This window comes from Sediminibacterium roseum (genome assembly GCF_009939005.1).
Lineage (GTDB): Bacteria > Bacteroidota > Bacteroidia > Chitinophagales > Chitinophagaceae > Sediminibacterium > Sediminibacterium roseum.
In genome coordinates this window covers 1226408-1341750 of record NZ_JAACJS010000015.1, presented here as the reverse complement: position 1 = coordinate 1341750, position 115343 = coordinate 1226408, and the positions used below count along the sequence as shown (strand labels likewise).

Sequence of the window (115343 nt, the reverse complement as noted above, 5' to 3'; positions counted from 1 at the left end):
TTTGCAAGTGCCTATGGCGTAGACCAGAACATGCTTGCGATCAACAACGAACGCTGGAGGTACATCGATGCATCGGGCAACCTCGTACAAAAACAGATCGATGCATCAACAGCGATCGGTATTGCTCCGGATGCACTTGCCGCACTCAACGCGAATGCGAAGATCTGGACACCGAGCCTCAGCACCAACGGTTTCATCCCAAGTTCTTATGTGATCGAAGATGGTTCTTACCTGCGTATCAGCAACCTCACGCTGGGTTATACATTGCCTTCTACGGTTACAAAGAAAGCAGGCATCTCGTCTGTAAGGTTCTATGCAACCGCCAATAACCTCGCAACCATTACCGGTTACTCGGGTTTTGATCCGGATGTGAATGCAAGAAGGGCAACACCGTTGACACCGGGGGTTGACTATGGCTCATACCCGCGCGGACGCACCTATGTGTTTGGCGTAAACGTTACATTTTAAAAACATCTAAACATCTGTTATGAATACGATTACCAGGATGGCAAAAACGGCAACGATGTTCTTCTTCGCAGCAGCTACATTGACCGCTGTATCGTGTAAGAAATATTTGTCGCCCGCACCATTATCAACCATCGACCCGAGCGTTGCGTTCAGCAATATTCCCAATGCGAAAGCAGCGGTGATGGGTGCCTATCTTTCAATGTCGGGCGATTTCGGTTATGGCATACGCGTAAGTTATTATTATGCATACGACGACGACTGCATCATGGGCGGGGGCTCTGCATTGAGCTCTGCAAGACACGAAGAGGCGCACTATACTTTATCGGCGGCCAATACCGATATCGTAAATACGTTCAACCAGTTTTATGCAGGTATTGAAAGAGCGAACAATTGTATCTACTATATCCCGAAGATGCCGGCGTATACAAGTGGTTCTTCCGCAGACAAGGCAGAATTGTCGCGCCTGGTTGGAGAAGCATTGGTGATACGCGCGCAGTTGTATTTTGAATTGGTAAGGATCTGGGGAGATGTACCCGCACAATGGGTTCCATCCAGTTTTGTTCCCGATCTTTTCCTCGGAAGAACAAACCGCGATACCATTTACAACCGCATCCTCGCAGACCTCGCCATCGCAAAACCATTGATGCCATGGAGAACAGAGACCACGCAGGATGAACGTTTCACCAAAGGAACAGCCGCAGCGCTCCGCGCAAAGATCGCATTGTTTGCCGGTGGGTATTCATTGCGCCAGTCGGGCGGTATGCAACGGCCAACCAATTACCTCGATTACTACAAGATCGCAAAAGCAGAAACAGATACGCTCATCAGCAGGAGAGACCAGCACACATTGTTTGCGGGCGGATACAAATCTTTCTGGAGAGACGTGGTAGACGCGCACAAGGCAGTGGACCCGCAGGGCGAACTCATCATGCAGGTAGCCATGGCAAACGGAACCAACTCCGACAGTAAGATCGGCGCACAGAACGGAACCAAGATCAATGGCGTAGGTGGCGCATTGGGCAATATGTTGCCAACCTATTTCTACCAGTTCGATTCAACCGATGTAAGAAGGGACGTAACCTTTGTTGCATTTGAAGTGGTGCGTGATATTTATGGAAGGGGACATGCGAGCAACAGCATCTATGATGGCAAGTTCCGCAGGGACTGGATCACCAACCCAAGTTACTACATGAGCTCCGGCGCAACCACGGGAACAAACCCGGTAACCAATACACCGGCATCGAACACGGCCATCCAGAATTTCCAGCTCAATTGGCCGCTGATCCGGTTCTCCGATGTTTTGTTGATGAATGCGGAAGCTGATAACGAGATCAACAACGGGCCGAGTGCAAATGCGATCGCCTACTTCAAAGAGGTTAGCCAGCGCGGGCATGGCGGCAACGCGGCGCTTGTGCCGGCCGTTCCAACAGACAAAAGCGGTTTCTTCAAATTGCTCGTACGCGAAAGAGGATTGGAGTTTGGCGGAGAGGGCATCCGCAAATTTGACCTGGTACGCTGGAACCTGCTGGGAACCGCACTCGCGGAAACCAAAACAGCGCTACAGGCATTTGCAGCGGGAACGGCATTGCCGGCACCTTCTTATATGGCGCCGCCACCGGCTTATACCATGACAGCAAACCTTCCGCAGTTTATGTTCTTCTACCAGAATGCAGTGGCGTTTGACGGACAGATCTGGGCAAACTCATTTTATGTGCCAACACCTGCCACGGCGCCGATCGATGTTACGGTAACACCGCAGGCACCGCTCTCAACAGCCAACAACAGGGTGGCCTGGTTCAAAAATGCAAACATCACCACCACCTATGTGAACTACATCGGGTTTGGTTTTGTTACAGGAAAAAGTGAGCTCTATCCGCTGCCACAGGCATCAATGGACGCAAACTACAACCTGAAGCCGCAGAACCCAAGCTATTGATCGCAACAGGTTGATTGATCATACAACAAGGCCGCCGATCATCGGCGGCCTTGTTTGTGAATGGGAACGGTGGGTTGTGTTTTACCAACAATGATCCAGATTGCAACAACATTCAATATCCGCTATCAAAACAATTACACGCAATTCAAACTACGACCATGAAACACATAAGGCCCCTCGTTGCAACAACTTTGTTGATTGTATTTTGTTCGTTCCTCACGCCGCCCAAAAAAATAAAAGTGTGGATGATCGGGGACTCTACCATGTGTGTATACGGCCCGGAAAGATCGCCGCTTACGGGTTGGGGTATGCCGTTCGCAATGTTTTTCGATTCAACCGTTACCGTAGACAACCGCGCACGCGGTGGAAGAAGCACACGCACTTTTATCAGCGAGAACCGCTGGCAGCCTGTGGCAGACAGTTTGCAGGAAGGCGATTACCTGCTGATACAATTCGGGCACAACGACGAGGCGAAAGAAGAAAAATACAAGGATCGGTATACAACACCCGAAGACTACCGCAGGAACCTGGTCCGTTTCATTGCGGGGGCGCGCAATAAAAAAGCGTTCCCTGTACTCATCACACCGGTTAGCCGTATGCGTTTTGACAAAGATGGGAAAGCGCTTGAAACACATGTGGAATATTCAGCGATCGTAATGGAAGTTGCGAAGGAACAAAATGTTCCGGTAATTGACCTCGACCGGAAAAGCCGAGAACTGATGCAGAAGCTCGGCCCCGACGCATCCCGCCTTTTGTTTATGCAGCTTGAACCGGGTGAACATCCTTTTTATCCCGAAGGGTCGAAAGACAATACGCATTTCAACGAACTCGGCGCCCGTAAGATGGCAGAGATCGTTCTGGCAGAGATCCGCGCGCAACGGCTCGAACTGGCCGATCGCGTAGTGGTGAGAACCGCGGCGAAATAAACTTTAATTTTAGCAGCCACAGGCTTACAAAAAAGTGGATGCTGGCAAGAGGATTCCATTAACAACAAACCATGAAAGAGATTTTTTGTTTTTTCCTGCTCACCGTCTCGCTCTCCTTACACGCGCAAGGCATTTCGAAAGTGTGGGTAGCAGATAACGGGAACGGCACATACAAAAACCCGGTGATCAACGCCGATTATTCCGATCCCGATGCGATCCGTGTAGGCGATGATTATTACATGGTTTCCTCTTCGTTTGAAGCCATACCCGGCCTTCCCATCCTGCATTCAAAGGATCTTGTAAACTGGCGCATTATCGGTCATGCATTGAAAAAGCAACCGCCGTTTGAACATTTCTCTGTTCCGCAACATGGCAATGGCGTGTGGGCGCCCTCGCTGCGTTTTCACAAGGGCGAATTTTACCTGTATTATCCCGATCCCGATTTCGGGATCTACCTCGTGAAAACCAAAGACCCATCCGGCTTATGGTCCGACCCGGTTCTCGTGGAAAGCGGAAAAGGATTGATAGACCCCTGCCCGCTTTGGGACGATAATGGCAATGCCTACCTTGTTCATGCATGGGCGGGCAGTCGCGCAGGCATCAAAAGCATCATCACCGTAAAAAAGATGAACACAGAAGGAACAAAAGTATTGGATGCGGGTACGATTGTTTACGATGGCCATGAAAAGGATCCAACCATCGAGGGCCCTAAGTTTTACAAACGCAACGGCTACTATTACATTTTTGCACCGGCGGGCGGCGTATCAACGGGATGGCAGCTTGTGCTTCGTTCTAAAAACATATATGGGCCGTATGAAAGAAAAGTGGTGATGGACCAGGGTAAATCGCCCGTGAACGGGCCGCACCAGGGCGCATGGGTAACCACGCAAACCGGGCAAGACTGGTTCCTGCATTTCCAGGACAAAGGCGCGTACGGCAGGGTGGTTCACCTTCAACCCATGAAATGGAAAAACGACTGGCCCGTGATCGGTGCCGATGCCCGCAATGAAGGAAAAGGAGAACCGGTGATGGAATACAAAAAACCGGATGTTGGAAAAACCTGGCCCGTACAAACACTGCCCGACAGCGATGAATTCAACGGCATCGCGTTGGGAAAACAATGGCAATGGCAGGCCAACCCGAAAGGTACCTGGTTGTTCCTGGATGCTGCTGAAGGAACATTGCGTTTGTTCTCAGACAAACTCCCCGACAGCGCCCGTAATTTATGGGATGCGCCGAATGTATTGCTGCAGAAATTTCCTGCGGACGAATTTACTGCTACCACAAAAATCAGTTTTCAACCCAACACCAAAATACAAAATGAGAAAGCAGGATTGGTGGTGATGGGAATGAGCTACGCGCATCTTTCCATCAAAAACACAAAAGAAGGGAACTATCTTGTGTATGCGGTTTGTAAGGATGCGGCAAAAGGGAAAACGGAAAACGAAAAGAACATCAGGAAATTGGAAAACACAACGGTATACCTGCGCGTAAAAATTTCAACCGGCGCAAAATGTGTGTTCAGTTATAGCCTGGATGGAAAGGATTTTACGGGCATCGACGAAACATTTACCGCGGAGCCGGGAAAATGGATCGGTGCGAAAGTGGGCCTGTATTGCATCCGCCAAACACAGACCAACGATTCGGGTTTTGCAGATGTGGATTGGTTCAGGATAGAGCCATAAACGAAAAACATTTTAAGGCACCAAAATGAAAAAGTACTTTCTTCTTGCGAGCTTCATCTTCGCGGCATTTTTTTGCACTGCCCAAACCAAAAAAATAACCGTTGCGCAAAACGGCTCCGGCGATTACAAAACGGTGCAGGAAGCATTGGATGCCGTTCCGCTCAACAACACGGTTCCGGTTGAAATTTTTATTAAGAAAGGCGTGTACAGGGAGAAGCTGCATCTCGATTCTAGCAGGGACCACGTACGCATCACGGGTGTGCCCGGCGAAACGGTGCTTACCTACGACGATCATACGGGATCCGTTGCCCCCGATGGAAGCATCATCAATACCATGACCTCGCAAACATTTTACATCGGCGCAAACGATGTAAAGCTGGTATACCTCACCATTGAAAACACAGCGGGCCTAACGGCAGGACAAGCCGTTGCCGTTCGTGTGCAGGGAGACCGTGTATTTTTTCTCAACTGCAGGATCATCGGTTTCCAGGACACCCTGTTCACCAGTGGTGCAGACAGCAGGCAGTACTACCGCAATTGCCTTATAGAAGGATCGACGGATTTTATTTTTGGTCCTTCAACCGCATTGTTTGACGAATGCCTGTTGCGGAGCAAAAAAAACTCGCACGTAACGGCTGCATCAACGCCCGAAGGGAACGAATATGGTTACGTGTTCAGGGCGTGTAAACTGGTTGCCGATTCGGGATTGAATAAAGTTAGCCTAGGCAGGCCCTGGCGGCCTTACGCAAGCGTGACCTACATCGCCTGCAAATTAGACGGGCACATCATCGCAGGGGGCTGGGACAACTGGAACAACCCCGCGAACGAAAAAACCGTGCGTTATGCCGAATACCGGAACTCCGGCGCAGGCGCATCGCCCAAAACAAGGGTTCCATGGTCGCGACAACTTAAGGATGAAGAAGTAAAACAGTTCACGATCGAAAATATTTTGCGCGGCTGGAACCCTTATGGCGAACAGTTTGTACAACCAGCGATACCATGGTTGCCTACGGGAAGGGGCGGATACCAGCCCGGTTATTTTAATTGACCATGTGCCACCTGGTTTTCTTATTTTTAGTAGACGAAAATAAATGCCATGAAATATTTATGTATCCTCGCCATCGCCACCCTGTGTTCATTTGCATCGCAGGCGCAGCCGAAAGAACAGAAAGCGGTAGCGGATGCCGTGGAAAAATTAAAGGAAGCCATGATCAGCGGCGACCGTGCCGCGCTCACCGCAATTGCAGCGGATAGTTTGTCGTACGGCCATTCAGGCGGCAAAGTGGAAAACAAATCAGAATTCGTGGAGGCCATTGCCAGCGGCAAATCGGATTTTGTAACGATCGATCTTTCAGAGCAAACCATTTCCATCGTTGGCAACACCGCGATCGTTCGCCACACACTCAACGCAACTACCAACGACGGCGGAAAACCCGGAACGGTAAAACTGAAACTGCTGTTGGTCTTTACAAAAGAGAAAACAGGGTGGAAGATGTTGGCGAGGCAGGCGGTGAAACTGGTTTAGTGCTGAAAAGGTTAAAGGTTTAGATGTTGGATTTCTTAACCTTTAATTTTTCGGATTTTCTTTGCATTTTTCTGTAGACTCTCTCACAAACAACTGCGGCGGTAAAACCCTTCGCTCAAAATCTTTTACCGGCCGTTTGCTTTCTATTTGCTGGATCAATAATTCTGTACACAATTGCCCCATTTCGTAAGCCGGTTGCCGCACCACCGAAAGTGAGGGCGATAAGAGGTCGGTAAGATCGAGGTTGGAGAAGCCGATCACGGCAACATCATCCGGCACTTTTATTTTTGTTTTTTTGAAGTAGCGCAGGCAATTGGTGGTGAGTTTGTCTGCCGACGCAAGAATGGCATCGGGTTTTGTTTTCAGTTTCAGCAATTGTGTGAGCGCGTTTTCCACTTCATCGTACAACATGCCACCGTGCAGGCAGTGCTGTATACAGGCGGGATCGAATTTCCGTCCATTGTCTTCCAATGCTTTCCTGTAACCACCGAGTCGTTCCTTGGTGATGGATAAATATTCTGACCCTGCCAGTGCCGCGATGTTTTGATAACCGCTTTTGATCAGGTGTTCCGTTGCATCGTAGGCGCCCTGGAAATTATCAACGATCACTTTGTGGGTTTGCATCTCTTCCACGATCCTGTCGAAAAATACGATCGGGAAACCACGGTCGTGTAAATTTTTCAGGTGATCGAGGTCCTGCGTTTCGGAAGAAACAGAAACAAGCAACCCATCGATAGACCTTGATGCCAGGTATTGCGTATTGATCACCTCGCGCTCATACGATTCATGGCTTTGCGAAATGATCACGTTGTATCCTTTGTCGTACGCGATCGATTCAATGCCATTGATGATCTGCGAGAAAAAGCTGTTGGCGATCTCGCAAACAATGATACCGATGGAACGGCTGCGTTTTTCCTTCAGGCTTAACGCAATGGGGTTGGGGCGGTAATTGATCTTTTCCGAATATTCAAGCACCTTCTGTTTGGTCTCCGGGCTGATCTCGTAACTATCACGCAAAGCACGGGAAACGGTAGAGGTTGAGAGACCCAAGGCACGCGCAATATCTTTTATGGTAACAGCTTCAAATTTCATGGAACATCGTGGTAAAGCTTCTGGTGAAGCATGGAAACGATAACTAAAATACAGTATTTATTTCAGGTGCCCGAAAAGGCTGCCCTTATGGTTGAAAATCCAGCGCCCGGCAGCACAAAACACCCCGTAACGGCCCCGCCTGTTTGCCGGGGGCAATTGAAATCGTTGCCGGGAACGATTGCGTAGATAAATCAAGCGCTTTTCAAGGTAAACACTGAATATCTGAGTAGACTTGTTAACGGGATTTTTACAAGTCCTGGGTTGCTGCTATGTATTTGACCCAAATTCATCCCTGGTTCGATCAGCCATATACTGAACTGCTGCCGGCGGCACGCAAGCTATTGTTACATCCTTCCCAATCTATTCGTATTCCTGCTTTGTACCGATTGCAGCAAAGGGGATCTTCCATGAATGTTTCACCATCATCTTCAAACAAAATTGCCTTATGAAAAAATTGATTTTTCTTTTGTGCCTCACGCTCTGCAGTATGCAGTTGTGGGCGCAGACAAAACAGATTAGAGGTGCAGTGGTAGACGAAAGCTCCGGAACCCCGATTGCCGGTGTTGCAGTGGTTGACAAAAAAACAAAAGCCGGTACCTCTACCGATAACCAGGGAAACTTCACGTTAACCATACGTGGGGCCAGCGCTGAACTTGTGTTCAGCTACGTGGGTTATAAAACGGAGACCATCACTTCGGATGGGAGTTCGCCCGTGAGCATCAGGATGGTCAAGGAAACAAAGGACCTTGACGAGGTGATCGTGATCGGTTACGGTACCGCAACGAGGAAAGACATCACCGGCGCTGTTGTGTCTGTTAAAACAGAAGAGATCAAAAAAGTACCCGCGGGCAACGTGATGGAAGCGCTGCAGGGTAAACTGGCAGGTGTAGACATTGTTAGAACCAGTGGTGGCGCGGGCGCCAGCGTAAGCGTTACCGTAAGGGGTACACGTTCGATACGCGCAGGCAACGGGCCACTCTATATTGTGGATGGCATACAGTATGATAATTTCCAGGACATCAATCCCAACGATATCGAATCGATGGATGTGCTCAAAGACGGCTCCTCAACGGCCATCTACGGATCCAAAGGCGCAAATGGCGTGATCATCATCACCACACGAAAAGGAACCGCAGGCAAAACAAAAGTAAATGCGGGTGTGTATTACGGGCAATCAGAAGTGGCGGGATACCCGGTTCCCATGACGGGCCCGCAGTTTGCACAACTCAAACGCGAAGCCTACCGGACGGCTAACCCATCTTACAACCCGGCTACAGACGAAGCCAAAGTGTTTACCAGTCCTGCAGACCTGGCCGCCGTAACAGCAGGCAATTCTTATTATTACCCTGGCCTGTTGCTGCAGAAGGGTTCTCAACAGGATTACAACGTGAGCGTGGCGAGCGGAACGGAGAAAACGCGTGTATTCTTTTCTTTTGATTATTTCAAGGAGAAAGGATTGCTCACCAACGATTACTCAAACCGTTACACACTGCGTTTGAACATTGAGCAATCGCTCACCGCCAACTTCAAACTGGGCCTCGAGAGCCAGCTTGCCTATTACGATGCCAACAACCGCAACGATGGCATTTTAACCGTGGCGAATAAAGTGTTGCCCTACTATAACCCTTACGCGGCAGACGGCGTAACGCTTCTGAGATACCCCGGCAACGGCGCACAATTCAATCCGCTGATGGAGGAATTGCCGGGCGCCTACATCAACAAAACAAATACGACCAGGATCCTTTCTACCGGTTATGCAGAATGGAAACCGTTCCGTTCATTGAGCATCCGCTCCAACCTTGGCGTGGTGAATGCTTCATCACGCAACGGTTTTTTTGAAGATGCAAACACGATCAACCGTGCATTGTCTACGGGCTCGGCTTCTTCTATTACCAACAACATGCAGACAAACCTTACCTGGGAGAACATCATCAACTGGAAAGAAACATTTGGCAAACACAGCATTGGTGTAACGGGTGTTACGAGTTACCTCTCCAACAGGTCGGAAAATTCTTCAGCCGCAGCCACCGGGCAGTTGCTCGCGAGCCAGGCGTTTTATGCACTGCAGAACAACCCGTCGAACGTGCTCGTGTCGAGCGCGTATGTTGGAAGTAACCTCAATTCGTATGCCTTCCGTATCAACTACGCCTACAGCGGGAAATACATTCTCACACTTACCGGCCGCGAAGACGGTGCCTCTGTTCTTGCACCGCAGAACCGTTGGTCGTTCTTTCCTTCCGCTGCCGCGGCATGGAGGATCAGTGATGAGAATTTCATGAAACACGCAACACTTTTCAACGACCTAAAACTGCGCGTTTCTTATGGCGTTGCAGGTAACTCTGCCGTGAGCCCTTACCAGACACAAAGCGGGATCATCCTCATTCCATATTCGTACAACGACGTAAGTGCGCTTGCCTATGGGCTCGATCCTCAGATCGGAAATACAGACCTGAAATGGGAGCTCACCAAAACAGTGAACGTGGGACTCGACTTCACCATCCTGAAAAGCAGGGTTTCGGGAAGCATCGATTTTTACGATTCAAAAACAGACAACCTGCTCTACCTCGTAAAACTGCCCGCAACAACAGGCGGTACGTCCATACTTGGAAACGTTGGAAAAACACAGAACACCGGGTTTGAGGTTTCATTACGCACGGTTAATGTGCAGACAAAAAATTTCTCGTGGATCTCTCAAATCACGTACACAAGAAACAAAGAACGCATTGTTGATCTTCCAAACGGCCAGAACGATGTGGCGAGCGGGTTCTTCATCGGCTCACCCGTTCGTTCGTTTTACGATTACCGCAAAACAGGGATCTGGCAAACAAAAGACAACGCGGCCGCAGGTACGTATGGTTACAAACCAGGCGATATACGCGTGGAAGACATAGACGGCGACGGAAAGATCACTGCACTGGGCGACAGGACCGTGCTTGGTTCGCAGGTGCCAAAGTATACATTGGGTTTTAACAACGACATCAGTTTCAGGAACTGGGACCTGAATGTGTATGTGTTTGCGCGTGTGGGACAGATGTTCAACTCATCCTACGCGGCAAAGTTTGAACCGAATGGAATTGAGAACGGCGCGAATGTGGATTACTGGACGCCGGAGAATCCTACCGACGATTACCCGCGCCCCAACATCAACATTTCAAAAGCGGCATTGCCTTTTGCATCTACACTGGGTTATAAAGACGGGTCATTTGTGAAGATCAGGGCCATTACATTGGGTTATACTTTATCGCCTTCACTGGCAAAAAAGATCCATGTAGCGAGCCTTCGCTGGTATGTGAGCGCGAAGAACTGGTTCACATTCTCTAAAGTAAAAGACTACGATCCGGAAGGCGGCGGGTCATTTGAAAGACCGTTGACAAAACTGGTGGTTACAGGTTTAACCATCGGGTTCTGATCCCATCAAAAACAAAAATAAAATCATTCGATATGAAAAATAAATTCTTTACAGGGTTGCTGGCACTGGTTGGTGTGGTAACTGTAATATCATCCTGCTCAAAAAAGCTGGAAGAATACAATCCCAGCGGGCTCACGGCCAGCACCGTTTACAGCAAGGCCGTTGGTTTTGAGAGCCTCGTTAATGCTGCTTATTCTTATACGCGGTACTGGTATGGAAAAGAAGAAGGCTACAGCTTAACGGAGATGGGAACCGATATCTGGACCAATGGTTCGGGTGATGTGTACCCGCAGTTGACAACCTACAACAACCTGCAGGGCAACAACACCAATGCGCTCGATCTTGAGTGGAACAATTTTTACGCGGCCATCAATCTGTGCAATACCGGCATCAGCAACATCGCGGGTGTTTCTGATTACACGGCTGCGCAGAAAACAACACGCGAAGCAGAACTTCGTTTTCTCCGCGCGTTTTACTATTGGCACATTGTAGAAACATGGGGCGGTGTGCACTTCAGCACCAAGCCCAGCGATGGTGTGATCACCACTGCCAACCGCGCGCCGGTAGATACTTTTTACAACCAGATCTTTACCGATCTCCAATACGCGATCACCAATCTACCCGCAACAACAAGCGATTACGGAAGGGCCACCATACCGGCTGCCAAAGGATTTCTTGCGCGCGTGTACCTCACACGCGGCATGAACGCACAGGCCATTGCGATGTCGAACGATGTGATCAAAAACTACGGGCTCAGCCTTTTGCCCAACTATGCCGATCTGTGGGATATGACAAAACTCAAAAACAAGGAAGTGGTTTGGGCGATCGATTATTCAACCAATCTTGCTTACAACGATCTCGCAACGGGAACCTTTCCTACGGGCCACTCACGCGGATCCAACAATGGCCACCTGATGTTTGGCATGGTTTACGACCAGGTGAACACGGCCATCCTCATCCGCGATATTCCAAACGGCCGCCCGTTCAACCGTTATATGCCAACGCTTTCTTTACTGAATATGTTTAATGAAACAGATGATGCGCGTTTCAATGCATCGTTCCAGTCTACCTGGTTCGTAAACAAGGCAGCAACAGGGTTCGCCATCGGCGATACGGCGGCCTATGCGCCTAAGGTGGCGGTGGCGACGGCCATATCGAACGCAAAAAAATACACGATGTATGATGTTTCAAAAGTGTATGGTTCCAACGGCGTTCCATCGCAAAGGAAATTCTACATCTCGTTGAAAAAATTCCTTGACCCCACACGTACAAGTGTTGCAGAGGCGCAAAGCGCGCGCGATGCTTATGTGATGAGGCTCGCGGAATTATACCTGATCGCCGCAGAAGCGGAAGTGAACATCAACAAACCCGACTCCGCAGCATATTATGTGAACGTATTGCGTACACGTGCCGCCAACCCGGGCCGTGTGGCGGCCATGCAGGTGTTGCCCTCGCAGATGAACATCGATTTTATTCTGGATGAAAGGGCAAGAGAACTCGCCGGCGAACAGCTTCGATGGTTCGATCTGAAACGAACAGGCAAAACGATCGACCGCATCAAAACACAAAACCTGAACCCCGATGCGGCAGCATACATACAGACCTATCACCTCCTGCGGCCGATACCGCAGAGCCAGCTGGATGCGGTTACGAACAAAACAGAGTTCAAACAGAACCCGGGATATCAATAACAACAAATAATTACCAGCGTAATAAAAGAGAGTTTTTAAAAACAGTAGTAAGTTTCAGCATGAAAAAGACCTTCCTTATAGTATTGGTAGCCGTTGCGTTTGCTTTTCAGCTCCCGCTGCGGCAAACCAGGGTGTTTATGATCGGGGATTCAACGATGGCAGACAAGCCGCTGAACGATAATCCTGAAAGAGGCTGGGGCCAGCTGCTGCCCCGCTTTCTTTCGGATGAGGTGCAGGTAAGGAATTATGCGGTGAACGGGCGGAGCACAAAAAGTTTCATCAAGGAGGGCCGTTGGGATTCTGTGATGAAGAACCTGCAGAAAGACGATTATGTGTTTATCCAGTTCGGCCACAACGATGAGAAATCGGAAGACACCTCACGCTACGGCGCACCCAATGGATTGTACCGCGATAACCTGATTCGTTTTGTAAAAGAAGCAAGGTCTAAAGGTGCAAACCCGATACTGGTCACGCCCGTCATGCGCAGGAAATTTGATGCCTCCGGAAAATTCACAGACACACATGGCGAATATCCCGATGCAGTAAGGGCGGTTGCAAAAGAAATGAACGTGCCTTTGATCGACCTCCACAGGTCGAGCCGGCAACTGATCGAACAACACGGTGTGGAAGGATCTAAAAAATTATTCCTGTGGATGGATGCAAAACATTTCAGGGCCGCCCCCGATGGAAAGAAAGACGACACCCATTTTTCAGAATACGGCGCATCACAGGTGGCATCGCTCGTGTGTGCAGAGATCCTTGCGAAGGGCCTGCCTTTTGCGAAGTACCTGAGGCCATCGGCGCATCCTGAAAAATACCAGTTCGAGTTGCCCAAGATCTACCAGCCGAATTTCAAAAAAGACACCTTCAGCATTGTGGCCAATGGCGCGAAAGATGATGGCATTACGCTGAATACCGCAGCCATCAACAAAACCATCAACGACTGCGCAAAGGCAGGCGGTGGAACAGTAATGATCCCCGCAGGACTGTGGGTTACGGGCCCGATCGTTTTGCAAAGCAACGTGGACCTGTATGCGGCACGGGGCGCTTTGATCTCGTTTACACCAGACAGGTCGCAATACCCGCTTGTTGCAGCATTGTTTGAAGGCGTGGAGGCCGCGCGCGCGCAGTCGCCCATCTCTGCAACCGACGCGGAGAACATTTCGATCAGCGGTGAAGGGATCTTCAATGGGTCTGGAAATGTATGGAGGCCATTAAAGAAAGACAAGGTGACGGAAACAGAATGGCGCAAACTCATTTCATCGGGTGGTGTGCTCACGGAAGACAAGAAAGGATGGTACCCATCAGAAGGGGCGCTGAAAGCGTCGAAGACAAACGATATCGGTAAGCTGGCAGGCGGAAAAAAGTTAAGCGACTTTGAAGAGATCAAAGATTACCTGCGGCCAAACATGCTGCGTTTCACCAATTGCAGGAACATTTTACTGAGCGGTGTAACTTTTGAAAATTCGCCTGCATGGACACTGCACATTGCCCTGAGCCAGCATATTACGCTGAAAAATGTAACGGTGAAGAATCCGTCTTACGGACAAAACACCGATGCGCTCGATCTTGAATCCTGCGCAAATATCCTCGTGGACGGATGTTCGTTTGATACCGGAGACGATGGCATCTGCATCAAATCGGGCCGCGATGAAGAAGGCCGCAAACGCGGCGTTCCAACGGAGAACATGATCGCGGTAAACACAACCGTATACCATGCGCATGGCGGATTCGTGATTGGAAGCGAGATGAGCGGCGGCGCCAGGAACCTGTTCGTATCGAACTGTACCTTCATAGGCACCGACATCGGGCTTCGTTTCAAAACAACCCGTGGACGCGGTGGTGTTGTAGAAAAGATCTATGCATCGAATATTGTAATGAAGGATATAGCGGCCGAGGCAATACTGTTCGACATGTACTACATGGCAAAAGATCCCGTTGTGCTGGCCGGGGAAAAAAGAGAGATGCCAAAAATTGAAACCTTGCCTGTAAACGAAGGCACACCTGTATTCAGGGAGTTTTATGTGAACAATGTTTCCTGTATCGGCGCAGAAAAAGGCTTGCTGATCAGGGGTATACCGGAAATGAACATCAGCAATATTCAATTGCGCAACCTGGTGTTGCAGACAAGAAAAGGTGTGGAAATTACAGAGGGTAACGACATTCGTTTGTACAATGTAAAATTGTATACAACGGAAACGGACCCGGTAATCAATGTGCAGAACAGCCACAACATCATTCTCGAAAACATAGACTACAACAAAGACGCCACAACGCTGTTGAGTGTGAACGGCGACAGGAGTAAAAACATCAAGGTGTCCAAGACCGATACAAAAAAGGCAAAGAACAAAGCCGTATTTAATTTTGGCGCGCAAGCGTCATCAGTTGATTTCAAGTAAAGAACGATATGAGAAAAACAAGGAACCTACTCATCGCAACACTGCTCATGCTCTGCACAACGCAGGCAACAAATGCGCAGACAGTGGGCGAGCGCATGGCAGAAACCGTTATGACGATCTGGAAAGATTCTCTTTTTTCGGCGCCGGGCAGGCCCGCACGATGGACCTACGACCAGGGCGTGATCCTGAAAGGCATTGAAGGGCTCTGGTTCAGAACGGGCGATGCGAAATACTTCAACTACATGCAGAAAAGCATGGATTTTTTCGTGAACGATAAAGGAGAGATCAGGACCTACAAGGCATCCGACTACAACATCGATAATGTTTTGTGCGGAAGGATCCTGTTGTCGTTGTACAATGTAACCGGTAAGGAAAAATATTTCAAGGCGGCCACTACTCTTCGCGAGCAACTGAAGACGCAGCCGCGCACGAACGAAGGCGGTTTCTGGCACAAGAAAATTTACCCCTACCAGATGTGGCTCGATGGTTTGTACATGGGCGAGCCTTTTTACGCAGAATATTCAGCAACATTCAATGAACCGCAAAACTTCGACGACATCGCCAACCAGTTTATCTGGATGGAAAACCACGCGCGCGATAAAAAAACGGGATTGCTTTACCATGGCTGGGATGAAAGCAGGCAGCAAAAATGGGCAGATCCGAAAACGGGATTGTCGCCGCATTTCTGGGCACGCGCAATGGGATGGTATGGTGTAGCGCTTGCAGATGTGCTGGAGTATTTCCCGGCAACGCATAAAAAAAGAGATTCGCTCATCGCCATATTCAAACGTTTTGCAGATGCGATCGGGAAAGTGCAGGACCCAAAGACAGGGCTCTGGTACGATATCCTGAACATGCCGGATGGCAAGGGAAATTATTTTGAATCATCGGCCAGTTCGCAGTTTGTCTGCGCGATCGCGAAAGGGATCAGGCTGGGTGTATTGCCTGCTTCTTATCTCCCGATTGCAACAAAAGGATACGCCGGTATTCTCAAAGAGTTTGTTGAAACAGATGCGAACGGGCAAACCAATTTGAAAGGCACCGTTACCGTAAGCGGCCTGGGTGGAAATCCATACCGCGACGGTAGTTATGAATATTACATGAGCGAAAAAGTGATCACCAACGATCCGAAGGGAATTGGCGCTTTCCTGCAGGCCTCGAATGAAATGGAACTGCAGAAAACGATCAACACCGCAAAAGGCCGGTCCGTTCTGCTGGATGATTATTTCAATTCTGAAAAAAAGAAAGACATCGTTGGCGTGCTCAAACCCTATCATTACAAATGGTACGAAATGTACAACAACGGCTTTTCATTTTTGGGACACGTATTCAACAGCTACGGCGTGCAGACAAAAACACTAAGCGATGCACCCACGGCAAAAAACCTGAAGGGCTCTGATATATACCTTATCGTTGACGCAGACAATGCAACCGACAACCCAACACCAAATTACATGCAGGCAAAAGACGCCGATGAAATATACAATTGGGTGAAGGCAGGCGGAGTATTGGTGTTGCTGCACAACGACAAAGGCAATGCGGAGTTTGAGAACTTCAACAAACTCGGGGCGAAATTCGGGATCCACTTTAACGAAGACAGTTACAACCGCGTAACCGGGACGAATTTCGAAGAGGGCAAGGTGTTGATCCCGGCGGGGAACCCTGTACTTCCGAACGTGAAAAAGATTTACCAGAAAGAGATCTGCTCGTTTACGTTGAAAGCGCCCGCGGTGCCGGTATTGAAGAAGGATGACCTCGTGGTCTTTGCAGTAGCGAAAGTGGGCAAGGGTACTGTGTTTGCAACAGGCGACCCATGGTTGTACAACGAGTATACAGATGGAAGAAAACTTCCGCAGGAATATGAAAATTTTAATGCAGCGAATGATCTTGTAAAATGGATCATCAAACAAATACCCGGGAAAAAGTGAGGAGACCAATATTGATAGTGCGTTTGTTGCTGTGCAGTTTTGTTTGCCTGTTGTGCAGTTTTGCGGAGGCGGCAGGAAAAACGATCGTGGTTGACAAGGACGGCGCAGGCGATTTCAGGAGCATACAGGACGCGGTGAACAGTTTGCCGGTAGCGGCGGATGCGCCACGTATCATCTTTGTGCGCAAGGGTGTATATCGCGAGAAAGTTTTTATCGACAAGGATTTTGTTTCATTGATCGGGGAAGACAGGAACAAGACCATCATCACCATCTCACTCGCAAGGGATGTGTGGAGATGTGAGCACCCGGACGATTGGGGTGTTGCGGCCATCAACCTGAAAGGGAGCGATATCGTATTGGAGAACCTGACCATCACCAACAGTTTTGGGTTCGACAACATGAACAATAAAGAGGGCATCCGTTTCGATTGCCCGAACGATACGCTGAACCCTTCAAAAGTTACAGGCCGCGATGGGCACCAGATGGCATTGCGCAGTTTTACAACCACGCGTTTGATCGTTCGCAACTGCACACTCCGTGCATACGGCGGCGATACGGTGAGCCCGTGGAATACAGACAACGGCATGTTTTATTTTTCCAATTGTTTGATGGAAGGCGGTGTGGATTTTTACTGCCCGCGCGGATGGGCCTATGCCGAAAACTGCGAGTTTGTGGCGCATGGAAATGTTGCAGCAATCTGGCACGACGGGTCAAGGTACAAGGATTCGAAAACAGTATTGGTGAACTGTAAGTTCCGTGGCGACGACGGTTTCAAACTGGCGCGCTACCACCGCGATGCGCAGTTTTACCTGGTCAATTGTTCCTTTGCAAATAACATGGCGGATGCGGCCGTTTACCTCAATCCGTCCAATCCGCAGAACACCATTCAGTGGGGCCACCGTGTCTATTTTTATAATTCGCACAGGGAGGGAGGCGATTATGCATGGCACAGGGATAACCTTGAAACAGCCGAGGGTTCGCCAAAGGCATCGCAGATCAATACCGCGTGGACGTTTGCCGGGAAATGGCAGCCAACATCAATACCAACAAAGGTTGTGATTGATGAGGAACAAAAAAGGCAAACACCGGTAGCCGCGCTCAAAACGCAGCAAACTACCGACCCGGTTGCAGAGAACATGCTTGCTTACCAGCGGGCAGCAGGAGGCTGGCCAAAGGCCGTGAATGAGATAAAAGTTGATTACAACAAGGTATTGAGTGATGCGGAGCGCACCGCCATCAAAAACGATTCGATGCACAAAGATGCAACGATCGATAATGCGGCAACGATGCGCGAGATCCGTTACCTCGCAAAAGCATTTAAAAAAACCAGGAACCCGGATTACTTACGTGCCGCAGAAAAAGGCATTCGCTATTACCTGCGGGCACAATATGCAAACGGCGGCTGGCCGCAATATTACCCGGATTCTGCATTGTACAGGAGCCAGATCACGTACAACGACGATGCAATGGTCAATGTACTGAATGTATTACAGGATGTGCTCGAATCAAAGAATGATCTTGACGTGATCGACCGGGCTTATGTTCCGGCCATTGCAGATGCGGTGAACCGGGGCGTGCAATGCATTTTAAAAACGCAGATCGTTGTGGATGGAAAACGTACAGCATGGTGCGCGCAATACAACAAAAAGACTTTGCAACCGGAAATGGCAAGGAAGTTTGAACTCGCCTCTTTGAGCGGAAGCGAGTCGGTTGGCATCACACGGTTCCTGATGCGGGTGAAGGATCCGTCTGAAGAAATCAAAAATGCCGTGAAAGCTGCGGTGGAGTGGTTTGAGAAAGTGAAGATCACAGGTTATAAATATGGAGATGTAAATGCGCCCAATGAACCAAAAGGAAAGGACCGCGTTATAACCCCCGAGCCAGGAAGCGTTATCTGGGCAAGGTTTTACGAGATCGGCACCAACCGCCCTTTTTTTACGGGCCGCGACAGCGTTAAGAAATACGATGTAAGAGAAATAGAATCGGAAAGAAGGAACGGGTATGCATGGTATGGCACATGGCCCGAGAAGTTGTTAAAAACAGAATACCCGGCCTGGAAACGCGAACATGGAATATAAATGAACCTGGAGACAAGGCATGACACGATCCTGTGCTGTTTGCATGATCGCAACGTCCTGTCGGATCTTAAATAATCATAGTAAGATGCAGTTATCAAAACAAAATTTGCAAAAGATCGATACAACGGGCGTTGATGTTCCGCCGGTGCAGTTGTTTTCCCTGCCTGAAAAGGTATTGCAGTTTGGTACAGGCGTATTGTTGCGCGGGTTGCCCGATTATTTTATCGACAAGGCCAATAAGCAAAACATTTTCAACGGCCGTATTGTGGTTGTAAAATCAACCGGCATGGGTGCAACCGATTCGTTTGCCAAACAGGATGGATTGTATACGCTGCTCGAACGCGGTGTGGTAAATGGAAAACAAACGGAACAAACCAGCATCAATGCATCCATCAGCCGGGTATTGTCGGCAAACGAAGAGTGGGAGCGCATTTTGCAGTGCGCCGCCAATCCTGAAATGCAGTTGGTTCTATCCAATACAACAGAAGTGGGCATCGCTTTGGTGGAAGAAGATGCGGTAAACGAAAAACCGGTTTCCTTTCCCGGTCGCCTTTTGTTTTTTCTGCTTGAGCGTTTTCGTGTTTTTGATGGAAGCGACGAATCGGGAATGGTGATCGTGCCAACAGAACTGATCGTTGACAATGGCGCCAAGCTCAGGAAGATAATATTGACACTCGCAAAACTGAAAAATGTTTCCGCCCGTTGTTTGCAATGGCTGGATGAAAAAAACGAGTTCTGCAATTCGCTTGTCGATTGCATCGTTCCCGGCAAACTCCCGGCAGCGGAACAGCAGGCCGTGGAGCAGAAACTGGGTTACAGCGATGAACTGATGATCATGTCTGAACCTTACCGCTTGTGGGCGATTGAAACAAGTTCGGAAAGGGCAAAAGAAATTTTATCGTTCAGCACCTGCAACCAGGGTGTGATCCTTGCGCCGGACATCAATAAGTTCCGCGAGTTGAAATTGCGCCTGTTGAATGCAACGCATACATTGTCTTGCGGCCTCGCCCATTTATCCGGTTTCAGCACGGTGAAAGAAGCGATGCGGGATGGTGTGTTCGTTTCTTACGTGTCTGCGTTAATGCATGAAGAAATTATTCCATTGGTTGCGCAGGGCAACATCAGCGTGGAGGAGGCAAACCAGTTTGCGCAGCAGGTGATCGACCGTTTCAGGAACCCGTATATCGAACATCTCTGGCTGAGTATTACTGCACAATACACTTCTAAAATAGCGATGCGCGTGGTGCCGTTGGTTGAAAAACAGTATGCCGCGGGGAAAGCCACACCCGAACTGATGGCGCTTGGGTTCGCAGCGTTTTTACGGTTTATGGATTCGCAGGAAAAGGATGGAGGTTATTACGGAACGGCCAATGGCGTTGCGTACAGGATCCAGGACGACCTGGCCGCCTTGCTTCACAACCACTGGCAAAACGCAGCCAATGGAACGATTGCTGAAAAAACATTATGCGATGAACGTGTTTTTGGCGCGGACCTCTCGCAGTATCCCGGTTTTGCGGCAGAAGTGAGCCGTATGCTGGAAATGTTGCAGCAGCACGGTGCTGCAAATACACTTCGTTCTATCTTCGCAAAAAAAACAGTAGCATGAGCAGGCAGAAAATTTTACAGGTACACCCGAATGATAATGTATTGGTTGCACTCGATAACCTCGCGAAAGGAGAAGTATTGACCTTTAACGGGCAGGAATATACCATGCAGGAAGACATACCCGCGAAACACAAATTCTTCATGCAGGACATGCAGCCGGGCGATCCGATCCTCATGTACGGCGTGCTCGTGGGCAAGGCACAAACCGCTTTACAGAAGGGCAGCCGCATGAGCACCAGCAATACCAAACACGCAGCGGAACCCTATGCATACAGGCCCTACCATTACAACTGGCAGCCGCCCGATGTGTCAAAGTTTGCAAACCGCACGTTCAACGGCTATCACCGTTCAGACGGCCGCGTGGGCACTGCGAATTACTGGTTGTTTGTGCCAACCGTGTTTTGTGAGAACAGGAACCTGGATGTGATCCGCGAGGCGCTGCACAGCCAGCTCGGTTACGATGTAACGGATAAATACAAACAGAAAACGCAGACCCTGCTTGAATTGTACAAAAAAGGCGGCGATATTGATGCTGTTGATCTTTCTGTAAAAGAATCGGTGGTGCCCACACAACGCGTTTTTAAAAATGTGGATGGAATAAAATTCCTCAATCACCAGGGTGGCTGCGGCGGAACAAGACAGGATGCCGCCACGCTGAGCAAACTGCTTGCAGCTTATGCGGATCATCCGAACGTGGCCGGCGTGACTGTATTGAGCCTGGGTTGCCAGAACCTGCAGACACAGAACCTGCTGGACGATATCAAACAACGCAACCCCGGTTTCGACAAGCCCCTGTATGTTTTTGAACAGCAGCAATCGCAAAGCGAGGAACAATTGATCACTGAAGCGATCAGGAAGACATTTTCAGGATTGATCGAAATCAACAAGATCGAAAGAAAGCCTGCCACACTCGATAAGTTGTGCATCGGCGTTAAATGCGGTGGCAGCGACGGGTTCAGCGGTATCTCTGCAAACCCGGCAGTTGGCTATACTTCTGACCTGGTGGTAGCGCTCGGTGGAAAGGTATTGCTCGCCGAGTTTCCCGAGTTGTGCGGTGCGGAACAGCAGTTGATCGACCGTACGATCGATGAGGCCGCTGCAAAAAAATTCATCAGCCTCATGCAGGTGTACAGCGACCAGGCCGTGCGTGCCGGTTCTGGTTTTGATATGAACCCATCACCCGGAAATATAAAAGACGGATTGATCACCGACGCGATCAAGAGCAATGGCGCTGCAAAAAAAGGCGGTGAGTCGCCGGTTGTTGATGTACTCGATTACACCGAGCCCGCACTCAAACCCGGCCTGAGCCTGGTATGCACGCCGGGCAACGATGTGGAAGCAACAACGGGCAAAGCGGCAAGCGGCGCCACACTGATCCTGTTTACCACGGGACTGGGCACCCCAACCGGCAACCCCGTTTGCCCAACCATCAAAGTGGCCACCAATTCAGCGCTCGCCAGGAGGATGGGCGATATCATAGACATCAACACGGGCGCCATCATCGAAGGGGAAAAGACCATTGAACAAATGGGAGAAGAGATACTTGAATACTGCATCCGCGCAGCAAGCGGTGAAGTGATACCAAAAGCAGTTTTGCTGAACCAGGACGATTTTATTCCCTGGAAAAGAGGAGTGAGCCTTTGATCGCTCAAACCGATAAATGATAAGTTTTAAGTACGAATGATAATACGTTCGATACAGTTCTCTTTTTAAGACTGTAGGCAACCAATAAGGCGATTATGAAAAAATTCCTGGACGAAAATTTTTTGCTGTCCAATAAAACAGCACAGCACCTGTATCATGCATATGCGAAAGACATGCCGATCATCGATTACCATTGTCATTTGTCGCCGCAACAGATCGCCGATGACCACCAGTTCCAGTCGCTCTCGGAAGTGTGGCTGTACGGCGATCATTACAAATGGCGCGCCATGCGAACCAATGGTGTAGATGAAAGTTATTGCACAGGCAACAAAAGCGATCGCGAGAAATTTGAACAGTGGGCCGCAACCGTTCCCTACACACTCCGCAACCCTTTGTATCACTGGACGCATCTTGAGCTGCAGCGTTATTTTGGAGTGAATGAAATACTCAATACAGACAGCGCCGCAAGGATCTATGATACCTGCACGGCGCTTATCCAGACAAAAGAATATTCCGTAAAGAACCTGCTGCGCAAAATGAATGTGGCCCTGGTTTGCACCACAGACGACCCGGTTGACACGCTTGAGCACCACATCCGTTTGAAGAACGATGGGTTTGAAATACCGATATTGCCGGCCTTCCGCCCAGACCAGGCGATGAATGTGAGCAGCGCCCCTGCTTTCAATGCGTATGTGAAAAAACTGGAAGAAGTAAGCGGCATCACGGTTTCATCGTTTGATGATTTCCTGTATGCGTTACAGAACAGGCACGATTTCTTTGCCTCCATCGGTTGCCGTGTTTCGGATCATGGGCTGGAAGAAATTTACGCCGATGATTTCACGGGATCGGAGATCGACTCCATCTTTACCAAGATACACGCAGGCAAAGAACTGAATGCTACGGAGCAGCGCAAGTTCCGTTCGGCCATGCTGATCCATTTTGCCGAATGGGATTGGGAGAAAGGATGGGTACAGCAATTTCACCTCGGCGCGCTGCGCAACAACAATGCAAGAATGCTGCAGCAACTGGGGCCGGATACAGGCTGGGATTCAATCGGCGACTTTTCGCAGGCCAAAGCGCTGGCATCTTTCTTAAACAAGCTTGACAGCGATAATAAATTGGCGAGAACCATCATCTACAACCTCAACCCTGCAGATAATGAATTGATGGCAACCATGATCGGCAATTACAACGATGGTTCCATCGCAGGCAAGATACAGTTTGGTTCGGCATGGTGGTTCCTCGACCAGAAAGACGGAATGGTGAAACAGATGAATGCACTGTCGAATATGGGATTGCTGAGCCGCTTTGTGGGAATGTTAACAGACTCAAGAAGCTTCTTATCGTTTCCCCGGCACGAATATTTCAGGCGCATACTTTGCAACCTTTTCGGAGAAGAAATAGAGAACGGCGAATTGCCTGATGATATTGAATGGGTGGGTAAAGTAATAAAAGACATCTGCTTTTACAACGCACGCAATTATTTCGGATGGCAAACGGTTATCAAGGGATAACTTTTGGAAAGTTTACACTTTCTGAAATTCAGGTTGTGCAAACGTTTTCGTAATTAATAAAGCGGTTTAGGAAAGAATCGTTCAGCTTTGCAGCGTGCATCAGAATCAGCAACCGCGTGCATTGATCCAATAGCCGCGAAAAAAAACATAAACAACAACATGTCATTTACAGAAGATCTGGAAAAAATGTTTGTGCGGGAGAATGAGATCCCCGAACAGTATGCGATCAAAGAAGAGATCCACCAACGCGAATATTTGTGCAACGGTGAAATGAAGCCCTGGAACGGGAAGGTGCAGGAAGTGTATTCTCCTGTATGCATCCGTACAGAAAATGGCCTGCAGCGCAAACTGATCGGTACCTACCCCGTGTGCACAGAGAAAGAAGCGTTTGAAGCATTGGATACTGCAGTGGCTGCGTACGACAACGGCCGTGGCCAATGGCCAACGATGAGCGTTGCCGACCGGATCAAATGCATTGAGAAATTCATCGGCAAGATGCGTGAGCAGAAAGACATCGTGGTGAAACTCATCATGTGGGAGATCGGCAAATCGTACAGCGATTCGGTAAAGGAATTCGATCGTACGGTTGAATACATTTACGCAACCATCGACGCCTTGAAAGACATTGACCGCGACTCTTCGCGCTTTACGATCGAACAGGGAATTGCTGCGCAGATACGCCGCTCACCGCTGGGTGTTGTATTGTGCATGGGGCCCTTCAATTATCCTTTGAATGAAACATTTACCACGCTGATCCCCGCGATCATCATGGGAAATACATTGTTGTTCAAACCTCCGAAACACGGTACTTTACTGCACTACCCGTTGCTGAAAGCGTTCCAGGAATGTTTTCCGAAAGGAGTGGTGAATACGATCTACGGAAGGGGAAATGTGATCGTTCCGGGATTGATGCAATCGGGAAAAATCAATGTGCTTACTTTGATCGGCTCCAGCAAAGTGGCGAATGAACTGAAGAAACTGCACCCGAAAGTGAACCGCCTGCGTGCCATATTGGGACTGGACGCGAAGAATGCCGCCATCATTACCTCCAACGCTGATGTGAAACTCGCGGTGCAGGAAACGGTATTGGGCAGTTTGTCGTTCAACGGCCAGCGTTGTACCGCTTTGAAGATCGTGTTCGTTCACAGGAGCATTGCGGATGATTTTGTAAAGCAATTATCTGCCGAGGTAAACAAGTTGAAATACGGTATGCCATGGGAAGCAGGTGTTGCATTAACGCCATTGCCCGAGCCAAACAAACCTGCCTACCTCAAAGAATGCATAGACGATGCCGTGGCGAATGGCGCGAAGGTTATGAACGAAAACGGTGGTGCCACAGTTGAGTCGTTTGTTTACCCGGCAGTGCTGTACCCGGTTAACAATAAGATGAAATTATACCGCGAGGAACAGTTTGGGCCGTTGATACCCGTGATCCCTTTTGACCATGTGGAAGAAACGATAGAATACCTGATCGAATCTACGCACGGGCAGCAGGTAAGTATCTTCAGCAACAACGACAAAGAACTTGCATCGCTCATTGATCCGCTGGTGAACCAGGTGAGCAGGGTAAACATCAATTGCCAATGCCAGCGCGGGCCAGATGTATTTCCGTTCACCGGGCGAAAAGACAGCGCGGAAGGAACCCTTTCTGTTGTAGATGCGCTGCGTTCTTTCTCCATCCGTTCATTGGTAGCGGCGAAGCTTACGGAGAGCAACAAACAGATCATCAATGAAATTGTGAGCGAGCATGAATCCAATTTTTTAAGCACCAAGTTCATATTCTAACCATGGCATCTTTATTCGATCTCAGCGGCAAAACCGCACTGGTAACGGGTTGTAACAAAGGCATCGGGAAAGCGATGGCGATCGGCCTGGCCGAAGCGGGCGCAGACATCATCGGTGTTTCCGGGTCGCTCGAATTATCGGGAAGCGACATTGAAAAACAGGTGCAGGCGATTGGAAGAAAGTTCCGTGCATATGCGGCTAACTTATCGGACCGGGAAGCCTTGTACGCTTTTATTCAGAAGCTGCAGGCAGAAAACCCGGTGATCGATATCCTCGTTAACAATGCAGGAACCATCATGCGCAAACCGGCGGCAGAGCATCCCGATGAATACTGGGACACCGTTCTGGCGCTCAACCTCGACGCACCTTTTATTCTCGCGCGCGAGATCGGTAAAAAAATGATCGAAAAAGGTTCAGGAAAAATTATATTTACCTGCTCGCTGCTGAGCTTCCAGGGCGGTATCAACGTGCCGGGCTATGCAGCGAGTAAAGGAGCATTGAGCAGCCTCGTGAAGGCATTGGCGAACGAATGGGCGTCGAAAGGCGTGAATGTAAATGGCATCGCACCGGGATACATCGCAACAGATAATACCGAGGCATTGCGGAACGATCCGGACAGAAGCGCAGCTATCCTGTCGCGCATACCCGCCGCACGCTGGGGGCAGCCAGAAGATTTCAAAGGTCCCGCTGTGTTCCTCGCATCAGAAGCAGCCAACTATGTGAGCGGCACCATCCTCACGGTTGATGGTGGATGGATGGGAAGATAGAAGCGCAGGAACGCAACCCTTTTGCGGCCGCTGTTCAAGGGAAATATTAAATATTCAGATTCGCTGTCGAATGTTCATCCGGATCTGGCAACCAAAAAATAACAAAATGGAAGTACGTTTTCAATGCAGTCCCAAAGAAGTAAAAGGCATGTGTACCGAAGAGCTCCGTTCCAACTTTTTAGTGCAGGAGCTGATGAAAGCAGATGAGATCAAACTTGTCTACTCTCATTTCGACCGCGTGATCGTGGGTGGCGTAAAGCCGGTTTCAAAGACGGTGGAACTTCCGAATGAGGCAGAGTTGCGTGCAGCGTATTTTTTAGAAAGGCGTGAGCTCGGGATCATCAATGTATCGGGTGCCGGAACGGTGGTTGCGGATGGCGTTGCGTATGAGCTGAACAAACTGGATTGCCTCTATCTCGGTAAGGGAACAAAATCCGTTTCTTTTTCAAGCAAATCAAAAGACGATGCGGCCCATTTCTTTTTAATGTCAACAACCGCGCACCATGCTTATCCCAATACAAAAATGGCGAAAGAAGAATCTGCGCAGGTGAACCTGGGAGAGAAAGCAACGGCCAACGAAAGAACGATCTACAAATACATTCATGCAGATGGCATACAAAGCTGCCAACTGGTAATGGGCGTTACTGCATTGAAAGACGGAAGCGTATGGAACTCCGTTCCTCCGCATACACATACGCGCCGCATGGAAGTGTACTTTTATTTCGACCTGCCCGAGGCGCACCGCATTTTCCACCTGATGGGCGAGCCCCAGGAAACACGCCACGTAGTAATGGCCAACCATGAAGCGATCATCTCACCGCCATGGTCTGTGCACTGCGGGCCGGGTTCCACCAATTATACTTTTATCTGGGCGATGGCGGGAGAGAATTACACATTTACCGACATGGATCCCGTGGCCATCGCTGAAATGCGATAGCCGGTAAAGCATTTATTTACAGTTTTCCTTTTGCCTGTAAAGCATCCATCAATCTTTTGTCGTTCCGCTGGTCGGGGATATTGGGCTCGGGATAGGGAGGGTATCCCAATCTTACCGGCATGGTTGGCCCCGTGATCATCGTGGTCACGATCGATTCCCTGCATTCTGAATTGGTAAACAGCGGCATGTATACAAAGTAGTAGATCACTTCTTTATCCACGGTAAAGGCCAACGCCGTTCGCGGCGGAAGCGCCGTTATTTTTTGCGCAGCCGCATCCGTAAGTGTATAAATACAGGCGGCGCTATCGTAACGAACGATCCCTGCTTCTTCTATCAACGGGTTCACGTCCAGCACTGCCGTTGAAGGGTCCACCCTGCATTGGCCGGCGAGCGACTGGTACGATAAAAGTTTGTAAACGGCAACATCGTGTTTAACAACTGCCTGCGGGGGCCTTTTTGAACACGATGCAGAAAGCAATATGGCAAGAACAATTGTGATCCTGTGCATGTTTTTATTTTCACGGTTGACACAGCACAGCACGCTTCTGTTGCACGCACCAGTGAAAAGTTAAACCGGCTGGCAATGTGTTCAAAAATGAAAAGGAGTTAAAAAGACAACGGACCGTAAGCCTGTTATCTCTTTAACTCCCTTAACCTAACAACGCTTCTGTGCGCTATATTTTCACCTTGATCACCAGTTTCTTGATCATACCTTCACCGATCATCGGTGCATGAACATCTTCGGGGAAAAAAATAGTGAACTGGTTATCGGTCAACCCAAAAAACATATCGGGTTTATCATCGTAGAACAAAACATCTTTCTCCGCATTGTATTCACCTCGTGGTGCAATACAGGTGCCACGGGCCTTCCAGCCCATGCGTTCACGGCCGCGGATGCAGACCTGGATATCGATGTGTGCATTGTGGCACTCAAATTTCGCGGTGCTCTCGTCAGCTGTTTTTCCATTGCTGTCTGAAACGATCGCGCGGATGTTGTTGCCGTCGATATCAAACTTTCCCACTTCCAGCGAAGCAAGATCGGCCTGTTCAATGTACGCAAATGCCTTCGCAAACAAAGGATGCAGCGATGTGTATTTTGAGGATTGGGATAAATGATCTAATACCATGTTTTGTTTTTTATGAATGATAAGGAAGTGCAGGAAACAGTTATCCCCTCGCAGTAATGTGAACATTAATTTCAACACCTGCGCACCGGGTTCCCGCTCTCTTTCGCCTAGCGTTGCACCCTGCCGCTGCCATCGCCCTTCATCAGCTCCTTCACCTCGCTTAGTGTTGCATGGTTCAGGTCGCCCGGAATGGTATGCTTGATGGCTGATGCAGCTACGCCAAACTCTGCAGCTTCGTTCATCGGCAAACCGGTAACCAGGCCGTAGATGAAGCCGCTGGCAAATGAGTCGCCGCTTCCTACGCGGTCCACGATGCGTACTTCGTATTGGCGTGTATGGTAAAACTCGTTGCCGTCGTATACCAGGGCGCTCCATCCGTTGTCTGAGGCGCTGTGGCTCTCGCGCAGGGTGGATGCGATGTATTTGAACCCGAACTTATCTTTCATCTGTTTGAAAACGCTTTTGTAACCATCGAGGTTCAGTTCTCCCTTGGTTACATCGGTACCTTCTGCCTTGAAGCCGAGCGTGGTGTCTGCATCTTCTTCGTTGCCTATGCAAACATCAACGTATTGGCAGAGCTGTGTCATCACTTCCCTTGCTTTTTCCTTGCTCCATAATTTTTTACGGTAGTTAAGGTCGATGCTTGTTGTAATGCCTTTTGCTTTGGCAGCTTTCAACGCTGCAAGTGTAAGTGCCGCAGCTTTATCGCTCAATGCGGGGGTGATGCCGGTGGTATGGAACCAATCCGCGCCTTCAAAGATCTTGTCAAAATCAAATTCGCTGATCTCCATTTCCGCAACCGAAGCGCCCGCGCGGTCATAGATCACCTGCGATGCGCGCATGGAAGCGCCTGTTTCCAGGAAATAGATGCCCAGGCGTTTGCCGCCGCGAGCGATGAACTGTGTATCTACCCCGTAACGACGGATGTGATTGATGGCTGCCTGTCCCAAAGCATTATCAGGCACCTTGGTAACAAACACCCCATTCAGGCCGTAATTGCAAAGCGCCACGGCAACATTGGCTTCGCCGCCGCCGTAAGTAACGTCGAGGCTGTCTGCCTGAACAAATCTTGAAAAACCGGGAGTGGAAAGGCGCAGCATGATCTCGCCGAGGGTGACTACTTTTTTGGCCATTGTCAATCGTATTTATTTTTTAATAAAGGAATGGTGCGGTAATAATGTTTTATCTTCAGAGCCCTTTGGTTGAAGGTCCAAGGCACAAGAAAACGGGAAAAACAAGGCAGAAAATAAAATAACAATGTTGTTTCCTGTCTTCGTGTAACTTGTCTCTTCTGCTTGAGCTTTTCAAAGAAAAGAAATGAAACCTCTTTTGCGTAATAAAAATACGCAATCGTTTGCGTAATAAAATCAAATGGATTTATTCATTTCAGTATCATTGCTACACGAAAAAAAGCCATATGGAAAAGAAAGACGCCATTCTCGAATTGATCCCGCAACAGGGCATTTTACCACTCTATTTTTATAAGGATACAACTGTTAGTATTGAAGTGCTCAAGGCGCTTTACGCCGCTGGCATCCGCGCCGTGGAATACACCAACCGCGGTGAGGCCGCACTCCAGAATTTCAAAGAAATGCGCAAGGTCTGCGATACGGAACTGAAAGGCATGTACCTCGGTATCGGCACCATTAAGAACGGCGAAATGGCGCAGACATTTATCGACGCGGGTACGGATTACATCATTTGTCCCGGCCTGGTCGAATCCGTAGCCGAAGTTGCAGACAGGAACAACATGCTCTGGGTGCCGGGTTGTATGACGCCATCCGAGATCATCAAAGCAGAAACCCTCGGGGCGAAAATGATCAAACTGTTTCCGGGCAATATATTGGGGCCGGGATTTTTGTCGGCCATCAAGGAAATATTCCCCGGGCTGCTGTTTATGCCAACCGGCGGGGTAGAGCTTGATAAGGATAACATCGCGGGCTGGTTCAAGGCCGGTGTTTGCGCCGTTGGAATGGGAAGCAAACTCATCACCAAGCAATTACTCGAAGCAAAAGACTATACGCAGATCACTACGGCAACCAAACAGGCCATTGAGATCGTTGGATCGGTGAAGCCAAAATAATTTCATTTTCCAAAAGACAACCCTCCATTATGACTACAGCAGAAAAAATAGGCAAGTACCGCTGGCGGATCTGCGGTCTGTTATTTTTTGCCACTACCATCAATTACATTGACCGTAGTGTGATCAGCTTTTTGAAAACCACATTCACAACAACGTATGGCTGGACAGACGGCGACTATGCCGATGTGGAGATCACATTCAAGATCTTTTATGCCATCGGCCTTCTGGGCGCGGGTGGGGTGATCGATAAACTGGGCACCAAGATCGGCTATGCTGTAGCCACGGGCTTGTGGAGCATTGCAGGTGTGGCCACAGGTTTTGTAAATACCGTTGTGGGTTTCAAGATCGTGCGCGGGGCATTGGGTTTGGCGGAAGCGGGCAACTTTCCTGCGGCCAACAAAACCGTATCGGAATGGTTCCCGAAAAAAGAACGCGCTTTTGCATTCGGTATCCTTAATTCGGGCGCCAATGTGGGAGCGATCGTAACCCCGGTTGTGGTTCCTTTTATGTTGCACCGGTGGGGATGGCAATCCGCTTTTATCGTAACGGGCCTGTTGGGTTTTATATGGCTCATCTTCTGGTTCATGTTGTACGAGATCCCGAGAAAACACAAGAAACTGGGTGCGGCCGAACTGGCCTACATCGAGAGCGATAAAGACGAGACGCCGATTGCAGACGATACCTCCCCGAAACTGTCCTGGGGAAAATTGCTTACCTACCGCCAAACGTGGGCGTTTTCGATCGGTAAGTTTCTAACGGACCCGATTTGGTGGTTTTACATTTTCTGGCTGCCCGATTTTTTTGGAAGCAAGTACCATATTTCAACAGCCGATGCGGCACCATTTGTAGCAGTAGTGTTTGTGATCTCCACTTTCGGTAGTGTTTTCGGCGGATGGCTGCCCATGTATTACATCAACAAAAAAGGCTGGACCGTTCCTAAGGCGCGGAGAACCGCGATGCTGATTTATGCTTTTTGCGTAACACCCATCCTGTTTGCGCTGGTATTGGGTTCGATCGATAAATGGCTCGCTGTATTGGTAATAGGCATTGCAGCCTCTGCACACCAGGCATGGAGCGCAAATATCTTTACAACGGTGAGCGATATGTTCCCTAAAAAAAGCACGGCATCGGTAACCGGTATCGGCGGAATGTTCGGGTCGATAGGGGGTATCTTCCTTACCTGGCTGGTACAGAAAAACATCTTCCTTCATTACCGTGCCATCAACCAGATAGAAACAGCTTACTATATCATGTTCGGTGTTTGTGCCGGCTCTTACCTGGTTGCATGGCTCATCATGAAAGCCCTGGTAGGAAAAGGAAACAAAGTGATCGTATAAAAGAAGTAACAACAAAGAGTACCCTAAAATATTTTGTAATGATGCGCGCCCGGAAAATCTGCACCCTTGTTTTTTGTTGCCTGGGTGTTGCTGCTTTTGCACAGAAAAATGCTGCCATCAGCAACAATAAGGCAAAACGAACGGCAGAGATCACCATCGGTGGCAAGCCGTTCACCACTTTTGTGTATACAGATACGATGGAGAAACCATTTCTCTACCCGATCTATGCGCCCAACGGGCAAACCATCACGCGTGGTTTTCCATGGAACCCAATGCCGGGAGATCCGGTAGACCACCCGCACCACATCGGTCTCTGGTTCAATTACGAAAATGTGAACGGGCTCGACTTCTGGAACAACTCATACGCCATCGCCCCGGAAAAGAAAAAACAATACGGCTGGATCAAAACACAAAATGTTGAAACACTCGGAAACGGCGCCTTCAGAACCACCGCCAACTGGACCAACCAGGAAGGAAAAGTATTGCTCACCGAAAGAACGGTTTTCAAATTCGAGGAGCGTGACGGCGTTTACGTGATCGACCGCTCAACCACACTCACCGCGGTGGAAGATGTAAGCATGCCCGATGTAAAAGACGGTATGCTCGGCCTGCGTGTTGCACACGAGCTGGAACTGCCGGTGAAGCAAACCAAAGAATACAAAGACGATAAAGGCATTGTAACAAAAGTAACCGCAAACAAAGACGAAAGCGTTACGGGCAATTACATTACCTCTGCCGGCAAAGAAGGCGATGCGGCATGGGGAACGCGCGGCGACTGGTGCATGCTGTATGGCAAGAAAGGAGGCGACACGATCAGCATCGTGATCATCGATCACCCGAAGAATCCCGGTTATCCAACGTATTGGCACGCGCGCAACTATGGATTGTTTGCGGCAAACCCGCTCGGGCAAAAAGTATTTTCCGAGGGAAAGGAAACACTGAATTTCAAACTGGCCAAAGGGCAGGAAGCAAATTTTATTTACCGCGTATTGATCGCGTCGGGCAAAAAAAGGTTGTCCGGGGCAACGATAGAAAAATTTGTGCAGGGGATAACGCAGTCTTCGGCCGACCGGCCGCGATAAAACAATGCGGCTTAGAAACGAAAAAAGGAACAGCAGGCACTGTTCCTTTTTTTATGCGGCGAGGCTAAAAAAAGGCCGCGGGTTTTGGTATGAAATGATAGCATGCTGAAATTCTCTACATTCGCTTATGCAACATTCATTTTCATACGAACGGAAAAAAGTAATACAGGCGCTGCGGTATCATTTTGTGCAGCGCAATGAGATCCGGGTGCTGATCATACTGGTAAATGTTTTTGCGATTGTATCAGCGGTTCTTTTTTACATGAAGAAGATCCGCCCCGAGCCTTTTTTACTGGGTTCGGCAATCTGGATCATGCTGATGACAACCTTCTGGTACCTCCTTCCCACCAGCATTTATAAAAAAGCGGCAACGTTCCGCGATTCTTTTATCATCGATTTCCGGGATGACGAGGTTCGCCTCGAAAACGAGCGCGGCTACACGCATTGGCAATGGCGCCAGTTCTCCCGGTTCTTCGAGAGCCCGCATTTTTTTCACCTGTATTTTGATGCAAAGTCTTTCTTCCTCGTTCCCAAAGAGGGGATGAGCGAAGAATTCAAGCACGACCTGAGGGGGGTGCTCAACAAAAAGATCTCTGTTAAATAAGAAGGAACCGTTAATTGATCAGGATCGCAGGGGGCTTCTATAGTTCTTTTTCCATTTCGTAATGCGGAATGGTTACTTCTTCAAATTCATCGCTGCAGATCTTGTACCCGTTCTTTTCGTAAAAACCGACGGCTGTTTTACGGGCGTGCATGGTAAGGCGGCGGTAACCATGATCGCGGGCAATATTTTCCGCAAATGTCATGAGAACGCGGCCGATCCCTTTCCCCTGTAGCGGGGCCCCAACGGCCATCTGGCGGAGTCGGACGGTTTTAGGGTCGGTTTTGGTAAGCACACAGCAGGCTTCCAGGCGGTCGTCTTCGAAACAGCCCAACAGGATATCGTCTTTTTCCGCGGCCAGGTCTGCCTCGGAAAAGCTAAGTCCCAATGGTTTGCGCAGAATCTGGAAGCGCAGGTCAACCATCTGGCGGTATTCTTCAGAGTTGTGATCTATAATTTTTAATGCCATGTGTACCGGGGTTGAGGGAATACAAGATAAGCAATTATCGGTTAGGAGGAGGGAGTTTGGCGTTTGGACGGGGACGGGCCATTTCTATCCCGGCTCCCGGCACGGGCCGTGGACGATTTTTGTATGTTTTTCAGCATTTAAAACAAATACGGCTGAAAAGATTGCTTATTTGCTAAAAAGTATATTTTTGCGGCTGTAACAAAAACTTTTACAATGTCAGACATCGCTACAAGAGTTAAGAAAATCATCGTTGACAAGTTGGGAGTTGACGAAGCGGAAGTAACAAACGAAGCTTCATTTACCAACGATCTCGGTGCCGATTCTTTAGATACCGTAGAATTAATTATGGAATTCGAAAAAGAATTCAACATCTCCATCCCTGATGAGCAGGCTGAAACCATCACTACCGTTGGTCAGGCGGTTGCTTACCTTGAAGAACACGCTAAGTAAGATCTACTACGCTACAATGGAATAATTTTAATCCGCCTTTTTGCGGCTTCGTGCCACAAAAGGCGGATTATCACTTAACAGGCTATGAACATGGAATTAAAAAGAGTTGTTGTAACTGGATTGGGAACGTTGACACCTCTTGGAAATAACGTTGAAGATTATTGGACCAATCTTGTGAACGGTGTATCCGGTGCAGACAACATCACTTTGTTTGACGCATCTAAATTCAAAACACGTTTTGCCTGCGAAGTGAAAGGTTTCGATCCTACCCAGTTCATGGATAAGAAAGAGGCCCGTAAATTAGACCGCTTTGCACAACTGGCCCTCGTGGCGAGTGATATGGCTGTTGCAGATGCCAATATCAGCAAAGACAATGTAGACATCGACCGTGTGGGTGTGATTTTCGCCAGTGGAATTGGTGGCCTCACCACATTCCAGGATGAGGTGATCAATTTCTCGCAGGGCGATGGTACGCCACGTTTCAATCCTTTCTTCATTCCGAAAATGATCCTCGACATTGCTGCCGGGCAGATCTCAATGCGCCATGGTTTCCGCGGGCCCAATTTTGCCGTGGTAAGCGCATGCGCATCCAGCACCAATGGATTGATCACAGCCGCCGATAACATCCGTTTGGGCAAGGCCGACATCATCCTTGCCGGTGGATCGGAAGCGGTGATCAGCATGGCCGGCGTTGGCGGTTTCAATGCCATGAAGGCCATGAGCGAACGCAACGACGATCCCAAAACAGCCAGCCGCCCTTACGATAAGGACCGCGATGGCTTTGTAATGGGAGAAGCCGCGGGCGTGATCATCCTGGAAGAATACGAGCATGCCAAAAAACGCGGTGCAAAGATCTATTGCGAACTGATGGGCGGCGGCGCAACAGCCGATGCCTATCATTTAACGGCGCCACACCCGGAAGGACTCGGCGCACGCAATGTAATGCTTGCCGCATTGAAAGATGCGGGTATGAAACCGGAAGAGATCGATTACATCAACACCCACGGAACCTCAACACCATTGGGCGATGGCGCGGAAGCGAAAGCCATTACCGAAGTGTTTGGCGACCATGCCTACAAACTCAACATCAGCGCAACAAAATCCATGACGGGCCACTGTCTCGGAGCCGCCGGTGTGATCGAAGCCATCGCCTGTATCCAGAGCGTGATACACGATATCGTACCGCCAACCATCAATCACTTTACCGCTGATCCTACCCTGGATCCAAACCTCAACTTCACCTTCAACAAGGCACAGAAAAGAACGGTGAATGCAGCGTTGAGCAATACTTTTGGCTTTGGCGGGCACAATGCTTGTGTGATTGTAAAAAAATACGTAGCTTAAATTGTGCAAGTCCTAAAAAAGCTTTTTAAGAAGGCAGACGATACTTCCTTTGAAAAACAATTGAAAAACGTGCTGGGTATCAAATCCGGCAATACCACGCTGTACCGCACTGCGCTGAGCCACCGTTCCGTAAAAGAAACCCCCGACGAAAACAACGAGCGCCTCGAATACCTGGGCGACGCCGTGTTGAGCGCGGTTGTGGCCGATTACCTCTTCAAACGTTACCCCTACAAAGGCGAAGGCTTCCTGACCGAAATGCGCAGCAAAATGGTGAACCGGCAGCAACTGAACGATATTGCCCTGAAAATGGGACTGCGTAAACTTACCTTCTACAATAAATTCGACAATGCCCTGAAAGGCAGCCAGATCTTCGGCAACACGCTGGAGGCCCTGGTGGGCGCGGTTTATCTCGACAAAGGCTATGTAAAAACGCACAGTTGGGTGCTCAAACAGATCGTGATACCGCACATGTTCGTTGATGACCTTGAACTGATCGATATCAACTTAAAGAACAAACTCATCGGCTGGGCCAATAAAAACGGCAAGCTCCTCACTTTCGAATTGGCCGATGAGCGGATGGAAGGCAGCCGCCGGCTGTTTACCATCAATGCCATGCTGGATGGCCAACTGCTCGCCATGGGCAAAGGCTACAACAAAAAAGATGCAAGCCAGGTGGCGGCGCAGGTGGCGATGGAGAAGTTGAACCTGCAGTAAGCACGCCCGGTGATGCAGCTCACCCCGAGATCTCCTGGCAGATCTCCACCAAAACACCATTCGTATTTTTCGGGTGTACAAAACAGATGAGTTTGTTGTCGGCCCCTTTTTTGGGCGATTCGTTGAGCAGCACAAAGCCTTCGGAACGCAGCCTTTCCATTTCGGCATGGATATCGGCCACTTCAAAAGCGATGTGATGGATGCCTTCCCCCTTTTTTTCAATGAATTTCGCGATCACCCCATCCGGGTCTGTACTCTCCAGCAACTCGATCTTTGTGTCGCCCTGCCGAAAAAATGCCGTATTTACACGCTCCGAGGCAACGGTTTCCGTTTTGTAACACGTAGTATTTAATAATTTTTCATACAGCGGAATGGAGGTATCGAATGTCTTAACAGCAATACCGATGTGCTCAACCTTCATCATATATAATATTTTTTAATAATAGCTGTTGCGATTTATGGAAAAACACGGTCAACAGTCATTAATCCGTCAAATTTATACAACCTATTGCAGTAACTTTGTGTTAGTATAGAATATAAACCCCTTCGGGAACCGATATGTTGAAATTACCAATCTACCTAGACAACAATGCCACCACGCCGATGGACCCGCGCGTGCTGGAAGCGATGATACCTTATTTTACCGAACATTTCGGTAATGCAGCGAGCCGCAACCATCCTTTTGGCTGGGAAGCGGAAGAAGCTGTTGATTATGCACGTGAGCAGGTGGCTAAGCTGGTTGGTGCCGATCCGAAAGAGATCATTTTCACCTCGGGCGCCACGGAAGGCGATAACCTGGGCATCAAAGGCGTATACGAGATGTATGCGAGCAAGGGCAACCACATCATCACCTGCACCACAGAGCACAAAGCAGTACTCGATACCTGCAAACACATCGAACGCAACGGCGGCGAGGTTACCTACCTCGAAGTAAAGGCAGATGGATTGATCGACCTGAAAGAACTGGAAGCTGCCATCAAACCAACCACCATTCTCATCGCCATCATGTATGCGAACAATGAGATCGGTGTGATACAACCCATCAAAGAGATCAGCACCATCGCCCGCAAACACGGTGTCCTGTTTTTCTCCGATGCAGTTCAGGCCGTTGGCAAAATACCGGTTGATGTGAACAAAGACGGTATCGACATCATGGCTTTTACCGCACACAAAATGTATGGCCCGAAAGGCATTGGTGCGCTGTATGTGCGCCGTAAGAACCCACGCGTAAAAGTAACGGCGCAGATGGACGGCGGCGGCCACGAAAGAGGCATGCGCAGCGGTACGCTCAATGTTCCCGGTATCGTTGGTTTTGGCAAGGCCTGCGAACTGGCAAGGCTCGAAATGGCAGAAGATGCCGCGCGCCTCAGCAAACTCCGCGATAAACTCGAGAACGCACTCATGCAACTCGAAGAAGCATACGTTAACGGTAACCGCGAACACCGTTTACCGCATGTAACCAATATCTCTTTCAAATACGTGGAAGGAGAAGGGTTGCTGATGGGTTTCAATAAAAACATCGCGCTCTCTTCGGGATCTGCCTGTACATCGGCCTCCCTGGAACCAAGTTACGTGCTGAAAGCACTCGGGCTTGGCGACGACCTGGCACACAGTTCGCTGCGTTTTGGGTTGGGGCGTTTTACCACCGAAGAACAGATCGATTACACCATCAACGCGGTGAGCACTACTGTTTTGAAATTAAGGGAAATGAGCCCGTTGTGGGAGATGTTCAAAGAAGGTGTGGATATGGACAAGATCGAATGGGCCGCCCACTAAAACAAACCCAAGGGGAACAAAACCCGGAAAGGTAGCCGCCGGAAGGCGGGGATAAAAATTAAAACTTCAACCGAAAAAACAAAGAAATGGCATACTCAGAAAAAGTGATCGACCACTATAATAACCCGAAGAACGTTGGTACGTTGGATAAGGCAAAGAAAAATGTTGGAACAGGCCTTGTTGGCGCACCTGAGTGCGGTGATGTAATGCGCCTGCAGATCGAAGTGGACGACGCTACCGGCGTGATCACCGATGCAAAATTCAAAACCTTCGGCTGCGGATCCGCCATCGCATCTTCTTCACTCGCTACAGAATGGTTAAAAGGCAAAACCGTTGACCAGGCTGTACAGATCGATAACATGGACCTCGTGGAAGAACTCAACCTCCCACCCGTTAAGATCCACTGCTCGGTACTGGCAGAAGACGCGATCAAATCTGCGATCAACGACTACAGGAAGAAAAACGGTTTGGAAGAACTCGTGTTCGAAGAACGCATTCACTAATTAAAAATTACTAATTACTAATTATTAATTACTAATTATAATTATGGTTGCAACAGAAAACAGCATATACGTAAGCGATAAAGCGAAGAAGAAGGCGCAGCAGCTGATGGAAGAGGCGGGTATCGCAAACGATCCGTCTTATTTCCTGCGCGTGGGCGTGGTAGGCGGCGGATGCTCGGGTTTGAGTTACAAACTTGATTTCGACAACGAGATAAAACCGATGGACCAGGTGTTTGAAGACAATGGCGTTAAAATAGTAACCGATCTCAAAAGCTTTCTCTACCTCGTTAATACCGAGCTCGATTTTTCTGATGGGTTGAACGGAAAAGGTTTCTACTTCAACAACCCCAACGCAAGCAGAAGTTGCGGTTGTGGTGAAAGCTTCGCGGTATAAAATACTTGTAACGAATAGCATAAAAAAAGCCGGATCAATGATCCGGCTTTTTTTATGGACTGAACGGGATAACCTATATGCACATGAGAAAAATGGTTGGTATCCAAAACCTAAAAAAGGTTATCCCGTTCAGCGATCTGTTAACTGCGCTCATCGTGCTGCGGCGGAGTGTTGGCGTTAACGGGTTTTTCCTTTGAAGTGGTTGTGTGGCCGCCACGCTTCTCAACCGGCGGTGGCGGTGGTGGAAGCAGGTTCCCGTCTTTGTCGCGCGGTGCTCCTTTTGGCGCCCTGAACTTAATGCCGGTCCTGCCTGCAGCCGGTGGCGGCGGTGGCGGAGGAACGGGGTTGCCGTACTTGTCAAATTCTTCTTCTGCTTTCGCAGGTGGTTTTGCCTGTGGTGGCGGTGGCGGCGGGTCCACGAAATTGCCGTTCTTATCAACGGCACCTCCCTTCGGCGCTTTGAAATGTTTGAGGTCTACTTGGGCGGCGGTGGTGGCGGAAGAAGGTTGCCATCCTGGTCGCGCGGGGCATCTTTTGGCGCTCTGAACTTTGGTTTCGAGGGCGCGGTCTTTGCATCCTGCGCCTGGCTGAATATGCCGATCCCGAGCAGGCAAAAAGCGAGCAATGTGAGTTTCAATTTCATTGGGCTGGTTTTAAACTGAGATGCCAAATGTGAGTAAATCCATAAAGTGCATTCAAAATATTCCACGGTTTAGGGCGATTGGTTAATAAGATTTAGTTTTGAAGACATGTGGATGATCTGCAAAAAAGAATGGCAACAGTTTTTCAGCAGCCTTACCGGGTACATTGCCCTGGTTGTTTTCTTGCTTCTCAACGGACTCTTCCTTTTTGTTTTTCCTGACACAAGTATCCTCGATTTTGGCTATGCCTCCCTCGAAAGCTTTTTCAAACTCGCTCCGTGGATCCTGTTGTTTCTCGTACCCACCATTACCATGCGCAGTATTGCAGATGAATACAAGGCAGGCACATTTGAACTGCTCAAAACAATGCCGCTCACCGCATCGCAGATCGTATGGGGCAAATTTTTTGGTGCGCTGGTGATCGTAATAACGGCACTGGTACCCACGATTGTTTACGCGATATCTATACAGGCGCTCAGCGTTACCGGCGGGATCGACGTGGGCGGCGCACTCGGCAGCTACATCGGCCTCGTGTTTTTGGGCGCCGTGTTCACCGCCATCGGTATCTGTGCAAGCAGCTTTACCAGCAACACTGTTGTTGCATTCATCACCGGGGCATTTGTTTGTTTCCTGCTGTACAATGGCTTTGACGCGATCAGCAAACTTCCCGTGTTCAATGCCGGTATGGATTATTATATAGAAATGCTCGGTATCAATTTTCACTACCGTAGCATCAGTCGCGGTGTGGTTGATACCAGAGACGTGATCTATTTCCTCGGCATCATCTTTTTATTCCTCTACATCACCCAGCGAAACCTCAACAAACGGTAGCATTCATGCAGAAGATCCTGAAACATAAATATGGTATATGGGTGCTGACCGCATTGTTTATCGCGGTGGTTTATCTTTCTACGCTCTTCTTTTACCGGGTTGACCTTACCGCCGAAAAAAGATACAGTCTTACTTCCTCAACAAAAACACTGTTACAGGACATAGACAGCACCATCACGATCCAGGTTTTTTTAACGGGAGAACTCCCCGCGGATTATAAAAAACTCAGCATTGCAACAAAGGACCTGCTGGACGAGTTCAAATCCTTGTCGGGCAACCACATCCAGGTTGTGTTTGAGAAGCCGGGAGAAGACATCAAAGACGATTCGGCAAAAGTGATGTTCTACAACAAGCTTGCGCGCCTGGGTGTTGTGTTTGAAAGAAACGAAACGGTTTCATCAAAATCGGAAAAAGAGACCAACCAGTTGATCATCCCATCGGCGCTCGTCAGTTTCCGCGCCAATCAGAAACCGATTGCTGTGGACCTGCGCAGCAGCCGCAGGATCTACAAACAGTTTGATGTGATCAGCGACAACCAGCAGGAAGATGTAGAAGCCACACGCAATGCCGCCGAAGCGCTGCTCGAATTCAAATTTGCAGATGCGATCGATAAACTCACGCGCAAACATGTTCCTGTGATCGCCTATGCCGTAGGCAACGGCGAGGCCACAGACCACAAAGTATATGACCTGGGCGAAAGCCTGCGCAACGAGTACCGGCTCGGTGTGATCGATCTTAAAACAACCTACCCCAATGCAGATTCGATCAATGCATTGCTCATCGTAAAACCAACACTGCCGTTTACAGATGAAGACAAGCTCAAGCTCGATCAATATGTAATGAACGGCGGCCGTATCATCTGGTTCATAGATAAACTGCACGCAGAGCTCGATAGCCTTATGCGCAGCCAGGCAGAATATACGGCATACGACCGCGGGCTTGAACTGGACGATCTTCTTTTCAAATACGGCATACGCATTAATCCAGACCTGGTGCAGGACCTGAACTGCTCCAAGATCCCGATCGTTATCGGCCAAAACCCGAATGGCGAGCCAACCTTCAGAAGGGTACCGTGGCCCTATTACCCGTTCTTGTCGACACACAGCAATAACCCCATTACAAAAAACCTGGACCGCGTATTGCCCATTTTCCCGTCGAGCATAGACACCGTAAAAGCGCCAGGCATTACCAAAACCGTTTTGCTGGCCACAGACACAAACAGCCGCCGCATCAGCTCACCCGCCATCGTTTCGCTGAACAGCGTGAAGGATGAAAACGATTTCAACGAATTCAACAAAAGTTACCTTCCTGTTGCCGTGTTGCTGGAAGGGAAGTTCAGGTCTTTGTTCAGCAACAGGATCAGCCAACAGGTATTGGATTCTGTGCAGCGTGTAACGGGAAGGCCCTACCTCGGAACCGCGGTAAAAGAATCAAAACAAATCGTGGTATCGGATGGCGATATCGTAACCAACATGGTAAGCACCACAGCGGGCCCGCAGCCGATGGGAACCATTGCAGGAGAGAATTACCGTTTTGCCAACCGAGAGTTTTTACTGAATTCGGTTGATTACCTCGTTAACACGAACAACCTCTTCGAGAGCCGCAACAAAGATTTTGTATTGCGTTTGCTCGACAAGGCAAAAGTGGAAGAACAAAGAACCACCTGGCAGCTGATCAATATCGTTCTGCCGATCCTAATCGTTGTTTTGGCCGGTGTTATCTTTCAATGGGTACGAAAAAGAAAGTACCATGCCTGACCAGGCACGGTTTTTAATGCTGCCGTTTACGTGGAGCGGTTTGAACAAAGCGGTGTAAACGGCAGATCGAACGCCGGCAGTTGAAATCATTTTCACGATCATGCCGATCTGTGATTAACTTTATAGCTCAAATTTTTCCTGCGCATGTCAACACACACCGTCGTCTACCTCGTTTTTGGAGCTGTACTTGTATTGGCGTTGGCATTCGACCTGGGCCTTCTGAGCAAGAAAGGAAAAACAATCACGATCAAACAGGCCCTTTACCAAACCTTGTTCTGGGTGGCACTGGCCCTTGTGTTCTTTGTATTTATGTGGATAGAGGGCCCCGCGCTTGCGGCCGAGGCATCGCCCATTGCACCCGATGCGCCACCCGTAAAGGGCGCGCATTTTGCGTTTGAATTTTTGAGCGCGTACCTGATGGAGTGGAGCCTTAGCATCGACAATATTTTTGTTTTCATACTCATCTTTTCATCCTTCAATGTAAAAGAAAAGCATTACCCGCGTGTGCTGCTTGTTGGCATCCTGATGGCGATCGTGTTCCGCGTACTATTCATCACGGTGGGTGTGGCGCTGGTGGCGAAGTTTTCGTGGATACTTTACATTTTCGGGGTGTTCCTTTTGTATACCGGTTTTAAAATGTTCACCTCTAACGATGATGAGGAATTTGACCCGCACGATTCAAAGATCTACCGTTTTATGAAAAAGATATTGCCGCTCGTAAACCACGACGGCGACGGCAAATACGTGGTGCGCGAAAACGGGAAACGTTTTTATACTTCCCTTTTTGTAGTGGTGATATTGCTTGCCGCCATCGATCTTGTGTTTGCGCTCGATTCCATCCCCGCGGTGATGGGTATTTCCAAGGATCCGTTGGTGATCTATACGTCGAATATTTTTGCGGTGCTTGGGTTGCGCTCCCTGTTTTTCCTGTTGAGAAGCGCGGTTTCGAAATTTGATTACCTGCAGCAGGGTATAGCCATTGTCCTTATTTTCATCGGTGCAAAAATGCTTGCGGAACATTACATCAACGAATGGCTGAGCAAGACCACGCAGGTGTTCCTGTCGCTCGGCGTGATCCTTGTCTGTATCTCCGGCTCGATCCTTTATTCCATCAACCACAATAAAAAACAGGCGTTGCGCGGGCAGGATGCGGGCAACGATGCTGTTTAACAGTAACGTTGGCGTACACAATTCAAGATATCGCAACCATTACCAGGGCCCATGCCACCATTGCCTGCGATGCTACCATTGAACATTTGCTGATCGACAGCCGCAAGATCGTTTTTCCAACCACGTCGCTTTTTTTTGCCATCAGTGGACCGCGCAGGGATGGGCACCAGTTCATCAAAGAAGTGTATGAGCGTGGTGTGCGCAATTTTGTTGTAAACAAAGCCTTCAACGGCAATGCATACCCCGGCGCCAATTTTTTGGAAGTGCCGGATGTGGTTGCTGCGCTCCAGGATCTGGCCGCGCACCATCGTTCGCAATTCAATATCCCTGTGATCGGCATCACGGGAAGCAACGGGAAGACCATCGTGAAAGAATGGTTGAACCAATTGCTGCAAAAAGATTTTTCAATTGTCCGCAGCCCGAGAAGCTACAATTCGCAACTGGGCGTGCCACTGAGTGTGTGGCAGATGAATGCGCACCATACGCTCGGTATTTTTGAAGCTGGTATTTCTACCACGGGAGAAATGAAGCACCTGGCGCAGGTAATACAGCCTACCACAGGCGTACTCACGAATATAGGCGATGCACACAGCGAAGGTTTTGAGAGCGAACATGCAAAGGCCGTTGAAAAAGCCCTGCTTTTTGCCAATGCCGCCACGGTTGTTTTTGGAAAAGAAAGCCTGCACCGGTTTTTGTCTCCGGAAGCGGCCGACAAAGCGCTGTTCCCCAATACAAAACATTTTTTTTCCTGGAGCAGGGAGCAGGATGCCGATCTTAAGATCTTATCGGAAGTGAAGCATGAAGGGCAAACCATCATCACAGCGGAATGCAATGGCAACGATACAACCATCACCGTTCCTTTCACCGATCGTATTTCGATAGACAATGCGATTACCTGCTGGTGTGTTCTGCTGCAGCTGAACTATCCCGAAGCCATCATCCGCGACCGGATGCAAATGCTGGAGCCTGTTGAGATGCGGATGCAGCTGAAGAAGGCGATCAACAATTCGTACCTGCTGAACGACAGTTACAGCAACGACCTTTCATCACTCGATCTTGCGATCGATTATTTGCAGCAACAGGCAGGAAAAGAAAAAACAACGTTGATCCTTTCTGATATTCTCCAGTCTGGCCAATACGAGGAGGCGTTGTACCGCGATATTGCTGCGCAACTTGCGGTGCGCGGCATCCGGAGGTTGATCGGTATCGGCCCCGCCATCTCGCAACACAGGGAATTGTTTACGGGAATTGAAGCCCTGCAAACTTCTTTTTACCATTCAACAAATGATTTTCTGCAACATGCAGGAACGCAGCAGTTCAAAGACGAATATATTTTGCTGAAGGGTGCGCGCATTTTTGAGTTTGAACGCATTTCTGCATGGCTCGAACAGAAAGTTCACCAAACGGTGATGGAGATCAATCTCTCTGCGATGATCCACAACCTGAAAGAATACCAGAAGCATTTAAATCCTGCCACCAGGCTCATGGCCATGGTAAAGGCCTTCAGCTATGGCAGCGGGAGCGCAGAAGTGGCGCGGGTGCTGCAGTTTCACAAGGTTGAATACCTGGCAGTGGCTTATGCAGACGAAGGCGTGGAGCTACGCAAAGCAGGCATCAGCTTACCGGTGATGGTGATGAATGCCGACTCGGCCACTTTCGATACATTGGTGACCTATGGCCTTGAACCCGAGATTTATTCTTTCCCTATTTACCACGCATTCGATCAATACCTGAAACAGCAGGGCATCCAGCAGTTCCCGGTGCATATCAAATTCAATACCGGGATGAACAGGCTTGGTTTCGAGGTTGCTGAGGCGCGGGCCCTGGGTATGGCGATCCGGAAAGACCATACGATGGCAGTAAAAACCGTGTTCAGTCATTTGGTGGCCAGCGAAGACGCCATGCACGATGGTTTTACCGAACAACAGGCATTGCTGTTCAACGAAGCCTGCAAAGACATGGAAGCGTCGCTCGGCTATTCTTTTACCAGGCACATTGCCAACTCGGCCGCCATTTTCAGGTGGCCGCAGTTTCAATACGATATGGTAAGGTTGGGCATCGGGTTGTATGGTGTTGACAGTGCAGACGGCAACGGCCTCTCTCTTCAAACGGTTGCCACGTTGAAGTCTACCATTGCGCAGCTCCGCAACATAAAAGCGGGCGATACGGTTGGATACGGCCGCAAAGGCGTTGTTCTCCGCAACAGTACCATAGCCACTGTTCGCATTGGTTATGCAGATGGTTTTGGCCGTGCATTTGGAAATGGCAAAGGGTGCATGTATGTGAAAGGAACGCTGGCACCGGTGATCGGCAATGTTTGTATGGATATGACCATGATCGATGTAACCGGTATTGCCGATGTGAAGGAAGGCGACGAAGTGGAAATATTCGGGAAACACCTGCCTGTGTGGGAAGTGGCAAAAAGAGCGGGAACCATTTCATACGAGATCATGACCGGCATCAGTCAACGGGTGAAACGGGTTTACACAGAGGAATAGCCGCGTTGGGCGCCCGCTACACGAAATTCGGCGATAGGGCCGGATTGCCTATCTTTGCCGCGTTTTAAACGTGTTTGTTAATGAAAGCAAGACAGGTTACCTTACTCATATTGCTGGTTATTCTGGTTGACCAGGCATTGAAATTTTACATCAAACTCAACTACCATGCAGGAGAGGCGCACAATGTGCTGGGTAATTGGTTCCGTCTTCATTTTGTAGAAAATGAGGGTATGGCGTGGGGATGGAAATTTGGCGGCGGGTTCGGCAAGATCATACTCACCTTGTTCCGGCTGGTGGCCGTGATTTGGGGTAGCTTCCTGCTGCGCGATTTTATCCGTAAAAAATACCACAAAGGTTTTATCATTTGCGCTGCACTGATCTATGCTGGCGCGCTGGGCAACCTCATCGACAGCCTGTTCTATGGATTGATCTTTGAAGAGAGCATTCCTTATTCAGGACAGGTAGCCCATCTCTTTCCAAAGGGTGGCGGTTATGCTTCCCTGTTTCATGGGAAGGTGGTGGACATGCTCTATTTCCCCATCATCGAAAACAAACATTATCCATCCTGGGTGCCATTTGTAGGCGGCGACGAGTTTACATTCTTCAGCCCCGTTTTCAACATCGCAGACGCATCCATTTCAATCGGCGTGATCGTGATCCTTTTCTTCCAGAATAAATTCTTCAAAAAAAATACAGAAACACAACACCATACCGTTGAAACTACTTCTGTCGTGGATGATAAAACACAAATCTTTTAAATTAGCAATTAGGAATAATAGGATTGTAAACAACGAAGCCGGTGTAAACACACACCGGCTTCGTTGTTCTTACTAATTATAATAATATTTACCTGTTAATGATTGTAACGCAACTAAACTAAACAAAGAAAATAATTACTAATTCCTAATTGCTAATTACTAATTTATTTGATCATTGGTTCTGCCGTCAACGAAACCTTCTGTGTAAATGTTTTGAATACCTGGTCTATAAGTCCGTAATTTTTTGCGTAGAAAGAATTGGCTTCCACGAGTGCGGAGTAGGATGTTCCGCTGTCGGGTTTGAACATGATGATGCGTTTTACATTGATCACAGGTGTATACGTTTTACCGCCAACCGTGCGGGAAGCGCCCTTCTCTACAATTTCAAACACCGCTTTGGCGGTTCCCTGGGTGCCCTGGAAAACAACAGGGCCGTATTCACCCGACTCCCAGCTCTGGCCCACGTTCGCGTTTTCTTTGAGGAACGGGTAGCTGATGAAGAAATTTGGATAGCTGTCGAACAGCAAAGTATAATCAACATCAACCGTGCTCAATGCATAGTAAGTACCGAGCCCGTCTTTTGCAAAATAAAACGTGTCCTGCGCATCGGTGCCGAATTTTGCGTAGTCAAGGCCATTGTAGGGTACGAGCCCTACGCCAACGCCAACCGTAAAATTGGTTACGCCGCCTACTGCCGGGCTGTAAGCGTACGCAAAGGTGGATCCGCTTGTTGTGGGAAAATAATCGCCATTGCTTCCGGTTGGATTTCCGCCGCCGCCACTTACGGTTCCGCCAACGGTAAGGGAGAAGGCGCAGAGCGTGTTGTTGAAGAACAGGGAGAAATCGGTAACCTTGGGGAGGATGGGTGTACCATACCCTTTGAGTTTGATGGTGGCCGGCCCCGTGGTTACTGTAAAACCGGAATCGAGGAACCACATACCGTTCACTGTGTCCGAATAAATTTTGTATTTGCCCTGGGAAGTAAAATTGACGTTGATGAGCGCATAATTATCGGAAGTAACCAAAGGTGTATCCACTTTGTAAGTACCTTTTACCTCTGCGCGTTTGCAAAAGCCCATGGAGTCTACCAGCTCGCCGGTGGCATATCCCGCGGAGAGTCCTTTTTCAAGGCTCATCTCTTTTTTACATGCCATGAAGAGGGCAATAACGGTGAATATAATGCTGAAACGTAGGGGTAAGGTTTTCATAAGCTCTTTACGCATTTTCTATCCTGCATAAATATCAGATAAAATTTAGACTAATAACGCTGCCCGGTTGTTCAAATTACCACTTTTTAGCAACTGGTGGATACTATTTAACGTAACCGAAGCGATTTGCTCCATCGCCTCACCGGTAAAAAAGGCCTGGTGGGCGGTTACGAGCACGTTCGGAAAACTCATGAGCCGCTGGATCTCGTCGTCGCGGATGATGTTGGAAGAAAGGTCGCGGAAGAACAGGTGTTCCTCCTGTTCGTACACATCAATGCCCAGGTAACCGATCTGGCCCGAAGATAGACCCGCGATCACGGCTTTTGTATCGATCAGTCCGCCGCGGCCGGTATTGATCAGCATCGCACCCTTTTTCACCAGGGCAATGGTTTGTTCATTGATGAGGTGTCTTGTCTGCTCATTGAGTGGGCAATGCAATGATATGATGTCGCTCTGCAGCACATCAACCAGGGGAAGGTATTCAACCCCGATGGCCTCCATGTCTTTGTTGGCTATGAGATCGAAGGCCCGCACTTTGCAGCCGAGGCCGGTCATGATGCGGCAGAAAGATTTGCCTATGTTTCCTGTGCCGATCACGCCCACTGTTTTTCCATGGATGTTGAACCCGAGAAGTCCGTTCAATAAAAAATTCTGCTCGCGAACGCGGTTGTAGGCCTTGTGTGTTTTGCGGTTCAATGTCATGATCAGGGCCAGCGCATGCTCCGCCACGGCTTCGGGCGAATAGGCGGGCACCCGGCAAACCTGCAGGCCGTTTGCTTTGGCCGCTTCCAGGTCCACATTGTTAAAACCCGCGCAACGCAGGGCAACTATTTTTACGTTACCCGTTTTTAAACGTTTACAAACATTTGCGTCAACGGTATCGTTCACAAACACGCAAACGGCATCGGCCCCGGTGGCCAACGCGGCATTTTCTTCGTCAAGCTGCTCTTCATGAAATGCCAGCTCAAACCCGTAACTGTCGTTGAAACGGTTGAAAAACTGTTCGTCGTAGGGTTGGGCGGAGAAGAAGGCGATTTTCATGGGTGCCGGTGTTTTGAGTTGGAAGTAAAATACGCACTATCCGGGTCTGCTCCAAACCACAAACCCAGGACGCTACAAGATCTCCTTTAAACTTTCTTCTGTTGCCGAAATCGTTTTATCAAGATCATCGTAACTGAGAGCGTTGTTCAGGAACCAGCTTTCGAATGCGGATGGCGGCAGGTATACGCCGCGTTTGAGCATGGCGTGGAAATATTTGTTGAACAGTTGATTGTCTGCAGAAGCCGCCGTTGCAAAATCCACCACAGGATGATCGCTGAAATGTATGCTGATCATGGAACCGAGGCGATTGATCACATAGGGCGTTGCAGATGCCTGCAATATTTTATCCAGTCCCTGGTGCAGGTACGCCGTTTTTTCTTCCAGTTCTTTGTAAATGGATGGGTTGTTTTTTAATTCAGACAACATGGTATAACCCGCGATCATTGCAATCGGGTTGCCGCTCAGGGTGCCTGCCTGGTATACATTCCCGAGCGGGGCGATCTTTTCCATGATCTCTTTTTTTCCCCCGAAAGCGCCAACGGGCATTCCGCCGCCGATCACTTTTCCGTAGGTAACAAGGTCCGCATTTATTTTCAGCTGTTCCTGCGCGCCGCCCGGTGCGAGGCGGAACCCGGTCATCACTTCATCAAAAATAAAAACGATCGATTCTTCATCGCAGATCCTGCGCAGCCCTTCCACAAAACCCTCTGCCGGCAAAATACAGCCCATGTTTCCCGCCACCGGTTCTATAATGATGGCTGCTATTTCGTTTTTGTTTGCCGCAACCAGTTTTTTTACTGCATCGAGATCATTGTAGGCGCAGGTCAATGTATCGTTTGCCACGCCGCCCGTTACACCGGGCACGGTTTGAATATCGAATGTTGCCAACCCGCTGCCGGCCTTCACCAAAAAAGGATCTGCATGGCCATGGTAACAGCCTTCGAACTTGATGAATTTGTTTTTCCCGGTATAGCCGCGTGCCAGTCTCAGTGCGCTCATACAAGCTTCCGTTCCGCTGCTCACCATCCGAACCATATCTATATTCGGCGCCATGCTGCGGATGAGTTCGGCCATCTCGATTTCGAGTTCTGTAGGGGCGCCGTACGAGGTAGAGTCGGGCGCTTTTTCCTGGATGGCTTTCACAACGGGTTCATAGGCATGGCCGAGTATCATCGGCCCCCATGAGGCGATGTAATCGATGTATTTGTTTCCATCCGCGTCAAATAAATAGGCGCCTTTTGCTTTCCTGATAAATAAAGGTGTTCCCCCAACACTCTTGAAAGCGCGTACCGGGGAATTTACGCCGCCCGGGATGCTTTGCTGGGCGCGCTGGAACAACTGTTTACTTTTTTCGTACATGTTTAAAGTGAGTGGCGACTGAACGGCTGGAATGGTTACACTGGCTGCGCAATCGTGCCGGTTAATTGTTTACTGTTTTCGTTCGGTGTTTATCAATTCATCAGCTTTACAGCATCTTTTGCAAAGTAGGTAGCAACCAGGTCCGCTCCGGCTCTTTTGATCGAAGTGAGGCATTCGATGATCGCTTTTTCTTCATTCAGCCAGCCCATTTTTGCTGCGGCTTTGATCATCGCGTATTCGCCGCTTACCTGGTAAGCGCTAACGGGCACTTCAACCGAGTTTTTTATTTCGCGGATGATATCAAGGTATGCCATTGCCGGTTTTACCATTACGATGTCTGCGCCCTCTTCTACATCGATCATCGTTTCCTTTACCGCTTCGAGGCGGTTTGCGGGATCCATCTGATAAGTCTTCTTGTCGCCAAACCCCGGCGCACTATCCAATGCATCCCTGAAGGGGCCGTAGAAGCACGATGCATATTTTGCGCTGTAACTCATGATGCCCGTTTTTGTAAAATTCTCTTCCTCCAACCCGTTCCTGATGGCGCCGATGCGGCCATCCATCATATCGCTTGGCGCCACAAAATCGGCACCGGCCTGGGCATGGCTGATGCTCATCTTTACAAGCGCCTCCACGGTTTCGTCGTTCAATATCTCGTTGTTCTTTACAATGCCATCGTGCCCGTAAGATGAATAAGGGTCAAGTGCAACATCCGTCATCACCACCATTTCCGGAACCGCGTCCTTGATCGCTCTGATGCTGCGTTGCATCAGGCCGTTCCTGTTCCATGCTTCTTTGCCGGTATTGTCTTTGAGTTCGTCTTTGCATTTGATAAAAAGCAACACACACCTGATTCCCATCGACCACAATTCTTTTACTTCTTTTACGGTCAGGTCAACAGAGCGTCTGTAATAACCCGGCATCGATGCAATTTCCGTTGCCGTGTTTTGCCCTTCGTCTATGAACAACGGGGCAATAAAATCAGAAGGTTTCACAAGGGTTTCGGCCACCATGGCGCGTATGGCCGGTGACTGGCGGAGGATGCGGTTTCTTCTTTGTAGGATCATGATCGGTGTTTTTTAGGAGAGCCAGTCTATGGGCTGCAGGCAAACCTTCCATAATTTTTCTTCCTCGCTTCCCGCTGCGGGAGCATGGTCGTATACCCATTTTGCACGCGGCGGCAGGCTCATCAGTATGCTCTCTGTGCGGCCGTTTGTTTTGAGGCCGAATATGGTTCCGCGGTCGTGGATGAGGTTGAACTCAACGTAACGCCCGCGCCTGATTTCCTGCCATTCCATTTCCCGGGCACCGTACAAGGTATCTTTTCTTTTCTGAACGATGGGTAAATACGCCGTTAAAAACGAATTGCCGTTGGCCTGTTGCATCAGCATCAACTGTTCCAGGTCCGCTTCGTTCCCTGCGCGCAGGTGATCGTAAAACACCCCGCCGATGCCGCGCGTTTCCTTGTTGCGGTGCTGGTTCACAAAATAATCATCGCATTGCTTTTTGTAGTCGGGGTACAATTCGGTGCCAAACGGGTCGAGCGTATTTTTTAAAACGCCGTGAAAATATTTTGCGTCTTCTTCAATCAGGTAATAGGGCGTAAGATCGGTGCCGCCGCCAAACCAGCGGTCGGTCAAATGATCATCGCCATCGTACAATTCGAAATAGCGCCAGTTGGCGTGCACGGTAGGAACATAAGGATTTACCGGGTGAATCACGAGCGATAAACCGCATGCAAACCAGGTTTCGCCTTCTATGTTCAGGCTTTTGCGCATGGTGTCCGTAACCTTTCCATACACAACGGATGTGTTCACGCCGCCTTTTTCAAAAACATTCCCGTTTGCGATCACGCGTGTTCTGCCGCCGCCTCCTTTTCCTTCTGCACGTTGCCATTCGTCGGTCCTGAAAACAGCTTTGCCATCTTCCTGTTCCAGTGCGCTGCATATTTTATCCTGCAGGTTGTACACGTACTGTATCCACCTTTCGCGGAAAGTTGTTGTCTCGTTTTTATGTGTTTGTAATGTGCCCAAGGTTAAAGATTGTGTCTGTAATTTTTTACACTGTCTACAAAAGCGCGTGCATGATCCACCGGCACATTCGGCAAAATGCCATGTCCGAGGTTGGCAATGTGGTTGCCCGGGCCGAATGCATCGAGCATGGCCTTCACTTCTTTTTCGATGACCGGGATTGGCGACAACAATTTTGCAGGATCAAAGTTACCCTGCAAAGTAATCCCGTTGCCCGCGAATTGCCTTGCCAGCTGCGGTTTGATGCACCAATCGATGCCCAGTCCGTGCGCGCCCGTTGCTGCCATCGCATCCAGGCTGTGCCATGCGCCTTTTGCAAACACGATCACGGGGGCGAGGTCTTTCAGCGCAGCAACGATCTGTCGTATATACCTGAGTGAAATGGCTTCAAAATCTTCCGGCCCGAGCAAACCACCCCAGCTGTCGAAGATCTGTACCGTATCTGCGCCTGCTTCGATCTGTGCTTTAAGGTATTCGATCGTGGTATCCGTGATCATCTGCAGCAAACGATGCGCGGTTTCGGGTTGTGTGTAGCAGAAGGCCTTTGCTTCATCAAATGTTTTGGAGCCCTTGCCTTGCACCATGTAACACAGGAGCGTCCATGGCGCGCCTGCGAAACCGATCAGCGGTACGCGGCCGTTCAATTCTTTTTTGATAAGCGTGATGGCGTCAAACACATACGCCAGGGATTCATGCACATCGGGTACACGCACGCGTGAAAGATCGTTCGCGGTTTTGATGGGGTTGGGCAGGAAGGGGCCCTTGCTTTCGATGAGTTGAACCTCGAGGCCCATCGCCTGCGGCACAACAAGAATGTCTGAAAAAAGAATGGCGGCATCAACGCCGACGATGTCTACAGGCTGCAGAGTGATCTGGCAGGCAAGCTCCGGCGTCTGGCATCTTTCGAAGAAACCGTATTTCTCTCTCAGCACCATGTATTGCGGAAGGTAGCGGCCGGCCTGGCGCATCATCCATACGGGTGTTCTTTCTGTTTTTTCTCCGCGGAGGGTTCTTAGGAGCAGGTCGTTTTTTAGCATTGTTTTTTTGTGAATCGTAAATCGTTAACCGTGAACCATCATGGTTCGGGATCAAGGATCCGCAATCCTTTTATTTGTTAGTTAATTCCTGTTTCTGTACCTGTAAAACCATTTGCATCATACCACCTCAAAATAATCCACCGCCTGTTCCAGCAACGCATCCTTGCCCGGCTGAAGCGCTGTAACGATCTTGTTTGAACAATATTTCCGGATCGCTTTTGCCGTGGTATCGCCGATCGCAAACAAAGTGGTGTTGACCGGAAGTTTATTGGTTGTAAAAAAACTTTCAACGGCACTCGGACTAAAAAACAAAATGCCATCGTAATTTTTTTCTACGGTATGGTGGATCAGCGTGGTTTCGTAAACGGTGATCTCTGTAACATCTATGTTTTGCGTCCTTAGTTTGCCCGGCAGTTCTTCCCTTCGCTTGTTGCCGCAGAAAAAGATGACCTCATCGGGTTCTTCATTGCTGATGATTTCTTCTGCCAGCTCTGCTGCATTGTCTGCGGTACCTGCGATCGTGTGCTCACCAAAATAGCTACTGATCAATTGCAGGGTTGTATGTCCCATGCAATAGATGCGCCATTCGGGCACAAAACCATCCAGCATTTCTGTAACCGCAACCACTGCGTTCATGCTTGTAAAAACAACCACCGCATTTTCGGTAGAGGCCCATTCTATCTCCTGCTGGATCTCTATGTTTTGTATCGCGTTCGTTTCAATGAACGACAATACATCTATGCCCATATTTTTACGCGCGGCTTTTTTTACCAGCGCGGCGCTTACCGGGCGCGTTGATAATATCTGGATATTATGCCCCGCCATTCCTGATCGCGTTTATGATGTTGTCGCCACCCTTTGCAAGCAATTCCGCTGCGGCGCGTGTGCCGAGGTTTTCGCTTCCGGAAGAAGCGACATCGAGTTCTACTTCTATTTTTTCTTTCCCATCTACCGATAAGATATTTCCCCTGAAGAAAATATTTCCTTCTTTCCATTCTGCCAATGCACTGATGGGTGTTGCGCATCCGCCCAGCAGGGCGCGTAAAAAATCGCGTTCAATTTTTGTGCAAAGTTCGGTTGCGTCGTCGTTCAGTACTGCACAGGCGTCTTTTGCAAACTGGTCCGGTTCTTTGCAAACGATCATGATGGCTCCTTGTGCGGGGGCGGGCAACATCCAGTCGAGTTCAATTGCATTTTCAGGGCGAAGGCCGATCCGCTCCAATCCCGCTGCGGCAAAAATGGCGCCGTTCCAGTTGCTCTCTTCCACTTTGCGCAGGCGCGTGTTCACATTGCCGCGCAGGTTTTCAATGGTATGACCCGGAAACCGGTGCAGCCATTGGGCCTTGCGGCGTATGCTGCTGGTGGCTATGGTGAATGGCGCATGCGTGTCAACGTTCGCCGCATCACCCTTCACGGTATTTATAAATCCGGTATCGCCGGTTTTATACACGAGCAGGTCTTTGTAAGAGGCCCGCTTCAACACCGCTGCCTGCACAATTCCTTTGGCGGGTTGGGTGGGAACGTCTTTCATGGAATGAACCGCTATATCGATGCGGTTGTTCAACAGGGCGGCATCCAGTGTCTGGGTAAAAATGCCCTGAACGCCCAGCTCATACAGAGGTGTAACGAGGTCGATGTCGCCTTCGCTTTTGATGAGCACAAGTTCGGAAGCGATGTTGTTGGCGCGCAGTTGGTCCTGCACCAATGTGGCTTGCCAGACAGCCAGCTGGCTGTCGCGCGTTCCGATCCGTAATGCGTTTTTCATGTTTTAGTTGATGGTCATAAAATCATTGATCGCCTCAATATAGTAACATCCGGGCTGATGCTGGCTGCGCATTTTTACGGCAACCGTGTTCACTACTTTCTGAATAGCATCCTGATCAATGAGTGGCGATGGGTGTGCGGCCGAAAAGAGCCCGCAATTGTGCATTTCACTCAGCTTTTGCTTTACCGCCCTCAGTACCGGCACATGTTTGCGCAGGCCGAACCATTCGCGGAACTCAAGTATGTGTTGCTGGATAATGTGCATTGCTTTGGGAACCTCCGCCAAACGATTCTGTAAGGTTTGGTCGTTGATCATCGACAGGTCGTCGACATTCGCCAGCCTGATGTGTGGCAACTGTCCCACGGCGGGTTCAATGTTATTGGGTATGGATAGGTCGATCAGGATCTTTGGCCCGCTTGCGGCAAGGCTTTCTTTCGTGATCACCGCTTTTTCTGCATTGGTGGCCACGATCACGATATCGGCGTTATCGATGTGCTGTTTCATTTCTGCATAGGGCGCATACCGCAATCCCAGCTCAATGGCCATCGATACCGCTTTGAAATCGGTACGGTTAATAAGCGTAATGTTCTTGGTGCCTAAATAATCAATGATGTTCTTGCATGTGTTGCGGCCGATCTTTCCTGTGCCCAGCAAAACAATTTTTTTGTTGGATGTATTGGCCGCCTGTTCCTTGATGAACTGTATGGCAGCAAAAGAAACCGAGATGGTTCCGCCACTCAATGCCGTTTCGTTCTTGATGACTTTGGATGATTGCAATACCGTATTGTAAAGACGTTCCAGGAACGACCCGATACAGCCATGTTGTTTTGCAAACTTGACCGCGAGTTTCATTTGCCCCACGATCTCATAATCGCCGAGGATCTGGGAATCGAGCCCTGCCCCCACGGAAAAAATATGTTCGATGGCTTCTTCGCCCTGTTTGATGTATGCGAGCTGTTTAAAGGCCTCGGCCGAACCAACGGTTTCGCTGCAGAGCAGATCAATAAGCAAGGTTGCATCCGGCGCTACCGCATAGATCTCGGTGCGGTTGCAGGTGCTTAATATGAACAATTCCTTTAAACCATGCGCCTTGGCTTTTTGTAAAAGGGATGCGTATTGATCCGCATTTACAGCAAAATCGCCGCGCATAACCGCATCGGTTTTCCTGTAATTGATCCCTGCTACAAAAAATTGGTTCATCTCCATGTTCGGCTGGCCATTTGGGCTTTGTAAATAAGTACGCAAAGGTATCCTTCCCGTTATCGCGAAAAGCAGTTTTTTCGTCATTCAATTGTCATTTCTCCTTCTTTCGCCCTTGTGGCCCTCAAAACCGGGGGTGGTATTTGTGCCCCTGCATTTACACGTTGTGATTGTTGCTTTACATTTGCACCCTCATGTCAAACAACCCACAACCCGCCAAACGCGCCATCCTGTTGATGAACCTCGGCTCGCCCGATTCTACGGAAGTAAAAGATGTAAGGAGGTACCTGAACCAGTTCCTGATGGACAGCCGCGTGATAGACATACCGCTTGTTCCGAGGGCCTTGCTGGTGAGGGGCATCATTGTTCCGTTCCGCGCGCCGAAATCGGCGGAGGCCTACAGGACCATCTGGACAAAAGAAGGCTCGCCCCTGGTGGTGCTCACCAAACAATTGCAGCAGGCGCTTCAGCAACAACTGGAAGAGCCGGTGGCCATTGCGATGCGTTACGGCAACCCGTCGCCGAAAAAAGCATACGACGAGCTGCTGCAGCAAAACCCCGGCCTGGATGAGGTAGTACTGGTCCCCCTGTATCCTCACTATGCAATGAGCAGTTACGAAACCGCCGTTGAATATGCACGGCTGCAGCACGCGGGCAAAGGGTATCCCTTCAAACTTACCGTGATCAAACCGTTTTACAACGAGACGCAATACATCAATGCATTATCGGAAAACATTGCTTCGCATCTTACGGATGATTACGATCACCTGTTGTTCAGTTACCATGGCATTCCTGAACGGCATGTACGCAAAACAGATCCTACGGGTTGCCATTGCCTGAAGGCGGGTAATTGTTGCGATACGGCGTCTGTTGCGCATGCAACCTGTTACCGCCACCAGGTGTTCGCTACAACAAAACTGGTAGCGGAAAAGCTGAACATCCCCAAAGAAAAATACAGCATTTCATTCCAGTCGCGCCTGGGAAAAGGATGGCTGCAACCCTTTACAGACGTGCGTTTGGAAGAAATGCCGAAAGAAGGCATCAAGAAACTACTGGTTGTTTGCCCGGCATTTGTGAGCGATTGCCTGGAAACACTGGAAGAGATCGAAGAACGCGGTAAAGAATCATTTATGAATGCCGGCGGAGAATCCTATCACATGATTCCTTGTTTGAATACGCATCCGTTGTGGGTAGCTGCGTTGGCGGGATGGATCGGTGCGCTCAGGGCCGGCAACCATGAAATGGTACTAAAGTAACGCATGCTATGTATTTCTATTTGAAAGCGCTCCATATCATTTTCATTGTAACCTGGTTTGCCGGGCTGTTCTATATGCCGCGGCTTTTTATTTATGCTACGGAGGCGGGTGATAAAACGGAAGCTGAAAAAAATGTGTTGCGCGCGCAGTTTGGTATTATGATGAAAAGATTGTGGTATGGCATCACATGGCCCTCTGCAGTGATTACTTTGATCCTCGGCCCGGTGGTAATGTTTATGGGTGGCTGGCACAAAACCCTTCTGCAACAGGAAGGTAAATGGCTTTTGATCAAGTTGGTATTCGTCGCGTTTTTATATGCGTATCATTTTACACTTCACAAAATAGTAAAAGAAGAAAGCAGGGGCGTTTACAGGTATACGTCGCAGCAACTGCGCATCTGGAACGAAGTGGCAACCATTTTTCTCATAGCCATCGTAATGCTGGCGGTGGTGAAACAGGCGCTCAGTTTTGTATGGGGACTTTCCGGCTTAATCGTTTTGATTGCTGTGCTGATGATGGCGATCAGGGTTTACAAGACCATACGCAAAAAGAATTCGGGTTAACAGGAGGAATTTATTTACTGGCCCGGATCCTGTCGATTACAAAGAATGGCCTGCCGTCCACTTCCAAATCTTTGAATACGATACATCGGATCGTAAAGATCCTTCCCACAGATTCCTCGCTAAATACGGCCAGCGCCTCTTTGCTTTTATCGCTGGAAGGAATTCCATAAGTTTTATTGCAGTTTACAGGGGTGAAGAAAAGGCTGTATCCGAAATCTTTCTCCCTAAGCCTGATTTTTCTCAGGATATACTTTTCCAACACTGGGGGCCCCACCTCTTTGCAAACGACTTTAATTGAGATCGTATCCCTGCCATTCCTGAATTTCGGGTGCGCAAGAAAACCGCACGCATCAACCGGTATTTTGGATTGCCCGTTTGCGCCAGTAAGGCAGCTTGATAGACAGAATAAAATTATTATTAACCTTGCCATATTAAATCGGTTTAAGTTTTTGATCGTGGTAAAGTGATCTATAAATTAGTGCGTAAAAAATAGCCCCGTTTTTTTCAACGATCTACCTTCCACACTTTGTACTTTATTTCACAGTGCAACCTGCAGGGAAATTTTGTGGTTGCCTGTCCGCTTCTTGTTTCTGTTGTTTCTCCCGCAAGGTCCTGTACAAGAAAAGTTGTGGAGGGCCATCCTGTTCTTACATCCAGCTCTATATCGGATCTTATTTTGCCAAGCATTTTTGAGCCTTCGCTGATGCCTGCTCCTACATAATGATCCTCTTGTATAAAAAGATCTCCCCCGGCCACCAGTTTCAACCGCGATGTTTCCATCATGCCGATGTACATCACGATATTAAATTGTGATGGTTTGGTTACCTGCGAAGCCGTTCTCCAATGTGTGGTTCCATCGGGGGCATAAATATGTGTGTAGGGTTGCAATGTGTTTTTGAGCGCAAGATTCCCAAAGGATCTTGACGCGTCCGATGCGATCATTGACTGCACACTATCCGGGAACTGTTTGAACCGGTCCGCAACTTCGGTCCCGATCATTTCATCGATGCCTTTGATTTGGTCGATGTAACCGAGGTCGTTCATGTGGATCGAAAAAGGGCGGTCGATCAGCTTTTTAATAATGTAGGCCGATAGTTCTTTGCCCGAAGAGTCGGTATTGCTGAGAACGTATTCTTTATGGGTTGCATCTGAGTGCAGGATGTGCGAAACTTTTTTATACCTCGCTTCAAACACATACCTGTGGCGTTTCTCACCCACAACTTTTAATTCCAGCAATGTTTCGCGTGTGGAGGTCAATAGCACCTTTTTGTCCTTGAGCGTGATCAACGATTGCCCTTCGCTGATAAAACGAAGCATATAGGTTTCGCCTTTCTGCAGTTGGTAGCGCAACGATTGCTGCTGCCCTGCCGACGCAAAACAACAAATCGATAAAAGAATAAAAAGCAGTGTTCGCATAGGTTGATCGCAAAAAAGGCAATATATAATGAAAAAAGATGATAAAAGTGATTTTCCCGGTGTTTTTCGCCGCCGAAACCTTGCTGGACGCAGCTCATGGCTCGCAGCTTTTTCGTACCTTTGCCCCCATTTTTACAGGTTTATGAACGCAAAATATCCAGAATTCTCCGGACTCAACCTTCCGGCCATCGAACAGGAAATATTGAACAAATGGAGCAGGGGAGAAGCTTTTGAAAAAAGTGTTTCCCTGCGCGAAGGCAAGAAACCATTCGTATTTTATGAGGGCCCGCCAAGCGCCAATGGTATGCCGGGGATTCACCATGTGATCTCGCGTACGTTGAAAGACATGGTTTGCCGTTACAAAACCATGCAGGGCTTCCAGGTAAAAAGAAAGGGCGGCTGGGATACGCATGGCCTGCCCATAGAACTTGGTGTGGAGAAAGAACTGGGCATTACGAAAGAAGACATCGGTAAAAAAATATCCGTTGAAGAATACAACCAGAAATGCCGCGAAGCCGTGCTTCGTTACAAAGGCAAATGGGATGAACTTACAACGAAAATGGGTTATTGGGTTGATCTGAACGATCCCTACATAACCTACGAAAACAATTACATCGAAACGCTCTGGTGGATCCTGAGCGAACTGTATAAAAAAGGATTGCTCTACGAAAGCGTAAGCATCCAGCCCTATTCTCCCGCAGCGGGAACGGGTTTGAGTTCTCATGAGCTGAACCAGCCCGGCACTTACAAGGATGTGAAAGATACTTCCGCTGTTGCCATGTTCAAAGCAGTGAAGAACGAAAATACGCAATTCCTGTTCGACGCAGCAGGCAACGACGAGGTGTTCTTCATGGCATGGACAACCACTCCATGGACACTTCCTTCAAACCTCGGCCTTACCGTAGGGGCCAACATTGAATACGTTCTTGTAAAAACATTCAACCCCTACACACATCTTCCTGTAAACGTAGTACTTGCCAAAGCCTTGCTGGGCAAGTATTTCAAGCCGGAAGGAGAGAACGGGGATTTTGAGGGGTATGATGAGAAAGCAAAAATCCTTCCTTACAAAATCCTTGTATCATTCAAAGGTTCGCAGGTTGAAAATGCGGAGTATGAACAATTGCTTCCTTACCCGGCCAACTCGTTAGAGGTGATCAAAGAGATCACACCGGATGCAAAACCTTTCCGCGTGATTGTTGGTGATTTTGTGACCACGGAAGACGGTACGGGCATCGTACACACGGCGCCGGCATTTGGTGCAGACGATTACCGCGTAGGAAAAAAATACAACATCGGTATTCTTACGATGGTTGACAGGCAGGGGAAATTTGCAGACGGCCTCGGTGAATTCAGCAACCGCTATGTAAAGAACTACAAGGATGAAAAAGATTACGTTGATGTGAACGTAGACATCAGCGTAAAACTCAAAAAAGAAAACCGTGCTTTCAAAGTAGAAAAATACGAGCACAGCTACCCGCATTGCTGGAGAACGGATAAACCCGTTCTGTATTACCCGCTCGATGCCTGGTTCATCAAAACCACCGCTGTAAAAGAACGCATGGTTGAGCTGAACAAAACCATCAACTGGAAACCGCGTTCAACAGGTGAAGGGCGCTTTGGCAACTGGCTCGAGAACATGGTAGACTGGAACCTCAGCCGCAGCCGCTATTGGGGAACTCCGCTTCCTGTGTGGAGAACAGAAGACGGCGAAGAAGAAGTTTGCATCGGCTCCATTGCAGAACTGAACGAAGGCATCCGCAAGGCAAACGAAGTACTGGGCAGCGGGGTGAACAGCCATTACCTGCACGAAGGCATCCTCGACCTGCACAAACCATTTGTCGATGATATTATCCTTGTAAGTGCATCGGGCAAACCAATGAAGCGGGTTGCTGACCTGATCGATGTGTGGTTCGACAGCGGGGCCATGCCTTACGCGCAATGGCACTATCCATTTCAAAACAAAGACCTGATCGATAAAGGACAGGCCTTCCCGGCAGATTTTATTGCGGAGGGCGTTGACCAGACGCGTGGCTGGTTTTATACGCTGCACGCACTGGGTGTAATGCTCTTTGATAGCGTGGCCTATAAAACAGTGGTAAGCAACGGGCTGGTACTGGATAAGGATGGCAATAAAATGAGCAAACGCCTCGGCAACGTGGTAAACCCTTTCGAGACCATCGAAAAATACGGGGCGGATGCTACACGTTGGTACCTCATCACCAATGCATCGCCATGGGACAACCTCAAATTCGACCTCGCGGGGATACAGGAGGTACAACGAAAATTCTTCGGCACGCTTTACAATACCTACCAGTTCTTTGCGCTTTATGCGAATGTGGATGGCTTTGCCTTTGAGCAGGAGCGCGTTCCATTGGCGGAAAGACCCGAGATCGACAGGTGGATCTTGTCGTCGCTCAATACCCTCGTCAAAAACGTAACCCGCGCGATGGACGATTACGAGCCCACGCTCGCCGGGCGTTTCATTGAAGAATTTGTGGATGAGCAGCTGAGCAACTGGTATGTGCGTCTTTGCCGCCGCCGTTTCTGGAAAGGCGAGTACGAGGGAGATAAGATCGCAGCCTACCAGACTTTGTATGAGTGCCTGGAAACGATCGTTCGCCTGATGGCGCCGATCTCTCCTTTCTTCAGCGATGCTGTTTTCAGGAACCTGGATTCGGTTACGCAAAAATTCAGCGTCGAATCGGTTCACCATGCCGATTTCCCGGTGGCTGATGAGCAGGCGATCGATGTGTCGCTGGAGGAAAGGATGCAATTGGCGCAGGATGTGTGCTCGCTCGTGCTTTCACTCCGTAAAAAAGTGAACATTAAGGTTCGCCAGCCGTTACAAAAGGTGATGATCCCTGTTCTGGATGCGCGGATGAAAACCCAGCTCGAAAAGATCGAAGATCTTATTAAAGCAGAAGTTAATGTGAAGGAGATGGTTTACATCACTGAAACGGAAGGTGTGATCAGCAAAAAGATCAAGGCCAACTTCAAGGCCCTCGGAACCAGGATGGGAGCAAAGATGAAAGCCGTAAGCGCGGCCATCAGCAGCTTTAGCCAGCAGGACATCGCCACCATTGAAAAAGACGGGAAATACGATTTATCGATTGATGGCGAGACAGTTACGATTGAATTGGGCGATGTAGACATAGTGGCGGAAGATATTCCCGGCTGGAGTGTGGCCAACAAGGGCAGTCTTACCGTGGCGCTCGACATCACCATCAGCGAAGAACTGAAGCAGGAAGGCGATGCGCGCGAATTCGTGAACCGCGTACAAAATATCAGAAAAGAAAGCGGTTTTGAACTCACAGACCGTATATTCGTGACCGTGCTTGACAATAAAGACCTCAAGCCGTCCATTATTAAGTATAACGACTATATTTGCCGCGAAATTCTGGCAGATACCATTGACTGGTCAGCTGAAATAGCAGATGGTACAGAGATCGAGATCAATGACATTCTGTTGAAAGTGGTAGTTAACAAAAAAGGATAAAACTGTATGCCTACTAAGAAACCTGCTCCTAAAAAGGCGGCCCCGGCTAAGAAACCGGCTCCTAAACCAGCTAAAAAAGCGGCCCCGGCTAAGAAAGCGGCTCCTAAACCAGCGCCTAAAAAAGCGGCCCCGGCTAAGAAAGCGGCTCCTAAACCAGCGCCTAAGAAAGCAGTTCCGGCTAAGAAAGTGGCTCCTAAACCAGCGCCCAAAAAGGCGGCCCCTGTTAAAAAACCGGCACCGGTAAAAGCAGCGGCCAAAGCAGTTCCGGCAAAAGCGGCACCTGCCAAAGCAGCGCCTGCCAAAGCAGCGCCTGCCAAAGCAGCGGTAAAACCTGCACCGGCAAAAGCGGCACCCGCAAAACCAGCACCGACTCCCGTAAAAAAAGGAGGGCTTCAGGTTAGGCCGGGCGCTAAAGTACCGGTAAAAGTGGCAGCACCCGTTAAACCCGTTTCAAAACCATTACCACCGTTTCAGAAACCAGAGCCCAAAGGGCCGCCACAACCACCCGTAAAACCAGTTAAAAAACAACCTGAACCCATTAAAGACGTGAAAGTGCCGAAGATCAATACGAAGACGAGTGTGCCGTACCAGCCAGGTTATACGCAACTGGAAAAAAGAGCAGACGCCCAGAGAACCAATGGAGACCCGTTGGTAAAATACAGCGACAGCGACCTGAACGAGTTCAGGGAACTGATCGGTAAAAAACTGGAAGCGGCTAAAAAAGAGCTGGCCTATCTCCAGGGACTCATTACCCGCAAGGATGAAATGGGTGGAGACAACGACGATGCACGCTACATGACCATGGAAGATGGCAGCATGAGCATGGAACGCGAACAGCTGAGCCAGATGGCAAGCCGCCAGATCACCTACATCGATCACCTTGAGAAAGCGATGATGCGTATCGAGAACAAAACCTACGGCATTTGCCGCGTAACCGGGAAGCTCATAGACAAGGCCCGCCTCCGTGCAGTGCCGCATGCTACCTTGAGCCTGGAAGCGAAACTGGGCCTGGTTAAACCAAGCGCAGAACAATAAAGCAACACTACACCAAATATAAAGGCCGCGTAATCGCGGCCTTTTTTGTGCGTGGTATTGTCTCGTATCATTATATGGTGATCGCCGTTTTGGTGATACCGCCCATACATTGTGCTATTTCACTTCCTGCATCTCTACCAGTTTCCTGTAGATGCCATTCTGTACAAGCAACTGGTCGTGTGTTCCGCGCTCAACAATTTCCCCTTTCTGCAACACGATGATCTCGTCTGCATGGCGGATGGTTGATAAACGGTGCGCGATCACCAGCGAGGTCCGGTTCTGCATCATGTTATTGATCGCATCCTGTACCAGTCGCTCGCTCTCGGTATCGAGTGATGAAGTGGCCTCATCCAGGATCAGGATGGGCGGGTTTTTCAGAACGGCGCGCGCGATGGTGAGGCGTTGTCTTTCACCACCACTCAATTTGCTGCCACGATCACCGATGTTGGAATCGAACCCATCCTCTTTTTGCCTGATGAAGTTGAGCGCATTGGCCACGCCTGCGGCTTCCTCTATCCGTTGCGGTGTAACATGGTCTGCGCCGAGGGCTATGTTGTTGGCGATGCTGTCGTTAAACAGGATCGGCTCCTGTGTTACTATGCCCATCAGGTTTCGAACAGAATGCAATGAATACGACTTGATGTTCACGCCGTCGATCAGCAGTTCTCCTTCCGTTACATCGTGAAAACGCGGCACAAGGTCTGCAAGCGAACTTTTGCCCGCGCCGGAAGAACCCACCAACGCAACCGTTTTTCCTTTTTCGATGATGAGGTTGATGTTGCGCAGGATCACTTTATCATCATACGCAAAAGAAACATTCCTGAACTCGATGCTTTTGTTGAACGATGTGATCGTTTTTGCACCCGGCTCATCGGTTACCTTGATCGGCGCCTGCAACACTTCTTCAATACGCTGTATGGCCGAACTTCCTCTTTGAATATTGTAAAAACCGGTCGACAATGATTTTGCCGGGCTGATGATCTGCGTAAACACAGCTATGTACATGATAAAGCTTTCCGAATCCAGCCCGTTGCTGAACACCAGTTTGCCGCCAAACCAAACCACGCACAACAACACCAGCACCCCTAAAAATTCAGACATAGGCGAGGCAAGGTCGCGGCGGAAGTTCATCCTGTTGCGGATCTGGTTGAGCTTTCCGTTGGTATTGAAAAATTTGGCGCGTAGTATTTTTTCCGCGTTGAAGGCTTTGATCACGCGGAGCCCGCCAAGCGTTTCATCCAATATCGACATCAATGTGCCCAGCTGCTCCTGCGCATTGGTGGATTGTTTTTTCAACGAACGGCTCACCCGCCCGATGATAAAACCCGCAATGGGCAAAAGCACCAGCAGGAACAACGACAAAGCCGGGCTCAAAAACACGAGCGTAACAAGCAATATCAGGATATTGAGCGGGTCGCGCACCAAGCCCTCGAGCGTTCCCACCACGCTCCATTCAACCTCGTTTGCATCGTTGCTCATGCGGCTGATGATATCGCCCTTGCGCTGCTCGGTAAAAAAGCCGATGGGCAGCTCGAGGATCTTTGTGTAGAGATCGGATCGGAGCCTCGTCATAATGTGGTTCCGCATCGGCGTAAGCACGCGGAACGACATATAGATAAATACATTCTTAAAGAAAATGGCCACCAGTGTAACCATGCAGGTAACCGCGAGCGCATAGGCCTGCCCATGTTCCTTCACTACACGTACGAGGTGGAATTTGATGTAATCGAGCAGTTCATCCGGCCGGAAGGAGAGCGCAGGCGCAACAGGGTCGGCCACCAGGTCCTTTTTAAACAGCATGTTCAGGATGGAAACCAGCATGGAAAGCGACAGTAGCGAGAAAACAACCGCCAAAATATTGAATACGAAGTAGAGAACAATGTTCTGTTTCTGGCTCCGCAGGTAGAATAGTATTCGGGAAAATCGCTTCATAAAGGATAAAACACTTAAAACGCAGCAAAGTAACTAATTTTGTACGCAAACAAACGTTAGAATATGGAGGAGGGTAAACGACAAAGACAAGTGGCCGGCGCATTGCAGGAAGAACTGAACGATATATTCAGGCGGCTGGGACTGTCTATGATAGACGGCGGAATGGTATCCATCTCTTCCGTAAAAGTTACGCCCGACCTGCTCGAGGCGCGCATTTACCTTAGCCTTTTCCAGGTAAAGGATGCGAAAGGAACGATGAAAACCATCGAATCGCGCGCATGGGAGATCAAAAAAGAGCTCGCCGACCGCGTTAAACACCAGCTCCGCAGGATTCCCGTGCTCCATTTTTACCTGGATGATACGCTGGATTATGTGTTTAAAATGGAAGAGATCTTCAAACAGATATCCAAAGACAAAGGTGAGTAACCTGGTTGGGCCGCCGGTTTACCCGTTTTATATTTGGTTGATACAGGTTTCCCCGATTCGCGAAGCGAATTGAAAACGCGTTGGGCGGCAAACTATATCAAACAAACCGGCGGGCCGGCAAACTGCTAAGCCAATAAACAAAAAAGCTTGAACCTTCTTTTCGCCTGGCGCTATTTCCGTTCAAACAAGTCAACCAATGCGATCAACGTGATCGCCTGGATCAGTGTTGCGGCCATCGCGGTGGGCAGCGCGGCGTTGATCGTGGTGCTCAGCGTGTTCAACGGGTTTGAGGACCTGGTGAAAGGGTTGTATTCAGATTTTTATGCAGACATGCGCATTGTTCCCGCACGTGGAAAAACATTTCACATCGCAGGCGACCAGGTCAGTAAAATAAAAAACACAAAGGGCGTTGCGGTGATCAGTTTTGTTGCAGAAGAAAAAGCAATGCTCAACAACGATGGCATTGTGCCCGCAACAATAAAAGGGGTGGATGAAAATTATACCGCCATCAACAAACTCAACACACCGGAGCACATCCCGCGCGGTAAATTTGAACTGGGTACACCTTCAGAACCAAAACTGGTGGTGGGCGCCGGTATTGAGAATGCGGCCAACATAGAGATCGACCGGCAGGTGGCGCCCGCAACCATTTACCTTCCCAACAAGAACGCGGCACGCTTAACATCAGAAGACGGGTTGAACTCGTTCAGTGTAATGCCAGTAGGTACTTTTATGGTACAACAGGAGTTCGACAATAAATACGTGTTCAGTAACCTGGGCTTTGTAAAATACATGCTCAACATGGCACCCGATGAATTCAGCGCCATAGAAATGAAATTATCGGGAAGCGATAAGGAAGTCAAAAAACAGTTGGAGGCCATCGTTGGAAAGGACCTTGTTGTTCAAACAAGGTATGAGCAGAATAAAACAGTATACGCCATCATGCAGGTGGAAAAATGGGTGATCTATGGCATCCTTTCCCTTATCCTGGTTGTGGCCGCCTTTAACATGATCGGGGCATTAACGATGATCGTTCTTGAAAAACAGAAAGACATTGCCGTGCTCAAGGCCATGGGCGCAAACGACCAGCTGGTGCAGCGGATCTTTTTGAGCGAAGGCCTTTTGCTCGCAGCCATCGGCGGCGGCGCAGGTATTTTGCTGGCAACGGTTGTATGCTGGATCCAACTTCAATTCAAACCCATCAAGCTCGGCGGCGATACATTTATCATCGATTACTACCCTGTAAAAATGGTGGCAACAGATTACCTGCTCGTGATCGGAACCGTTGCCCTTATCGCGTTTTTGGCATCGTGGATTCCATCCAGGAAAGCGAGTGCGCAGTTTTTTTCTTTGAAGAGTTAAGGGTTTGTTTTGAGATCATTTCCCGAATGCTTTCTTTACCCAGGTCTTTGCCTGTTTAAACACATCCACTTTGCGCGCGGGCTGGAGGCCATCGTGTGTAAGCTGGTTGTTGTAGTTGTGCTGCAGCTTCATTGCATACTGGCGATCGTTTGAATCGCCATGGAGTAATTCGTTGATGTAGGGTGCAACATTACCGCTTAAGGTACTGTTCATGGAAACGGTCTGGTATTCGCTTCTCAACACCGGGTTGTCGTTCCTGTTTACCGGCGGCTTCCCGTTCTCTGCAAAATAATCTGCCTGGAAGATCTCCGGGTTTAATTTTTTCAAACGCGCCGTTCCCTTTCTTTCGTTTCTCCAGGGATGTTCGTTCCTGTGTAACTGGCGGATGAGGAACTCTTTGTTCCACAAAGTAACCTGGTGCGACATCAGGAAATCCGAGCTTTGGTTATCCAGTTTTGCGATCTCAAACCCTTCAATAAAAATACCTGTAGCAACCGTGGTGTATACTTCTGAGCTATGGAGCTTTACAAGTTTCCAATCATTGGCCTCCGCCATCTCAAAAAGCCGGTTAAAGAAATCGCCGTTCACTTTTTTGTTCAGCCACATGTCTTCCTGGAAATACAGTACATATTTCTCAGGTATACTGTTCAGCAATACCACGAGCCTGTCGGCCCATTGCCCTTTGCCCGAGCGGATGTTTTCAAAATGATCGATCGAAACAGTTTTCTCTTCCGTTGCAAAATAATAATTGCATCGCGCAGAAAAATCCCAATACTTCGAAAAGAAAAAAGAAAACCCTTTGTAGAGAAGCTCGTACCTGTCACAGCTATGAACGAGTAGTGCTACGTTATTTTGTGCTGTGCTCATAGGGGAGGTTTGTTTAGTGGTTTGATTGTTTACCCGGCCACCTGTACTGATTTCTTTTTTAATAAATCAGCAGGCAAACAAATAAACAATCAAACCCATCACCAAAAACTTTAATAGTCTCCGAGTGTTTCCGGCAGTTGCGCCAGTGCTTTGGCCAGTTGTTCATCGTTTGGAGCGATGCCGTGCCATTCGTGGCTGCCTTCCATGAAATCGATTCCTTTACCCATGCCTGTTTTCATCAGTATGCAGATGGGTTTGCCTTGTCCGCGCATCGATTTTGCCTTATCGAGGGTCGCAACGATCGAAGCCATATCATGTCCATCCATTTCAAGAACGGTCCAGCCAAATGCTTCAAATTTTGCGCGGAGGTTGCCGAGCGACATTACTTTATCCGTAGGGCCGTCTATCTGTTGCCCGTTCCAGTCGATGGTTGAGATCAGGTTGTCCACTTTATGGTGTGCGGCAAACATGATGGCTTCCCAGTTTTGTCCTTCGTCAAGTTCACCATCCCCGTGCAAGGAGAACACGAAATGCTCGTCGCCATTGATCTTTTTGGTCAGCGCCGCGCCGATGGCAACGCTCATGCCCTGCCCGAGCGATCCGCTGGCCACACGTACACCCGGCAGGTGTTCATGCGTAGTAGGATGGCCCTGTAAGCGTGAGTTGATCTTGCGGAAGCTCGCCAGTTCCTTCACCTCGAAATACCCTGAGCGGGCGAGGGCAGAATAATATACAGGAGAGATGTGTCCGTTGGAGAGGAAGAAAAGATCTTCATCTTTTCCGTCCATCTTAAAATTCGTATCGTGTTTCATGGTGTGGAAGAACAGCGCCGCGAAATAATCCGCGCAGCCGAGTGATCCCCCCGGGTGCCCGCTCTGAACGCCATGAACCATTCTAACGATATCGCGCCTCATCTGGGTGGCGACATTCTGCAGATCCTGTATGCTTGCCATAAATTGTAATTATTGGCGCAAATATAAGGGAGTTAGGAGTTTTAAGTCGGTAGTTTGGCGTTTCCACTGAATTTTGGGTAAAAACGGCTGTATACATCAAACTCCTAACTTAAAACTCCCAACTCTTTACTATTTTCGCCCATTCAAAAACGAAGCGTTATGTCGGAAGAATTACAACTGATAGTGGAAGATGCAGAAGAGGCGATGAAGAAAGCCATCAGCCACCTGGAAACAGAGCTGACAAAGATCCGTGCGGGCAAGGCGAGCCCGTCTATGCTGGATGGCATCAATGTAGATTATTACGGTTCACCAACACCTATTGCACAGGTGGCCAATATAACGGTGCTGGATGTGCGTACGATCAGCATCCAGCCATGGGAAAAAAACATGCTGGCGCCGATAGAGCGTTCGATCATGCAGGCCAACATCGGCATTACACCGCAGAACGACGGTAACCAGATCAGGCTGTTCCTTCCGCCGCTTACCGAAGAGAGAAGAAAAGAGCTGTTCAAAAAAGCAAACGGGGAAGGCGAACATTCTAAAGTGGCCATCCGCAACATACGCCGCGACGCGATCGAAGGCATCAAGAAATTACAGAAAGACGGCCTTAGCGAAGACGAATCCAAAGACGGCGAAGGCAATGTGCAGCAGCTTACCGATAGATACATCGTGCTTGTTGACAAGCACCTGGCCGCGAAGGAGAAAGAGATGATGACGGTATAGCGTCGTTGGTAAAGAGATTGAATCTTTAAAAAGGGTCCGGGAGGTACATTGTTTGCTTCTTGGACCCTTTTCCTTTCTAAGCGTTTAATTGCCGGTTAAACGGCTAATTCTTCTTATTTACCAGGTACACACCCGCCAGGATGATGCCCAGGCAACCCATCTGCCACAACGTAACCTGTTCGCCGCCCCATACGCCCCAGAGAACGGCTACGAAGGGAATGCCGTACGTAACCATAGAGGCGAACAGCGTACCGGCGCGTTTTACAAGCATGTAAAAAAGTATGGAGGCGATGGCGGTTCCACCGATGCCGAGAACGGATGATGCAAGTGTAGAAAGCATCACGTCTTTGTGTGTTAACGGCAAATGGAAATAACCGGTGAAATAAAGGATCACGATCGTTGGAACGATCAGGAAAGTAAAGGCCAGCGCCGCAATGTTGATCGAGCCCACGCCCTGCATGTGCCGCCCCACCATGTTTACATTGATGCCGTATAAAAGCGTGGCGAGCAATACAAGCATGATGTGTGTAAAGTGCTCAAAACTGATGTTGCCCGATGGCGCCACCAGCAGGCACAACCCGCCAAAACCGATCAGCACGCCGATGATCTTCTGAACATTTGCCTTAAGCTGGAAAAAAGCGATACCCACCAATATGGTGAACAGGGGAGTGAGCGCATTGAGGATACCCGCCAGTGAACTCTCGATCCTGGTTTCGGCGATACAAAAAAGATAAGCAGGGAAGAAACTGCCAAGCAGGCCAGACAGGATCACCAAAACCAGTTTGTTTTTAGGAACCTGCTTCAGCGCCCTGAACGCAAAAGGAATGAGCACCACGCCTGCGCTGAGGATCCTGATCGATGCAACATGGTACGCGGTTAAGGTGTTCATACCCGCTTTCATCAGGATAAAGGAGCTGCCCCAGATAAGCGACAGTATAGTGAACAGCGCCCAGTTGAATAATTTATCTCTCAAGTAGTTTAATTTGTTTCAAAGTTGGCGGTTTTACAAAAGCAATTGGATAATTTTAGTAAAACTTATATAAGTGGCGATCCATCTCGATAAAATAAGCACACGCGCACCCAAAGGATCTGTGAAAGAAAAGATCAAAACAAAAACAGAAAAGATCCTCAGCGAGCTCGATGACCTGCAGAACCTCCTGTATGCGGAATCGAAACACGCAGTGCTGCTCATTTTCCAGGGAATGGATGCAAGCGGTAAAGACGGCGTTACACGAAATGTGCTTGGCAAACTCAACCCGCAGGGCGTAATGGTAAAATCTTTCAAAGCACCCTCTGAAGAAGAACTGGCGCATGATTTTCTGTGGAGGATACACAATCACTGTCCTGCCAGGGGAATGATACAGGTATTCAACCGCTCACATTACGAAGATGTACTCGTAACGCGTGTTCATAAAATGATTGGTGATACGGAAGCGAAGAAAAGAATGGCATCCATCAATGCTTTTGAAGAACTGCTGGCGAACAGCGATACGCACATCCTGAAATTCTATTTACACATTTCGCCCGAAGAACAGCAGATCCGCCTGCAGGAGCGTGTTCACAACCCGCAGAAACAATGGAAGCACAACGAAAGCGATTTTGAAGACGCCAAACACTGGAAAACCTATGTGAAAATGTATGAAGATTGTTTCAGATATTGCAACAGGATCCCGTGGCAGATCATTCCGGCAGACCAGAACTGGTACAAGGAATACCTTGTGGCAAAGGCGCTGCACGAATTGCTTACTTCTTTGAAGATGAAGTACCCGGACCTGGAGGAGGCCGACAGGCGATCCGCGGAAAAATTAATCCATAATCAATAACCAATAAAACTTGCTACTATGGGAATGTTCAAAGAATTCAAAGAGTTTGCCGTTAAGGGAAACCTGGTTGATATTGCCGTCGCTTTTGTAATGGGTGCGGCTTTTGGAAAGATCGTAACCTCGTTCATCGATGGCCTCGTTATGCCGTTGGTGGGGCTGCTCACCGGTGGCGTTAATTTCAACGACCAGGTATATGAATTGAAGGCGGCAACGGTAGATGCTTCGGGTAAGGCGGTGAATGCGGTGGTGATCAAATATGGGGAATTCATCACCAACCTCATCGATTTTGTGATCGTGGCATTCTGCATGTTCCTCGTTATCAAAGCCATCAACCGCATGAAAAAAGAAGAGCCGGCACCGGCCCCTAAACCGGCGGAACCTTCCGGTACGGATAAGTTGTTGATGGAGATCAGGGACACTTTAAAGAAAAACAACGGGTAAGGGCAAACGTGGATAAATAATGCCCCGCCACACCTATATTTGGCGCCGTTTCAGTTTTCTTTGCACCTAAAGCTACCGACAGTGAATAATGTGAGTTACCAGATCAAATTGGATCAGTTTGAAGGGCCGTTCGACCTTCTGTTGTTTTTTATTGAGCGGGATGAGCTGGATATTTACAATATCCCCATCACCAAGATCATCAATGATTTCCTTGAATTCATACACCAGGGCGAAAAGCTGAATATTGAGCTGAGCTCTGAGTTTATTCTTTTTGTTTCTACGCTGATGCGCATCAAGGCCCGTCTCCTGTTGCCGCGCAAAGAAATTGATGCACAGGGTAATGAGATCGACCCGCGCCAGGAGCTCATCGACAAGATCCTCGAATACAAACGATTCAAGGAGGCGGCCGCTAAAATGGCTGAGATGGAGGCCGAGCGCATGCTCATGATCAAACGCGGCAACCTGCAGCGGGAGATAGCCATGATCGGCGAAGAAGCATCGGAAGGAACAGAGATACAGAACATCACCCTTTTCAAACTCATGAAAGCGTTTGAAAAAGTGATGCTCCGCGTACAACAACGCCAGAACAAACCCGTGCACACCGTGGTTCGCTACAACTACACCATGGAAGGCAGCCGCGACTACATGCTCCATACCGTGCAACGCGAAAAAACGGTTTCTTTTGAGAAAGTGTTTGAAGTGTGCCAGGACAGGATCCACGCCATATTCCTGTTTTTGTCTATACTGGAACTATCGCAGCAGAAATTTATGAAACTCCTTGTTGGCCAGGGTATGAACAACTTCATCGTAGAATGGAACGAGAACCGCGAAGAAGACCTCCAGGCCGAAGGCGCAGTTGCAGACGATGAAACGATTGGTGGCGAAGAAAACAACCGCGAAGGCACCGAAGACGCTGCTACCGAAGAATAAGCATTTTAAAAAACAAATCAGTAAGGCAGGGATCAAAACATTGTTCCCTGCCTTACTGATTTTTGTATTCTGGTGATCCTACTTTCTTTTAGCAACTATCCGGCCAGTACTGAAACTTTTTCTTTCATCAGTTCCCTCACTGCATCTGCTATGCCCTGTGCATCGTAGGCGCATTCCCTGTGCAGTTCTTTTGGTGTGCCGTGTTCCACGAGCCTGTCGGGGATGCCGAGTATTCTCACTTCTGCCTGGTAGTTGTGTTTGCTCATGAATTCGAGGATGGCGCTGCCGAACCCGCCAACAACGGTACCGTCTTCAACGGTCACGATCTTTTTGTATTTGCCGAATGCCTCGTGAAGGAGGTCCTCGTCTATCGGTTTTACAAATCGCAGGTCGTAATGAGCGGGATCGATTCCCTGTGTTCTCAATTCGCGGATGGCTGCCTGCGCAAAATTGCCGGGATGTCCAAAACTGAGGATCGCGATCTCTTTCCCGTCTTTCAATTTTCTTCCTTTGCCGATCGTGATCTCTTCAAATGGCGTTCTCCATTCGGGCATCATCCCTTCTCCGCGTGGATAGCGGATCACGAAAGGATGGTTGTTGTTTGCGAGCTGGGCGGTGTACATGAGGTTGCGCAATTCCTGCTCGTTCATCGGCGCACTCACCACCAGATTCGGGATGCAGCGCATGTAAGGAATATCGTAACAGCCGTGGTGCGTCGGGCCGTCTTCGCCAACGAGCCCGGCCCTGTCTAAGCAGAATACAACCGGCAGTTTCTGAATGGCCACATCGTGCACCACCTGGTCGTAGGCGCGTTGCATGAAGGATGAATAGATGTTGCAGAACACCCGCATTCCCTGTGTTGCCAGGCCGGCGCTCAGGGTTACGGCATGCTGCTCGCAGATGCCCACGTCGAATGCGCGGTGCGGCATTTTTTCCATCATGAATTTGAGGGATGAACCGCTGGGCATGGCAGGTGTTACGCCCATTACCTGGTCGTTCGCTTCTGCAAGCTCGATCATGGTGTGGCCAAAAACATCCTGGTATTTGGGTGGTTGCGGTGCGTCTATTTTTTTCTTGTAGATCTCGCCCGTTACCTTGTCGAACAATCCCGGCGCGTGCCATTTGGTCTGGTCCTTTTCCGCAAGCGAATAACCTTTTCCCTTTACCGTTACAATGTGCAGCAGCTTGGGACCTGGTATTTTTTTGAGGTCGGTTAAGGTATCAACCAGCTTCGTGATGTTGTGCCCGTCTATCGGCCCGAAATACCTGATCTTGAGCGCCTCAAATAAATTGCTGCTTTTGGTAACAACGCTTTTCACACTCGCCTCCAGTTTGCCGGCCATATCGCGTGTAAAGTTCTTTCCCACGGGGAGCTTGCCCAGTATGTTCCAGATCTCGTCGCGCACCTTGTTGTAGGTAGGGGATGTGCTGATATCGGTCAGGTATTCTTTCAACGCACCCACATTCGGGTCGATGCTCATGCAGTTGTCGTTCAGGATGATGAGCACATCACTATCCGCAACGCCCGCATGGTTCATCGCTTCAAAGGCCATGCCCGCTGTCATCGATCCATCGCCGATCACGGCAACCGATTTCCTGTCCTCTCCTTTGTACTTGGCAGCCATGGCCATACCCAATGCCGCAGAAATGGAAGTGGACGAGTGTCCCACGCCAAACGTATCATATATACTTTCACTGCGTTTTGGAAAACCGCTGAGCCCTTTGTATTTGCGGTTGGTGACGAAATTATCCCTGCGGCCCGTAAGGATCTTATGACCGTATGCCTGGTGGCCCACATCCCATACGAGCTGGTCGTACGGCGTATTGTACACGTAATGAAGCGCCACGCTCAATTCAACCACGCCCAGGCTGGCGGCAAAATGCCCGCCGTGAACGCTCACCACATCCACAATATACTGGCGGAGCTCATCGCATATTTCGTGTAACTGGCTGCGGTTGAGTTTTTTCAGGTCTTCAGGCGAATCGATGGCCTGTAAAAGCGGACCGGGATTTATCTGCATGTAGCACGGAGATTTATATGTAAAAATAGTGTTTAGTTTGGAGTTTGAAGGGGTGAGTTTGGCGTGAATGGAGAAAATGACCCTGACCCGAAACGCTGAAAAGGCCGCGGGCCATGCGGTTGCCCGTGTTTTTGCCCGGCATCACCGCATTCACCGCCCAGCTCCCGCTCCGCCGCCTCTGCCAAACCAGACAGCCGCCCTTTTTGCCATTAATCCCAATTCACTATGCTTTTGGAGGCGTTTCACTCTATATTTGTCTTAACATGAGAAGTAAATCTTCATTATACTGGTGTTGTCAGTTAGGTGGTTGGTTGTTCTATGGCTTGACCATGGTGTTCTTCGCATTTATTTTCGACAATAAGACCAACGACATACTTTATCCCCGGATCGCGATCACGATCCTGGTCGGCCTTGTTTTCACCCATATTTTAAGGGAGCTGCTGGTTGGGCTCAACCTCCGCCCGCCGATCATCAAGCAGAAATGGCTGTTGCTCACCGTGGTGGTGCTCAGCATCATTGTATTGTTCAACCTTGCCAACAGCGCGGTGGTTGAATGGTCGAAGAAATACGATCCTAAGATCAAGGTCTCTGTTGAAAAACGTTTCTTGTACAACCTGATCCTCGATTCGCCGCTGATCCTCGTCTGGTTCTCGGCCTATTATATCTGGCATTACGTGGAGCTGGGCTCTAAAACGGAGATCCAGAAGGCAAGGCTGGAGAGCCTGGTAAAAGAACTGGAGCTCAAAACCATCAAATCGCACATCAATCCCCATTTTATTTTCAACGCATTGAACAGCATCCGGGCATTGGTGGATGAGAACCCCGAGCGGGCAAGAACGGCCATAACCGCGTTGAGCAATATCCTGCGCAGCAGTATGCAGGCAGAGAAACTGGAAACGGTGCCGTTTGAAAGGGAGTTGAATATCGTAAAAGATTACCTCGCACTGGAGCACATCCGTTTTGAAGACAGGTTACGGATCGAATACGATATCGACGAAGACACACTGGACCAGCCCGTACCGCCAATGATGTTGCAGACATTGGTAGAAAATGCGATCAAACATGGCATTGGCAAGCAGAAGGGAGGTGGACTGGTGCGCGTGATCTCCGATTACAGGGATAACAACCACGAACTCATCGTTCAGAATACCGGGCAGATGAGTGCAGAGAGCGCTACAAGCGATGGCTTCGGCATCAGCAGTACCCGCAACAGGCTGAAACTTCTTTTTGGAGGAAAAGCTACCTTTGCCATTACCAATACGCAAAACGATATGGTAGAAGCCAAGGTGAAAATGCCTGTGCAGGAATTCCATGTTTAAAATTCTGTTTTAATAAATACGAGTTATGGCGATTAAAGCAATTATTATTGACGACGAAAGGCTGGCACGCAATGAGTTAAAAAAATTGTTGCAGGACCATTCTGACATTGAGGTAATAGAAGAAGCGGCGAACGTAGATGATGGCATTGAAAAGATCGAGACACTCAACCCCGATCTGATCTTCCTCGATATCCAGATGCCGGGCAAAACAGGCTTCGACCTGCTTGCCGAAGTTGAGAAGGCGCCGAGGGTGATTTTCACCACGGCTTACGATGAATATGCGATCAAGGCATTTGAAGTAAATGCGCTCGATTACCTGCTCAAACCCATCGAGCCCAAACGCCTCGCAGATGCGATACAAAAACTGCAGGCAGAAATCTTCAAAGAAAACGTTGGCATCGGTGGTGTAAACCGCGGACCGCTTACAGAATACGACCAGGTATTTGTGAAAGACGGAGAACGCTGCTGGTTCGTAAAACTCGGCGAGATCCGTTTGTTTGAAAGCGTGGGCAACTACGCGAAAGTGTTTTTCGGAACGCACAAGCCACTCATCCTGAAATCGCTCAATGCGCTCGAAGAAAGGCTCGACGACAGGATGTTCTTCCGCGCCAACCGCAAACACATCATCAACCTCCGCTGGATCGAAAAGATCGAACCTTATTTCAACGGCGGCCTGCTGGTTGACCTGAAAGGCGGAGAGAAAATTGAAGTGAGCAGGAGGCAAACGGTGAAGTTTAAGGAAATGATGAGTTTGTAAATAGCGTAAACGTAAAAGTAGCTGCTGCGTGTTGTGATATTAAAAAAACTGTTTGGCCCCAACTGAAAAGCTGGGGCTTTTTTTATGATGCAGGAAGTTGATAGGAGATGGCTGCATTGACATGTTGTCAATGCAGCGTATGTTTTTTGCGTGGATCTTTGCATGGTTATTATGCCGAAACTATTTGACTACCTGGGTTTCATTTTCTTTTTCTACAGCAATGACCATTTGCCTGTTCATTGCCATTAAAGAAGGGAGATAAAGAGGTAAAAGTTGAAATGGAGTTTGTTAAGAACAGGCTGATAGGGCTTCACATCAGGATGGCGAACAGGAAAACTAAAAAATTAACCCCGGCAGAACGGGAAAAAATCAGGAAATTTGTTTGGACGTACCAAGGAGAAATCAAACAAAAATGGGAAGATTTCAGAGCAGGTAAAGCTATCAAAATGGAAAAAATCTCCAGGGAGATAAAATGAACAAAGAAGAGTATGTTAAACCGATAAAAGTGAAGAAGGCAACCTACGTGGATGGCTTCAGGGTTTCTATTGGGTTTAGCGATGGAAAAAACAAGATCGTTGACTTTGGGCCGTTTTTGGAGAAGCTCCAGGATAGCTTCTTAGAAAAGTACAAAAAACCGGGAATGTTTAAAAAATTTGCAGTTGAAAACGGCAACCTTGTCTGGGGTGAGGATTGGGACCTGGTGTTTCCGGTAGACCAGCTTTATAAAGGCAAGATCAAATTGCAGTAGCAAGCTACGGATCGCTAAACAAATAAACCTATCTCAATCCTAATAATCCACTACATTTAATGCCACAAAAAAACACCCGAATGAAAAAGATCAGTTTGTTGTTGTTATTGGGATCAGTAGCAACGGTTTCTTTTGCCCAGGATATCGATAAGATCCTTAATGCAAAAGAAGTGGAACGCATAGAAAGAACATTATCGTCTGATGCAATGGAGGGACGTGCCACGTTCTCACCGGGCATCGACAAAGCGGCTGCATTTATTGCGGACGAATTTAAAAAAGCCGGCCTTCAGACCTGGAACAACAGCGGAACCTTTCTGCAGAAAATACCAAACATGATCAGTGGCAAACCATCTTCCATCTCGGTAACGATCGATGGTGCGCCGTTTGATGCAAAAAATGTAATGGTGCTCAGCGGTAAATCTGCTGTTAAGATCAATGAGAACTCGGGACTTGAAAAAGTAACCATTCCCAAAGGTGCAAACCTCAATATGGAACTTCGGAAATATACAACCGGTACCAAAAGTTACCTGGTTGTACTGGATACCTCGTTCGCCGCCACCTTCTCACGCATGCAGTCTGCAGGCGGAAGGCCGTCGATGCAGTCAGACAGAACAACGGTGATCGTGTTAACCGCAACCGACCCGCAGAAATTTTCTGTTGAAGCCAGTTTCGCAGAACTTTCTTTGCAGAACGTGCTGGGCGTTTTACCTGGGAAGAGCCTGAAGAATGAGTACGTAATCTTTTCGGGCCACTACGATCACCTGGGCATCAGGGGAGGGAAAGACAAAGACGGTAATCCCGTAAAAGATTCTATCTACAATGGCGCAAATGATGATGCCGCAGGAACCACTGCCGTGATCATGCTGGCTAAATATTTCAAAGCGCTCAACAACAACGAACGCACTCTTGTTTTCTGCGCATTTACAGGCGAGGAAGTGGGAGGCTACGGCGCAAGTTATTTTTCAAAACAATTCAAGCCGGAAGACGTAAAAGCCATGTTCAACATCGAAATGATCGGAACGGAAAGCAAATGGGGCACCAACTCTGCCTACATCACCGGTTATGAAAGAACCGATATGGGCAAGCTATTGCAGGGCAACCTGGATGGAACAGGGTTTACATTCTATCCCGATCCTTATCCTACGCAACAACTGTTCTTCCGCTCAGACAATGCCACGCTTGCAAGACTTGGCGTTCCTGCGCACACCATCTCCACTTCTAAAATGGACAGCGAACCCAACTACCACAAGGTGAGTGATGAGATAGGCACGCTTGATATGGACAACATGGCGCGCATCATCAAAGCGATCGCCCTGAGCTCAAAAGGAATCGTGAGTGGAAAAGAAACGCCTTCGCGCGTGGATGTTTCTGATCTCAAACGCTAGTTGCAAAGCGCAGTTGAACAAAAGATCAAAATCAAACCGATCTCAAAGTTTATCAATAGAAAAGACCGATGTGTTTCATCGGTCTTTTTGTTTCCGGTAAGGTTCAGCCTCACGGCGTCGCCTCAATTATTTCCACGGGCACGGAATAGGGTTCGCCTTTCGCTGTGGCGATCTGAAGATGAGTGAGAACTCAAAAGTTTTCAGTGAGCCCAGTGAACTTGAGGAACCCGTGTTCACATCATAACTCAATCCACCTGTTACATTGCCGATCATAAGTCCTACATAAGGAACCACCGCTTCGTTTTTCCTGTACCACAAACCGGTGTTGAGAACCGTAGGCTGCACCTGGTCGCCCTGCGCAAGTATCGTTCCTATGTTTACGCCAAAAGTGTAGGAAGTGATGTTGCTTTCCATCACGTACAGGGCCGCCGCATTGAACACGAATTTTTCTGACAGGTAGCTCTGGTAGTTTGCGTGTATGTTGTAGCGTGCGGGATCGAGTTGGTTCGGGTCGTTCAGGGCCGAGCGTTGCGTTTTAAAAAAACGGTAACCCGATACGCCGATGTCGAAACCGGATGTTTCTGATGAATAGGTATATGCAATACCTGCCGACATTGCAAAATAGGGTTTGATCTGGCTCAGGTATGGCTCGGATGTGGGCAGTGTTCTGTTGAAACCGGAAGATGACAACTGGCTTGCAAAATCAAGCTGGTTAAAATCGATCATCGTGTTTGAATAGGTTCCGCCAAGGCCAAGCGAGAGCCCGTGCATGTCTTCGCCATCCAGGCTCACATGCGAGCTTAAAATGCCCGTGAACGAATTGCTTTTGTACGCACCGCCCAAACCTTTGTCCTGCAGGAACAAAACACCACCGCCGATATAATTTTTCTCATTGTCTCTTTGCCTGAACAATTTTCCATCAAACGAAATAGACGATGTGGTTAGCGGGTCGATACCCGATGCGATCCACTGGCTCCTGTGTAAGCCAACGATGCGCCAGTCTGCATCGCCATTACCCGCCAGTGCAGGGCTCACGCTCAGCGGCGATGAATAGAACTGCGAGAAGATCGGGTCCTGCGCAGCAACCGTACTGCATAAGATGATGCAGATCAACAACCCCGTTCCACTAAAAAATCTCTGTCTCATTGGTCAATCATAGTTTTTGGTAATCATTATCTCAATAACAGCACTTGTCCTTTTCTTTCCACCGTGCTTCCATCAAGCCCGATGCCAACGGCAACCCAAATATAGATAGCCATCGGTTGCGGTGTACCATTCAACGTTCCGTTCCAGCCCACATCGTGGTTTTTTGTTTCGAACATCAACTGGTTGAACCTGTTGTAAATCCTGAAATATTTGAATTCTTTGATGCCAGACAGGTACGGGTAGAGTATATCATTGATGCCGTCGCCATTTGGCGTGAACGATTTTGGTATCAGGATCTCTACCAGTTTGTCATCAAACACCCTTATCAGCAATGAATCGTTGGTTACGCATCCCGCGGGTGAGATCAGGTTGATCACATATTGCTGTGTATTCTGGTTGTTGAAGAATGTGCTCGCACTGTCGGGGTTGTTGATGCCAAACGGCGGTGTCCACCTGTATTTGTAACCCGGCAGGCTACGCACCGCAACGGGCGTTGATTGCCCTTTGTACGCGCTGATGGAGGGCATCGTCACACCCGCGATAGGGAACCTTATGTTTATCGTGGTATCGAACGTAGTCGGGTTTGCCGGGCAATAGAACTGCGTTGCCTTTAACCTGATGTGATGGTCGCCTCCCGTTGTAAACGTCACATTGCCATGGAAACCTGTTTGCGATGAAACAGATGCTCCGTTGTCAAATGTCCATTGCCACATGGTTGGTCCAATCAGGTTGGTATCGGTGATGTTGGTGATGTTCATCTGAACATTGATGCAATAGGTATCGTACAGCAAACGGAGCACCGGTTGTGGTATGTATATTTTTGGCTGGAACACAGCGGCGGTATCCCTGCAGCCAAACTGGTTCACCAGCTGAACATTGTAACGCCCCGGAACATTGGTTGCGATGGAATCATCGGTTGCCCCGTTGATCACTGTGCCGTTTCTTGTCCATTGGTAGGTAAGCACCTCCGGCGATGTCACAAACATGGTATCGGCAATATCATTACAGATATAAGGCCCGTGCAACGAATGTATCACACCAACCGGCAGCGAATTGATGACCTGCGAAAAGTAAACGGTGTCTTTCACGTTCGTGCAACCGTTGTGCGATGCATTCAGGAACGACAACTTTCGGGATGCATTGGGCGATGAAGGAACAACGAGTTGGTAAGGCGTTGTGGTAATACCGGTGATCACATGTGGTGTGTTTGTGGTTCCGTCGAAATAAGTAAAGCCCCATGGCGACGAGCCGGTAAAGCTGACCGATAAGGTATCGAACGGATAACGGCAGATCTCCGGTTTCCCGGTCACAAAGGTGCGAGGTACAGGCAGCACCGTGATTGTTGCCGTAAAGCTGTTGCTGATGCATCCGCTGTTTTTGGCGGTAACCGTATATACCACGGTGCTGTTGGTGGTGATGAGGTTATCGAGCACCTGGCTCACCGCAGCCTGCGGCGTACTTGCCGCACTGATACCCGTTACAGAACCGGTTGGCGCAACACCTGGCGTACCCCATGTGTAAGTTGTATTGGGCGGTTGGTTACCCGGCGTGGCATTGAATGCTGCACCGCTGCACACGGTTGCGGCCTGGTTCGGGATGGCCGGGAGTACCGCACCCACCACAATATTCAGCGTAAACGGATTTCCCACGCAGCCGCCGGCCTGCGGGGTAACCGTGTATACTGCCTGTGCGGGTGCTGTTGTTGTGTTAAACAAGGTTTGGGAAATAGTAGGGGCAGGCGATGGTTGTGCCGTTCCGCCAACGATCGATCCGAATGGGAAGGTCAACGGCGTTGCCCATGTATACAACGTATTCGATGGAACAGGAGACGCTGCGGTCAGAGAGAAAGACGAACCCGTGCAGATCGTATCCTTCATATTGGTTACCGATGGCGTAGGGTTCACAAAAACAGAAAGGTTGAATGTTTGCCCCAGGCAACCATTTGTTGATGGCGTAACCGTATACACCGCATTGTTTACAACATTGTTTGAACTGCTCAGCGTTTGCGAGATCGAGGTTTTGGCGATCGCTTCTGCACTGCCGCCGGTTAAACCTCCGGCCGGACTAACAGCCGGGTTGCTCCATGTATACACCGTATTTGCGGGAACATTCGATGGCGTATAGGTAAACGTTGTTCCGCTACAGATCGCGGCAAGTATCTGGTTTGAAATGGATGCCGCGGGGTTCAGCGTTACCTCCACAAAGAAATCGGCGCCCGTACATGCCCCGGCTACCGGTGTTACACGGTAACGCGCGATGGCCGTGTTCAATGTTTGGTTGATGAGCAATTGTGCAACGGATGGTTGGCCGCCCGGTTCTGCCGTTCCGCCGGAGATCGATCCGAGCGGGTTGATCGTTGGCGACGTCCATGTATACAGCGTACCTGCGGGAACATTCGCTGGTGAATAATTGAAGGCTACATTGCTGCAGGTGGCAGTGGTTTGATTGGCAATGGTTGGTGTTGGGTTTACCGTTACGGTTATACGCTCCGTGTTCGTACATCCGTTTGCGGTCATCGTATAATCATAATACGTGTTCACCGTATTCACCGAAGTATTTACAAGCAGCTCTGCAGGATTGTTGGTACCCGATGCCGCTGTGTTGCTGATGAATGCAACAGCAGCCCTCGTCCACGCGAACGAGGTCCCGGTTAATGCAGCCGTCGGATTGTAATTGAATTGCGCACCGCTGCAGATCGCGGCCGGGTTAAGAAGGCTTGTGAGTGATGGCGTAGGGTTCACTCGAACACTTACTGTTTCGTTGTTGGTACAACCTGCAGGCGTGGTAAGTGTATACGCATAGGTAACAGTGATCGCCTGTGTTGTGATGTTCACCAGCGTTTCCAGCGGGTTGTTCGTTCCCGCGCGTGCAACATTGCTGATGCCTGCAACCACGGCTCTTGTCCACTGGAAGCTTGTGCCCGGCGTATTACTTGCTGCGGCGTAACTGAATTGTGTATTGCTGCAAACAGCTGGTGCAGTGGTGCTGATGTTCAGTTGTGTTCCAGGGTTAATACCAACCGTTATCGTGAAATCATTACCCGTACAACCATTCACCGAAGGTGTAACCGTATACAGTGTCTGTACCGCAGCCGTTGTAGTGTTGGTTAACACTTGCGAGATCGATGATTGCGGTGTTACCTCCGAGCTGCTTCCTGTTACCGATCCAAAAGGTGTATCTGTAGGCGTGATCCATGTATACCGCGTGCCAACAGGAACAGAAGTGGGCGTAACGGTAAACGCATTGCCAGAACATATGGCAAGCGTCTGGTTGTTTACCACAGGTACAGGATTAACCGGCACCGTTACCTGGAACGTACTGCCTGTGCACCCATTTGCGAGCGGTGTAACGGTGTATACTGCATTGTTCGCGATGTTGTTGTTGCTCACCAATGTCTGACTGACCGATGTTTTCAAAGCGGCCGCACTTCCACCCGTGAGCCCGCCTGCGGGTGAGATCGCGGGGCTGCTCCAGCTGAATACGGTTCCCGACGGCAAACCTGCAGGGGTGTAAGTAAACGGACTGCCACTGCATACCGCGGCAAGCGTTGCGTTGCCTGCATTCGGAACCGGGTTTACGGTAACGGTGATGGTAAATGGTTGTCCGGCACAACCGCTCGCTGCAGGAATGGCTGCGTAAACAAGATTGCCGGGTGCTGTTGTATTGTTGAAAAGCAGCTGGCTGATGGTCGGTTGTGGCGTTGCCTGTGCAGAACCATTGTTGACAACGTTAACCGGATTGCTTGTTGGGGTGCCCCATGTATACAGGGTATTGGATGGAACGTTGGCTGGCGCTACTGTAAAACTTGTATTGCTGCAGATCGACAAAGCCTGGCTGTTTACCACTGGAACCGGGTTGATGTTGACCCTTACCGTTTCGGTATTGCTGCAGCCGTTGGCAAGCAGGGTATAATCGTACAAAACCTGTATTGGCGCGAGCGAGGCATTCACCAGGGTTTCATTCACCGCGCCGTTACTGTTTGCCGCTGCATTGGTAATGTTGGTGATGGCTTGCCTGTTCCAGGAAAAATTCGTACCCGCAGTAGCAGAAACCGGTGTGTAAGAAAAAAGATTGCCGCTGCATACATCTGCCGGTGTCAAAGAGATACTCATTTTCGGTGTCGGGTTGGCAACCACTGTAACGGTTTGTGAATTGGTACATCCCGCAGCGGTACTCAATGCATATACATAAGTAACCGTGATGGGTGCGGCTGTCACATTCGTCAACACCTCGAGCGGGTTGTTGATTCCCGTAGCAACACCATTGCTGATGCCCGCTACTACGGCCCTTGTCCATGAGAAACTTGTGCCCGATGTTGCGCTCGTTGGCGCATAACTGAATGTGCCTGCACTACAGATGGCTGCAGGAGTTAGGCTGCTGCTGAGTTGGGTGGATGGGTTGATGGTCACATTCAATGAAAACGCACCACCTGTGCATGTTGCACTTACGGGGATGATGGTATACAAAGTTGTTGCGGCAGATGAAGTGTTGTTTGTGATCGTTTGCGAAATAGTTGAAACCGGCGTTGCCTGCGCACTCTCTCCTGTTACTGATCCGAACGGTGTAACGGCGGGCGTCGTCCACGTATACGTTGTACCCGAAGGCACGCCTGTGATGGTCGTTGAAAATGCATTGCCCGAACAAACCGATGTATTGACAGGTGATGATACAATAGGAACCGGGTTAACAGGAACATTCAATGTAAATGTATTACCCACACAACCCGCAGCCACGGGAATGATTGTATAAGACGCGGTGGCAGCAACAGTTCCGGTGCTCACCAATGTTTGCGATACAACAGGTTGGTTACTCAAGGCTCCACCACCGGTTAAACCACCGAGCGGACTGTATGTTGGCGCACTCCATGTATAAGCAGTTGTTGCCGGAACGGAAGGTGGTGTGTATGTAAATGCGGATCCGCTGCACACCGCAGGAATGGTTACGGGCGTAGAAATAACAGGCTTTGGATTCACTGTTACATCAACCGTAAAATCCAGCCCGGCGCAACCATTGGCAACCGGTGTAACGGTGTAGTACAATATTCCGGGTGCAGTTGTCGTATTCTGCAATGTCTGGCTGATGCTGTTCTGCAACGTTGCAGTTAATCCTCCTGTAACAACACCCGCAGCAACACTTACAGGTGCCGCCCACGAATACTGCGTTCCTGCGGGAACACCAACACCGGATGGAGTAATGGAAAAACTGGTATTCGTACAGATCACATCACTCTTGTTGGTGATGGATGGAATCGGATTGATGGGTATGGTAACCGTTTGCGCGTTGGTACAACCGTTTGCCAGCAAAGAAAAATTGTAAACGGCAGTTGCAACGGTGCTCGAACTGTTGATCAATGTTTCGTTGATCAGGTTGTTCACACCCGTAGCCGCGCCGTTGCTTATGTTCGCTGCAAGCGGCCTGCTCCAGCTGAACACAGTTCCCGTTGTAGCAGAGGTTGCTGTGTAGCTGAACGCACTGTTGCTGCACACGCCTGTTGATGTGATGGGGCTCGACAAAGTAGGAGCAGGGTTAACAGACAATACCACGGTTGCATTAGACGTACATGAACCCGGTGTGGTAAGTGTATACACATAGCTCACAGAGATAGGCGCAGTGGTGGAATTGACCAATGTCTCAGCAGGGTTTCCAGAACTGCCAAACGTTGTACCAGGACTGATGCCCGTTACCGACGGACGGGACCAACTGAATGTTGTTGAAGGAACATCGGCCGTTGGTGTATAATTAAAAACAGTGTTGCTGCATATCGCAACAGGCGTAAGCGAAGACGTCATGGATGCAACCGGTTTTACAGGCGCGCTTACGATAAACCCGTTTGTACAACCACTCGCAGTTTCTTTGATCGTGATGGCATAGTAAGTAGTTACATCTGCGGTAGTATTGTTCACCAGTGTTTCAACGATCGAGTTCGGCGCACTTATGTTCGATCCGGAATTGGCAGAGTTCGTAATACCCGCCACAAACGAACGCTGCCACGAAAAGGTTGCAGGCATCGAACTGGTAGCAACATTGTAATTGAAATTGGAAGGGATATTGGAACAGAATGGTGTAACCGATAAACTGTTTGACGAAATGTCTACAGGCGTAACGGTGTTCAACACGTTCACAATAACCGTAAAGTCGCTTCCGATGCAGCCTGCGAGGTTTGGTTTCACTGTATAAGTAACATCAACCGGTGCTCCTGTTGTGTTGTGGAGCAATGCCTGGTTAACAAAAAGTTGTGGCGCCGTTTGCGAAGTAAGGGCTGTAACACCGGCAATATCGCTTGTTACAACACCGGCTGGCGTCATGGTAGGTGTTACCCATGTAAACGTTGTTCCCGGCGCAGCGCCTGCAGGGGCAGAGGCGAAACCGTTGTTGTTACAAACAGATAACGTATAGCTGCTGACCGTAGGAATAGGGTTAATATCAATAAAGAGGTTTTGTGTGTTGATACAACCTGTAAGCGAATTGGTGAGCGTGTAGGTATACAAAACAGAGATGGTCGCGTTGGTTGTATTGATGAGCGTTTCGCTGATCGGTGTTGTATTTGAGGTACCGCTGTTCGATATACCGGCCTGCGTGTTGCGAACCCACGAATAATTCACATTCGGATCCTGGATAGAAGCGGGCGTATAGTTAAACGCGGTTCCGCTGCACAACGCCGGCGGTGTAACCGTGCTGCTCAATGCAGGCAAGGGATTTACCGTTGCCGTTACGGTTTGTGTACTGCTGCAACCCGCTTTGGTTACATTATACACATAAGAAGGCGAGGCTGCTGTGGTTCCTGTATTTACAAGCGTTTCATTCACACTGCCGTTCCCGAAAGATGAGTTGGGTGTGATGTTTGGCGTAGCGGCGCGTGTCCAGTCAAAACTAGAGCCGGCAAGGGATGAAGTAGGGTTATAGACCAGCACCGAACCGCTGCACACTGTAACAGTGGTGGCGCTTGTCAATGTTGGGGTGGGCACTACACTCACGGTTACGGTTTCTGTGTTGCTGCAACCTGTTGTGCCATTCGTCAAGGTAAAATCATAATTCACCGAAACAGGCGCCGTTGTTGAGTTTACCAATGTTTCATTGACGCTGTTCGAAGACCCTGTTCCCGTTGTATTGGTGATGCCACCCACGATCGGCCTTTGCCATGTGAAATTTACCGGCGATTGCCCTGATGAAGCGGCATAGGTGAAAAGGACGCCGCTGCACACACTGTTCGGCGCTGTATTGTTGATGGTAGGCAGGGGATTAACAATTACCGAAACGTTCTGTGTATTACCACAACCTGTTGAGGTCAATGAAATGGTATAGGTTGCAACCGCAGGGTTAATGCTTGTATTCGTGAGTGTTTCTATAATCGAACCAGCTCCCGAACTGGAGCCTGGGGTCATGTTGGATGTGACAGATCTTGTCCAGGTTGCGGTTGTACCGGCCACGGGACTCGATGTATTAAAGCTGAACGTGCCGCCGCTGCAAATAGAGGTAGTTGAAAGACTGGAAGTAAAAGTAGGGGTGGGGTTCACGGTTACAACCAGTGTGAAGTTATACACACCTGAAAAAGACTGGACCGCGTAGGTTACCTGCCTTGCAACGTTGCTTGAATTGGTAATAGTTTGGTTGACCGAAGTCTGATAAGTGTTCTGTGCCGTCGCATCTGTGAAAGCTGTTTGAGAAGGCAGCGGCCACCTATAGGTTTCGGTACTTGGCGGGCCCAACGAGGTTGGCGTAAAATTCAGCGTTTCGCCGCTGCAGATGGTAATGTTGTATGTTTGAGCGGATGCACGCGCAGCACACAAAAGAAGAAAAACCAAACACAGGCCCGTTCGTAACTTTGGTAAAGTCTTTGCCACAGTAGAACAGGCTCTCCTTACATTCCTTCTCATAAACACACGGATTCTTGGATTTTGTTTGCGGAAATTACTTAAAAAGGGCTTAAAGCAGCGCTACGGGCACCTGAATTTCATGAAGCGATTCTATCGTTTGATATGACTTGGTAATCAGCCTGATACAAACGAAAAAGAATGATTATTTCTTCCCCAAATGCCGTCTTGCACAATAAATACGGATTTTGGTTGGTTCCAGATGCCTTGTAGCATGCGCCTCAAACCCCGAACGCACCACAACAACGTTCTCCGTGATGGATACAAATTCTGCGGGTTTTGATGCATGAACAGGCTATTTTATTCCGCTGTTCGGGCAAAACGCGTATTTATCAATAAAAACCTCGGGGGATAACGAAAAACTACGCGTTGACCGGGACGCTGTGAACCGCCGCGCTGATCTCTTTGATCAATGCAGGGTCTTTTTCAATGGCATTGCCCACAACGATCACGTCGGCACCGGCCTTGCAGTTGCGGTATGCCTTTTCGGGCTCGGTAATGCCGCCGCCAATAATGAGAGGGATCTCAATATGGCGCGACACTTTCTCTATCATCGTTTCCGTGATCGCTCTTTTGGCGCCGCTGCCGGCATCCATATAAATGAGTTTCATGCCAAGCATTTCACCCGCCATGGCAGTGCACATCGCAATCTCGTTCTTGTCGGCCGGTATCGGCGTTGCGTTGGAAATATAGGAAACGGTTGTAGGAGCCCCGCCATCGATCACCATATAACCGGTAGGCATAATCTCCAGCCCGCTTTTCTTAACAAACGGCGCGCTGATCACATGCTGCCCGATCAGCAGTTCCGGGTTCCTGCCCGAAATAAGCGAGAGGTACAGGAGGGCATCCGCATACTTACTGACCTGGGAAGGCGAGCCCGGGAAAAGCAAAACAGGGATATCGCAGGCTGATTTAAGCTGCTGGATGCATTCGTCCAGGTGACTGGAGATCACCAGGCTGCCGCCGACGAAAAAATAGTCGACTTTGGCCTCTGTGGAAAGGGCGAGCAGTTGGTCGATCTTATCATTGTCAACCTTATCCGGGTCGATCAATACAGCGAACGATTTCTTGCCCGATTTTTTTCTCTCAACAAATTGGTGATATAATCCCTGCTTCATTCAGTAATGGATAAGATTAGTGCAAGATAATGCATTATTTTTATGGGAAGTACGAAGTGTAACCCGGAAGTACGAATGCATGTATATTTTCATATAAAGCATGTGTTCTTTCTTCTCACCTGTACGCCTGCCCGGTACATAAGGTTGTGTAAAAATCGCCCCAACTTTTCCATCTCACATTTACGGAAAATAACCCATTCCACGGGCTTTTCCCCCAAAAAAATCTTTCGACAAATGTTAACATTGGCGCAAATGCAGCAGGGATTTGAGCTCGCATATTTTCCCACTTCCTTATCCACAACCTGTTGATATTTCAAGCCTTGATTTGTCGAAACGGTAGGATATTTTCGTCAACCGCTTAACAATTCGTTAATGCCGGAGATTACCGATCACCCATTAAAAAACCGCACCAGCCACCATGTCTAATCCTCGCACAAAAAAAGGCCTGCAATTCGGACGCCGCTTCACCAAGGAAGGGGTTGCCCCATTTGATATGTTCGAATACGATTACCGCGACAGCGTGATCAAGAACCCGAACGGGGAAAAAGTGTTTGAGATGAACAACGTGGAGGTTCCGAAGCAGTGGAGCCAGATCGCTACAGACATCCTTGCGCAGAAATATTTCCGTAAAGCAGGTGTTCCGCAGGCAGACGGTTCGCTCGGCCGCGAAACCAGTGTTAAACAGGTTGCACACCGTATGGCGAATTGCTGGCGCGTATGGGGTGAGCGATACGGCTATTTTGCTTCCACCGAAGATGCACAGGTGTTCTACGATGAACTCGTGTACAGCATACTCAACCAGGCCTGCGTGCCCAATTCACCGCAATGGTTCAACACCGGTTTGCACGAGAGTTATGGCATCACGGGTAAACCGCAGGGGCATTACTATGTTGATCCAAAAGATAAAAAATTAAAAAAATCCACCAACGCCTACGAGCGCCCCCAGCCGCACGCATGTTTTATCCTGAGTGTGAACGACGACCTCGTTAACGAAGGCGGTATCATGGATCTCTGGACACGCGAAGCCAGGATCTTCAAATACGGTTCGGGTGTGGGAACGAACTTCTCCCAGATCCGTGGCGGCGGTGAGCGATTGTCGGGCGGTGGTACCTCAAGCGGATTGATGAGCTTCCTCAAGATCGGCGACCGCGCAGCGGGCGCTATCAAAAGCGGCGGTACAACACGAAGGGCGGCCAAAATGGTTTGCCTCGATCTCGACCACCCTGAGGTAATGGAGTTCATCAACTGGAAAGTAAAAGAAGAAGACAAGGTGGCTGCTCTTGTTGCAGCGGGTTACGACAACAGTTACGAAGGAGAAGCCTACGCAACCGTTTCCGGCCAGAATTCAAACAACTCGGTACGTATTCCCAATTCATTTTTCAAAGTATTGGAAGAAGACGGCAACTGGGAACTGAAAGCGAGAACCGACGGCCGCACCATGAAATCGATACCCGCGCGTGAAGTGTGGCAACAGATTTCTTACGCGGCATGGCGCTGCGCAGATCCGGGTACGCAATACGATACCACGATCAACGAATGGCACACATGCCCTAAAGGCGGCCGCATCAACGCTTCCAACCCTTGTTCAGAATACATGTTCCTCGATAATACGGCATGTAACCTCGCATCCATCAACCTTCGCAAGTTCCATACAGAAGAAGGAAATGTGTTTGATGTGGAAGGATTTGAATACACTACACGCCTCTGGACAACCGTACTCGAGATCTCCGTATTGATGGCGCAGTTCCCTTCAAAAGAAGTGGCGCAGCTCTCTTTCGATTACAGGACACTCGGGCTTGGTTTTGCAAACCTCGGGTCTATGCTGATGGTAAGCGGTATCCCTTACGACAGCGAAGAGGCACGCGGCATTGCAGGCGCCATTTCAGCGATCATGACAGGTGTGGCTTACAAAACATCTGCAGAGATGGCCTCGTTCCTGGGCGCATTCGACCGTTACGAAGAAAACAAGGAAGACATGTTGCGTGTAATGCGCAACCACCGCGCGGCTGCATACGATGCAGAAGATGCTTATGTTGGACTGGAGATCAAACCACAGGGCATCAAGGCGCAATATTGTCCTGATTATATTTTAAAGGCCGCAACCAAAGCATGGGACGACGCGGTACAGCTTGGAGAAAAATACGGTTACCGCAATGCGCAAACCACGGTGATTGCACCAACAGGAACCATCGGCCTGGTAATGGATTGCGATACCACCGGCGTTGAACCGGATTTTGCACTTGTGAAATTTAAAAAACTGAGCGGCGGCGGTTATTTCAAGATCATCAACGAATCTGTTCCGCAGGCATTGCGCAACCTCGGTTACAACCCGCAGGAAGCACAGGCGATCGAAAAATACGCAGTAGGAGCCGCAAGCTTCGAAGGCGCGCCATTCATCAACCCAACTTCACTGCGTGAAAAAGGGTTCAACGATGCAGAGATCGAAAAACTCAACGGCGCAGCCAAATCTGCGTTCGAGATCGGTTTCATCTTCAACCGTTTTACATTGGGAGATGAGTGCATGCAGCGTTTGGGCTTTACCGAAGAACAGTATTCAGACTGGAGCTTCAACCTGCTCGAGGCGATCGGTTTCACAGAAGAACAGATCGATGCGGCGAACGATTACGTATGTGGTGTAATGACCATCGAAGGCGCACCGTTCCTGAAAGAAGAACACCTGCCTGTATTTGACTGCGCAAACAAATGCGGTAAGAAAGGTGAGCGTTACATCCACGCATACGGACACATCCGCATGATGGGCGCCTGCCAGCCATTCTTAAGCGGCGCGATCTCGAAAACGATCAACCTCCCGCACGAAGCAACCGTGGATGAAATCGCAGACTGCTACATGCTCAGCTGGAAACTCGGGTTGAAAGCAAACGCATTGTACCGCGACGGTTCAAAACTGAGCCAGCCATTGAGCAACAAATCAGACAAGAAAAAGAAAACAGAAGAAACAGAAACGGCGGCAGAACAGCAAGCTGCTGCAGAACCGGCTATGTCAACCATTGTTGACCTCAGCAAATTAACGGTCGACGAGCTCCTCGAGGAAGTGCAGAAAAGAATGCATGCCTCAACAGATACCAAGTTCAAACGCGCGTTGTCTGGCATCGTAGAGAAAAAATCACTCCCTGCCAAACGCCGTGGTTATACGCAGAAAGCGAAAATCGGCGGGCAGGTGATCTTCCTGCGCACGGGAGAGTATGGAGACGGAACATTGGGAGAGATCTTCATCGACCTCGCGAAAGAAGGCTCAACACTCAGGAGCTTTATGAACTGCTTCGCGATAGCGATCTCTGTTGGTTTGCAATACGGCGTTCCGCTGGAAGAGTTTGTAGAGAAATTTGTATTCACCAAGTTCGAACCGGCAGGAATGGTGGATCATCCGAACATCAAAACAACAACATCGCTTGTCGATTTTGTGTTCCGCGCCCTCGCATTCGAATACCTCGGCCGTACGGATCTTGTTCACGTGCTCGACAAACCAACCATCGGCAACACCGGTGACGATGAAGGAGAAGCTACTTTCCTGGGAAAGCCTGAACTGAGCAGCGTGCGTGTAACCGCGCCATCTGCCAATGCAGCGCCTGCGGCACAGCCACAAAAGCTCCAGCGCGCAGCCGCAACCGCAGCCAAAGTAGATTCCGGCCTCGATGCAGTGAACGCAGCAGCCAAGAACATGCAAAGCGATGCGCCGGCCTGTAATACCTGCGGTCATATTACCATACGCAGCGGCACCTGTTACAAATGCCTGAACTGCGGCAACAGCATGGGATGCAGTTAGATCTTGCCTGAAGCACAGCGAAATATGTAAAAGCGATCATTGAATGATGATCGCTTTTTTGTTGATGGGAGGTTTAACAAAACATTACTATCTACGCCCGGCGGGTACCATTAACAAAGACTAACAATCCATAATGCAAGTAAACCCGTACATTCCGATGATGAAAGAGAAAATCCTGGCGTTTATGGAAGATATGCACAGCAACGATGCCTGCCGCATTGCAGAATGGTTTGCCGATGAGAGCATTCTCTGGATACCGCCTGCTGCACAGGTAGCGGGCAAGGGCCGGATCAAAGCATTGTTCAGGGCCATGTTCAACCGCTACGAATTCCTCAAATGGAACATAGTTGACATCTTGCCCGTAACGGCCAACCGCTGCATACACATCTGCGAATCGCACGGCAAACTCAAGGGTTGCGCCGAGTACCGCAACCGCGTGATCACGGATATTGTTTTTAATGAGGATGGAAAAATTGTAAGCCTCTCAGACTATTTTAAGGATACGGCGATCTTCTGCAAAAAGCATGATGCAATCTGACAACGTACGCAGGGTTTCGCATTTTTATTCAAAGCGTGTATAGACTTTACTTCACTTCGAACTTAAACATCGTACTGCCACAATCTCCACCATCACCCAGCGCCTGTACCACTACAACATAGTCGCCTTTTTTATCTGATGTATAGAAGTTCACGCGCCGTTCGCCTTTTGCATCTGCGGGTACGCTGTGCGACCAGTAAAGCAGCGTGCGGAAATCAGGGAGGCGTTCATCTTTTTCAGAGCCGTCGTGAACGGGGGAGTAGAATTCTCTTTCGAGTTGGGGCCCTTCATAATCCAGTACCAGTGCCCGGGGCTCTAGTTCGAAGCCTGCAAAATCGCCTTTGTAGCTGGTCCAGTTGAGGATGCCGGGGTAGGAGGATTCGCCCATAAAATATCGTTTGTTGTAAGCTTCCAGCTTGCGCATTTTCAGTGGATCGAAAGCGATCAGTTTGTTCATGTTGAAAACAGGAACGCCATCGACCAATACCAAAGGATTGGTCTGGTAGAAATTGGTCATACGCAGATCCGCCATCGGGATATCATAATCTTCCAGCATGAGGAAGCGGAAATTGCCGCCGCGGTTTTGTACATCCATCAGACCCACATATTCGCGCAGTACTTCTTCCATGGTAGTGAAGCGCGTATAATCGTCGAGCATGTAAATACCGTTGGGGCTAAAAAGCAGGCTCGTTGTATCCATGTTGGCCACAAATGTTTTCAGTTGCGTGCCCGCATATGCGCTCTGAACCTGTACGCCGATGCTTTGCTCGCGCAGCAGGTTTTCGTTTGCTGCAGAGAGGTAAAACGGGGGAATGGTAGAAGATGAGAACTGCTCGGCAAACGGGCTGTTGAGCTCTATGCGCGATAATGTATCTGCTAAAGGATCGGTTTGCACGATCACTTCAGAAGAACCCCTCATGTGCTGCACATCAAACCTCAGCCTTCCCTGTGCATCGCTCAGACCCACCCTGAAGTTTGCATTGCGGCCGGGAACGGACAGATACGCTTCAATGTTTGGCATCGCTTTGCCCGTCTGGCTGTTGATCACCTTGCCGGTAACGATGTGCCCGCTGTGTTCTGCAACAAATGAGGCAGCGTTTCTTTCCATCATCACATCATCCCATTTGAACCTGCGCCAGCCCTGGGTGAGCACCAGGTTTTCCATCGCTTCTTTTGCAGCAGATGATCCGTTGAAATAAAATGCGGGCGATTCTATCCTTCCCTTCAGATCGGAACTCAGCCACAAAACACTCTGGATGTCCTGGTCTTCCAAACCCTGCAATTCATCTGCACGGTAAACGGCTACAGACATGTCGGTATGCTGTGCACTGCTGTTTTTTGAAGAAGGGCGCAATTCAAAATCAATTTTAGACCGTGTATTGTACGAAGGCAGGTTGCCGCTTACGCCAATGGAAAGTTTTTGCGTGGGATGTGTAAAATACAAACGTTCGCAAAGCGCTTTCCCATCGCCATTGAATAAGGTGAACTGCGAAACGCCTTCGCCGATCTTGGACGGATCAATTGAAAAAACAGCGCGGCCATTGGTGATCACCGCCTGCAGGGTTGCTTTCAATGATTGCCTTGTATGCACGAGCAGGTACACGTTCCTTCCTTCGTCCACGTTAGATTGAACCGTTACGTTGATGCGGTTGTCCGCATTCAGCGACATTACATATCCCTTGCTGAAGACCTGCGGCAGTTCTTTTGTGTAGGTGCCGCTCACCGTTTCGATCTGCGCTTTGTATGTATGCCCCGCCTCCGGCTTAAAAGTAAAACGGCCCATGCCAAACATAAATGCCTGGAACGTGGCCACCGTGCGGTTGTTCTCGTCAACGATGGTGCCCTTGAAACCCTCGCCTTTGCCGCCTGCCGCAGTAACTTTGCATGCAACCACTGAGGAAATACCTTCTACCAGGTAACCGCCTTCGGGAAACAGTGCAATCTCAGGGGCAGTTGTTTTTTTGGCAACATTGGTTACGGTATTTTCCCTGTTTTTTTGTGTATTGACAATCGTAATGATCTTTTCAAAAAAATAATCGGGCCCTGCATTCTTCATCCAGTTGGTATAGCCGCGCAATTTGTAATTGCCCGATTTAATGGATGACGGGATGGCGATGGAGCCATTGCCTTTCCCTTTGTCCAATTCGAGCTTGGCCTGCAAAACAGCATTGTTGTTCTCATCCAGTACTTCTACATAAGCAACCTTGCTCAGGTCGAGCGGCTGGTGCAGTGTTGCATCCACCACATACGCTTTGCACCAGAGTATGTCTCCCGCGAGGTAAAAATTGCGGTCAACATGCAGGTACATTTTCTCCTGCAGGTTGTTGATACGGAACTGGTTGAACTTTTTTTCAAGCGTACCCGTTGTCAGCTGCGCCTGTGCCGCGCCTGCCAACAACAGCAATCCAGCGAGCATGAGGTTCTGGGTGCGGTTTATTTTGCGTAGAAGGTTCATTCGTTGTTTGTTTGTATCTCGAAATAGGGTTAGTCAACAGTGAGCGCCACGTTTGTGTTTACCAGAAAGAAGGCTTCACATTACTTCCTCTTATTGTACAATCCACACACACCGGGTTTGCCGCAAACACGCAATCTATTCCGCCGCTCGGGCTGTACTTGGAGGGTTGGGTAGGGATCTTTCCACCAATGGGGCCGATCTCTTTGCCTGGCGGGTGGTTAATAACCGTGTCTACGCTCAGGCACTCGTTCATAAAGAAACGCCAGTTCTTTACTTCGCTGCGATCGATGAAGATGCGGCGTACTTTTTCCTCGGTAACTTCTATAAACCCGATCACCACTTCTGATGGCACGCTCAGGCATTTTATGTTGCCAAAATTATCCGAAGGCTGTGCATCGAAAATGGAACCGAGTTGCTCGGTGTTTTTCTTCAACTGCTCAAGAAATTTCATGTTGTCTTTGCTGATGTTGTAAAGCCTTGCATTCATGCTGTAACGCACATCCAGCTTCCATGAATTGTTTTCGATGAACTGCAGCGGCGACATCGAAATCACATTCTGGCTCAGTTTTTCTGATGAGGCCACCAAGATCCTTTTCAGCGTGTCGCTTTTCCAGCAATAAAAAAGGGAAAGGTCATCCTGTTGTGCTGCGTTGCGGTAATCAAAATGATCGGGTGCACCCTGCAAATTGTTCACCGTTTTCAAACGCGTTGTATAAGGCGAATGGATCTCCCAGGTTTCTTCGTATTTCCATTTGTAGTAACCAACAGGCTCCTGCGGGTTGTGTGTATTGCCGTAGAGGCGTACACCATCGTCATCCTGTTTCCAAGAAATACTGTCGATGGCGGGCGTTCTGCGAACAACGGAATAGTCTGACACATATTCTTTTCCTGCCGACGTTTTTATATACAGCCTGTATTGGTCGTTTGCATTGATCACCGGGAAACCGGAATACACGCCTGTTGTGCCCGCTTCTGCAAGCACTGTGGCAGCCACGCCGGATTTCGCTTCAACGCGTACAATCGCTTTTGATTCTTTCACGATGGCGGTGCTGGACAATTTGCTGGTGCGCGTCAACGTTATGGTTGTACCACCGGCGCCGCTGTTGATGTATCCATCCACCACAAGGTAACCGGTGAGCGGCTCATTGATATTAGGAACATACTTTTCCCTGCAGCCCGCTGCTGCCATCACTGTCAGTAACAAAATAAAAATCTTTTTCACACGAATCGTTTTTAGGCTTAAAACCGGATGTTGTAATTGATGTATGGAATGATCGACCCGAAGATGGACAACTTATAAGCATTGATTGCCCCGTTCTCTGTTGTATAATAAACCGAGTAAGGATTTTTTCTGCCTGTTAAATTGTACACACCTATCGTAAATGAATTATGGAACAGTTGGTGCACCTTGTGATTGCCCTCAATATTCATGGAGAAATCCATGCGGAAATAATCAGGGATGCGGTATGCGTTCCTGTCTGAATACAATGTGCGCGGTGCGCCTGCCAGGTAAAACCTGCCGATCGGCAATGTGATCGGGCGGCCGGTGCTGTAGGTTGCATTCAGCGAAAGGCTGAACCTGTGCGATACACGCAGGTTGCCAACAAAAGTGAAATCGTGCGGCTTGTCGTAGTTGGCCGCATAATAATTTCCCTTGTTGATGAGCGAACCCTGTGTGCTGTCGTTCATCTGCAGTTGTGTTCTCGAATAGGTATAACTGATCCAGCCGTTTACTTTACCCGTTGCCTTTTTCACCAGCAGCTCCACGCCCCATGCGCGTCCCTTTGTGCTTACCACATCTGTTTCTATGTGATGGTTCAACACGAGTGTTGCGCCGCTTTTGTAATCGAGGAAATCCTTGATGCGCTTGTAATAAACTTCCAGTGATGTTTCGATGGTGTTTGCCGCAAAATTCTTGTAAAGGCCAAGCGAGAACTGGTCGCCCGTTTGTGGTTTGATGTTCGGGTCACTCAGCTTCCAGATATCCGTAGGCGCCATGGCGGCGGTATTTGAGAGGGAGTGTATGAACTGCGTTTGCCTGTTGTAGCCTGCTTTCAATGACATCGTTTCATTCAACACATACCTGGCGGTGGCGCGGATCTCGGGCGCCGTATACGTTTTGATAAACGCGCCGTTGTTGTACTTTGTTGACCCCAGCAAATTGTTTTCCGTTTTGGGAATGCCCGCGGGATAATTGTTTACCGTATGTGCGCCCAGGTAATTGAAGAACACATAACGCAATGCACCTTCTACAGAGAACACCGGGCTGATGGTTACTTTGTCGCTCAGGTACAATGCGCTTTCAAGCGCCTGCTCGGTTTCGAGCTCATCGAGGCGCACCAGCGATTTTTCGCCAAGCGGCGAATATTTGCCCGGGTGCAGTTTGTACAGGATGTTGTTCAATCCAAACTCTACGGTATGTTTCGAGTTCACATACCAGTTCGCATGCGCCTTGAAATAATACTGGTTGATGTCGAACTGCATCTTGTATGCCGTAACCGGGTTTTTCTGGCTCTCGATCGAATAATCGTACCTGTCAAAACCGCCTGCCAGTATCATGTTCCATTTGTTGTTGAATACGTGTTTCCACTTCAGCGAAATGTTTTTGTTTCCGTAGTGGTAGCTGGTATCGTTGTTCAGGTTAAACCGGTCGTTGCTCATGTAGGCAGTGAAATACAAATTGTTTTTTTTGTTGATCTCATGCGTGATGTTCAGGTTGAAATCGTTGAATGCCGCGCGCGAGTTTTTATATTCTGCCGGCAGCAGGTTGAGCAGCCAGTTTGCATAGGTTGCCCTTGCGCCAAAAATGAATGAGCTCCTGTCTTTCGCCAGCGGCCCTTCTACATTGATCCTGCTCGTGAGCAGACCGATACCTGCGGAACCGGTAACATTCTTTTTATTCCCCTCGCGGCTGTTCACTTCCAGCACCGAGGAAAGGCGTCCGCCGTATTTGGCGGGGATCCCGCTTTTGTAAAGCTGGATGTCTTTTACCACTTCAGGGTTGAATGCGGAGAACAATCCGAAAAAGTGCGATGGGTTAAAGATCGTGGCGTCGTTGAACAGGATGAGGTTTTGATCTGCAGAACCACCGCGCACATTCAGCCCGGTGCTGGCTTCGCCTACTGTTTTTACACCGGGTAAGGTCATCACCACCCGCAGCACATCCGCCTCGCCAAACACCACCGGAACCTGTTTGATCTGCTTGATGTCTACACGCTGCACGCCCATCTGCATCCCCCTGATCAGGCTCGTTCTTTCGGATGAAACCGTTACGTTCTTAAGCGATATCACCTGCGGCTGCAGGTCTATGTTCATTCTTCCATCGCTGTATACCATTACCATCCTGCGCGTGTCGCGTATGCCCATGCTCTGGATGTTGAGTATGTTCCTTCCCTTTGGAACAGTGATGGAATAATAACCGAACTGGTCCGTTACCACCCCTGTTTTTGTTCCTTCCACCACAACAGATGCGCCGATCAGCGGCTCGCCTGTTTTGATGTCGTGCAGGTAGCCCGCAAGCGTTGCTTTGCCGGGCACAAGCTCGCCCCTCGGTTTATCGCCAATCACGTATAACTTATTCTCAAGTGTGGCGCTGGTGGCATCGGCTGTGTCTGCAGAAGCATTGGTACCGCGCGAAGCTGTGGTGGTTCTTGTCTCTTTTCGCTGTGGTTTCCTTGGAGCGTCGTCAAAAAGATCCTCCGCAAGATCTGTTGCAATGGGTGTGCCGCGGCTCACAAAAATATGTTTGTCCTGGTCAATGGAATAAACCAACCCCGTTCCCCGCAGCACCTTTTCGAGCACGGCGCCGATCGGTTCGTCTTTCGCACTTATCGAAACAAGAATGCTGTCAACATCTGTTTTGGAATAATAAAAACGGTACCCTTTGGTCTGTTCTACCTGTTTTACAAACTGGTGAAAAGGAACCTCTGCAAATTCTCCCGTGATGCGCGCCTGTGCCGTATCGGCCTGCGCATAAGAATGTGCACTGTACCCCAGCAAACAAAAGCCGAGCAATACAATAATGAGTTTTTTCTGGTGGCGCATTTTTTCAGCAGGATTATTTTAGTAAACTATCATAGTATGAAACCGTTGCCTTTACGGCATCTTCAACATCTTCCCTGAAGCTCAGGTTCTGGCTGCGTATGTAACTGCGCAGTTGTGCGCGTTTGTCGTCCATCGCATTCAGCGCTTTTCCCTGTGTGCCCACCGGGTAATACGTGTCGCCTTTTTTCAGGTAATAGGAAACATCGGCCCAGATGTAGCGTTTGTGCTCGCTGTCTTCGTTGATCTTCCGTTGGTCCTTTTTGTAAAGCGTTACGTTTTTCCCTTCGAACAATACCTGGTAAAAATCTGTTTCGGGCAAACCGTTGTTTTTTGTCTTGTACAGCTTTACAAACGTTTCCTTATCGATGTTGAAGTAGTCGATCTTATCGTTGTTCAGCGTGGTATTAACCTGGTGGGCGCTGTCTGTGAGCACCACCTTGTTCATCAGCATATCGTATTTGAGGTACAGGTTGGGATAAAAGATATTGTCAAACATCACTTCCCCGCGATGGGGCATCGGGCTCCTGAAAAAAGGATGGCCCTCTTTCATCTGTGCATAATAATACGTATACCTCGGCCCTGAATAAAGCGGCAGGGCGGTGCCCATGTGTTCCCTGAACTGGCTAACGGCGTTGGCAAGCCCGGCCGCGCGTATCGCACTGTCTGTGGCAGCCGCCTGGCTGAAGGCCGCACCGGGCAGCACAAGAACAGCGGTCAGCCGGATGCAGGTATACAATCTTCCAAAAAGCTTCATGAAGCAGTCGTTTGTCTGTTGTTAACAATAAAATTAAGATATGTATAAATATTCGAAACCAACCCTAAAAAATGATCCCGAAGGGTATATGACACCCGATACAAAACATGCGTTGCATGGAATTGAGTGGCAGATGTAACAACCTGTTTGTTAAGAAATTGGATCGGTCGTGTGGATTGAAGCTCCTAAATTATCAAATCCTTTTTGAACTTCCTGAAATACCTTATATTCATTGCTTCAATTCTTACAAAAACCAATTGCTTTATGGGAGATCTCCAGATCAAAAAAACGGCCAAGAAATACGATGCAGTGATCGTAGGTTCCGGGGCCGGTGGCGGTATGGCCGCCTATGTGTTGTCTAAGGCAGGATTGAAAGTCTGCCTGATCGAAGCCGGTGCCGACTACGACCCGGCCAAACATTCCTCTCAATTCAAAAACCCTTGGGATTCCCCGCGTCGCGGCGCCAGCACCAAATTCAGGCCGTTCGGCGATTTCGACGGATGCTACTGGGGCTGGGAAATTGATGGCGAACCGTATACAATGGCGGAGGGGAGTGCTAAGTGGGACTGGTGGCGCGCACGTATGATCGGGGGGAGAACCAATCACTGGGGACGTATCTCGCTGCGTTTTGGCCCGCGCGATTTCAAACGCAGGAGCATTGATGGATTGGGCGATGACTGGCCGATCAGTTACGACGACATCAAACCTTATTACGACAAAATAGACGATATGCTGGGCGTGTTTGGTTCCAAAGAAGGATTGGAGAACGATCCCGACGGAAACTTTCTTCCACCGCCAAAGCCGAGGTTGCATGAGCTGATGATCAAGAAATCGGCAACAGGACTGGGCATACCAGTGATCCCATCGAGGTTATCGATCCTCACGAAACAACTTCCCAACAACAAAGAAAGGGGCGAGTGTGTATTCTGCGCGCAGTGCGGACGCAGTTGCAAGATGTACGCGGATTTCTCTTCGTCGTCTGCGCTGGTAAGACCGGCGGTAGCAACGGGGAACGTGGATGTGATCACCAATGCCATGGCGCGCGAAGTGATCACCAACGCAGAGGGGCTCGCAACCGGGATCTCTTATGTAGATAAAAGCGATAACCTCGAGTACCAGGTAAACGGGCGCATTGTTATTCTTGCGGCCAGCACCTGCGAAACAGCGCGTTTGCTTCTCAATTCAAAATCAACCCGCCACCCGAACGGGTTGGCGAACGACAGCAATGTAGTTGGAAAATACCTGCACGATTCAACCGGCGCAGCCGTGGGCGGCGTGCTTCCACAGCTCTTTGGCCGCAAACGCTACAACGAAGACGGCGTGGGCGGAATGCACGTATACACACCATGGTGGCTCGATAACAAAAAACTCGATTTCCCACGCGGCTACCACATTGAATACTGGGGTGGTTTTGGCCAGCCTGCCTATGGTTTCGGAATGGGCATACAGAACCAGAACGGCAAATACATGGTGAACGGAAAAACCAAGGAAGCCGGTGGTTACGGTGCGGGACTGAAAGAAGACGCAAGGTTTTTCTACGGAGCCGGTATTGGTATGGCAGGAAGGGGAGAAGCGGTTCCCAACATCAACAACTATTGCGAAATAGATCCGAATGTGGTAGACAAGTACGGGATTCCCGTGCTGCGTTTCCATACCAACCATTCAGACTACGAGATCAAGCAGGCAAAGCACATGAAGGAAACGTTCAAAGAGATCCTTCACAACATGGGCGCGGTGATTACCTGGGGTGGTGATGACAACGAGAAGAACAATTACGGTTTGAACAACCCTGGTAACATCATTCACGAAGCAGGAACGGTACGCATGGGCGCCGACAGGAAAACATCGGCCCTGAACAAATGGAGCCAGGCGCACGATTGCAAAACATTGTTTTGCGTGGATGGAAGCCAGTTCACATCGCAGGCAGATAAGAACATCACGTGGACGATCCTGGCCTTATCGATGAGGGCATCGGAATACATCGTAGATCAATTAAAAAAACAAAACCTGTAAAGCCGCGGATCGCCAATCGTGAAAGTGCAATAAGCACGCACGGTTCAGGATTCACGCAAAACGCATTCATCATCATTTAACCAACGATCATGGACAGAAGAAAATCGATAAAAGCATTGCTCATAGGCACAGCGGCATCAGGCGTGTTTGTGGAGGCGTGCAAGAACACAGATAAAAAAGCCATCGCTTCATCAGCCGATGCAAAGCTGGATGATGCAGACAGGATGGAAGAAGAAAAAGCATACCTGAAAAAACTGCAGGCGGGCGATAAATTTTTTACGGAACATGAAATGGCAACCATCGTGGTGCTTGAAGACATCATTCTCCCGAAAGACGAGATAAGCGGCAGCGCATCGGATGCGAAGGTGCACGACTTTATCGAGTTCATCGTTAAAGATGTTCCATCGCACCAGACACCATTGCGTGGCGGCCTGCGGTGGATAGACGTGTATTGCCTCAACCATTACGGCAAGCCCTTCAAGGACTGCGATAAGAAACAGCAGATCGAACTGGTGGACCAGATCGCATACCCCGAAGTAAAAGACGCGATCGCCAAAACCAACCGCGTAAGAAAACCCGAAATGGCGCAGGGTATTTCTTTCTTCAACAAGATGCGCGACCTGGTGATGACCGGCTTCTACACATCAGAGATCGGTGTTAAAGACATCGGGTACATGGGCAATACCCCAAACAAATGGAACGGCGTTCCGGATGATGTATTGAAACAATACGGCTACGCGTATACCGAGAAGGAAATGAAAGAATGCGCGAAGTATGATGTTTAAGTAGAAAGAAAAAAAATAAGAGATACGAAGTCAGAAGCACGAAAAATCAATTTTGTACTTCTGACTTCGTTCTTACTCAGCTCACGCCCGCTCCTGGATTGACATCGGTCTCCGGGTTTATAAAGTGGAGTTTCCCGTTGTTGTCTTCTGCCATCAAGATCATTCCATTGCTTTCAATGCCGCGCATTTTCCTGGGTGCGAGGTTGGTTACAACGGTTACCTGCTTTCCAACGATGTCTTCAGGTGCAAAATGCATTGCAATTCCGGAAACGATGGTGCGTGTTTCGAAACCGAGGTCAACGGCAAGTTTGAGAAGCTTATCGGCTTTCTCAACTTTTTCTGCGCTTACGATCTTTCCTACTTTCAGGTCTATTTTTGCGAAATCATCAAACACGATCTCTGGTTTAACGTTCGGCTTTTCTTCTTTCGTTTCTTCCATCTTTTTGGTTTCATCGGCGGCGGCAGTATCGCGGTTTACCACGGCCGATCTTAATTTTTCAAGTTGATAAGCGATCTCGCTGTCTTCGATCTTCCTGAACAGCAATTCAGGTGCACGCAGCGAATAGCCAACGCTGAGCAATTTCATTTTGCCTGCATTTTCCCATTCAAGCATTTTGTCGACCACTTTCATCAGGTGGCACATTTTGCGCGCTGTGAACGGGAGAAATGGATTAACAAGGATCGCAAGGTTTGCGCACAGTTGCAAACAGATGTGTAATGTATTGTCGATCAGGTCCTGGGCATCTTTGGTTGGTTCGCCATTGTCTCCAACCTGTTTGGCCACGATCCATGGTTCTTTTTTCTGCATGTATTGGTTACCGGTGCGCGCAAGGTTGATCACCTCGAACAATGCATCTCGGAACTTGTATTGTTCAAGCAGTGATTCTATTTTTTCTTTTGCCGACGCGATCTCTGCAATCACGCTGTTGTCAAGATCATTCAGCAGTTCTGCATGCAACGGCGGAACTTTTCCCTTGCACAACTTGTGCATCAACACCAACGAACGGTTTACATAGTTGCCAAAGATGCTCACGAGCTCACTGTTGTTTGCATCCTGGAAGCCTTGCCAGGTAAATTCGCTGTCTTTGGTTTCGGGGGCAATAAGTGTTAAATAATAGCGCAACACATCGGCCATCTGGGTGCCGCCGTTTTCTTTGTTCACAAAATCGTCTATGTAATCCTGCATCTCTATTTTCCAGTTGCGGCTGGTGCTCATCTTGTCGCCCTCAAGGTTCATGAATTCGTTGGACGGCACATTGTCTGGCAGGATATTTCCATGCAGTTTCAGCATTACCGGGAAGATCAGGCAATGAAAAACGATATTGTCTTTGCCGATGAAATGAACAAGTTTCGTGTCTTTGTCTTCCCAATAAGGGCGCCAGTCTTTTTCGTTGTTCAGTGCCCATTGCTTGGTGGCGCTGATGTAACCGATGGGTGCATCAAACCACACATACAGAACTTTTCCTTCTGCTTCGGGTAAGGGAACCTTTACACCCCAGTCGAGATCGCGGGTAACGGCCCTGGCCTGCAGCCCGCCATCGATCCAGCTTTTGCATTGCCCCACAACCGTTGCGCGCCAGTCGTTCGCATGTTCCTTCAGGATCCAGTTGCGCAGGAACGTTTCGTGGCGGTCGAGCGGAAGGTACCAGTGCTTCGTTAATTTTTTTACCGGTGTATTACCGCTCAGGGTGCTTACTGGATTGATCAGTTCATCCGGGCTCAGGCTTTTCCCGCACCGCTCGCACTGGTCGCCGTATGCGTTTTCATAACCGCAATTGGGGCAGGTACCTTTGATGTAGCGGTCTGCAAGGAACGTGTTGGCCTGCTCGTCGAAATACTGTTCGCTTTCCTTGATCTCCAGGTCGCCGTTGTTGTTCAGCGCGGTAAAGAATTCACGTGCCGTTTCGTGGTGCAGGGGGTCGCTGGTGCGGTGGTAAATGTCGAACCCGATCCCGAGGTCCTTGAAGTTCTGCTCCATGATCGGGTGATACTTATCGATGATGGCCTGCGCGGTTGTTCCTTCTTTGGTTGCCTGTATCGGGATGGCCGTGCCATGCTCATCGCTGCCGCACACATACACCACATCCCGTTTCTGTGCTTTCAGGTAACGCACGTAAATATCCGCCGGCAGGTATGCACCGGCCAGGTGGCCAATGTGCTTGAGCCCGTTGGCATAAGGGAGTGCTGATGTAATTAAATATCTTTTGGGTTGATCCATTTTTTTATTTGCTTTTGATCCTGGCGCACTTTTATTGCGCAGCAAAAGTAAGCAATCTGCGCGAACGCGGGCCGGGAGCCCCCGGATGCCGTGGCTGGCGGAGCGGGTCTGCCCGTCAACTTTTATTACATTTACCGGATGAACAGAAAAAAGTTCCTTTCTTCCTTCGGCGCGGCTTCTGCGCTTTTGCTCACAGATGTGGCAAAGGCAACGGACACTTTCGCGGCGAAGCCGAAAAAAATGATCATCCCACCCTTTTTAAAAGCGGGTGATGTGATCGGGATCACGAGCCCGGCCGGCTACATCACGGAAAAAGAAATTGAACCCGCAGTGATACAGATCAAAAGCTGGGGCCTCAATGTACTGCAGGGAGAAACGATCGGGAAACGCGATTATACCTTCGGCGGAACGGACGAAGAACGGAGAAACGATTTTCAATCGATGCTCGATAACCCGGATGTAAAAGCCATCCTCTGCGCACGCGGCGGTTATGGGGTGGTGCGCATCATAGACCAGATCGATTTTACCAGGTTCAGGAAAAAACCGAAATGGATCATAGGGTTCAGCGATATCACCGTTTTTCACAATCACATTCATACCCGGTTCAACACGGCAACCATCCATTCTAAAATGTGCAACAGTTTTCCAGACGACTGGTCCAAAGCAGAACCCATACAGATCGAAACCATCCTTTCCCTGCAAAGAATGCTTGGCGGCGAAAAACTCAAATACAACACGGAAGCAAACGAAAAGAACCGGCACGGCATTGCAGAAGGCGCATTGGTTGGCGGCAATTTGAAAATGCTGGAAACACTTGCCGGTACACCATCAGACCTTTCAACGGCGGGCAAGATCATGTTTGTGGAAGACACCGGCGAAGCATTGTACAACATCGACCGCATGTTTTGCCATTTGAAACGAACAGGCAAGCTCAGTAAGCTGAAAGCCTTGCTGGTAGGCGGTTTCACGGGTATCAAGCCGGAAACGACGGGTGATGAGTTCGGAAGAACGGTATACGACATCGTTTATGAAAAAGTAAAGGATTTTGATTACCCTGTTTGTTTTGGATTTCCCGTGGGCCATCAACGCAATAATTTTGCACTCAAATGTGGCGCGCGGCACCGGGTAACGGTTGGTGTTGCGGGTGGATTGCTGGAAGAAATATAACATCGGAAAAACTATGATCAAGATACCTCCTTATTTGAAAAAAGGCGATACCATCGCCATCGTTTGCCCTTCGGGATTTATGCCTTTTGAAAAAGCCGCTGCATGTATCGATGTGCTGCAGCAATGGGGCTACAAAGTAAAGACCGGGAAAACGCTGGGCACCCGCTTTCATTATTTTTCCGGAACGGACGAAGAACGCCTGGCCGACCTGCAAAACATGATCGACGATCCGGAGGTAAACGCCGTACTATGCGGCCGCGGCGGTTATGGTATGAGCAGGATCATAGACAAGCTCGATTTCAGGAAGTTCAGGAAGCACCCGAAATGGCTGATCGGTTTCAGCGACATCACCGTTTTACACGCACATGTTTACAGGCACCTCAATACCGCAACGCTGCATGCACCCATGGCCGCGGCGTTCAACGACGGAGAATACAAGAACGAGTTTGTTCAATCCCTTCAAAAAGCATTAAAAGGAACAAGTGCGAACTACACAACTGCGCCACATCCTTTCAACAGGAATGGCAAAGGAGAAGGTGCGTTAATAGGCGGCAACCTTTCGCTGGTGGCGCACCTCGTTGGCAGCCGTTCGTCATTCAATACCAAAGGAAACATCCTTTTCCTGGAAGATGTTGGCGAATACATTTATAACGTTGACAGGATGATGATCCAGCTCAAAAGGAGCGGCATGCTGAATGATCTTGCGGGTTTGATCATCGGCGGATTCACGGAAATGAAAGACACCATTGCGCCTTTTGGTTCCGATGTTTTAAGTGTGATCAGGTCACACATTGAAGCGTACGCTTACCCCGTTTGCTTCGATTTCCCCGTGAGCCACGATAAAAACAATTATGCATTGAAAGTAGGCGTGCAACACGCACTACACGTTACAAAAACAAAAACAACCCTGAAGGAAATAAGATAAGATCCCTGCCATCGAACCATCTCTCAGATCGAGATCTTCCTCGCCCTGGCAATTACGGCCCAACTGTCTTTGACCTCGTGGTTTTCAACCACAACAGCGCGGTCGTACAAGGCAACGGTGGGACAGATATGATAAGGCGCGCCATACAACACATCACCCACTTTCCATTTTGAAGAATCGGGAACCGTAAGCACCAGGTGCTCCTCGCTGTGGCCGGTTTGAACCAGTCCCGTTGCATTGAGAAAATGCACGCGCGGCAAGGGATTTTCCGAGGCGATGGCCTTGTGGCCGAGGTCAACACAAATTGTTTTGCCGTCGAGTATGGAGATGACGCGCGTGATCACCAACGCTGCGTAATCGAAAGGCTCATCGGGCAGTTGTTCCTTGTATCCCCAATCCCAGAAAACAAATGTGCCCGGGCTGTACTGCACGCCTTTTCTTTTTGTATGCGTAGGAAAACTTGGTGAGCCGCCAACCACTACCTGCATCTCGTGATCAGAAATATTTTTTATAGCGGCGAGCAGTTGTGCGATCTGTTCAAAGGCTTTGTCTGACCTGTTTGTCCGGTCTGCCAGGTCTTTGTCGTGAACATGTCCATCGTATCCATGCAAACCGGTCACACGGATGTTTGGCAGGCTGAGGCAATCTTCAAACAATCCCAATGCGTTCTCTGCAAGTATGCCCGAACGTTTCATTCCCGTGTTTACGTCTATAAAAAGCTGTACATGTTCTCCTTCCGCAGCAAACAATGCGGAGATCTGTTTGGCCGTGTCAAGGTTGTCGATAATGCATGTGAAATGTGTATCCGGGTACGCCTTGATCAACTGCAGCATCCTGTGAATTTTCGGGCCTACGGGTTGGTGTGCGAGGAGCACATCCGGCGCCTTTACCATCGCGAGCATTTCTGCTTCGGCAATGGTGGCGCACTTGAACCTGGTGATGCCGGCATCCATCATCAGCCTGCACACTTCGGCCATCTTGTTTGTCTTTACATGCGGCCTGAGCAAGGCAACATCACCGGCCATCCCGATGACTTTGCGGATGTTTTCTTTTACCCGCTCGGGGTAAACGACCAGCGCGGGAGAATCAACCGTATCAATGTCATTTATTTCATACCATTCCATGCCCTGTGTTTGTGTGATGAAGGTAAGCAATCGCAGATTTTGGATGATCCAAAAAAAAGCGGAGGACTTTGGTCCTCCGCTTGAGATATCTGTTGATCGGTAAAAGATCAATGTTTAAGATCAAACCTGTCCAGGTGCATCACTTTGTTCCATGCCGCAACAAAGTCGTTTACAAACTTGCCCTGTGCGTCTGAACCTGCATATACTTCTGCAACCGCCCTCAGTTCTGAGTTTGATCCGAATACAAGGTCTGCGCGGGTGGCCGTCCATTTTGCCGCGCCTGTTTTGCGGTCGCTGCCATTGAACAGTTCGCGGTCCTGTGATGCGGCTTTCCATTCCGTTCCCATATCCAGCAGGTTTACAAAGAAATCGTTGCTGAGCACTTCTGTACGGCTGGTAAAAACACCATGTGCCGAGCCATCGAAGTTGGTGTTCAGCACGCGCAGCCCGCCAACCAGCACCGTCAGTTCAGGCGCCGTGAGTGTGAGCAGTTGTGCCTTGTCTATCAGCAATGCTTCTGTCGAAATGGTAGACTTTCCCTTGCGGTAATTGCGGAAACCATCTGCAACCGGTTCGAGGTAGCCCATAGATTCAACATCTGTCTGCTCCTGCGATGCATCCATGCGCCCTGGTGTGAAGGGAACCGTTACCGCATGGCCGCCATCCCTCGCTGCTTTCTCCACTGCTGCATTTCCTGCGAGCACGATCAGGTCTGCCATGGAAACTTTTTTGCCATCGTGTTGTGATCCATTGAAATCTTTTTGGATCGTTTCAAGCGCATCCAGCACTTTGGAAATTCCTGCCGAGGTGTTCACCTGCCAGTAGCGCTGCGGCGCCAAACGGATGCGTGCACCGTTTGCACCACCGCGTTTGTCTGACCCGCGGAAAGTGGATGCCGATGCCCATGCAGTTGCAACCAGTTGCGAAACGCTGAGGCCCGATGCAAGGATCTTTGTTTTCAATGCCGCGATATCGCCTGCATCGATCAATACATGATCAACCGCAGGAATAGGATCCTGCCAGAGCAGTACTTCTTTGGGAACATCCGGGCCGAGGTAACGTGTAACCGGCCCCATATCGCGGTGCGTTAATTTGAACCATGCGCGCGCAAATGCATCTGCAAACGCATCCGGGTCATTCAGGAAACGTCTTGAGATTTTTTCGTAGGCTGGGTCGAAACGCAGTGAAAGATCCGTGGTGAGCATCGTTGGCACATGCGCTTTCGATTTGTCGAACGCATCGGGAATGATCTTGTCTGCATTCTTCGCAACCCATTGCTGGGCGCCCGCCGGACTCTTACCCAGCTCCCATTCAAAACCAAAAAGGTTCTCGAAAAAATTATTGCTCCATTGGGTCGGTGTTTTTGTCCAGGTAACTTCGAGCCCGCTGGTAATGGTATCGGGGCCCTTTCCGCTGCCGTAACTGTTGTGCCATCCAAAGCCCTGCGACTCGATGGTTGCTGCTTCCGGCTCTTTGCCAACATGCGTTGCGGGTGCTGCGCCATGGGTTTTGCCAAAGCTGTGTCCGCCGGCGATGAGGGCAACGGTTTCTTCGTCGTTCATCGCCATTCTTCCAAATGTATCGCGGATGTCTTTTGCTGCGGCAATGGGGTCGGGGTTTCCATCGGGTCCCTCCGGGTTTACATAGATGAGGCCCATCTGCACCGCTGCCAATGGTTTTTCAAGGTTGCGCGAGTGGATATCGCCATCCGCATCATCGTCTGAAACGAGTACGCCATGGGTTTTCTCTACGCCATCGGAGCCATGCGCATAACGCACATCGCCACCGAGCCATGTGGTTTCAGAGCCCCAGTACACATCCTCCTGCGGTTCCCAAACGTCTTCGCGGCCGCCGGCAAAGCCAAAGGTTTTAAAGCCCATCGACTCAAGCGCCACGTTGCCCGTTAATATCATCAGATCGGCCCAGGAGATCTTGTTTCCATATTTCTGTTTGATGGGCCACAACAATCTTCTTGCTTTATCAAGACTCACATTGTCGGGCCAGCTGTTGAGCGGTGCAAAACGCTGTTGTCCCGCACCCGCGCCGCCACGGCCATCGGTCACGCGGTAGGTTCCTGCGCTGTGCCATGCCATGCGGATGAACAAGGGTCCGTAATGCCCAAAATCTGCGGGCCACCAATCCTGCGAGTCGGTCATGAGTGCATGCAGGTCTTTTTTTACGGCTTCAAGGTCGAGGCTTTTGAAGGCTTCGGCGTAGTTGAAGTTTTCTTCCATCGGGTTAGAGAGCGAAGAGTGCTGGCGAAGGATGTTCACCTTTAACTGGTTCGGCCACCAATCGCGGTTGCGGGTTCCGCCCCCGGCTACGTTTTGTTTCATGCTGCCATTGTGAAATGGGCATTTGCTGATGTCGTTGGATTCCATGTTGGTTCGTTTTAAGTGTTTTGCCACAGATTGCGCTGATGCACACAGTTCGACCGCCTGGTTTTGAGGTCGTCTACTGTGTGCATCAGCGCAATCTGTGGCAACCATAAAAGTAAGGATTCCCACAAATAACCACAATCAATTAATTTTATGATCTCATAGATAAAAACTATCAAATGACTTTTGTTCAACTCGAATACATCATCGCCGTAGATACCTTCCGCCATTTTGCCCTGGCCGCGCGGAACTGTTATGTGTCGCAGCCCACATTGAGTATGCAGATCCAGAAAGTGGAGGAGGAGCTGGGTGTAAAGATCTTCGACAGGAGCAAGCAGCCGGTGATTGCCACAGAGCTGGGCACCGAGCTGATTGCGCAGGCGCGTAAGATCATCTCCGAAAAAAACAAAATGGAAGAACTGGTGCAGAAAAAGAAAGGCATCGTTACGGGTGAACTGAAGATCGGTATCATTCCCACACTTGCGCCATACCTGCTCCCGTTGTTCGTTCAAAGGTTTACAAACAAGTACCCGCTCGTTAAACTTGTTGTGAATGAACTCACCACCGAAAACGTAGTTGCCTCGCTCAGGTCCGGAAAAATTGATATGGGGATACTGGTAACGCCCTTGCAGGAAAGCGGCATCAAGGAACATGTTCTTTTTTACGAAGAATTGATGGCGTACGTGTCGCGGAAAAACGCAGCGTACAAAAAAACGTACATGCTGCCGCAGGACATCGATCCCAATAAACTCTGGCTGCTCGAAGAGGGGCATTGTTTCCGCAGCCAGATCGTAAACCTGTGCGAGTTGCGGAAAGCAAGCCGCGAGGCGAGCCATTTTGATTATGAAGCGGGCAGCATTGAAACACTGAGGCGCATGGTTGATATGAACGATGGCATCACCATTCTTCCTGAACTTGCAACGCAGGGGATGACGTCGCGCCAGCTTGCCCAGATCCGTTATTTCAAGCGGCCCGCGCCCATGCGCGAGGTGAGCATCGTGGTGCACCGCGATTTTGTAAAGAAAAGGCTGATCGAGATTCTGAAAGAAGAGATCCTTGCTTCCATCCCTCAGAAGATCATCCTGAATAAGAACAAGTACGTTATTCCGGTGTAACCGCTAACGGGAGAGGAGCGTATCTATTTTTTTCTGAACACGGTCGTAACTAAAAAGATTGTTGTGCCCGCCACCATCGATCGTTATAAATTCATCCGTTGGTTTGAGTGATGCCTTTAATCTTTTTGCATGGAAATAGGGGATCGTCCAGTCGCGGGTGCCGTGAAAAATGGTTACGGGCGCCGTTACCTTTTCAAGGTATTGGTTTGTGGGGATCTTGTAATGCGACAGCAGGCTTACCGGGTAAATGAATGCAACCAACCTTACCAGTGAAGTAAAACTGTAATACGGCGTTTCCAATACCAGTTCCCTGCAATCCCTTATGGATGCGAGTTGTGCCGCTATCCCGCTGCCCAGCGATTTTCCATAAACGACGATCTGGTCGGGGCGGTATTTTGTTCTCGCAAGTTTGTAAACCTGCAATGCTTCCTCGTACAGAACCGCTTCTGAAAACGTGCCGGTCGATTTTCCGTAACCAGGGTAATCGGGCATCCACACTTCGTAATTGTTTCGTGTGAACGCCGATGCGTATTGCTGGTAGTGGTTCACGTTTTCTTTGTTGCCATGGAAATACAGGACCACCCCGCGCGCAGAATCGTACGGTTTGCCCGGGGTAAACTGAACGATGTTGAATTTTGTTGCAGCATCGAGCGAGATGTTTGCTTCTGTAAATGGCTGTGTAAAATGGAAAGTGCTGTTGGGTGGCAATGCTGTTGGCCGGAACAGGAGCTTATCCTGCAGGTAAAACAATGCGGTGCCAACAAGGCAATAGCAGACGATGAAAAGTTTGACGCGTTTGAAAAGTTTTTGTTTGTTCTTCACGGTGTAAAGATAATGATGCGTTTGTTTCCGGGCCTGCCACGCTGTTATCAGCTCTCCAGGCGGTTCAGTATTTTAAAATATCGCGGATAAAATTGTGGTACTCGGGAAAAGAAGGCAGGTTGTTGTGCCGGCCGCCGTGTATCCGGATCAGTGTGATCTTATGCGGACTGAACTGTTGTAATTTTTCGCTGTGCCTGATGGGTATCAGCCTGTCTTTTGTGCCATGAAGAATGTAGGTATGGCAATTTACTTTCCTGATCCATTTGTCTGTGCGCAGGTGAAAACGCAGCACCCATCTTACAGGCAGGATGGGCAGAAAACGTTCCACCACTTTTACAAAACTATAGTACGGAGCATCAAGGATCAGGTAGCGCGGGCTGTTGTCTGCCGCGATCTTGGTTGCAAAACCGCTGCCCATGCTGCGCCCGTAAATAAGGATATCGTGTTGCTGGTATCGCTCCAGTAATTTTTCATAGATAAACTGCATGTCTGTGAGCATGTCTTTCTCTGTGCGTTTGCCCGTACTCTTTCCGAACCCGCGGTAGTCAACAAGCACCACATCGTAATTGTACCTGAAAAAATCTTTCGCGTATTTTGCCCAGCCCTTGATGCTGCGGGTGTTTCCGTGGAAATAAAGGATCAGCCCTTTGGGATCTTTTCGGTAGAAATGGAGCCCGTTGATGCGCACACCCGGCGCCGTATCAAAAAACAATTCTTCAAAAGGGCTATCGTACTGAAACCGGAAATCTGCCTTTAATTTTTCGGGTTTGAATATGAATTTTTCCTGGAGCAGGTAAGCGAGCACAGAAAGTGCGGCGATTGATATGGCGATGTAGAGAAGTACCATGGGTAGTAAGATACTGATTATCGCAGGAAATCATTTTACCCTTTTCTTCCAGGCTTCCATTCCTCCTTTCAGGTTTACGAGGTTCTCAAAACCAAACTTGTCCAGTTTCTGGATCGCGATCTGGCTGCGGATGCCTTTTTTGCAATACAACACAACGGTTTTGTTCCTGGGAATTTCCGCTGCGCGGCTGACGATTTCATCCAAAGGAATAAGCTGGCCGCC

91 protein-coding genes (2 of these 91 running past the window's edge) are annotated in these 115343 nt (G+C 49.2%); 54 read left to right on the top strand and 37 right to left on the bottom strand.

What is annotated here, in order from left to right:
• The 6 genes from GWC95_RS16995 to GWC95_RS16970 all read left to right on the top strand — a co-directional run.
• Positions 1-468, top strand: partial view of a SusC/RagA family TonB-linked outer membrane protein gene (locus GWC95_RS16995; RefSeq protein WP_161819910.1) — the 3' portion only. It extends 2901 nt beyond the left edge of the window; the window shows 468 of its 3369 coding nt (coding positions 2902-3369); its start codon lies beyond the left edge, outside the window; its stop codon occupies positions 466-468.
• Between the two features lie 19 nt (positions 469-487).
• Positions 488-2404: a RagB/SusD family nutrient uptake outer membrane protein gene (locus GWC95_RS16990; protein ID WP_202630307.1), complete on the top strand. Its 1917-nt coding sequence runs from the start codon at positions 488-490 to the stop codon at positions 2402-2404.
• 158 nt (positions 2405-2562) lie between these two features.
• Positions 2563-3330: a rhamnogalacturonan acetylesterase gene (locus GWC95_RS16985; RefSeq protein WP_161819909.1), complete on the top strand. Its 768-nt coding sequence runs from the start codon at positions 2563-2565 to the stop codon at positions 3328-3330.
• Positions 3331-3401: 71 nt separating this feature from the next.
• Positions 3402-5015 (top strand): glycoside hydrolase family 43 protein, encoded by a 1614-nt coding sequence (locus tag GWC95_RS16980; protein ID WP_161819908.1) that lies wholly within the window; start codon positions 3402-3404, stop codon positions 5013-5015.
• Positions 5016-5040: 25 nt separating this feature from the next.
• Positions 5041-6063 (top strand): pectinesterase family protein, encoded by a 1023-nt coding sequence (locus GWC95_RS16975; RefSeq protein WP_161819907.1) that lies wholly within the window; start codon positions 5041-5043, stop codon positions 6061-6063.
• A 48-nt stretch (positions 6064-6111) separates the two neighbouring features.
• Complete coding sequence (locus tag GWC95_RS16970; RefSeq protein WP_161819906.1) at positions 6112-6540, top strand: nuclear transport factor 2 family protein; 429 nt, start codon at positions 6112-6114, stop codon at positions 6538-6540.
• A gap of 42 nt (positions 6541-6582) precedes the next feature.
• On the opposite strand, the gene GWC95_RS16965 is transcribed toward GWC95_RS16970, so the two are convergent.
• Positions 6583-7632, bottom strand: coding sequence for a LacI family DNA-binding transcriptional regulator (locus GWC95_RS16965; protein WP_161819905.1), 1050 nt, complete (start codon positions 7630-7632; stop codon positions 6583-6585).
• Between the two features lie 445 nt (positions 7633-8077).
• On the opposite strand from GWC95_RS16965, the gene GWC95_RS16960 reads away from it, so the two are divergent.
• From GWC95_RS16960 to kduI, 11 genes are all read left to right on the top strand, one after another.
• Positions 8078-11041, top strand: coding sequence for a SusC/RagA family TonB-linked outer membrane protein (locus GWC95_RS16960; RefSeq protein ID WP_161819904.1), 2964 nt, complete (start codon positions 8078-8080; stop codon positions 11039-11041).
• Between the two features lie 32 nt (positions 11042-11073).
• On the top strand, positions 11074-12732 hold the full coding sequence (locus GWC95_RS16955) for a RagB/SusD family nutrient uptake outer membrane protein (protein WP_161819903.1): 1659 nt from the start codon (positions 11074-11076) through the stop codon (positions 12730-12732).
• A gap of 59 nt (positions 12733-12791) precedes the next feature.
• The gene (locus tag GWC95_RS16950) at positions 12792-15131 is read left to right on the top strand and encodes a glycosyl hydrolase family 28 protein (RefSeq protein ID WP_161819902.1); all 2340 of its coding nucleotides are present in this window, start codon (positions 12792-12794) and stop codon (positions 15129-15131) included.
• Between the two features lie 8 nt (positions 15132-15139).
• Positions 15140-17059 (top strand): glycoside hydrolase family 88/105 protein, encoded by a 1920-nt coding sequence (locus tag GWC95_RS16945; protein WP_161819901.1) that lies wholly within the window; start codon positions 15140-15142, stop codon positions 17057-17059.
• Between the two features lie 17 nt (positions 17060-17076).
• Entirely contained in the window at positions 17077-19137 is a 2061-nt protein-coding gene (pelA, locus tag GWC95_RS16940) for a pectate lyase (protein WP_317164129.1), read from the top strand.
• Between the two features lie 85 nt (positions 19138-19222).
• Positions 19223-20743: a tagaturonate reductase gene (locus GWC95_RS16935; RefSeq protein ID WP_161819899.1), complete on the top strand. Its 1521-nt coding sequence runs from the start codon at positions 19223-19225 to the stop codon at positions 20741-20743.
• Entirely contained in the window at positions 20740-22386 is a 1647-nt protein-coding gene (locus tag GWC95_RS16930) for a UxaA family hydrolase (RefSeq protein WP_161819898.1), read from the top strand. The genes GWC95_RS16935 and GWC95_RS16930 overlap by 4 nt, the downstream gene beginning before the upstream one ends.
• 95 nt (positions 22387-22481) lie before the next feature.
• On the top strand, positions 22482-23900 hold the full coding sequence (gene uxaC / locus GWC95_RS16925; protein WP_161819897.1) for a glucuronate isomerase: 1419 nt from the start codon (positions 22482-22484) through the stop codon (positions 23898-23900).
• Positions 23901-24059: 159 nt separating this feature from the next.
• Positions 24060-25685, top strand: a complete 1626-nt coding sequence (locus GWC95_RS16920; protein WP_161819896.1) for an NADP-dependent glyceraldehyde-3-phosphate dehydrogenase — start codon at positions 24060-24062, stop codon at positions 25683-25685.
• 2 nt (positions 25686-25687) lie between these two features.
• The gene (locus GWC95_RS16915) at positions 25688-26452 is read left to right on the top strand and encodes an SDR family oxidoreductase (protein ID WP_161819895.1); all 765 of its coding nucleotides are present in this window, start codon (positions 25688-25690) and stop codon (positions 26450-26452) included.
• 106 nt (positions 26453-26558) lie between these two features.
• Positions 26559-27389, top strand: coding sequence for a 5-dehydro-4-deoxy-D-glucuronate isomerase (gene kduI, locus GWC95_RS16910; protein ID WP_161819894.1), 831 nt, complete (start codon positions 26559-26561; stop codon positions 27387-27389).
• Positions 27390-27405: 16 nt separating this feature from the next.
• Here kduI and GWC95_RS16905 read toward each other — a convergent pair whose 3' ends face one another.
• From GWC95_RS16905 to GWC95_RS16895, 3 genes are all read right to left on the bottom strand, one after another.
• Positions 27406-27897, bottom strand: a complete 492-nt coding sequence (locus tag GWC95_RS16905; protein ID WP_161819893.1) for a hypothetical protein — start codon at positions 27895-27897, stop codon at positions 27406-27408.
• Between the two features lie 166 nt (positions 27898-28063).
• Positions 28064-28516 (bottom strand): YhcH/YjgK/YiaL family protein, encoded by a 453-nt coding sequence (locus GWC95_RS16900; RefSeq protein ID WP_161819892.1) that lies wholly within the window; start codon positions 28514-28516, stop codon positions 28064-28066.
• A gap of 107 nt (positions 28517-28623) precedes the next feature.
• Positions 28624-29649, bottom strand: coding sequence for a sugar kinase (locus tag GWC95_RS16895; protein WP_161819891.1), 1026 nt, complete (start codon positions 29647-29649; stop codon positions 28624-28626).
• Positions 29650-29933: 284 nt separating this feature from the next.
• Here GWC95_RS16895 and GWC95_RS16890 point away from each other — a divergent pair, with 284 nt between their 5' ends.
• From GWC95_RS16890 to GWC95_RS16875, 4 genes are all read left to right on the top strand, one after another.
• Entirely contained in the window at positions 29934-30599 is a 666-nt protein-coding gene (locus tag GWC95_RS16890; protein ID WP_161819890.1) for a bifunctional 4-hydroxy-2-oxoglutarate aldolase/2-dehydro-3-deoxy-phosphogluconate aldolase, read from the top strand.
• 29 nt (positions 30600-30628) lie between these two features.
• Entirely contained in the window at positions 30629-31936 is a 1308-nt protein-coding gene (locus GWC95_RS16885) for an MFS transporter (protein WP_161819889.1), read from the top strand.
• 41 nt (positions 31937-31977) lie between these two features.
• Positions 31978-33018: a DUF6807 domain-containing protein gene (locus GWC95_RS16880; protein ID WP_161819888.1), complete on the top strand. Its 1041-nt coding sequence runs from the start codon at positions 31978-31980 to the stop codon at positions 33016-33018.
• Between the two features lie 127 nt (positions 33019-33145).
• Positions 33146-33622 (top strand): YcxB family protein, encoded by a 477-nt coding sequence (locus tag GWC95_RS16875; protein ID WP_161819887.1) that lies wholly within the window; start codon positions 33146-33148, stop codon positions 33620-33622.
• A gap of 37 nt (positions 33623-33659) precedes the next feature.
• On the opposite strand, the gene GWC95_RS16870 is transcribed toward GWC95_RS16875, so the two are convergent.
• On the bottom strand, positions 33660-34088 hold the full coding sequence (locus tag GWC95_RS16870; protein ID WP_161819886.1) for a GNAT family N-acetyltransferase: 429 nt from the start codon (positions 34086-34088) through the stop codon (positions 33660-33662).
• A 213-nt stretch (positions 34089-34301) separates the two neighbouring features.
• Between GWC95_RS16870 and GWC95_RS16865 the strand changes: the two genes are divergently transcribed.
• The 3 genes from GWC95_RS16865 (at position 34302) to rnc (ending at position 36596) form a co-directional block, all read left to right on the top strand.
• Entirely contained in the window at positions 34302-34538 is a 237-nt protein-coding gene (locus GWC95_RS16865; RefSeq protein ID WP_026751146.1) for an acyl carrier protein, read from the top strand.
• A 90-nt stretch (positions 34539-34628) separates the two neighbouring features.
• Positions 34629-35882 carry a beta-ketoacyl-ACP synthase II gene (fabF, locus tag GWC95_RS16860; RefSeq protein WP_161819885.1) on the top strand — a complete coding sequence of 418 codons (1254 nt, stop codon included), beginning with the start codon at positions 34629-34631 and terminating at the stop codon, positions 35880-35882.
• 3 nt (positions 35883-35885) lie between these two features.
• Positions 35886-36596, top strand: coding sequence for a ribonuclease III (gene rnc / locus GWC95_RS16855; protein WP_161819884.1), 711 nt, complete (start codon positions 35886-35888; stop codon positions 36594-36596).
• Positions 36597-36615: 19 nt separating this feature from the next.
• Here the strand turns inward: rnc and mce are convergent, their stop codons facing one another.
• Positions 36616-37020, bottom strand: a complete 405-nt coding sequence (gene mce / locus GWC95_RS16850; protein ID WP_161819883.1) for a methylmalonyl-CoA epimerase — start codon at positions 37018-37020, stop codon at positions 36616-36618.
• A gap of 134 nt (positions 37021-37154) precedes the next feature.
• Here mce and GWC95_RS16845 point away from each other — a divergent pair, with 134 nt between their 5' ends.
• The 3 genes from GWC95_RS16845 to GWC95_RS16835 all read left to right on the top strand — a co-directional run bounded on the left by GWC95_RS16845 (position 37155) and on the right by GWC95_RS16835 (position 39269).
• Entirely contained in the window at positions 37155-38372 is a 1218-nt protein-coding gene (locus GWC95_RS16845; protein WP_317164128.1) for an IscS subfamily cysteine desulfurase, read from the top strand.
• Between the two features lie 86 nt (positions 38373-38458).
• Positions 38459-38875 carry a Fe-S cluster assembly scaffold IscU gene (gene iscU, locus GWC95_RS16840; RefSeq protein WP_161819882.1) on the top strand — a complete coding sequence of 139 codons (417 nt, stop codon included), beginning with the start codon at positions 38459-38461 and terminating at the stop codon, positions 38873-38875.
• A 43-nt stretch (positions 38876-38918) separates the two neighbouring features.
• Positions 38919-39269 carry a HesB/IscA family protein gene (locus GWC95_RS16835; protein WP_161819881.1) on the top strand — a complete coding sequence of 117 codons (351 nt, stop codon included), beginning with the start codon at positions 38919-38921 and terminating at the stop codon, positions 39267-39269.
• A 140-nt stretch (positions 39270-39409) separates the two neighbouring features.
• On the opposite strand, the gene GWC95_RS19635 is transcribed toward GWC95_RS16835, so the two are convergent.
• Together GWC95_RS19635 and GWC95_RS16825 are read right to left on the bottom strand one after the other, a co-directional pair.
• Positions 39410-39688: a hypothetical protein gene (locus GWC95_RS19635; protein ID WP_202630305.1), complete on the bottom strand. Its 279-nt coding sequence runs from the start codon at positions 39686-39688 to the stop codon at positions 39410-39412.
• A 56-nt stretch (positions 39689-39744) separates the two neighbouring features.
• A complete protein-coding gene (locus GWC95_RS16825; RefSeq protein ID WP_161819880.1) occupies positions 39745-39912 on the bottom strand; it encodes a hypothetical protein in 168 nt (55 codons plus the stop codon).
• Between the two features lie 112 nt (positions 39913-40024).
• Between GWC95_RS16825 and gldF the strand changes: the two genes are divergently transcribed.
• From gldF to GWC95_RS16800, 5 genes are all read left to right on the top strand, one after another.
• Positions 40025-40741: a gliding motility-associated ABC transporter permease subunit GldF gene (gene gldF, locus GWC95_RS16820; protein ID WP_237722187.1), complete on the top strand. Its 717-nt coding sequence runs from the start codon at positions 40025-40027 to the stop codon at positions 40739-40741.
• A gap of 5 nt (positions 40742-40746) precedes the next feature.
• Complete coding sequence (gene gldG / locus GWC95_RS16815; protein ID WP_161819878.1) at positions 40747-42498, top strand: gliding motility-associated ABC transporter substrate-binding protein GldG; 1752 nt, start codon at positions 40747-40749, stop codon at positions 42496-42498.
• Positions 42499-42642: 144 nt separating this feature from the next.
• A complete protein-coding gene (locus GWC95_RS16810) occupies positions 42643-43668 on the top strand; it encodes a TerC/Alx family metal homeostasis membrane protein (protein WP_161819877.1) in 1026 nt (341 codons plus the stop codon).
• Positions 43669-43676: 8 nt separating this feature from the next.
• Entirely contained in the window at positions 43677-46166 is a 2490-nt protein-coding gene (locus GWC95_RS16805) for a bifunctional UDP-N-acetylmuramoyl-tripeptide:D-alanyl-D-alanine ligase/alanine racemase (protein ID WP_161819876.1), read from the top strand.
• Between the two features lie 80 nt (positions 46167-46246).
• On the top strand, positions 46247-46924 hold the full coding sequence (locus GWC95_RS16800; protein ID WP_161819875.1) for a lipoprotein signal peptidase: 678 nt from the start codon (positions 46247-46249) through the stop codon (positions 46922-46924).
• Between the two features lie 164 nt (positions 46925-47088).
• Here the strand turns inward: GWC95_RS16800 and GWC95_RS16795 are convergent, their stop codons facing one another.
• The 9 genes from GWC95_RS16795 to hemA form a co-directional block, all read right to left on the bottom strand.
• Entirely contained in the window at positions 47089-48132 is a 1044-nt protein-coding gene (locus GWC95_RS16795) for a hypothetical protein (protein ID WP_161819874.1), read from the bottom strand.
• Positions 48133-48177: 45 nt separating this feature from the next.
• Positions 48178-49173, bottom strand: coding sequence for a 2-hydroxyacid dehydrogenase (locus GWC95_RS16790; RefSeq protein ID WP_161819873.1), 996 nt, complete (start codon positions 49171-49173; stop codon positions 48178-48180).
• Positions 49174-49245: 72 nt separating this feature from the next.
• Complete coding sequence (gene hemL / locus GWC95_RS16785; protein WP_161819872.1) at positions 49246-50532, bottom strand: glutamate-1-semialdehyde 2,1-aminomutase; 1287 nt, start codon at positions 50530-50532, stop codon at positions 49246-49248.
• Positions 50533-50624: 92 nt separating this feature from the next.
• The gene (gene hemB, locus GWC95_RS16780) at positions 50625-51599 is read right to left on the bottom strand and encodes a porphobilinogen synthase (RefSeq protein ID WP_161819871.1); all 975 of its coding nucleotides are present in this window, start codon (positions 51597-51599) and stop codon (positions 50625-50627) included.
• 12 nt (positions 51600-51611) lie between these two features.
• Entirely contained in the window at positions 51612-52565 is a 954-nt protein-coding gene (gene hemF, locus GWC95_RS16775; protein ID WP_161819870.1) for an oxygen-dependent coproporphyrinogen oxidase, read from the bottom strand.
• Between the two features lie 2 nt (positions 52566-52567).
• Positions 52568-53599, bottom strand: a complete 1032-nt coding sequence (gene hemE / locus GWC95_RS16770; RefSeq protein WP_161819869.1) for a uroporphyrinogen decarboxylase — start codon at positions 53597-53599, stop codon at positions 52568-52570.
• Between the two features lie 117 nt (positions 53600-53716).
• The gene (locus GWC95_RS16765; protein ID WP_161819868.1) at positions 53717-54424 is read right to left on the bottom strand and encodes a uroporphyrinogen-III synthase; all 708 of its coding nucleotides are present in this window, start codon (positions 54422-54424) and stop codon (positions 53717-53719) included.
• Positions 54411-55364, bottom strand: coding sequence for a hydroxymethylbilane synthase (hemC, locus tag GWC95_RS16760; protein ID WP_161819867.1), 954 nt, complete (start codon positions 55362-55364; stop codon positions 54411-54413). Before hemC ends, GWC95_RS16765 begins: the two co-directional genes overlap by 14 nt.
• 3 nt (positions 55365-55367) lie before the next feature.
• Positions 55368-56570: a glutamyl-tRNA reductase gene (gene hemA / locus GWC95_RS16755; RefSeq protein WP_161820433.1), complete on the bottom strand. Its 1203-nt coding sequence runs from the start codon at positions 56568-56570 to the stop codon at positions 55368-55370.
• 188 nt (positions 56571-56758) lie between these two features.
• Between hemA and hemH the strand changes: the two genes are divergently transcribed.
• Together hemH and GWC95_RS16745 are read left to right on the top strand one after the other, a co-directional pair.
• Positions 56759-57820 carry a ferrochelatase gene (gene hemH / locus GWC95_RS16750; RefSeq protein ID WP_161819866.1) on the top strand — a complete coding sequence of 354 codons (1062 nt, stop codon included), beginning with the start codon at positions 56759-56761 and terminating at the stop codon, positions 57818-57820.
• An 8-nt stretch (positions 57821-57828) separates the two neighbouring features.
• Positions 57829-58383, top strand: coding sequence for a CopD family protein (locus tag GWC95_RS16745; RefSeq protein WP_161819865.1), 555 nt, complete (start codon positions 57829-57831; stop codon positions 58381-58383).
• Positions 58384-58393: 10 nt separating this feature from the next.
• Here GWC95_RS16745 and GWC95_RS16740 read toward each other — a convergent pair whose 3' ends face one another.
• Both GWC95_RS16740 and GWC95_RS16735 read right to left on the bottom strand, forming a co-directional pair.
• Positions 58394-58813 carry a hypothetical protein gene (locus GWC95_RS16740; protein ID WP_161819864.1) on the bottom strand — a complete coding sequence of 140 codons (420 nt, stop codon included), beginning with the start codon at positions 58811-58813 and terminating at the stop codon, positions 58394-58396.
• A gap of 74 nt (positions 58814-58887) precedes the next feature.
• Positions 58888-59799: a DUF6263 family protein gene (locus GWC95_RS16735; RefSeq protein WP_161819863.1), complete on the bottom strand. Its 912-nt coding sequence runs from the start codon at positions 59797-59799 to the stop codon at positions 58888-58890.
• 142 nt (positions 59800-59941) lie between these two features.
• Between GWC95_RS16735 and ileS the strand changes: the two genes are divergently transcribed.
• The gene (gene ileS / locus GWC95_RS16730; protein ID WP_161819862.1) at positions 59942-63295 is read left to right on the top strand and encodes an isoleucine--tRNA ligase; all 3354 of its coding nucleotides are present in this window, start codon (positions 59942-59944) and stop codon (positions 63293-63295) included.
• Positions 63296-63301: 6 nt separating this feature from the next.
• A complete protein-coding gene (locus GWC95_RS16725; protein WP_161819861.1) occupies positions 63302-64330 on the top strand; it encodes a TraR/DksA family transcriptional regulator in 1029 nt (342 codons plus the stop codon).
• Positions 64331-64444: 114 nt separating this feature from the next.
• On the opposite strand, the gene GWC95_RS16720 is transcribed toward GWC95_RS16725, so the two are convergent.
• Positions 64445-66262, bottom strand: a complete 1818-nt coding sequence (locus tag GWC95_RS16720) for an ABC transporter ATP-binding protein (RefSeq protein ID WP_161819860.1) — start codon at positions 66260-66262, stop codon at positions 64445-64447.
• Between the two features lie 63 nt (positions 66263-66325).
• Here GWC95_RS16720 and rbfA point away from each other — a divergent pair, with 63 nt between their 5' ends.
• Together rbfA and GWC95_RS16710 are read left to right on the top strand one after the other, a co-directional pair.
• Positions 66326-66688 carry a 30S ribosome-binding factor RbfA gene (gene rbfA / locus GWC95_RS16715; protein WP_161819859.1) on the top strand — a complete coding sequence of 121 codons (363 nt, stop codon included), beginning with the start codon at positions 66326-66328 and terminating at the stop codon, positions 66686-66688.
• Positions 66689-66835: 147 nt separating this feature from the next.
• Positions 66836-68050 carry an FtsX-like permease family protein gene (locus tag GWC95_RS16710; RefSeq protein WP_161819858.1) on the top strand — a complete coding sequence of 405 codons (1215 nt, stop codon included), beginning with the start codon at positions 66836-66838 and terminating at the stop codon, positions 68048-68050.
• A gap of 15 nt (positions 68051-68065) precedes the next feature.
• On the opposite strand, the gene GWC95_RS16705 is transcribed toward GWC95_RS16710, so the two are convergent.
• On the bottom strand, positions 68066-68917 hold the full coding sequence (locus GWC95_RS16705) for a hypothetical protein (RefSeq protein ID WP_161819857.1): 852 nt from the start codon (positions 68915-68917) through the stop codon (positions 68066-68068).
• A gap of 110 nt (positions 68918-69027) precedes the next feature.
• Positions 69028-69870: a transketolase gene (locus GWC95_RS16700; RefSeq protein WP_161819856.1), complete on the bottom strand. Its 843-nt coding sequence runs from the start codon at positions 69868-69870 to the stop codon at positions 69028-69030.
• 159 nt (positions 69871-70029) lie between these two features.
• Here GWC95_RS16700 and frr point away from each other — a divergent pair, with 159 nt between their 5' ends.
• A complete protein-coding gene (gene frr, locus GWC95_RS16695; protein WP_161819855.1) occupies positions 70030-70593 on the top strand; it encodes a ribosome recycling factor in 564 nt (187 codons plus the stop codon).
• Between the two features lie 103 nt (positions 70594-70696).
• Here the strand turns inward: frr and GWC95_RS16690 are convergent, their stop codons facing one another.
• Complete coding sequence (locus tag GWC95_RS16690; protein ID WP_161819854.1) at positions 70697-71566, bottom strand: DMT family transporter; 870 nt, start codon at positions 71564-71566, stop codon at positions 70697-70699.
• Positions 71567-71636: 70 nt separating this feature from the next.
• Between GWC95_RS16690 and GWC95_RS16685 the strand changes: the two genes are divergently transcribed.
• The 3 genes from GWC95_RS16685 (at position 71637) to GWC95_RS16675 (ending at position 73787) form a co-directional block, all read left to right on the top strand.
• Complete coding sequence (locus tag GWC95_RS16685) at positions 71637-72416, top strand: PPK2 family polyphosphate kinase (RefSeq protein ID WP_161819853.1); 780 nt, start codon at positions 71637-71639, stop codon at positions 72414-72416.
• Positions 72417-72434: 18 nt separating this feature from the next.
• Positions 72435-72857 (top strand): large-conductance mechanosensitive channel protein MscL, encoded by a 423-nt coding sequence (gene mscL, locus GWC95_RS16680; RefSeq protein WP_161819852.1) that lies wholly within the window; start codon positions 72435-72437, stop codon positions 72855-72857.
• An 81-nt stretch (positions 72858-72938) separates the two neighbouring features.
• Positions 72939-73787 (top strand): segregation and condensation protein A, encoded by an 849-nt coding sequence (locus GWC95_RS16675; protein WP_161819851.1) that lies wholly within the window; start codon positions 72939-72941, stop codon positions 73785-73787.
• A 95-nt stretch (positions 73788-73882) separates the two neighbouring features.
• Here GWC95_RS16675 and dxs read toward each other — a convergent pair whose 3' ends face one another.
• Entirely contained in the window at positions 73883-75808 is a 1926-nt protein-coding gene (gene dxs / locus GWC95_RS16670) for a 1-deoxy-D-xylulose-5-phosphate synthase (protein ID WP_161819850.1), read from the bottom strand.
• Positions 75809-76137: 329 nt separating this feature from the next.
• On the opposite strand from dxs, the gene GWC95_RS16665 reads away from it, so the two are divergent.
• The 5 genes from GWC95_RS16665 to GWC95_RS16645 all read left to right on the top strand — a co-directional run bounded on the left by GWC95_RS16665 (position 76138) and on the right by GWC95_RS16645 (position 80017).
• The gene (locus tag GWC95_RS16665; protein ID WP_237722186.1) at positions 76138-77127 is read left to right on the top strand and encodes a sensor histidine kinase; all 990 of its coding nucleotides are present in this window, start codon (positions 76138-76140) and stop codon (positions 77125-77127) included.
• Between the two features lie 25 nt (positions 77128-77152).
• Positions 77153-77884: a LytR/AlgR family response regulator transcription factor gene (locus GWC95_RS16660; protein WP_161819848.1), complete on the top strand. Its 732-nt coding sequence runs from the start codon at positions 77153-77155 to the stop codon at positions 77882-77884.
• Positions 77885-78123: 239 nt separating this feature from the next.
• The gene (locus GWC95_RS16655; RefSeq protein WP_161819847.1) at positions 78124-78360 is read left to right on the top strand and encodes a hypothetical protein; all 237 of its coding nucleotides are present in this window, start codon (positions 78124-78126) and stop codon (positions 78358-78360) included.
• Positions 78357-78632, top strand: a complete 276-nt coding sequence (locus GWC95_RS16650; protein WP_161819846.1) for a DUF2442 domain-containing protein — start codon at positions 78357-78359, stop codon at positions 78630-78632. Before GWC95_RS16655 ends, GWC95_RS16650 begins: the two co-directional genes overlap by 4 nt.
• An 80-nt stretch (positions 78633-78712) precedes the next feature.
• Positions 78713-80017 (top strand): M28 family peptidase, encoded by a 1305-nt coding sequence (locus tag GWC95_RS16645; RefSeq protein ID WP_161819845.1) that lies wholly within the window; start codon positions 78713-78715, stop codon positions 80015-80017.
• A 126-nt stretch (positions 80018-80143) separates the two neighbouring features.
• Here the strand turns inward: GWC95_RS16645 and GWC95_RS16640 are convergent, their stop codons facing one another.
• The 3 genes from GWC95_RS16640 to GWC95_RS16630 all read right to left on the bottom strand — a co-directional run bounded on the left by GWC95_RS16640 (position 80144) and on the right by GWC95_RS16630 (position 90152).
• Complete coding sequence (locus GWC95_RS16640; RefSeq protein WP_161819844.1) at positions 80144-81163, bottom strand: PorP/SprF family type IX secretion system membrane protein; 1020 nt, start codon at positions 81161-81163, stop codon at positions 80144-80146.
• A gap of 26 nt (positions 81164-81189) precedes the next feature.
• Positions 81190-89037: a PKD-like domain-containing protein gene (locus GWC95_RS16635; protein WP_161819843.1), complete on the bottom strand. Its 7848-nt coding sequence runs from the start codon at positions 89035-89037 to the stop codon at positions 81190-81192.
• A 359-nt stretch (positions 89038-89396) separates the two neighbouring features.
• Complete coding sequence (locus GWC95_RS16630) at positions 89397-90152, bottom strand: geranylgeranylglyceryl/heptaprenylglyceryl phosphate synthase (protein WP_161819842.1); 756 nt, start codon at positions 90150-90152, stop codon at positions 89397-89399.
• 418 nt (positions 90153-90570) lie between these two features.
• Here GWC95_RS16630 and GWC95_RS16625 point away from each other — a divergent pair, with 418 nt between their 5' ends.
• Positions 90571-93936 carry a vitamin B12-dependent ribonucleotide reductase gene (locus GWC95_RS16625; protein WP_161819841.1) on the top strand — a complete coding sequence of 1122 codons (3366 nt, stop codon included), beginning with the start codon at positions 90571-90573 and terminating at the stop codon, positions 93934-93936.
• A gap of 160 nt (positions 93937-94096) precedes the next feature.
• Positions 94097-94474 (top strand): nuclear transport factor 2 family protein, encoded by a 378-nt coding sequence (locus GWC95_RS16620; RefSeq protein WP_237722185.1) that lies wholly within the window; start codon positions 94097-94099, stop codon positions 94472-94474.
• Between the two features lie 46 nt (positions 94475-94520).
• On the opposite strand, the gene GWC95_RS16615 is transcribed toward GWC95_RS16620, so the two are convergent.
• Genes GWC95_RS16615 through GWC95_RS16600 form a run of 4 tightly spaced genes read right to left on the bottom strand, consistent with a single transcriptional unit; the run spans position 94521 to position 101727 of the window.
• Positions 94521-96929: a hypothetical protein gene (locus GWC95_RS16615; protein WP_161819839.1), complete on the bottom strand. Its 2409-nt coding sequence runs from the start codon at positions 96927-96929 to the stop codon at positions 94521-94523.
• Between the two features lie 58 nt (positions 96930-96987).
• A complete protein-coding gene (locus GWC95_RS16610) occupies positions 96988-98151 on the bottom strand; it encodes a DUF4249 domain-containing protein (RefSeq protein WP_161819838.1) in 1164 nt (387 codons plus the stop codon).
• 17 nt (positions 98152-98168) lie between these two features.
• A complete protein-coding gene (locus GWC95_RS16605) occupies positions 98169-100973 on the bottom strand; it encodes a TonB-dependent receptor (protein ID WP_161819837.1) in 2805 nt (934 codons plus the stop codon).
• Between the two features lie 13 nt (positions 100974-100986).
• Positions 100987-101727 carry a hypothetical protein gene (locus GWC95_RS16600; protein ID WP_161819836.1) on the bottom strand — a complete coding sequence of 247 codons (741 nt, stop codon included), beginning with the start codon at positions 101725-101727 and terminating at the stop codon, positions 100987-100989.
• A gap of 264 nt (positions 101728-101991) precedes the next feature.
• Here GWC95_RS16600 and GWC95_RS16595 point away from each other — a divergent pair, with 264 nt between their 5' ends.
• Both GWC95_RS16595 and GWC95_RS16590 read left to right on the top strand, forming a co-directional pair.
• A complete protein-coding gene (locus tag GWC95_RS16595; RefSeq protein ID WP_161819835.1) occupies positions 101992-103740 on the top strand; it encodes a GMC oxidoreductase in 1749 nt (582 codons plus the stop codon).
• Positions 103741-103829: 89 nt separating this feature from the next.
• The gene (locus GWC95_RS16590; protein WP_161819834.1) at positions 103830-104525 is read left to right on the top strand and encodes a gluconate 2-dehydrogenase subunit 3 family protein; all 696 of its coding nucleotides are present in this window, start codon (positions 103830-103832) and stop codon (positions 104523-104525) included.
• 76 nt (positions 104526-104601) lie between these two features.
• Here the strand turns inward: GWC95_RS16590 and metG are convergent, their stop codons facing one another.
• Positions 104602-106743: a methionine--tRNA ligase gene (gene metG / locus GWC95_RS16585; protein ID WP_161819833.1), complete on the bottom strand. Its 2142-nt coding sequence runs from the start codon at positions 106741-106743 to the stop codon at positions 104602-104604.
• Between the two features lie 138 nt (positions 106744-106881).
• Here metG and GWC95_RS16580 point away from each other — a divergent pair, with 138 nt between their 5' ends.
• Positions 106882-107910 (top strand): S66 peptidase family protein, encoded by a 1029-nt coding sequence (locus tag GWC95_RS16580; RefSeq protein ID WP_161819832.1) that lies wholly within the window; start codon positions 106882-106884, stop codon positions 107908-107910.
• A 13-nt stretch (positions 107911-107923) separates the two neighbouring features.
• Complete coding sequence (locus GWC95_RS16575; RefSeq protein ID WP_161819831.1) at positions 107924-108835, top strand: S66 peptidase family protein; 912 nt, start codon at positions 107924-107926, stop codon at positions 108833-108835.
• A gap of 23 nt (positions 108836-108858) precedes the next feature.
• Here the strand turns inward: GWC95_RS16575 and GWC95_RS16570 are convergent, their stop codons facing one another.
• Together GWC95_RS16570 and katG are read right to left on the bottom strand one after the other, a co-directional pair.
• On the bottom strand, positions 108859-109959 hold the full coding sequence (locus GWC95_RS16570) for a D-TA family PLP-dependent enzyme (RefSeq protein WP_161819830.1): 1101 nt from the start codon (positions 109957-109959) through the stop codon (positions 108859-108861).
• Between the two features lie 107 nt (positions 109960-110066).
• Positions 110067-112340 (bottom strand): catalase/peroxidase HPI, encoded by a 2274-nt coding sequence (katG, locus tag GWC95_RS16565; protein WP_161819829.1) that lies wholly within the window; start codon positions 112338-112340, stop codon positions 110067-110069.
• A gap of 176 nt (positions 112341-112516) precedes the next feature.
• Between katG and GWC95_RS16560 the strand changes: the two genes are divergently transcribed.
• Positions 112517-113452, top strand: a complete 936-nt coding sequence (locus GWC95_RS16560; protein ID WP_161819828.1) for a hydrogen peroxide-inducible genes activator — start codon at positions 112517-112519, stop codon at positions 113450-113452.
• Between the two features lie 3 nt (positions 113453-113455).
• On the opposite strand, the gene GWC95_RS16555 is transcribed toward GWC95_RS16560, so the two are convergent.
• The 3 genes from GWC95_RS16555 to GWC95_RS16545 all read right to left on the bottom strand — a co-directional run.
• Positions 113456-114274, bottom strand: a complete 819-nt coding sequence (locus GWC95_RS16555) for an alpha/beta hydrolase (protein WP_161819827.1) — start codon at positions 114272-114274, stop codon at positions 113456-113458.
• Between the two features lie 64 nt (positions 114275-114338).
• Positions 114339-115121, bottom strand: a complete 783-nt coding sequence (locus tag GWC95_RS16550) for an alpha/beta hydrolase (RefSeq protein ID WP_161819826.1) — start codon at positions 115119-115121, stop codon at positions 114339-114341.
• Between the two features lie 30 nt (positions 115122-115151).
• Positions 115152-115343: the 3' portion of a rhodanese-like domain-containing protein gene (locus GWC95_RS16545; protein ID WP_161819825.1), read on the bottom strand. 102 nt of this gene lie beyond the right edge of the window; 192 of the gene's 294 nt are visible here — the last part of the coding sequence; the start codon falls outside the window, past its right edge; the stop codon is at positions 115152-115154.

What these genes read in the sequence shown, in the direction of transcription:
- GWC95_RS16745 (WP_161819865.1), top strand. Translation starts at nt 57,829, where the DNA reads ATGTATTTCTATTTGAAAGCGCTCCATATCATTTTCATTGTAACCTGG.
- frr (WP_161819855.1), top strand. Translation starts at nt 70,030, where the DNA reads ATGTCGGAAGAATTACAACTGATAGTGGAAGATGCAGAAGAGGCGATG.
- GWC95_RS16875 (WP_161819887.1), top strand. Translation starts at nt 33,146, where the DNA reads ATGCAACATTCATTTTCATACGAACGGAAAAAAGTAATACAGGCGCTG.
- GWC95_RS16595 (WP_161819835.1), top strand. Translation starts at nt 101,992, where the DNA reads ATGGGAGATCTCCAGATCAAAAAAACGGCCAAGAAATACGATGCAGTG.
- GWC95_RS16990 (WP_202630307.1), top strand. Translation starts at nt 488, where the DNA reads ATGAATACGATTACCAGGATGGCAAAAACGGCAACGATGTTCTTCTTC.
- GWC95_RS16825 (WP_161819880.1), bottom strand. Translation starts at nt 39,912, where the DNA reads ATGAAATTGAAACTCACATTGCTCGCTTTTTGCCTGCTCGGGATCGGC.
- GWC95_RS16560 (WP_161819828.1), top strand. Translation starts at nt 112,517, where the DNA reads ATGACTTTTGTTCAACTCGAATACATCATCGCCGTAGATACCTTCCGC.
- GWC95_RS16985 (WP_161819909.1), top strand. Translation starts at nt 2,563, where the DNA reads ATGAAACACATAAGGCCCCTCGTTGCAACAACTTTGTTGATTGTATTT.
- hemB (WP_161819871.1), bottom strand. Translation starts at nt 51,599, where the DNA reads ATGATCCTACAAAGAAGAAACCGCATCCTCCGCCAGTCACCGGCCATA.
- GWC95_RS16660 (WP_161819848.1), top strand. Translation starts at nt 77,153, where the DNA reads ATGGCGATTAAAGCAATTATTATTGACGACGAAAGGCTGGCACGCAAT.
- GWC95_RS16790 (WP_161819873.1), bottom strand. Translation starts at nt 49,173, where the DNA reads ATGAAAATCGCCTTCTTCTCCGCCCAACCCTACGACGAACAGTTTTTC.
- GWC95_RS16600 (WP_161819836.1), bottom strand. Translation starts at nt 101,727, where the DNA reads ATGAAGCTTTTTGGAAGATTGTATACCTGCATCCGGCTGACCGCTGTT.
- GWC95_RS16620 (WP_237722185.1), top strand. Translation starts at nt 94,097, where the DNA reads ATGAAAGAGAAAATCCTGGCGTTTATGGAAGATATGCACAGCAACGAT.
- ileS (WP_161819862.1), top strand. Translation starts at nt 59,942, where the DNA reads ATGAACGCAAAATATCCAGAATTCTCCGGACTCAACCTTCCGGCCATC.
- hemE (WP_161819869.1), bottom strand. Translation starts at nt 53,599, where the DNA reads ATGCTAAAAAACGACCTGCTCCTAAGAACCCTCCGCGGAGAAAAAACA.
- GWC95_RS16735 (WP_161819863.1), bottom strand. Translation starts at nt 59,799, where the DNA reads ATGCGAACACTGCTTTTTATTCTTTTATCGATTTGTTGTTTTGCGTCG.
- GWC95_RS16650 (WP_161819846.1), top strand. Translation starts at nt 78,357, where the DNA reads ATGAACAAAGAAGAGTATGTTAAACCGATAAAAGTGAAGAAGGCAACC.
- GWC95_RS16945 (WP_161819901.1), top strand. Translation starts at nt 15,140, where the DNA reads ATGAGAAAAACAAGGAACCTACTCATCGCAACACTGCTCATGCTCTGC.
- mscL (WP_161819852.1), top strand. Translation starts at nt 72,435, where the DNA reads ATGGGAATGTTCAAAGAATTCAAAGAGTTTGCCGTTAAGGGAAACCTG.
- GWC95_RS16955 (WP_161819903.1), top strand. Translation starts at nt 11,074, where the DNA reads ATGAAAAATAAATTCTTTACAGGGTTGCTGGCACTGGTTGGTGTGGTA.
- GWC95_RS16700 (WP_161819856.1), bottom strand. Translation starts at nt 69,870, where the DNA reads ATGGCAAGCATACAGGATCTGCAGAATGTCGCCACCCAGATGAGGCGC.
- GWC95_RS16835 (WP_161819881.1), top strand. Translation starts at nt 38,919, where the DNA reads ATGGTTGCAACAGAAAACAGCATATACGTAAGCGATAAAGCGAAGAAG.
- GWC95_RS16765 (WP_161819868.1), bottom strand. Translation starts at nt 54,424, where the DNA reads ATGGCGGGGCATAATATCCAGATATTATCAACGCGCCCGGTAAGCGCC.
- GWC95_RS16845 (WP_317164128.1), top strand. Translation starts at nt 37,155, where the DNA reads ATGTTGAAATTACCAATCTACCTAGACAACAATGCCACCACGCCGATG.
- GWC95_RS16550 (WP_161819826.1), bottom strand. Translation starts at nt 115,121, where the DNA reads ATGGTACTTCTCTACATCGCCATATCAATCGCCGCACTTTCTGTGCTC.
- GWC95_RS16895 (WP_161819891.1), bottom strand. Translation starts at nt 29,649, where the DNA reads ATGGCCAAAAAAGTAGTCACCCTCGGCGAGATCATGCTGCGCCTTTCC.
- GWC95_RS16920 (WP_161819896.1), top strand. Translation starts at nt 24,060, where the DNA reads ATGTCATTTACAGAAGATCTGGAAAAAATGTTTGTGCGGGAGAATGAG.
- hemA (WP_161820433.1), bottom strand. Translation starts at nt 56,570, where the DNA reads ATGGAGATGAACCAATTTTTTGTAGCAGGGATCAATTACAGGAAAACC.
- GWC95_RS16570 (WP_161819830.1), bottom strand. Translation starts at nt 109,959, where the DNA reads ATGGAATGGTATGAAATAAATGACATTGATACGGTTGATTCTCCCGCG.
- GWC95_RS16980 (WP_161819908.1), top strand. Translation starts at nt 3,402, where the DNA reads ATGAAAGAGATTTTTTGTTTTTTCCTGCTCACCGTCTCGCTCTCCTTA.
- GWC95_RS16580 (WP_161819832.1), top strand. Translation starts at nt 106,882, where the DNA reads ATGAACAGAAAAAAGTTCCTTTCTTCCTTCGGCGCGGCTTCTGCGCTT.
- GWC95_RS16885 (WP_161819889.1), top strand. Translation starts at nt 30,629, where the DNA reads ATGACTACAGCAGAAAAAATAGGCAAGTACCGCTGGCGGATCTGCGGT.
- katG (WP_161819829.1), bottom strand. Translation starts at nt 112,340, where the DNA reads ATGGAATCCAACGACATCAGCAAATGCCCATTTCACAATGGCAGCATG.
- GWC95_RS16740 (WP_161819864.1), bottom strand. Translation starts at nt 58,813, where the DNA reads ATGGCAAGGTTAATAATAATTTTATTCTGTCTATCAAGCTGCCTTACT.
- dxs (WP_161819850.1), bottom strand. Translation starts at nt 75,808, where the DNA reads ATGCAGATAAATCCCGGTCCGCTTTTACAGGCCATCGATTCGCCTGAA.
- GWC95_RS16880 (WP_161819888.1), top strand. Translation starts at nt 31,978, where the DNA reads ATGCGCGCCCGGAAAATCTGCACCCTTGTTTTTTGTTGCCTGGGTGTT.
- hemC (WP_161819867.1), bottom strand. Translation starts at nt 55,364, where the DNA reads ATGAAAAACGCATTACGGATCGGAACGCGCGACAGCCAGCTGGCTGTC.
- GWC95_RS16900 (WP_161819892.1), bottom strand. Translation starts at nt 28,516, where the DNA reads ATGGTATTAGATCATTTATCCCAATCCTCAAAATACACATCGCTGCAT.
- GWC95_RS16865 (WP_026751146.1), top strand. Translation starts at nt 34,302, where the DNA reads ATGTCAGACATCGCTACAAGAGTTAAGAAAATCATCGTTGACAAGTTG.
- GWC95_RS16970 (WP_161819906.1), top strand. Translation starts at nt 6,112, where the DNA reads ATGAAATATTTATGTATCCTCGCCATCGCCACCCTGTGTTCATTTGCA.
- GWC95_RS16630 (WP_161819842.1), bottom strand. Translation starts at nt 90,152, where the DNA reads ATGAAGCAGGGATTATATCACCAATTTGTTGAGAGAAAAAAATCGGGC.
- GWC95_RS16640 (WP_161819844.1), bottom strand. Translation starts at nt 81,163, where the DNA reads ATGAGACAGAGATTTTTTAGTGGAACGGGGTTGTTGATCTGCATCATC.
- GWC95_RS16615 (WP_161819839.1), bottom strand. Translation starts at nt 96,929, where the DNA reads ATGAACCTTCTACGCAAAATAAACCGCACCCAGAACCTCATGCTCGCT.
- GWC95_RS16665 (WP_237722186.1), top strand. Translation starts at nt 76,138, where the DNA reads ATGGTGTTCTTCGCATTTATTTTCGACAATAAGACCAACGACATACTT.
- gldG (WP_161819878.1), top strand. Translation starts at nt 40,747, where the DNA reads ATGCAGAAGATCCTGAAACATAAATATGGTATATGGGTGCTGACCGCA.
- GWC95_RS16915 (WP_161819895.1), top strand. Translation starts at nt 25,688, where the DNA reads ATGGCATCTTTATTCGATCTCAGCGGCAAAACCGCACTGGTAACGGGT.
- gldF (WP_237722187.1), top strand. Translation starts at nt 40,025, where the DNA reads ATGATCTGCAAAAAAGAATGGCAACAGTTTTTCAGCAGCCTTACCGGG.
- mce (WP_161819883.1), bottom strand. Translation starts at nt 37,020, where the DNA reads ATGATGAAGGTTGAGCACATCGGTATTGCTGTTAAGACATTCGATACC.
- GWC95_RS16575 (WP_161819831.1), top strand. Translation starts at nt 107,924, where the DNA reads ATGATCAAGATACCTCCTTATTTGAAAAAAGGCGATACCATCGCCATC.
- GWC95_RS16590 (WP_161819834.1), top strand. Translation starts at nt 103,830, where the DNA reads ATGGACAGAAGAAAATCGATAAAAGCATTGCTCATAGGCACAGCGGCA.
- GWC95_RS16890 (WP_161819890.1), top strand. Translation starts at nt 29,934, where the DNA reads ATGGAAAAGAAAGACGCCATTCTCGAATTGATCCCGCAACAGGGCATT.
- GWC95_RS16635 (WP_161819843.1), bottom strand. Translation starts at nt 89,037, where the DNA reads ATGAGAAGGAATGTAAGGAGAGCCTGTTCTACTGTGGCAAAGACTTTA.
- GWC95_RS16705 (WP_161819857.1), bottom strand. Translation starts at nt 68,917, where the DNA reads ATGAGCACAGCACAAAATAACGTAGCACTACTCGTTCATAGCTGTGAC.
- GWC95_RS16625 (WP_161819841.1), top strand. Translation starts at nt 90,571, where the DNA reads ATGTCTAATCCTCGCACAAAAAAAGGCCTGCAATTCGGACGCCGCTTC.
- GWC95_RS16960 (WP_161819904.1), top strand. Translation starts at nt 8,078, where the DNA reads ATGAAAAAATTGATTTTTCTTTTGTGCCTCACGCTCTGCAGTATGCAG.
- GWC95_RS16800 (WP_161819875.1), top strand. Translation starts at nt 46,247, where the DNA reads ATGAAAGCAAGACAGGTTACCTTACTCATATTGCTGGTTATTCTGGTT.
- rbfA (WP_161819859.1), top strand. Translation starts at nt 66,326, where the DNA reads ATGGAGGAGGGTAAACGACAAAGACAAGTGGCCGGCGCATTGCAGGAA.
- iscU (WP_161819882.1), top strand. Translation starts at nt 38,459, where the DNA reads ATGGCATACTCAGAAAAAGTGATCGACCACTATAATAACCCGAAGAAC.
- GWC95_RS16645 (WP_161819845.1), top strand. Translation starts at nt 78,713, where the DNA reads ATGAAAAAGATCAGTTTGTTGTTGTTATTGGGATCAGTAGCAACGGTT.
- metG (WP_161819833.1), bottom strand. Translation starts at nt 106,743, where the DNA reads ATGGATCAACCCAAAAGATATTTAATTACATCAGCACTCCCTTATGCC.
- GWC95_RS16870 (WP_161819886.1), bottom strand. Translation starts at nt 34,088, where the DNA reads ATGGCATTAAAAATTATAGATCACAACTCTGAAGAATACCGCCAGATG.
- GWC95_RS16965 (WP_161819905.1), bottom strand. Translation starts at nt 7,632, where the DNA reads ATGAAATTTGAAGCTGTTACCATAAAAGATATTGCGCGTGCCTTGGGT.
- GWC95_RS16725 (WP_161819861.1), top strand. Translation starts at nt 63,302, where the DNA reads ATGCCTACTAAGAAACCTGCTCCTAAAAAGGCGGCCCCGGCTAAGAAA.
- uxaC (WP_161819897.1), top strand. Translation starts at nt 22,482, where the DNA reads ATGAAAAAATTCCTGGACGAAAATTTTTTGCTGTCCAATAAAACAGCA.
- GWC95_RS16950 (WP_161819902.1), top strand. Translation starts at nt 12,792, where the DNA reads ATGAAAAAGACCTTCCTTATAGTATTGGTAGCCGTTGCGTTTGCTTTT.
- kduI (WP_161819894.1), top strand. Translation starts at nt 26,559, where the DNA reads ATGGAAGTACGTTTTCAATGCAGTCCCAAAGAAGTAAAAGGCATGTGT.
- hemL (WP_161819872.1), bottom strand. Translation starts at nt 50,532, where the DNA reads ATGTACGAAAAAAGTAAACAGTTGTTCCAGCGCGCCCAGCAAAGCATC.
- GWC95_RS16930 (WP_161819898.1), top strand. Translation starts at nt 20,740, where the DNA reads ATGAGCAGGCAGAAAATTTTACAGGTACACCCGAATGATAATGTATTG.
- GWC95_RS16810 (WP_161819877.1), top strand. Translation starts at nt 42,643, where the DNA reads ATGTCAACACACACCGTCGTCTACCTCGTTTTTGGAGCTGTACTTGTA.
- hemH (WP_161819866.1), top strand. Translation starts at nt 56,759, where the DNA reads ATGTCAAACAACCCACAACCCGCCAAACGCGCCATCCTGTTGATGAAC.
- GWC95_RS16605 (WP_161819837.1), bottom strand. Translation starts at nt 100,973, where the DNA reads ATGCGCCACCAGAAAAAACTCATTATTGTATTGCTCGGCTTTTGTTTG.
- GWC95_RS16975 (WP_161819907.1), top strand. Translation starts at nt 5,041, where the DNA reads ATGAAAAAGTACTTTCTTCTTGCGAGCTTCATCTTCGCGGCATTTTTT.
- GWC95_RS16905 (WP_161819893.1), bottom strand. Translation starts at nt 27,897, where the DNA reads ATGCACAGGATCACAATTGTTCTTGCCATATTGCTTTCTGCATCGTGT.
- fabF (WP_161819885.1), top strand. Translation starts at nt 34,629, where the DNA reads ATGGAATTAAAAAGAGTTGTTGTAACTGGATTGGGAACGTTGACACCT.
- GWC95_RS16795 (WP_161819874.1), bottom strand. Translation starts at nt 48,132, where the DNA reads ATGAAAACCTTACCCCTACGTTTCAGCATTATATTCACCGTTATTGCC.
- GWC95_RS16720 (WP_161819860.1), bottom strand. Translation starts at nt 66,262, where the DNA reads ATGAAGCGATTTTCCCGAATACTATTCTACCTGCGGAGCCAGAAACAG.
- GWC95_RS16935 (WP_161819899.1), top strand. Translation starts at nt 19,223, where the DNA reads ATGCAGTTATCAAAACAAAATTTGCAAAAGATCGATACAACGGGCGTT.